The sequence below is a fragment of the Pseudooceanicola aestuariicola genome (assembly GCF_045763785.1).
In the GTDB taxonomy this organism is placed as follows: domain Bacteria; phylum Pseudomonadota; class Alphaproteobacteria; order Rhodobacterales; family Rhodobacteraceae; genus Pseudooceanicola.
The window spans coordinates 1,364,788-1,474,968 of sequence record NZ_JBJGSF010000001.1; the positions used below are offsets into that span (position 1 = coordinate 1,364,788).

Here is a 110,181-nt window from a genome sequence, read left to right on the forward strand (position 1 = left end):
GACCCATCGGGCAACCCGATCGAGGTGAAGGGCTTCCGCGACCTCTCGGGCGTCTTCGCGAAGGGCTGAACCGCGGCCATCGACAAACGTGCCGCCCCGTCGGGCGCACATTCCCTTGCGCCTATGCCTTTGCAGGCTAGGCATGGTGAGCCCCGAACGGCTTGATCCGCCGTAGGGTGGGTTTTCAACCCACCTTTCAAATCGGTTTGAACCCTGAAAGGAGGGCCGCGCCGACCCGGGGTGGCGCAGTAGCGCCGCCCATGGGGGCGGGTCGGCGCTGCCCGGCGTGCCGCCGGGCGGTTGTTTGATTAACTCAGTGCGGTATCGGCTGAGGTCATAAATGCGGGGTGAACCCCGCCCTACAGATAAGGCCGCGTAGGGCGGGGTTCACCCCGCCTTGACCCAACCCCTCACCAATCACCGCATCCAGAACCCTTCGCGCTTGATCCGGTTACGGATCGCCTGTTCCTTGCGGGGCAGGTTGTCGCGGTCAAACATCTCTCGGACCTTCTGACCGCGGCCCTGATACACGATCCGCTTGATCGGGTCGTAGTTCTTCAGCACCTTCTTGAAATACTGCGGTGAGGTCACCGCCTCCAGCACTTCGACCGCCAGATCGCTTTCCCGCGCATAAAGCAGCGGCAGCACGCGGTAATGGCAGGTGACTTCTCCGTCCAGCAGACCGGGGGGCAGCGCGTCGCGTCGCCCGCCGAAGGAATGGATGACAAGGGGCAAGGCGATCTGATCCAGCCACGGGTCCATCGTCTGACAGACCAGTTCTTCCGGCGGGTCGTCGCGGATGGCGATCATGTAATCCAGCATCCGCCGCCCGAACTGATGCGGACAGCGATAATAAAAGAACCCCGCGTTGAAATAGAGGTACCGCCGCCAGTATTCGTCCGGTTGGCTCAGGTCCAAAGAGCTTTCGAAATCCAGCCCGAACCGGTCGTACAGCGATTTCCAGATACCCGTGTAACCGGGCCCGTACAACTCGGGCTGCGGCCACGTGCCTTCCACCCGCAACGAGGCCGAGGGCACATCGAAATCAAAAGGCACCCGCGCCAGATCGTCGAGGATCAGCGTGTCGGTGTCGAAAAAAATGAACGGCTCTCCCTTGGGCAGGGACAGCAGCGCCTCAACCTTGTTGCCCTGCGGATAACTCTCTCCGAAATGCTCGTTCTGGAACGGCAGCAGCGTCGCACCCAGATCGCTGAGCGCGCCGCGCAGCGTGCCGGCCATACTAGGGTCACGATCCCACAGCGGGCCGGGCTGCGGTTCGGCTACGTACAGGTTGGGTGTCGACGGGCTGTTGCCGAATAGCGAGGCCGCGAAAATCAGCGCCTCGTACTGCAACCGCCCGGATTGCCCTATGATCAGGATGTTCGGGGTTGGACCGTCAGTCGACAGATCTGCAAGCCCCGGGTCTTCGCCTGTGACCATAAATTTGCTACCCTCATCAGCGCGTGGTGCTAGACTGTGTTTTTTAGCAAACTTATCAGTTCCCTGATCGAAATAAAGGCCGGACGATAAAAGGCCGCGTCAAGACGGAGATAGCATATGTTTCTTTGGTTCTGGACCCTTCTGATCCTCAGCGCCTCTGGCGTGACCGACGACACGATCGAAGCCTCGGCCCCCGCCACGCCCGCCAGCCCAAGCGCCCCGAGCAGCCCCGATACGCCCGCACAGCCAGATAGCCCCGACACCCCGGCAGACCCGGCGACCCCCGCCTATACCGCAGACCCCCAGACGCCGACCGGCAAGTTCACCACCGCGACCGAGGTGAAGCCGATCCTGTCGATGACGAAACCCCAGTGGATCGGGGTGCGCGAATACGATGGGCAGGATCTGGTCTATGTTACGCAGATCATGGCGTGGCGCTGCGGGCTGGCGGGACTGCGGCTGGCCGTCAACGACGCTGATCTTGCGGATTGGCCGCTGCCCCCGTGCCACGCGGACAGCCCCGCGCCCAATGCGCTGTTGCCCGAAGATGGCTTGCCCTACCGTGCATTTCCCCTTGGCTCCGTCGATACCGTGACGGTCGAAGTGATCTATGACGATCTGACCACCGACGCGGGCGTATTCCTGCGTCAAAACGTGCTGATCCCGTAACCTTGCGGCACACAACGAAAAAGGGCGCCCAAGCGGACGCCCCCAAAGCTGGCATCATTGGATCTTAGGCGAGCTTTTCCTTAACCGCCGCCACCACGTCGTCCAGCGACAGCCCAAGGCCTTCAAGCATCGACAGATCGATTCCCTTTTCCTCTAGCATCGCGGTCAGACCATCCGCGTCGATATCCGCCAAGGCGCTAAGATCGATCCCGCTGTCGCCAATCTTTGCGACGATATCGTCCATCCCACCAAGCGCGCCAACCGCTTTGCCCAGCATATCTCCCAGTCCCATGACCAAACTCCTTTTACGTCACCTGCAGGTCTCAGCCCCCGCTGGGGTCAGCTTTGCATTCTCAGGGGCATGACGAAAGAGTGGGGGCGCAGGACGCCTGTGATACTTCCGTGACACAGCCCGTTGATAGGACAGGGCGCCCAATTTTGAAGCGTCAAAATCCTTTGCAAATCAGATGATTGGGGCAAAACTGACGCCGAGCAGAAGCAGGAGCCCAAAGTGAATTGGACCATCGTCGATCGCGCCGCCAACCTTGCCGCCATCGCGGCCTTCGTTGTCGCGGCCTATGCGATCATCTTTCCCGCCACCGTGTCGGATTTTCTGGACGAGATCAGCGAAAGCAACAAACGGCTGGCGGATGAATTGCCTTACTGGATCAGCTTTAGCGAGTCTTATGAGCGTGAGGTGCTGAACGCCTACAGCACCGAAACTGGCGGGGCAGCAACGGCCATCGCGCTGGAAAATCGCGGGAACTTCGTACTGCGCGATATCGAGGTGCGGCTGTTCGATCAGAACGGCAAGCGCGTGGATACACGCAAGAACATTTTTCTGACGCCCTTCGGGGGCTACACGGCCTATATGAGCGGCCCAACCGGATCCTTTGACGAAGGCATGTCCATCTGCGTCGGGGGCTATTCGTCCCGTGCAGAGAAATACCTGTATGAATGGCGGATACTGGTGCGCGAAGGCGTGGTCGGGTTCAACACGATGTCCCCGACAGACTATGTTTTCACGGACGAAGGCTGGCCAGCCCCGTGTGAGGTCTGAACCCTAAAAACCACCATGTAAGGGAATGGTGGGCGACCCTGGAATCGAACCAGGCATGGGTCTCCCCGGCGGAGTTACAGTCCGCTGCCGCACCTTGCAGCACGTCGCCCGATCGTGCGGGGCGTGTGGCCCGGCGCGGATCGTGAGGGGGTGATTACTAAGACCCCCTAGGGCCGTCAACAGGAAATCTGCGCCACCTCTCGCATCAGGGCCAAAGGGGTGCTAGGGCAACATGGCAAATGCCAAGCGAGGGCCGGTATGAAAAAGCCAAAGTGGGTGGTTGAAAAGGAACGCGGCAAAAAGGCCGCCGAGGCGGAAACCGTCTGGCTTTTCGGCCTTCATGCGGTGCGCGACGCGCTGATGAACCCCGCGCGCGAAAAGCTGCGCCTGATCGTCACCAAGAACGCGCAGGACAAACTGGCAGACGCCATCGGCTTTGCCGGGATCGAGCCGGAGCAGGTCGACGCGCGCAAATTTTCGGCCCCGATCGATCCGCAATCGGTGCACCAAGGCGCCGCGCTAGAGGTCAAGCCGCTGGATTGGGGGCAGGTGGCCGATCGGTGTCTGGGCGATGGCGAACGCCCGCCGCGCGTTGTTTTGCTGGACCGCGTAACCGATCCGCACAACGTGGGTGCCATCCTGCGGTCAGCCGAGGTATTCGGCGCGGTCGCCGTCATCGGTATGCGCCACCATGCGGCCCCGGAAACGGGCGCACTGGCCAAGACCGCCAGCGGGGCGCTGGAACGGCAACCTTACCTGCGGGTCCGCAACCTTGCCGACACGATGGAGGAGCTGCGGAACATGGGCTACCTCGTCCTTGGGCTGGATGGCGAAGCAGACGGAACGTTGGAAGACGCCGTCGACGGCCTTCTGGACCGCCCCATCGCGCTGGTTCTGGGGGCCGAGGGGCCGGGCCTGCGCCCCAAGACCAAGGACACCTGCGATAAGCTAGTACGCATTGATTTTGCTGGGGATTTCGGATCGCTCAACGTGTCGAATGCGGCGGCGGTGTCGCTATATGCGGTGCGCCCACGCTAGAGCCGCGGAATTCTGTGGACCAAAGCGATTTACCCTCGCGATTTAACGCTTTGTTCACATTTTCATTACAGCCTCTCCCTACGCTGAAAGGCGACCCCTACATGGAGTCACGAGACGTTGGTTTGGAACACTGGCGATCTCTTCACTGTCCCTCGTTCCGTACTGCGCCCGGGTTCTTTGCCCGGGCGTTTTTTATGGCGATGATCGACCGTAATGACCGACGGGGGCAGACGGGCAGCCCGCGCGAATCCTCTTGCGCCGCAAAGGCCCGCCGCTAGGGTATCGGGATGAGCGAGACCTATTCCGATCCCTTCCTGCGCGACATTCTGAAACGCACCCGCGTCATCGCGGTGGTGGGCGTGTCGATGAACCCCGTACGGCCCAGCTATTACGTGGCCCGTTACCTTGGCCTCAAGGGCTTTACGGTGATTCCCGTCAACCCCGGCCACGCGGGCGAACGCCTGTTCGGACAGACGGTCCGCGCCTCCCTGTCCGAGATTAAGGAACCGGTCGACATGGTCGATATCTTCCGCCGTTCGGAACATGTGCCACCCATCGTGGATGAGGCGTTAGAGGCGTTTCCGGACCTGAAAACGGTCTGGATGCAGATCGGTGTCGTGAACGAAGAGGCGGCGGCGACCGCACAGGCGCGCGGCGTGGACGTGGTGATGAACCGCTGTCCCAAGATCGAATACCAGCGCCTATTCGGGGAACTGCGCATGGGCGGGTTCAATACCGGCGTAATCTCCTCCAAGCTGTGACGGGCGCGGCCCGGAAAGGCCCCTATGGCGCACACTGACGGCTCAAGCGACCTCGTTACGCTTTTGGCCCAGATCGCCAAGGCGGCCACACGGGCTGGCAGCCCCGCAGGAAAAGCCCTGAAGCGCGTGCGCAAAATGCCCGCCCGCGCAGTCCAACTATCCGAGATTTGCCCGCTGCCCGACGAAATCGACCAGCTGTATCGCAATTTCGATGGTGTGCAGGCGGAAAAGGCCAAGCTAAACCAATGGCAATCGAACCTCTTTCTGGACTTCGACTTCTGGACGTCCGGAGAGTTGTTTTTTGCCAATCGCGGGTCGCGCAGGCGTGACTACAAGCCGCGACGACAGTCGGTTGTCGTCTCAAGCTCAATCATGCAGTTGGGACTGAACCTTGCAGTCGGTTCGGAACACCCCGATGCGCCATCCGGCGTCTATGCCAGCCGATACCCAATGCATGAACGTGATTATCTGGCCTTCGACACGGTCGAGGGCTGGCTGCGAACCAGTCTGGATGCCTGGGAAGAAGGCGCGATGACCATCGGAGACAAGGGTCGATTGACCTATGATCCCGCGCAGATCGCGGCAATCGCTGCGCGCCACAATGCAGCGCGTGAGTATTGGGATCACCTCGCAGCTGGGGACGTGGACTGGGGGCCGTCGAATCTGGCTGAATGGGAAGCTGTAGAAAGGCAGGGGTAGTTGGGGCCCAGTCTAACCGTTGTTTGCAGTGCCCCTGTCGCAAGACGCGGCGGCCAGGCGCGAGATCGCTACCTTATCCGAGGGAAGTGCAAGTAACAGAGGTAGAAGGGGGCGCTGCCCCCTTGGCCTTCGGCCAATTCCCCCGAGGGTATTTTTGACCAGAAGAAGGGCAGGGTGCGCGTTATTTGCGCGCTGCTTTTTCCGCGATACCCGAGGTTCCCTGACGGCGGGAGAGTTCGTTCAGCACGTCATCCAGCGCCACATCGCGTGCGGCCAGCATGACCAGCAGGTGATAGAGGACGTCCGCTGCCTCTGACGTTAGCTTTTCACGGTCGTTCTTGACGGCTTCAATGATCGCCTCAACCGCTTCTTCGCCGAACTTCTCGGCGCATTTCTCGGGGCCCTTGGACAACAGCTTGGCCGTCCAGGAACTATCGGGGTCTGCCCCTTTGCGCGATTGGATCGTGGTATAGAGGTCGTCCAGAATGCTCATTCTATCCTCATCGGGATGCCGGCGGCTTCCATATGCTCTTTGGCTTCGCGGATGGTGTAATCGCCGAAATGGAAGATCGAGGCGGCGAGCACTGCCGACGCGCCGCCCTTGGTCACGCCTTCGACAAGGTGGTCAAGGTTGCCGACGCCGCCAGAGGCGATCACAGGCACATCCACCGCATCAGAGATCGCGCGGGTCAGCGGCAGGTTGAAACCTGCGCGCGTGCCGTCGCGATCCATGGAGGTCAGCAGGATCTCTCCGGCGCCTTTGGCGGCAACCGTGCGCGCAAACTCGACCGCGTCGATGCCGGTGGGCTTACGTCCGCCGTGGGTGAAGATTTCCCATTTGCCGGGGGACACCGTCTTGGCGTCAATGGCCACCACGATGCATTGCGACCCGAAATGATCCGAGGCCTCGGCCACCACATCGGGGTTCGCCACGGCGGCAGAGTTGAACGACACCTTGTCCGCACCCGCCAGCAGCAGGTCGCGCACGTCCTTCACGGTGCGCACGCCACCGCCAACGGTCAGCGGGATATAGCATTGTTCCGCCGTGCGGGTGACCACGTCGAACATGGTGCCACGGTTTTCATGCGTGGCGTGGATGTCCAGAAAACATAGCTCGTCCGCGCCAGCCGCGTCATAGGCGCGGGCGGCATCCACCGGATCGCCTGCGTCACGCAGATCGACGAAGTTCACGCCTTTGACCACGCGGCCATCGGCCACGTCGAGGCAGGGAATGATGCGGGTCTTTAACATGCCAGTCTCTTAAGCCGGGCGGGATGCGGGCGCAATCACTGCTGACGCGTGGTGCGACGATTGCGGACCCAGCGGATGATCAGGGTGAGGACCAGAACGATACTGGTCAGCGCAGCAACGGGCAGGGTCAGCAGCATGAACCAGCCCGACACGAAAGCCCCGGCCAGCAGGTCGCCATAGTCTTTGCCATTCACCACGCAGGGATGCGCACCGGCCTCATTCAAGGTGCAGCCGTGGCGCTCGGCAAACCAAGATGACCATGCCACCCCAAAAACCGGCAGAAGACAGACAAAGATGATCACCCCGCAGGCGATGATGATGCCGCGGGCCATGCCGTCACGCCTTGCGATTGCGGCGCGTCCAGTATTCGGCCAACGCGGCAAAGGGGGCGGCAACGGGGCCAGCGACCAGACCGGGCAGGGTCAGGTTCGCGGCAACCTTGCCAAGGGTGAACAGAACCGGCGTCAGCGCGTGGTCTTCGGGGCAGGACATGGTGCGGATGGTGCCGCCTTCGCAGCCGATCATTCCGGCGGCGAAATTCACCGCCCACAGAACGGCGATCGCGGCGGCCGTCAGCCCGCCCATACCGATCAGCAGGTAGCGGGACCCTTTGAACTGGCACAGGGTTCCGGCCATGACTGCAACCAGCGAGACGATGAAAGGGATGATCAAACCGTTCATTCTGCACAGACCTTCAACGCGTCACCCAGATCAATCGCTCCATCGTAAAGCGCCCGGCCCGAGATCGCACCATTTAACGGCGCGCCGCAATTCTTGAGCGCGCGCAGGTCGTCCAGAGACGACACACCACCAGAGGCGATGACCGGGATGCTGACCGCATTGGCCAGCGCCGCGGTCGCCTCGACGTTGGGGCCTTGCATCGCGCCGTCGCGGTTGATGTCGGTATAGATGATGGCGGCCACGCCTGCGTCCTCAAACGACCGCGCCAGATCGGTCACCAGCACGTCGGTTTCCGTGGCCCAGCCCTTGGTCGCCACACGGCCATTCCGCGCATCAATCCCCACGGCGACCTTGCCGGGGAAGGCCTTCGCTGCTTCACGCACCAGATCGGGGTTTTCCACTGCCACGGTGCCAAGGATCACGCGGGCCAGCCCCTTGGACAGCCACAGTTCGATCGTGGCCATGTCGCGGATGCCGCCGCCCAGTTGGGCGGGCACCTTGGTGCGTTCCAAGATCGCCTCGACGGGGGCGGCGTTGACCGGTTCACCAGCGAAGGCGCCGTTCAGATCGACGATATGCAACCACTCACATCCGGCCGACACGAACTCCATCGCCTGCGCGGCGGGATCGTCGTTGAACACGGTCGCCTGTTCCATATCCCCTTTATAGAGGCGCACAGCCTTGCCGTCTTTCAGGTCAATCGCGGGATATAGGATCATAGGCAGCCCCTTGGTCTTTGGTTGCCGCGGTTATGCATGACGCAACGGGATGTGCAACACCCGCTTGCCTAGAGCTTGCCGCGAGGGCAAGATCCACACCATCCAACGGAGGAGAGAGAAATGCGCAAAGCACTTCTGACGATTGCACTGACTTTCGCCGCCACCACGGCCATGGCCGACCCGGTGGAAGGCGTCTGGAAGACCCAAGTTGACGATGGCGCCTATGCCCATGTCACCATGAAGCCCTGCGGCGGCGCCATCTGCGGCACCATTTCCCGCACCTTCAACAGTACCGGCGAATACAAATCCGCCAATCTCGGCAAGAACCTCGTCTGGGACATGAAGCCCGCAGGCGGCGGCAATTACGCCAGCGGCAAGATCTGGCAGCCGTCGACCGACAAGGTCTACAAATCCAAGATGGCTCTGTCTGGCAACACGCTGCAAGTTTCGGGCTGCGTCGGTCCGATCTGCAAAAAACAGACCTGGTCGCGGGTCAAGTAAGCCGACGACCCGCAGACAGACAGAAGGGCGCCGCGTGGCGCCCTTTTTCGTCGGCCCTTGTCTGAAGGCAGGGATCAGGGGCGCCAGTTCAGGAAATTCGCAATCATCCGCAGCCCGGTCGCCTGGCTTTTTTCCGGGTGGAATTGCGTGCCGATCATATTGTCCCGGCCCACGATGGCGGTGACAGAATGACCATACTCCACATGCGCGATCAGCTGATCCGGGTCTGCGACCGCCATGTGATAGCTGTGAACGAAATACGCATGCTGCCGGGTCTCGATCCCGTCCAGTACCGGGTGGGGCCGATCCACGACCAGATCGTTCCACCCCATATGGGGCACCTTCAGACCGGGGGCGTCGATCCGCGCGACTTCGCCGTCAATCCAGCCAAGTCCGTCCACGGTTTCATATTCATGCCCCTTGCGGGCCATCAGCTGCATACCGACACATATCCCCATGAAAGGGCGCGCTTTTTCCTCGACCACTTCACGCAGTGCATCAAACAGGTTCTCACGACCTTTCAACGCTTTTGCACAGGCAGGGAAAGCCCCGTCACCGGGCAGCACGACGCGATCGGCGCGCAGCACATCCTCAGCCTTGTCGCTGACGATGACCTGACCCGCATCATGTTCCAACGCCATGCGCTGAAACGCTTTTTCTGCCGAATGCAGGTTGCCGCTTTCGTAATCGATCAGAACGGTCAGCATCTAAAACTCCCAAACTCTCCGCTCAGGTGCCAAGGAACCCGACCGGGGTCAAGGGCCCGCGCCCCTGCTTCTTCTGGTGTAAAATACCTCCGCCGGAGGCATGGGCCGCCACAGCGGCCCGTCAGGTCACAGCATTCCCTTGGTCGATGGGATGGCATCCGCCTTGCGCGGATCGGTCTCGACCGCTTCCCGCAGGGCACGGGCCACGGCTTTGAACGCGGCCTCGGCGATGTGGTGGCTGTTGATGCCGTGCAGCATGTCGACGTGCAGGGTGATGCCGCCATGCGTCGCCAGCGCCTGAAAGAACTCGCGCACCAATTCGGTATCAAACGTCCCGATCTTGGCAGTGGGCAGGTCCACGTTCCACACAAGGAAAGGCCGGCCCGAGAGGTCCAGCGCACAGCGCACCAGAGCGTCATCCATGGGCAGCAGACAAGAGCCATAGCGCCGGATTCCGCGTTTGTCGCCAAGCGCTTGGGTCAAGGCCTGACCGATGGCAATCCCAACATCCTCGACCGAGTGGTGGTCGTCGATATGCAGATCGCCCTTACACTGTACGTTCATGTCGATCAGCGAATGCCGCGCCAGCTGATCCAGCATATGGTCAAAGAACCCGATGCCGGTCTGCATGTCATAAGTGCCTGTCCCGTCGAGGGTCAGGGACACGTCGATATCCGTCTCTGCGGTCTTGCGGCTGATCTTGGCGCTGCGCATGGGGCCTCCGGTGGTGTTTGCGGCTCGTATAGGGCCGTGGGGCGCGGGGGCCAAGGGAAAGCGGGCAGGGCTGGGAAAATCGTGTGACCGGCGCGACTTCCGGGTCACGGATGTCTAATGAGCATAGGGTTGCGGTCGCCCGCTGGACGGACCCTCTCGGGCAATTGCTGTGCAATCTCCTTTCGGGCAATGGGCTGCTGCTTGGTATTGCTGCCGTACGGGTGCTTGGACCATGCGATAGAAAATTCATGCTGTGGATCTGGGGTGCCAGTGCGGGCTTCCGCGTAACCGATCTTGCAGCCCGCCAATGTCCTGAGCACCGCCCGGCAGTAACGCCGGGCAGCGCCCGACCCGCCCCCATGGGCGGGCGCTTTTGCGCCCACACTCGGGCCGGGCGCTGTCCTTATAATTGATCTGGCCGAAGTAGTAGGGCGGGCTTCAGCCCGCCGACACCACCATCACCCCAACAGTGCCGCCTCTTTCGCCAGCGCTTCGATCCCGGCCCAATCGCCATTCTCGACCTTACCTTTAGGTGCCACCCAAGACCCGCCGACGCAGGCGGTGTTCGGCAAACCAAGGTAATCCCGCGCGTTTTCGGGCGTGACACCCCCCGTCGGGCAGAACAGGATCTGCGGCAAAGGGGAGGCCAGCGATTTCAACGCCTTGGCCCCACCTGATGCCTCTGCCGGAAAGAACTTCTGCACCCGGTAACCCCGTTCCAACAGGGCCATCGCCTCGGTCGCGGTGGCGGCACCGGGCAGCATGGGCAGGCCCATATCCTCGGCCGCGGCCAGCAGCTTGTCGGTGGCCCCCGGTGACACGCCAAAGGTCGCCCCGGCTTCCAGCGCGGCCTCGACATCCGAGGGCGTCAGGATCGTGCCCGCACCAACGATGCCGCCCGGAACCTTCGCCATCTCTCGGATCACGTCCAAGGCCACGGGGGTGCGCAACGTCACCTCCAGCACCGGCAAGCCGCCCGCCACCAAGGCAGCGGCCAAAGGCGCCGCATGGGCCAGATCATCCACCACCAGCACCGGGATCACAGGCGCGGTACGGCAAATTTTTTCGCTTGAGGCGCTGGCCTCTTCCGGGGTGAGAGCCATTTGATTTCCTTACACAATATTCGCCGCACCAGAGGTCGCCGGCCCGGCGTTCTGGCGGAACAATTCGAACATTTCGCGCCCGATCCCATGGCTGTTGGCCGTCAGGTCCGGGGTCACAGGGGCACGGTCCAGCGCGCCTTCGGTCAGCACTTCGATGATGCCCGCCACCGCATCCACGCGGATCACGTCGCCATCGCGCAACTTGGCCAGCGGGCCACCATCCACCGCCTCGGGCGACACGTGAATGGCCGAGGGCACCTTGCCCGACGCACCGGACATCCGCCCATCGGTCAATAGCGCGACCTTCAGGCCACGATCCTGCAGCACCGACAGGGTCGGGGTCAGCGAATGCAGTTCCGGCATTCCGTTGGCCTTGGGGCCTTGGAACCGGACCACGACGATGGTGTCGCCGGTGAATTCGCCTGCCTTGAAGGCGGCTTTGACCGATTCCTGATCCTCAAATATGCGGGCAGGGGCTTCGATCACATGACGCTCTGCCGCGACGGCGGAAACCTTCATCATTCCGGTGCCCAGATTGCCGCTAAGTCTTTTCAGACCGCCAGTTTTCTGGAACGGATCATGCGGCGGGCGCAGGATTTTGTCGTTCTCGGATTGCCGCGCGCCTTCGGAATATTCAACGCGTCCATCGACGAGCTTAGGCTCCTTAGCATACGCCGTAAGTCCACCATCCGCGATGGTCAGCGTGTCGTCATGCAGAAGGCCCGCATTGAGCAGTTCACCGATCATGTAGCCCAGGCCACCTGCCGCATGGAAATGGTTCACGTCGGCCAGACCGTTGGGATAAACCTTGGCCATCAACGGCACGGCGCTGGAAATCTCGTCGAAATCCTCAAGCTCCAGCATGACGCCCGCCGCCCGCGCCATGGCGGGCATGTGCAGCACAAGGTTCGTGGACCCGCCGGTCGCCATCAGCCCGACAATCCCGTTAACAAAGGCCTTTTCATCCAGAATACGCCCCGCAGGCCGGAAATCATTGCCAAGCGCAGTGATTTCCAAGGCACGTTCGACCCCCGCCACGGTCAGCGCATCACGCAGGGGTGTATTGGGGTTCACAAAAGACGCGCCGGGCAGGTGCAACCCCATGAATTCCATCAACATCTGGTTGGAATTGGCCGTGCCGTAAAAGGTGCAGGTCCCGGGCGAATGGTACGAGGCCATCTCGGCCTCCATCAGCTTGTCCCGGCCCACTTCTCCGGCCGCAAATTGTTGGCGGACCTTAGCCTTCTCGTCGTTCGGCAGACCCGAGGGCATCGGCCCCGCAGGCAGGAACACCGCCGGGATATGGCCAAAGGTCGCCGCCGCAATCACCAGCCCCGGCACGATCTTGTCACAGACGCCGAGATAAAGTGCCGCGTCAAAACAGTTATGCGACAAGGCAACTCCGGCGCTTAACGCAATGACATCGCGGGAAAATAACGACAGCTCCATCCCCGGTTGGCCCTGCGTGACCCCGTCGCACATCGCGGGCACGCCACCCGCCACCTGCGCGGTCGATCCCTTGGCGCGGGCCGCGTCGCGGATCATCTGGGGAAATCGTTCAAACGGCTGATGCGCCGACAGCATGTCGTTATAGGCGGTGACGATACCAAGGTTGGCCGCGTTTCCCTGCGCCAGCGCGTCCTGATCGTCCGGCACGCCCGCATAGGCATGTGCCTGGTTCCCGCAGGTCAGATGGGCGCGGACGGGTCCGGCCTCGATCGCGCGGTCGATGCGGTCCAAATAGGTGCCGCGGCTTTGCGCGGATCGTTCGATGATGCGATCGGTGACTTTGGCGATAGTGTGGTTCAGGGCCATTGGAACCTCCTGTTGCTAAGCACGTCCTAGCAAATGGTGTTAGCGATAACAATGCAGTCCTGCACGAAATGGCGAAAACCGCGTCCTCCCTGATCGTGCGGTGGCGATCCACCCGGCACAAGATAAAGCTAGCCCCGCACCCTCATGCAGGCAAGTGTGCCCCTTTCCGGCCCGCGAATAAGGGGGTAAAGCGGGCGCATGACAGATTTGCCCGTACTCCGCCTCAAGCCCAAAATGGACCCCCGCCGCATCCGCTTCGGCTATCCTTGGGTTTACGACAACGAATTGGTGATGGACCGCCGGTCCAAAGCCTTGGCACCCGGATCGCTGGCGGTGCTGGAAGACGCAGGCCGAGAGCAGATGGCGCTGGTCGCCGTGAACCCAAACAGCCGCATCGTGGGCCGCGTGTTGGACAGCGCCGATGTCACCGCGCTGAATGAGGATTGGTTCGCCGCCCGCCTGACCCGTGCACTGTCCCTGCGGGAAACGCTTTACGATCAGCCGTTCTATCGCCTGATCCATGCCGAGGCCGACGGTCTGCCCGGTGTCATCATCGACCGTTTTGGCGACACGGCCGTTCTGCAACCCAACGCGGCATGGGCGGAAACACATCTGGACACGCTCACCGCCGCGCTGATCCGCGTCACCGGCGTGACCAACGTGTTGAAAAGCGCCGGGGGCCGTGCACGCGGTCTGGAAGGGCTGGACGATGCCGACGCGGTGCTGGCCGGGCAGGCGCCCGATGCGCCGGTTCCGGTGCCAATGAACGGTGCGACCTATATGGCGGACCTGACGGGCGGGCAGAAAACCGGCCTCTTCTACGACCAGCGCCCGAACCACGCCTTTGCGGCGGGCTTGTCGCGTGGCGGTAGCGTGCTGGACGTCTTCTCTCATGTCGGGGGCTTTGCCTTGGCCGCGCTGGCGGCGGGGGCCGACAGCGCCCTGTCGGTCGACGGATCGCAACCCGCGCTTGATCTGGCGACCGAAGGCGCGGCGCGCACGGGCGTGACTGACCGGTTCCAGACGCGAAAGGGCGATGCCTTTGATACGCTGACCGCATTGGCAGAAGAAGGCGCGCAATTCGACGTGGTCATCTGCGATCCGCCTGCCTTTGCCCCGTCGAAACCCGCGTTGGACAAGGGGCTGCGCGCCTATGAACGCATCGCGCGGCTGGCGACGCCGCTGGTCAAACCCGGCGGCTATCTGGGCCTGTGTTCCTGTTCCCACGCGGCTGATCTGGAAAAATTCCGCACCTCCAGCATTCGTGGCATCGGTAAGGGTCTGTATCAGACGGGCCGTTCTGCCAAGCTGATCCATACGGGCTTTGCCGGACCCGATCACCCGATCCACCCGCAATTGGCCGAAAGCGGATACCTCAAGTCGCTGTTTTTCCAGCTATGAAACTGGTTCTGGACGCCTGCGTTCTCTATCCCACGGTGATGCGAGAGGTCCTGATCGCCGCCGCCCGCGCAGGGTTTTACCAACCGCTCTGGTCGCCGCGTATCCTAGAGGAATGGGCCCGCGCCGCCGCCCGGATCGAGCCGGGGCAAGAGATCATCGCCCGCGGAGAGATTGCCACCCTAGGCGCCGAATTCCCCCGCGCCGCAATCACGCCAACCGACGCGCAGATCGCGCGGCTCTGGCTGCCGGATGACAATGACATCCACGTCCTCGCCGCTGCCATCGCTGGCCACGCGGACGGGATCGTCACGATGAACGCCAAGGATTTCCCCCGCAATATCCTGGCCGAAGAGGGCCTGACCCGCGCCGACCCGGACACATTGATGCTGGGGTTTTTCGAGGCCAAGCCAGACCCGATGCGCGCCGCCGCCGACGACGTTCTGGCCACCGCCCGCCGCCTGTCTGGCGAAGACTGGACAATGCGCCAGTTGATGAAAAAGGCCCGCCTCCCGCGCCTCGGCAAGGCGCTAGAGCGTTAGTCTCTTCATCTTTCCAGAAATACTCCCGCCCGAGGCGTCCGCAGCCTCAAACAGCGATGCCTATAGGGTGTGTTAGCCCCCCACCACTCAGAACGACCCTTCCGCCCCAAGCTCTCGCAACACTTTCGCGGCGATCCCGACGCTTTTCAGCCGCGCCTCGTGATCCCAGATCTGCGCGTTCACCATCACCTCATCGGGCTGATACCGTTCCAGAATATCGGCCGTCTGGCGTTTCACCATCTCTTCCGACCCGATGGCGCTGACGGTGAACCGCGTCTGCGCGGCGGCGATCCAGTTGGGTTGCAGATGATCCTCCAACCGCGCGACCGGGCGGGGCAAGGGGCCGGGCGTTCCGGACCGCAAGGCGGCAAATCCAAGGATGGCCGAGGATTGCAGATATTTGGCCTCGTCCTCGGTTTCGGCTGCAAAGACGTTCATGGCGACCATGAAATGCGGCTTGTCCAGATGCTCGGACGGGTGGAAGGTGCGGCGGTAGACCTCGCCGGCCTCTTCCAGCATCTCGGGCGCGAAGTGCGACGCAAAGGCGTAGGGCAGCCCCAGATGCGCGGCCAGTTGCGCGCCGTAAAGGGAGGACCCAAGGATCCAGATCGGCACATTCGTATCCGCGCCGGGTATCGCACGCAGACGCTGACCGTCCTCAACGGGGCCAAGGTAGGCCATCAGCTCCAGCACGTCCTGCGGGAAAGTGTCCTGCTGGCTCATGTTGCGGCGCAGGGCGCGGGCGGTTTCCATATCGGTACCGGGCGCACGACCCAGCCCCAGATCGATGCGATCGCCGTGAATTTCCGCCAAGGTGCCGAATTGTTCGGCGATCACCAAGGGCGAATGGTTCGGCAGCATCACCCCACCGGATCCGACGCGGATCCGGGATGTGGCCCCGGCGATATGGCCGATCATCACCGATGTGGCCGAAGACGCGATGCCCGGCATATTATGGTGTTCGGCCAACCAGTGGCGGTTGTATCCTTGCGCTTCGGCGAATTGCGACAGGCCGACGGAATTGGCGATGGCCTGACGGGCGCCCGAGCCTTCGGGGATTGGGGCGAGGTCTAGCAGAGAATATTTCATGTGGTCCTTTGGTCCCAGCCGTCGCTAAGGCGGCGGATGGCGGCAATGCGTTCTTCTGGTTTCGGGTGGCTAAGCAGCCACGCAGGGGCCGCGCCTTGATTGGATTCGGTCAGCGCCGCCAGCTTTTCGAACAGCCGGATCTGCGGCGCGGTGCCGATGCCCGCCTTGGTCAGAAGGGCCGCAGCATAGGCGTCGGCCTCGTATTCATCCGAGCGCGACAGCCGCGCCGCGAGAAGCGAGGTCAGCAGCCCCGCGATCCAGCCACCGATGCCCGGCAGCAGACGCGACAACACCATCCCAAGGGCCGAGCGCAGCGCGTTCTGGCCGGAAAAATCGATCAGACGGCGGCGGGTGTGGTTCAGGGCGACATGGCCCAATTCATGCGCGATGACGCTGGCCAGCTCATCGGCGGACACCTCTCCGGCGTTGTATTTGTTCAGAAATCCGCGGGTGATGAAGATGCGGCCATCAGGCACGGCCATCCCGTTGACGGGGGCGACTTCGTAGACATTCACCCGGATCCGCGGCAGGTCCAGCGCCTGCGCCATCTTGCGGGTCAGCGCTTCAAGCCGGGGATCGGCCAGTTCTGTGGATTTCTGGTCCATCTCCTTCTTCAGCCGCCAGGACGAGAAATGCCAGGCGACAAAGCCGTAGAGGATAGCCAGAAGGATCGGGGTCAGCTTTAGCATGCCCCAGATATGGGGCAGGGCGCGGGCGGGGGCAAGGTGGTGTCACCGCCGCGTGAGACCCTGGGGGCGCGGGGGGCTTTGCCCCCATTGGCATCCGCCAATACCCCCAGGATGATTTTAGCAAGAGGATGGATTAAGCCAGCTTGGCATCCAGCGTGATCTCGGCCCCGGCAAGGAGTTTCGAGATCGGGCAGCCCTCTTTCGCGGCTTTGGCGGCCTCTTGGAACTTGTCCGCGTCTGCGTCGGGGATCGTCGCAGTCAGGTCCAGATGGACCTTTTTCACGGCGAACCCGTCAGCTTCTTTGTCGAGGTAGACGGTGGATTTGGCATCCAGCTCGTCCGCGACCATGCCGTGTTCTTCCAGCTGCAGCGACAGCGCCATGGCAAAGCAGGACGCATGGGCCGCACCGATCAGTTCCTCGGGGTTGGTGCCGGGTTCGTCGCCAAAGCGCTTGTTGAACCCATAGCGGACGTCGTTCATCACACCGGATTCGGTGCTGACCTTGCCGCCACCTTCTTTAATCGTGCCGCTCCACTGGGCGGTGCCATACTTCTTGATCATCAGAGATCTCCTTTCCGTTTGGAAAGGAAGGGAGTGCGTTCCGCGGCGGTTTCAAGGCACCAGAAGCGCAGAACAGATCAGCGCGTCAGATCTTTCATACCCTTTTCCAACCCGGCAAGGGTCATCGGCACCATTTGTTCTTCGAAAATATCTCGGATCAGTTTGATCGACTGAGTGTAGCCCCAGTATTTTTCCGGCACCGGATTGATCCAGAGGTTCGACGACCACTGGTTGCGACAGCGTTCCAGCCATGTCTGGCCGGATTCTTCGTTCCAATGTTCGTTGGCCCCGCCGGGATAGGCGATCTCATAGGGCGACATCGACGCGTCGCCCACGAAAATCGCCTTGTAATCAGGTCCGTAGGTGCGCAGCACTTCCCACGTCGGGATTTGTTCGGTCCAGCGGCGGCGGTTGTCCTGCCACACGCCTTCATAAAGGCAGTTGTGGAAGTAGTAATATTCCATGTGCTTGAATTCGGACTTGGCGGCGGAAAACAATTCTTCCACCACTTTGATATGCGGGTCCATCGATCCGCCCACGTCGAGGAACAGCAAAACCTTGACCGCATTACGCCGCTCGGGGCGCGTCTTCACGTCCAGATAGCCGTGTTCGGCGGTGGCGCGGATGGTGCCGTTCAGATCAAGCTCTTCATGGGCGCCGTCGCGGGCCCATTTGCGCAGGCGTTTCAGCGCGACCTTGATGTTCCGGGTACCGAGTTCGACCGTGTCGTCGAAGTTCTTGAATTCGCGTTTGTCCCAGACCTTGACCGCGCGCTGGTGGCGCGACCGGTCCTGTCCGATGCGCACGCCTTCGGGGTTGTAGCCATCGGCGCCAAAGGGGGACGTGCCGCCGGTGCCGACCCATTTGTTGCCGCCCTCGTGACGGCCCTTTTGCTCTTCAAGGCGCTTCTTCAGCGTCTCCATCAGCTTTTCGAAACCGCCAAGCGCTTCGATCTCGGCCTTTTCCTCTTCGCTCAGATGCTTTTCCGCCATCGAGCGCAGCCAATCTTCGGGCAGGTCGACCTTCTCCAGCACCTGATCCAGCGAAATCTGGTCCAGCCCTTCGAAGGTCTTGGCAAAGGCCACGTCGAATTTGTCGAGGTTCCGTTCGTCCTTCACCATCGCGGACCGGGCGAGGTAGTAGAAGCCCTCGGGATCATAGGTGATCAGGTCGGCCTTGAGCGCTTCGAGAAACGACAGGTATTCGCGCAAGGACACTGGTACCGCATGGTCGCGCAGGGTCTGAAAGAAGGGGATGAACATCGCCGGATCGGTCCTGTTGGAAACGTTTGTTTCCCGCAAACCTATCGGGGATCCGCGGTGGATGCCAGAGGGGGCAGCCTTAGGCGGCTTAGATCAGCGTGCGATCCAGGATCAGGGACACGAACAGCGCGATCAGACCGAACAGCAGCGCATGCGCAAAAGCATATTGCGCGATATCCGCTGCACGGCCCTTGCGTTTCTTGGCCCGGTAGCCGCCGAATACGGCGCCCAGAAGGATCGCAATCAGAATGACCATCTCTGCCCTTTCACTTCGCGGCCCCGAAGGCCCGCGTGGCCCGGGGGATTAACCCCGGACGCTGACGGGCCGCAGGGCCGAGATTTCGTTCAGCTTGGCGCGCACGGCCCAATCCGGGCCGAACCCGTAGCGTGCCCAGCCCAGACTGTCCAGCCGGACGGACCCCGCCGCCTGAGACTGACCAGATAGCTCCAGCGCCTCCGCGCGCAACATCTGAACGGATGCCAGCAGTGCGGCATTTTCGCTTTGCACCGCGATCTTGTCCTGACCGTCCAGCAGCGCCAGCGCCATGTCCGCGTCACCACCGTGAATGGCATGGGCCGCCAGCTGCGCCGCCACATGCGCCGCATGGGGGGCGGTTTCGGGGCGGGCGCGATAGATGCGCAGCGCCCGTGTCAGATGGGCAAAGGCCGCTTCACGATCGAAGCTTTGTACCAGACGGGCCATGGTGAAATGCGAAAACGCCAGACGGTGATCCTGCCAGCCGGAATTGCGCGCGATCATCAGCGCACGGTTCGCCGCAGAGGTCCGCGCCGCCGTCGATCCGCGGGGCCCAAGCGCCGTCTGAACCGCCTTGATCCAATCGGCCGTGGTGGGCGTCAGGATTTGCGTCGGGCGCTTTTGACCGGCGGGGTTCAGGCGGGCCAGAAGGCCGGGAAGGATGCCCGCGACCTGTTCGCGGCTCATCCCGGATCGCAGGTCAGGCGCATAGGTGGCGCGCAGGATCAGCATGTCGAACCCGGTCAGGACGGTGTTCATGTTGTCGTCGTTGAACGTGCTGTCCGGCAGGCGATAGAGGTCGTTCAGCGGCCCCAGGGCCTGCGCCAGTTCTTCGTGCAAACAATCGCGGCTTTCCTGCGGGCTGACGTCAGAGGGCACGAAAACGGCAATCTGCTGACGGCTGCGCAGCTGCGCCCAGTCGGTATCGCCACGGCGCCGCGCGGCGTGATATTCTGACAGTTTCGTGATGCCGGGCACGACGAAACAGGCGGCCTCGGGAAGGTACTGGCGTATCTTCTTGGAGCTGACCGCCTGAACCATGATCTGGTTCGGGCCGGTGCCAAAATCGATGTCGATCCCGGCCTCGGATTGCAGGCGTTTGACCAGACGGCGCAGATCATCGGCCATACCGGGGGCTGGGGTGCCCGACAGCGCGATCTTGATCGGCCCTTCAAAGCGCGTCAGCACAGGCAGCGACCGGCCGGATTCCAACTGGAACGACAGATCGAGGAAGTCCTGCGCGATCTCGGTATTCGACCGGGTCGGTGCCACGGGTTGCGGGGTCGCAAAGACCTTCATCGGCGGCAGCGACGGCAAGGACGCCTGCGCCAGCCGAGTCGGGGTTTCGTCCGACACGGGCAGCGTTGAATTTGTTCCAGTGACAGGGCCGATACAGGCCGAGAGGGCGAAAGCCAGCGGGGCGAAACGCAGCGCGGCCCGGATCCTCATGCTGGCCTCTGGTATTTGATGAAATCGGTCAGCACACCGATCTGATCGTAAAGCTTGCGGGCCTGCGCATTGTCTTCCTGCGTCAGCCAGTAGACCGTGGGTGCGCCGGCCTTGTCCGCCGCGTCATAGACCGCGTTGATCAGGGCAGCACCAATGCCTTTGCCGCGCACGTCCGGATCGGCATAGAGGTCCTGAAGATAGCAGACCTGCTCCTTTTTCCACCCGTGGCGGTGGAACAGGTAATGCACCAGACCGACGGGCTTAACCCCATCCAGCGCCAGAAACCCCTGAAATTCCCCCGTATCGCCAGACAACAGGCGGTCGAACGCAAGATCATACATCTCGTCCGGGAGGGTGGATTTGTAAAATTCGATATAACCCCGCCACAACCGTTCCCAATGGGGACGGTCGGCCCGTTCAATAGGCCGGATGGTCAGGGGATCGGCTGCCACCGGTCCTGCCATGAAACACTGCTCCATCTCGCGGCCAGCGGATTTGTTTCCCCCGTCTGACCTTTATTTAGTGGCCCCGGTTAATCCGAGGTCCGGGCCGGATCGTTGTCTGGCCTAAAGGGACTATGCAGGAGGAGGGGCGGGGTGCAAAGGATTGATTGCCCTGTGGTCCGCGTTTTGGGGATTTCCGAAAGGTTCTGTTAAGAATTGCGGAAAAACAGCGGTGTGCGGGTTGGGTGATTATCCTTGATGGGGCATGGATAGTCGCGCGAGCCGGGCAGTGACTGTCCGCGGAGAGGCGCGCCGCCAGCTGAGCGGGTGTGCTTTATCGTGCCTTCACATTGAACAGACGAGGTCGCCCGTTGAAAGACAAAGCGCCTGTCCGGGGGGCGGACAGGCGCTGCGCGGCGGCTTCGCCGCTGTTTCGCGCGGATAAGTTAGGCAGACTTACCGCTGCCCGCGGGCCAGAAACGCCAGACGTTCGAACAGATGCACGTCCTGTTCGTTCTTCAGCAACGCGCCATGCAGCTTGGGCAGAGCATTCGCGCCATCCCGCTTCAGGTCCGCCGGGTCCAGATCCTCGGCCAGCAGCAGTTTCAGCCAATCCAGAACCTCGGACGTCGAAGGCTTTTTCTTCAACCCGTTCGTTTCCCGCACCTCAAAGAACTGCGTCAGCGCCATGGTCAGCAGGTCGCCCTTGATGCCGGGGTGGTGCACTTCGACGATCTTGCGCATCGTCTCCATGTCGGGGAAGCGGATGTAATGGAAGAAACAGCGGCGCAGAAACGCGTCCGGCAATTCCTTTTCGTTGTTCGAGGTGATGATGACGATGGGCCGGTGCTTGGCCTTGATGGTCTCTCCGGTCTCGTAGACGTGGAATTCCATCTTATCCAGTTCCTGCAACAGGTCGTTCGGAAACTCGATATCGGCCTTGTCGACCTCGTCGATCAGCAGCACGACCTTTTCGTCCGCGTCAAAGGCCTGCCACAGCTTGCCCTTGCGGATATAGTTCTTGACGTCATGCACCTTTTCGTCGCCCAGCTGGCTGTCGCGCAGACGGCTGACGGCATCGTATTCGTAAAGACCCTGTTGCGCCTTGGTCGTGGATTTGATGTTCCACTCGATCATCTTCAGGCCAAGGCTTTCGGCCACCTGCCGCGCCAGTTCGGTTTTGCCTGTGCCCGGCTCGCCTTTGACCAGCAAGGGGCGTTCCAGTGTCACGGCCGCGTTCACGGCAACGGTCAGATCATCGGTGGCGACGTAGGTTTCAGTGCCTTGGAATTTCATCGAAAAGGGGCCTTGTTGGGAACGTTTCCGCAGAACGATAAACATTTCCGCAAACGGGTGCAATGCAAGGCCAAGCGGATTATTTCGCGGGCGAAACGTGATAATTTCATGTGCAAATGTGTAGTGACAACCCTAGCCAATAGGAGTAACAGCACCCCCGTAAGGGACCTGCATACCGACGCGTCAAGCGCAGGATCAGGACAGCGAAGCGAGGGGAGCATCAGAATGAAGGTCGAAGCATTTTTGCCAGACGACTATCGTCCCGCTGAGGACGAGCCCTTTATGAATGACCGCCAGGCCGAGTATTTCCGCCGCAAACTGCTGGCATGGAGAGAAGAGCTGCTGGAAGACAGCCGCGACACCGTCGAAGGTCTGCAGGAAAACACCCGTAACATTCCCGACGTGGCCGACCGCGCGTCGGAAGAAACGGACCGCGCGCTGGAACTGCGCACCCGTGACCGTCAGCGCAAGCTGGTCGCCAAGATCGACAGCGCCCTGCGCCGCATCGACGAAGGTGAATACGGCTACTGCGAAGTGACCGGCGAACCGATTTCCCTGAAGCGCCTCGATGCGCGTCCGATCGCCACGATGAGCCTTGAGGCACAGGAACGCCACGAACGCCGCGAAAAGGTCCACCGCGACGATTGATTTGACCGATCAGGTCTGACATTGCGACGGCGTCGGGAATTGCTCCCGGCGCCGTTTGCTTTTGCGCAGGGCGGGATACCGACCACATGGCTTTGAATTCGCAACATATCCTGATCGTCGGCGCTGGTATCGCCGGGCTGGCCGCCGCGCGCGCCCTTGCCCTGCGCGGCGCGACGGTCACCGTGCTGGAACAGGCCCCCGCGATCACCGAGGTCGGGGCAGGGCTGCAGGTGTCGCCCAACGGAATGGCTGTTCTGAAATCCTTGGGCTTGGCGCAGGCCTTGCTGGACACTGGTGCGCCGCGGGCGCGTGCGCTGTTGCTGCATGACCACGCGGGCCGCCGCTTGGGGCGGTTTCCCCAGACGCGGCTGGCGCGGGGTGATGATTACCTGCTGGTCCACCGGGCCGACCTGATCGAGGTTCTGGCACAGGGCGCGCGGGATGCGGGTGTCGACATTCAACTGGGCCAGACGGTCCAACAGGTAACGCCGGGTGCCGCGCCGACCGTCACCCTGACTGACGGCACCTCGCGGCAGGCCGATCTGATCATCGGGGCCGATGGCCTGCATTCCCCGACCGCCCGCGCCGTGGTGACCCGTGACCAGCCGTTCTTTACCGGCCAGATAGCGTGGCGCGCGGTGATCCCCGGCGACAACAGCCCGCATGAGGTCGAGCTCTACATGGCGCCGGGCCGTCATCTGGTGACCTATCCCTTGCGGGGCGGCACCCTGCGCAACATCGTGGCGGTTGAAGAACGCCAAAGCTGGGCCGAGGAAAGCTGGTCCACCTCAGATGACCCGCGCAATGTGCAACAGGCCTTTGCCGGAATGGGCGCGCGGCCCCGGGCCTTGCTGGATCAGATCGATAAGGTGAACATCTGGGGCCTGTTCCGTCACCCCGTTGCCGACCGCTGGCACGCCCCCGGTGTCGCGCTGCTGGGGGATGCGGTGCATCCGACCCTGCCGTTTCTGGCGCAAGGTGCCTGCATGGGGCTAGAGGACGCCTGGGTACTGGCAGACCAGCTGGATCGGCATCAGGATCAGGGGCAGGCGTTGGCCGCCTATCAATCCCTGCGCCACGCCCGCGTGACCCGCGTCGTCGACGCCGCCAGCCGCAACGCACGCCATTTCCACCTAAGCGGTGTGATGGCCTTTGGTGCGGGGATGGGGATCAGAATGCTTGGTCTGGTCATGCCCGGTTACGCCGCGCGCAGCTTTGCATGGGTCTATGAACATGACGTCACGGGCGGCGTCAGCCTGATTTAAGCGGCCAGATCGACCCAGACGGGCACGTGATCCGACGGTTTGTCGCGCCCACGAAGCTCTTTTTCGATCCCCGCCTCGATCATCAGATCGGCGCATTGCGGCGTCATCAGGATGTGGTCGATGCGGATCCCGTTGTTCCGCTGCCATGCGCCCGCCTGATAATCCCAGAACGAATAATGACCCGGGGCAGGGTGGCGGCTGCGGAACGCTTCGGTAAAGCCAAGGTTCAGGATCCGGCGATAGGCCTCGCGGCTTTCCAGCCGGAACAACGCATCTTCGCGCCATGCATCAGGGTTGGCGGCGTCTTCGGCTTGCGGGATGATGTTATAGTCACCCGCCATCAGCGCCGGCTCTTCCAGCGCCATGAGGTCTTGGGCGCGGGCCTTAAGCCGCTCCATCCATGCCAGTTTGTAATCGTATTTGGGGCCGGGGACCGGGTTGCCGTTGGGTAGATACAGCCCACACAGGCGCACGGCGGTATGATCGCCGACCACGGTGGCCTCGATCCAGCGGGCCTGTTCGTCTTCATCGTCACCGGGCAGGCCGCGCGTGACGTCTTCCAGCGGCAGTTTCGACAAGATCGCCACACCGTTGAAGCTTTTCTGACCGTGCGTCTCGACATTATAGCCGCGATCCTCGAACAGCTCGCGCGGGAAGTTCTCGTCCACCGACTTGATCTCTTGCAGCAGAACCACGTCCGGCGACGCCTCATCCAGCCATGAGGTCAGCGCGTCGACCCGCGCCTTGATGCCGTTGATGTTGAAAGTCGCGATGCGCATGATCTTGCCGCCCCCGTTGTTTCCGCCTTTGTGACCCACAAATCAGGGCGCTTCAAGTGACGCGACAGGGCGACAGTCTGCATCGCATCAGCATCAGCTAAGTGCCGGAATTGACCCAAAATTGTTGGCCCAAAGAAGCTGATTCGACCCCTTCTGACGCCGTATTCTGCGGATATCCAGTAGTTCAGCGATGTTGCCACTTTTTCTTAACGGAAATTTAAGAAAACATCGTCCTAGTAATTTCAACAGTTTGTTTCGAATCGCCTCACGTGCCACAAAAATCCACACACGTATAGGTTGAAAAAAGACTTTTCGAAACCCGGTTTGGTCGCAAAGCTTGAGGGCATCAACCACCAACTGGGAGACGACGAAATGTCTGCAATTCGTAAAATCAAATCCACTCAAGCAACTGTTAAGGCTCAGGAAACCGATCTGCACGGCGGCGACGCTGTTGAGATGTTTGCCTCTGGTTCTGCCCCCTCGGCCTCTGCCAGCCTGACGGGTGACGCGGTCGAAATGTTTGCCTCTGGTTCCGCCCCTGCGACGGCCACTCGGGCCCTGACGGGCGACGCGGTTTCGCTGTTTGCCTCCGGCTCTGCGCCCGTCGCATCCAAGTCGATCACCGGCGATGCGGTCGAAATGTTCGCTTCCGGCTCCGCTCCGACCGCCTCTGCTGCTTCTGTAGGCGACGCGACCGAAATGTTCGCTTCGGGTTCCGCGCCGATGACCTCTGACGCGACCACTGGCGACGCGACCGAAATGTTCGCTTCGGGCTCTGCTCCGGTCACCTCCGACGCCTCCACCGGCGACGCGACCGAGATGTTCGCTTCAGGTTCCGCTCCGGTCACTTCCGACGCCTCCACCGGCGACGCGACCGAGATGTTCGCTTCCGGCTCCGCTCCGGCCACTTCCGAAGTCACCACCGGCGACGCGACTGAGATGTTCGCATCGGGGTCCGCACCGACGGCGACCAAGACGATCGACGGCGACGCGGTCCAGTCTTTCGCATCGGGCAGCTAATCCAGTCTGACGGGACGGGGCAGGAAAAAGCCCCGGAGAACAAAGGAGAATACCATGTCCAATGTCATCCAGCTTACCTTCCCCTCCCGCCGCGATCAGCGGGCCGCGACCATCGCGGCCCTGCTGGACACCTTCGCCAACCATCGTCGCGATATGGACGACGTATTCTGGATGAAGGAAAACGCCGAAATACTGAACATTCTGGAATGCACCGGAGAGGTCGTCGATCAGGACGCGCTGGCCCCGTACCGCGCCTTCTACGACACCATCGAAACGCGTCTGGAATTCTTCCCGCAATACTACCGTTTCCTGCTGTCGATCTGCCAGGATCTGGAGGCGCACGGCATCGGATCCGGCAAGGCCCGGGCGCTGGCGCAATGGGTTGCGGATCAGGGTCTGGTCGATGCGGAACTGTCCGATCTTCAACGGGCCGAGGCGCAGCGGCTGCTGGCGCGCAATGGCGTCATGGTTGACGTCGGTCAAGAGGCGATCAACGCACGGTTGCATCGCTTTGTGTCACGGGCCGACACCTTTGCCATCCCAAACAAAAAGGCCGCATACGAACTGACTCACATTGTTTTCTACCTGTCCGAATACGGTCGCCGGGATCCCGGTTTAAATACGCAAACCCGTAAATCCCTAGAATTTGCGGGCACCCTTGCACTTTTAGATTGCAATTGGGACCTTCTTGCCGAAACCTTGGTGGCAATGCGGTACTGCGGCATGACGCCTCCGGCGGAATGGGATGCGGCGATTGCACAGGCGACATCGCATTTCACTGTCGCTGAGGGAGACGACGCCGTGCGGCAGGATGACTATCACGAATATCTTGTGTGCAACTGGGCGTTGAGCACGGCAGGCGAAACCGCCTTTCCCCACCGTATGACCCCGGGCCCTGTCAGCTTTCACGCCGACCCTGCGCGCCCCTCGGCCTTGCGGGAAATGTCTCAGATTCTGTTCGATCTGGACGCGCGGCGCAGCGATGACTGGCACCTGATGCGCGACTATCTGTGCGATACGATCAGCGCGGCCGGGTCCGACACGCTTATGCAGGCCGAAGCCGCCTGTGACGGGTTTGGCGATTTCTTCGCCCGGTTTGCCCGCACCAACCTGCGCAACAATGCAAAGGTCCTGTCGGCATGAAGTCACCGGTTGCCTTTGCGACACTGACAGGGGCGGCTTTGGTCCTGATCTACACGGCGCTGATTTCTTCGGCGGACGGGATCACCAAACTTCTGGCGGGCGGCTATGCGGCCCCACAGCTTTACGCCGTGTCAGGCGGCCTGGTTGCGCTGTTCTGCGTGATCGCCGACCGGATGGCCCGGAAACCTGCGGGCCTGCGCACCACCCAGCCTGTGCCCATGGCAATCCGGTCGGTCACCACTGTGATCGCTGGGGTCGCCTTTTTCTACGCCTTCCGCCTGCTTCCCTTTGCCGAGGTCTTTATCTTCATCGGACTGATGCCCCTTATGGCCGGTCTGATGTCCGGCCCGATCTTGGGCGAACGGGTCTCGCTGAAGGTCTGGATCGCGCTTGGGGTCGGGTTCCTCGGCGTGCTGACCCTGTTTCCCGAAGGCATCCACGCCGTCACATGGGGCCACCTGATCGCGCTGATCGCCTGTTTTTCGGGGACTTTGTCGATGGTCATGGCGCGGTTTGTCGGGCGGCGGGAAAGCAATTCGCTGGCCTTAGTGTTCTATCCCAACATGTTGAACATGATCGTCATGGCCGCCGCGCTGCCGTTTGTCTTCACGCCCATGCCCTTGATCGACCTTGGGCTGGCCGTGGCCTATGCCGGGTTCCTATTCGGTGCGCGCTGGCTGCTTGTCATCGCGCTGCGTCTGTTGCCCGCCTATACGGCGACGCCGCTGATGAACCTGCAATTCGTCTGGATGGTGTTGATCGGGATCGTGGTCTTCCGCGAATACCCCGAAGGCCACGTCTATCTGGGCGCGGCGATCGTTGCGGCCTCGGGCCTCTATCTGGTCTATGCGCAATTCGCCAAAGTTCGACGCCCGGTCCAACCCGCCGCGGTCATGCCCCCGGCAGAGTGATTTCGGAACATCTGTTCTGAAAACCGCCTAAACGGCTAAGATCACATTGAAAATGACGTGCCGCAGCCACAGGAACTGGTGGCGTTCGGGTTTTCGATCACGAACCGTGCGCCGATCAATTCGTCCGTGAAATCAATCACGGCACCGGCCAGAAACGGCAGCGACACGTCATCGACGATCACCTTTTCACCTTTGCCTTCCAGCACCAGATCGCCATCGGCCGGGTCGTCCAGCTTGATTTCATACTGAAACCCCGAACAGCCGCCCCCTTCGACGGCGACGCGCAGGGCCTGACCTTGGGCGCCTGCGCCAATCTCGGCTAGGCGATCAAACGCACGGTCTGTGACTTTGGGCGGTATCTGCATGGGCGACCTCGGTGGTTCAGGTTTCGGCAGGCATTTCAATTGCTTTGCCGGATCAATTGCGTGTCACTGTTGTGCAATATAAGACGGGCCAAACTGGGGAACAAGGATCAGGCGCGATCAACGGGTCGATCCAGGGACACGATTAGATGATGGAAGGAGGCGCCGCCATGACCGCGCCCTATGCCTCGTCGCCCGCGACCGCGCGCGGACGGCTATATCCAGAGGAAGAAAGCGCCTTCCGGTCCTGCTTTCAACGCGACCGCGACCGCATCATCCATGCCAGTGCGTTTCGGCGGCTCAAGCATAAGACGCAGGTGTTCATCGAACACGAAGGCGATTATTTCCGCACCCGTCTGACCCATTCGATCGAGGTGGGGCAGGTGGCCCGCACCATCGCCGGCGCACTGGACCTGAATCCCGAACTGACCGAGGCCGTCGCGCTGGCGCATGATCTGGGCCATCCGCCCTTTGGTCACACAGGCGAAGACGCGCTGCACGATCTGATGAAGCCCTATGGCGGGTTCGATCACAACGCGCAGGCCATTCGGATCGTCACCAATCTGGAACGGACCTATGCGGAATGGGACGGGCTGAACCTGACGTGGGATTGTCTGGAAGGCATCGCCAAGCATAATGGACCTGTCACGGGGAAGATCCCTTATGCGCTGGCCGAATACAACGCGCGGCATGATCTGGAACTACACACCCACGCCTCGGCCGAGGCGCAGGTCGCAGCCCTGTCCGACGACATCGCCTACAACAACCACGATCTGCACGACGGCCTGCGAGCCGAGCTGTTTTCAACCGACGAACTGGCCGAACTGCCGATCCTGAAGGATTGCTTTGCCGAGGTCGACAACGCCTATCCCGGCCTCAACTATTACCGCCGCCGTCACGAGGCGCTGCGCCGGTTCTTTGGCGTTCTGGTCGAAGACGTGATTGATGTCAGCCGCGCCAATCTGGCGGCGCTGAACCCGTCATCGGTTCAGGACGTCCGCATGGCGGGCCGCATGATGGTGCAGTTTTCGCCCTCGCTGTGGGAAGACCTCAAGGTCATCCGCAAGTTCCTGTTCCACCGCATGTACCGCGCGCCCGAGGTGGTCGAAACCCGCGCCAAGGTCACCCGCATCGTGGAAGAGCTGTTCCCGCTGTTCATGCAGACACCCGACGTGCTGCCAAAGCAATGGCGCAAGGATGTCGAGGCGGTCGAAGGGGACGAGGTCGCGCTGGCCCGGATCGTCTGCGATTATATCTCGGGCATGACGGACCGTTTCGCCATCGTGGAACACGCCCGCCTGACAGGGAGCGAGCCAGAGCCGGGGCTACGGGCTTCGGGTCCGGGGCATATCCGCTATGAGGATCGGTTGAAGAACGGGTGATCTGTTTCCGTGGGCGGCTGATGCCTGACACGCTTGAGCTTTGCAAAGAGGGCCGCGACCGACCCGGGGTGGCGCAATCGCGCCGCCCATGGGGGCGGGTCGGCGCGGCCCGGCGTGCCGCCGGGCAGGACCTATGATTGGCGTCATTCCTTAATCGCATCACGCTGGTTGGTCTGTGCCTGACATCGAACAGAAGTCCCACCCAACGGCACCCCGGGCTGCGCCCCTACGCCCGGCAGGGGATTACGAAGCAATCGCTCGAGAGAGACCCGCCCTCATGGGCCGGCGCAGCCCTTAGCAATGACCGGATGCGAAGGAGCCTGCTTGGGTGAAATTCCTCTCGCCTTTCCCTCGCGTTGCCCTAATCTCATTCGAACGCCCTCGACGATTTTAAGGCCCCCATACATGTCAGTCCCTACCGACCAGCTTCCCACCGTAGCCGCATTCGCCCTTGTGGGCGCCTTAGGCGTTGGCGCGCAACTTTTGGCGTGGCGGCTGAAAATGCCTGCCATCGTATTGATGTTGCTGGCGGGGATCATTGCGGGTCCGGTCACCGGCATCTTTGATCCCATGCGCGAATTCGGAGAGTTGAGGGAGCCGATGATCGCCGTCGCCGTGGCCATCATCCTGTTCGAAGGCGGTCTGACCCTGAACGTCAAATCCCTTCAGGACGCGGCCAAGGGCGTGCGCAGGCTGGTGATCGTCGGCGCGCCGCTTGGCTGGCTGTTGTCGGCGCTGACCCTGCATTACGTGGCAGGTGTCGGCTGGGAAACCGCCGCCGTCTTTGGCGGCATCATGATCGTGACCGGCCCCACCGTGATCGCGCCCTTGCTGCGGTCGGCGCGCCTGTCGCGCAGACCTGCGCAGATCCTGCAATGGGAAGCCATCGTTAACGACCCGATCGGCGCGCTGGCTGCCGTTCTGGCGTTCGAAGTCGTCACCGTCACCCGCGCATCGGCCGAAATCGGGAATGCGGTCGGCGAAACCGTCTTTGGCATCGTGCTGGCCATCGCCGTCGGCTGGGCGGGGGGCGCAGGGCTGGCGTGGTCCTTCCGCAAGGGGCGCGTGCCGGAATACATGAAGGTGCCGGTGTTGTTCACCCTGTTGCTGGGCGTCTTTGCCGTTTGTGACATGGTCCTGCACGAAAGCGGCCTGCTGGCCGTGACCGTGATGGGGATCGTGATCGCGAACTCCAACCTGCCGTCCTTCGAAGAACTGCGCCGGTTCAAGGAACACGCCACGGTTCTGTTGGTGTCGGGCGTCTTTATCCTGCTTGCGGCGGGGCTGGATTTCAGCGCGCTGTCGGCCCTGAACTGGCGCGCAGCACTCTTTATCGCCGTGGTCATGTTGATCGCACGGCCCGCGACGGTGTTCCTGTCCTTGCTGGGCTCGGGCGTGTCGTGGCGTGAACAGGTGCTGGTGGCCTTCACCGGCCCGCGCGGAGTGGTGCTGGTGGCGGTCGCGGGGCTGTTCGGGGAACGGCTTGTGTCGCTTGGCGTCGAAGATGCGGCGCTCGTAGGCCCGCTGGCCTTTGCGCTGGTCGCGGTCACCGTGGTGGTTCACGGGTTCGGATTGAAACCCATGGCCTCGGCCCTTGGGCTGACGGGGGCAGAGACGCCCGGCATCCTGATCGTCGGCGGATCGCGCTTTTCCACGGCACTTGCGCGGCACCTCAAGGACAACGACACCCCCGTGCTGGTGTCCGACCCCAACCACGGCAAACTGCGCGGCGCGCGGGCCGATGGGGTGCCGACCTATTACGGCGACATCCTTGCCGAAGCGGCGGAACATCGTCTGGACATGGTCAGCTATACCACCTTGCTGACGGCCACCGATAACGACGCCTACAACACGCTGGTGTCGACCGACCTTGCGCATCACTTTGGCCGCGACGCCGTCTATCAGGTGGCGCGCACCAAGGACAGCCAGACGCGCCACGCGCTGCCTGCGACCCTTGGCGGCAAGCCTGCCTTCAACGCCATGACCCATGAACAGCTCGAGGCGCAGATGTCCAAGGGCTGGCGCTTCCGCACGTCGCGCCTGACCGACAAGTTCACGCTGGCCGACTGGCGCGAGGAATATCCCGACAGCATCCTGATTGCCGCGCAGCGCAAAGGTCAGCCCCTGCGCCTGCTGAACACTGGAGAGAACCTGAAAGGGGCCGAAGATATGCGACTGGTCCATTTGGCACCGCCCGAGGACGTGACAGAGGCGCGGCTGAACGCGACGCTGGCCGAAGACACGGCGCCCAAGGACGAAGGGCCCTCTGGGGCCTAAGGCGGGGTGGGGGCGCTGCCCCCGTCCTGCGGCCCCCCCACAAGCAGAAACCTGAAAGGTTTCGCGTTAGGGGAAAGCGTGAACGCGGATGCGTTTCGCGTCGCCGGGATATTCACAGGACCAAAGAAGCAGCAGGCTTGCGCAGTGCGGCGCGGTTTCATGGCGTGTTGACGCGGGCCTTTCCCATGATAAACCCGGCCCAAATGAAAGGACGGGGTCCATGAACCTTTTCGCAGATATTCGCGCCACCGTGTTGGACGCGCTTTCCGCCATGCAGACCGAGGGGCAGCTGCCCGAGGGCCTCGATTTCGCCAACGTCACGGTCGAGCCGCCGCGCGATGCAGGCCATGGCGATATGGCGACCAATGCCGCGATGGTTCTGGCCAAACCCGCCAAGATGAAACCGCGCGACATCGCCGATGCGCTGGCAGCGCGTCTGGCGGCGGATGAGCGGATCACCTCGGCCGAAGTCGCGGGGCCGGGGTTCCTGAACCTGCGGCTAGAGCCGGGCGTCTGGGTCGATGTGGTGAAAACCGTACTGGAACAGGGCGCGCAGTATGGCCGGTCCGACATGGGTGCGGGCCAGAAGGTCAACGTCGAATACGTCTCGGCCAACCCCACGGGGCCTTTGCATGTGGGCCACACCCGCGGCGCGGTTTTTGGCGATGCGCTGGCCAGCCTGCTGGATTACGCGGGCTATGACGTCACCCGCGAATATTACATCAACGACGGCGGCGCGCAGGTTGACGTTCTGGCGCGGTCTGTCTACTTGCGCTACCTCGAGGCGCACGGCCAAGAGGTCAGCTTTGAAAACGGCACCTATCCCGGCGATTACCTGATTGCCGTTGGCGAGGCGCTGAAGGACCGTGTCGGCGACGCCTATGTGAACCAGCCAGAAGACGTCTGGCTGGATGACGTGCGTGAAATGGCGACCGAGGCGATGATGGAATTGATCCGCGTCGATCTGGGTCTACTGGGCGTGCAGATGGATCATTTCTTCTCTGAAAAGTCTTTGTACGGCACGGGCAAGATCGAAGCGGCCATCGATAGCCTGCGCGACAAGGGCCTGATCTATCGCGGCGTGCTGGAGCCGCCCAAGGGCAAAGTGCCTGAAGATTGGGAGCCGCGCGAACAGACGCTGTTCAAATCGACCGAACATGGTGACGATGTGGATCGCCCGATCATGAAGTCGGACGACAGCTGGACCTATTTCGCCCCCGATATTGCGTACCACTATGACAAGATCGAACGGGGCTTTGACCTGCTGATCGACGTCTTTGGCGCGGACCATGGCGGCTATGTCAAACGGATGAAGGCCGCTGTATCAGCGCTATCCGATGGCCGTGTCCCGGTCGACATCAAGCTGTGCCAGCTGGTGAAGCTGTTTAAGGATGGCGAGCCGTTTAAGATGTCCAAGCGGGCAGGGACCTTTATCACCCTGCGCGACGTGGTGGACGAGGTGGGGCCGGATGTGACCCGGTTCGTCATGCTGACCCGCAAGAACGACGCGCCGCTGGATTTCGATTTCGACAAGGTGTTGGAGCAATCGCGCGACAACCCGGTGTTCTACGTGCAATACGCCCATGCCCGCGTGTCGTCCGTGATGCGCAAATTCGACGAGGCCGGGATTGCCCATGACGATGCCACGCTGCTGTCGGCGGATCTGTCCGGCATGACGGACGAGGTCGAACAGGCCGTCGCCAAAAAGCTGACCGAATGGCCGCGTCTGGTGGAAATCGCCGCCCGCACGAACGAACCGCATCGCGTGGCGTTTTACCTTTACGAACTGGCCAGCGACTTCCATTCGCTGTGGAACCGCGGCAACGACAAACCGGAACTGCGCTTCCTGCAAGAGGGCGATGCCGCCACCTCTCAGGCGAAACTTGCGCTGGCACGTGCCGTAGCCGTTGTTATTTCCGCAGGTCTTGCTATCCTAGGCGTAACCCCCGCGGATGAGATGCGATAACGCACCGCCGCGACCGGGCCGAGCAGTCTTAGGGAAAGCCGACGTACAGAACGTGCGCGGGAGCGAGGCGAATGACAGAAGTACAGGCGCAGTCCGAGCAGGGCTACACACCCGTATCCACATCCACTTTGGTCAACCTTTCCGGGGGCTTAGTGTCCCTTGGTCTGGTCGTTGCCGCCTGCGTCTGGGGGTATAACACCCTGTCGCGGGACGTGTCAGAGGTGCCCGTTGTGCGCGCCGCGACCGACCCGATGCGCGTCGCTCCGGACGATCCGGGTGGCCGTTTGGCAGGCAATATCGGCCTTGCCGTGAACAAAGTGGCCGCCGAAGGGCTGGCCGAAAAACCAGCGGATCGGCTGATTCTTGCCCCCGCGCCGGTCCGTCTGTCGACCGAAGATCGACCCGGCCAGATGATCACCGCCGAACGCGAGGCCGCCGAACGCGCCGCAGAGGCCGCCCAGATGGCGGCTGCCGAACAGGCTGATCCTGTGGCCGCCCTGACCGCGCGCCTGCTGAAAGATGCGGCCCCCTTGTCCGGCGAAACCGTTGCGCCACCGACCGAAGACAGCAACATCGCATTGGCGCTGCTGAAGGCCGAACAACAGGCCGAAGCGCAGGAAACCAAGGCCGCGATGATCGTGGATCAAGAAGCCAGCGAACACCGGACTCTGCGCCCCCGGATGCGCCCCGTTGTGATGGCCACCACCGCACCGCAGGCCCCGATCGCGGCCCCGTCGCCATTGCAGCCGGCGGTCGATGTTGATCCGGCCTCGATCACGGCGGGCACTGTGCTGACCCAACTGGGCGCTTATGACAGTATTGAGACCGCGCGCAAGGAATGGACCAAGTTCCAGAACCGCTTTGCCGATTACATGACAGACAAGCAGCGCGTGATCCAAAAGGCGTCCTCGGGCGGGCGGACGTTCTATCGCCTGCGGGTGATGAACTTTGACGATATGTCCGGCGCGCGCCATTTCTGCGCGGCCCTTGTGGCGGAAAACGCTGATTGTATTCCTCTGGTGGCTAAATGAGCTTTGGTGCAACGATTTTGGACGCCGAAGGGCTGACCCTTTCGGCGGATGAAAAGGCGTTCTTTCGCGATGCCGATCCCTTTGGGTTTATCCTTTTCGCGCGCAACATCGACACCGCCGAACAGCTGATTGCCCTGTGCGATGAGATGCGGGACGCCGTGGGCCGGGACGCGCCCATCCTGATCGATCAGGAAGGCGGCCGGGTTCAGCGCCTTCGCCCGCCCTTGGCCCGCGACTGGGCCCCGCCCTTGGATTTCGCCCGCGCCGCCAAAGGGCAGGCGGTTGAGGCGATGTACCTCCGCTACCTCATCACTGCGCTGGAACTGCGCAACTACGGGATCGACGTGAACTGCGCGCCCATGGTCGACGTGCCGCGCCCCGAAACGCATGAGTTTCTGACCAACCGCTGCTATGGCGACAACCCCGTGGACGTGGCCAAACTGGGCCGCGCCGTGGCGATGGGCCTGCAGGCGGGCGGGGTGCTGTCGATCGTCAAACACATCCCCGGCCATGGTCTGGCCACCGCCGACAGCCATTTCGATCTGCCGCGGGTCAAAGCCTCGGCCCAGGACCTGACGCAGGTGGATTTCGCGCCCTTCAAGGTTCTGAACGATTTGCCAATGGCGATGACCGCGCATGTGGTCTACGAGGCGTTCGACGACAAACCCGCAACGCTGTCAGAACGCATGATCCAATTGATCCGGAACGAGATCGGGTTCGACGGCCTTCTGATGACCGACGACATCTCGATGAAAGCTCTGTCGGGATCATACGCCGATCTGACGCGCCAGTCGCTGGACGCTGGCTGCGACGTGGTTCTGCTGTGCAACGCGACCCTTGCCGAACGGCAAGAGGTGGCAGAGGCCGCAGGCACCATGAGCGCAGAGGCACAGACCCGCGCGGAACGGGCGCTCTCCTTGCGCGATCAGGCCGCAGAGGTTGACATTCAGGCTGTGGAGGAGAAGCTAAAGGCTCTCTCACACGGTCAGGAATATGTCTGAAGGCGACCTTTTCACCGATCAGCTATCAGTTTCAGAACGCCTCGCCGCCGAGGCGCTGATCGTTGACGTCGACGGGTACGAAGGCCCGCTGGACATGCTGTTGTCGCTGGCCCGGACGCAGAAGGTCGACCTGCTAAAGGTGTCGGTCCTGCAACTGGCCAAGCAATACCTGTTCTTCGTTGAAAAGGCCAAAGAGCTTCGGATCGAACTGGCCGCCGATTACCTTGTGATGGCCGCATGGCTCGCCTTTCTGAAAAGCCGCCTGTTGTTGCCGCCTGATCCCGAGGAAGAAGGGCCGTCGGGCGAAGATCTGGCCGCGCACCTTGCGTTTCAGCTGGAACGATTGGCCGCGATGCGCGAAGTCTCGGCCCGGCTGATGGCGCGCGATCAGCTGCGCCGCGACTTTTTCCCCCGTGGTATCCCCGAAGGGATGGAACGTATCCGCCGGGTGGAGTATTCGGCCAACCTGCTGGACCTGATGCAGGCCTATGCGCGCATCAGAACCCGCGACGAATTCCGCCCCTTCGTGATGGACCGCGACAATGTGTTTACGATGGAACAGGCCCTTGACCGGATGCGCAATATGATCGGCTTTGCCGGGCAATGGACCGACATCATGTCTTATCTGCCACAGGGCTGGGAAAGCGACCCGACCCGCCGCCGCTCGGCCACCGCCGCGACCTTTGCCGCCGCGCTTGAGCTGGTCAAAGAAGGCCACGCCGAGATCCGGCAGACGGAAACCTTCTCTCCGATCCAGTTGCGGCAGCGGAGTGCGCGGGATGAATGAGCCTGTGACCGACGCACCCGAGGAGATCTCGAACGACTCTTTGTTCGAAGCGCCGCCCATGGCCGAACAGGAACGCATGGTCGAAGCGATCCTGTTTGCCTCGGCCGATCCGGTGACGATCAACGACATGAATTCCCGGATGCCCCACGGTTGCAACGCGGCCGAGGCGGTTAAGTTATTGAAACAACGCTACGAAGGGCGGGGCGTGCAGGTTGTACAGGTGGGGGAAATGTGGGCCATCCGCTCCGCCCCCGACCTTGGCCACCTGATGCAAAAAGAAACGGTCGAGACGCGCAAACTTAGCCGTGCCGCCATCGAAACGCTGGCCATTATTGCCTATCACCAGCCTGTTACCCGCGCCGAGATCGAAGAAATTCGCGGTGTGTCGGTCAATCGAGGAACAATCGATCTGTTGATCGAAATGGAATGGATCCGCTTTGGCCGCCGCCGCATGACACCCGGTCGGCCCGTGACCTTCGTCGTAACGACGACCTTCTTGGATCACTTCGGACTGGAAACCGCGCGCGACCTTCCGGGCCTCAAGGAACTGAGAGAGGCCGGGCTGTTGGAAAACCGTCCGCCCCCTGGCTTCGACGGCGCCATGCAAGACCCCGAGGACGAGGTCGAGGACGACGAAGTTCACGGCCAGAACGATATGTTCGAGGATCAGGAATAAATTCGGAACGATTGATCCGCATGATCATCCGTCAATTTGCCCATCGAGGCATCCGCAGCGCGGTCAACCGCTTTGGCGGCAAGGGCGCGGGGCGGGCCTATGGGCAATCTCAGGGCAACATGCGCCGGGTGCGTCAGATGATGAACATGCTGCGCCGCTTTGGGCGGTTCTGACCTAGACCCGTTTCGCCGTCAGGCTTTCCACCACCGCCGCCGCCACGCAGATCGCCGAGATCAGATTGCACAGCGCCAGCCCTCCGGCCTCATACGCCGGACGGAACGCCAGCGCGCCGCCTGTCACCGCAAGATAGGTGATGGCCGAGTTCAACCCGAGGACTGCACCGCGTTGCGACGCGTCCAAGGCCGCCAATCGGGACACCGCAAAGTTCAACCCAAGGTGCTGAACGATGCCCCAGATCAGCGCGATCGCCACCAAAAGACCAAAGGTGCCGCCAAACATCAGTTGCGCGATGTAAACCACTGTCAGACCAGAGAAAGACAGAACGCCCGCCTGACGCTGCGGCAATCTGTCCACGTATTTGTCCACCAATGCGGCCAAACCGAACCCGGTGCCGTAGAACAGCGTGACCACGCCCGCGCCGTCAGTGCCACGCCCCAATGCGTCATGCACATGCGCACCGATAAAGGCGTAGGTGCCATAGAACCCCAGCATCAGTGCGCCAGCGGCAAACAACCCGCGCCCGATCCCCGGCACCTTAAGCGCCGTCAGAGGGGAAGATGGACGCGCCGTCGACAGATCGACACGCATGTCGACGAAATGCATCGCGATGAAAACGCCAATGATCGCAAAGGCAAGTACAGTGTAAACTGACCGCCACCCCGCCCATTCCGCCAGAAACCCTGACCCCGCAACGCCCGCGACCAGCGCCAAGGTCCAGCCCGACAGGACCAACCCCATGGACCGCTTTTCCTGCCCCTTGGGGCCAAGCTGAGGGGCCAGCGCATAGATCGCCGGGATCGCAATGCCCGCGCCGATCCCGCCCAAACCCTGCGCCAGCGACAAAGTCCACAGATCAGGTGAGAAAACCGACGCAACCATCGAGATCAAAAGGATAATAACCGATTGATACAGCGCCTTGTTTGCCCCGATCCGGTCCGCGCGAGGGGCCAGAAATACCGCCGAAATCGCTGTGGTCACCCCATACGCCGCCGCCGCGCGTACGATATCCGCCGGATCCCCACCAATATCGCGCGACACGGCCCCGGTGATCGGCGCCAAGACCATCGAATTCGCCCCAACCACGGCAATTGCGGCGGTCAGCAGGGCCAGTTGCTTAGAAATCATTCAGTTTCAGCCAGTTATCGGACGCGCGTCAGCCTATGCCTTGGGCGTCTTGAAATGTTTGGCCAGCTTCAGACCCTGACCCTGATAGTTCGACGCCATGTCGGCTCCATAGAGAACCTCAGGCTCCGCCGCCATCTTCTCATAGACCAGCCGCCCGACGATCTGCCCGTGTTCCAGCACAAAGGGCGCCTCGTGACAGCGCACCTCCAGCACGCCGCGCGACCCGGCACCGCCCGCGGCATCATGGCCAAAGCCGGGATCGAAAAAGCCCGCGTAATGCACGCGGAATTCGCCTACCATCGCGACATAGGGCGCCATTTCGGCAGCATGATCGGGCGGGATGGTCACGGCCTCGCGGCTGACGAGGATGTAGAACGCGCCGGGATCAAGGATGATCCGTTCCTTGCGCGTGCGCACCGCGTCCCAGTAATCCTCTGGATCGTATTCGCCGATCCGGTCCAGATCGATCACGCCGGTATGCGGTTTCGCCCGGTATCCGACGATGTCGCCTTCGCCCGGTTTCAGATCGACGGAAAAGCCAAGCCCATCTTCGATCACCGGCATGCCATCTACCAGCGGCACGCGATTATGCAGCGCTTTCAACGCGGTATCATCTAGCCGCGCCTGACCCGCCCGGAACCGGATTTGGTTCAGACGCATCCCCGGACGCACCAGAACGGAAAAACTGCGCGGACAAATCTCGGCGTACAAAGGCCCGGTATAGCCGCCGGGGATCCGATCGAATTCCGTCCCGCCATCGACAATCGCGCGCGTCAGCAGGTCCAGCCGCCCGGTCGAGCTTTTGGCATTCGCCACCGCCTGCACGCCACCGGGCAGGGCCAGCCGTTCCATCAGCGGCACGACATAGACACAGCCCTTTTCCAGCACGGCGCCGTCGGTCAGGTCGATGCGGTGCATCTCGAACTCGGCCAGTCGTTCCTCAACCGTGCGATCTTCGCCCGTCAGGAACGACGCCCTTACACGGTAAGCCACGGTCCCAAGCCGCAGGTCGATACTGGCGGGCTGGATCTGCGCCTCGGTGATCTCGGGCGTGCCGGCAATCTCGCCTCGGGCGATCATGTCGCGCAGGTGCTGGCTGGGAATGATACCTGTCATGGCGCTCCTCATCTGTCGGCGCAGACTACTTTGCACACGCAGGGAAGGGAAGGCGTCAGACCCCTCAAAACCGCCATCGCATTTACCCGTCTGGACATGCACTTACCGACCGGTAAGATGACGCCGAGGAACCAAAGGAGGACCCGCCTTGAGTATCAAAGGCGTTGCCAGCATCGTTGGCATATACGAACACCCGCTGCGCAAGGCACCGGACAAATCCACCCCGCAATTGCATTACGAATGTGCCCAAGGCGCGCTGGCCGATGCAGGCCTGACGTTTGACGATGTGGATGGTTATTTCTGCGCCGGTGACGCCGGGTGGTTCATGTCGGTCGTTGACTATATGGGCCTGAAAAACCTGACCTATTTCGATGGGACCGATGTGGGCGGATCGTCCTATATCGCGCATCTGAACGACGCTGCCGCCGCCATCGCCATGGGCCGCTGCAAGATTGCGCTGGTCACGCTGGCGGGCCGTCCGCGCCACGACAAACCTGCCGCACGCCCCGCAGGGCCAGAAGCCGGGTGGGAACAGCCCCTTGGTGGCACGCCGCCCAACATCTACGCGCTGGCCGCCCATCGCCACATGCACGAATTCGGCACGACGTCTGAACAGCTGGCGTGGATCAAGGTCGCCGCGTCGCATCACGCCCAGCACAACGAACACGCCATGCTGCGTGACGTGGTGACGGTGGATGACGTGCTGAACAGCCCCATGATCGCCGACCCGCTGCACCGCATGGATTGCTGCGTCGTCTCTGAGGGCGGCGGCGCTTTCATCATCACCACGCCCGAAATCGCCAAATCCCTTGGCAAACCCGACATTCGGGTGCAGGGCGCGGCGCAGGCGATCAAGGGTCAGGACGGCGGCAAGATCGACCTGACCTATTCCGGCGCGGCCTTCACCGGGCCGAAAGCGATGGAAGAGGCGGGGGTTAAGCCGACCGACATCAAATACGCCTCGATCTACGACAGTTTCACCATCACCGTGCTGATGCAGCTTGAGGATTGCGGCTTTTGCGAAAAGGGCAAAGGCGGGGCTTTCGTGGCCGATGGCAACCTGATCTCGGGGCAGGGCAAACTGCCTTTCAACACCGACGGCGGGGGGCTGTGCAACAACCACCCCGTCAACCGCGGCGGCCTGACCAAGGTGCTGGAGGCCGTCCGCCAGTTGCGCGGCGAAGCGCACCCGGCGGTTCAGGTCCCCAATTGTGATCTGGCCTTCGTCACCGGCATCGGGGGCACGCTGGCCGTGCGCCACGGTGCCGCCTCTGCCGTATTGGAGCGTCTGTCATGAGCTATGATCTGATCTCAGCCCCGCCCATCAATCCCGAAACCAAACCCTTTTGGGACGCGGCGGAACAGGGCAAGTTCCTGATCCGTCGCTGCCCCGCCTGTGGTGAGGCGCATTGGTATCCCCGCACCATCTGCCCGCTGTGTCACAAGGCGGATACGCACTGGGAAGAAAGCCCCGGCACCGGCACGATCTACAGCTGGACCCACATGCGCAAATGCCCCCGCGGCCCCTTTGCTTTGGCTTACCTGGAGCTGGACGAAGGCCCCCGCGTCTATGTCCAGTTCCGGCCCGAGGACAACGAGTCGCTGGAAATCGGCAAACGCGCGCAGATCATGTTCCACCCGGTAAAGGATGGCGCGACGATGATGTTCGCGAAACTGATTTAAGAGACAAACTTGACGCCTGCGGTCCTGAACCAGGGCAGCACCGACCCGGGGTGGCGCGATAGCGCCGCCCATGGGGCGGCCCCCTTTCGGGCGATTGCTTCGCAATCCCCTATCGGGCAATTGCTTCGCAATCCCCTATCGGGCAACGGGGCGCTGCCCGGCGTTGCCGCCGGGCGGGACACATGTTCGAAGTCCGCCCCAATTGAACCACCGCCACGGAAACCCCATATCTGTCCTGCGCGAACGATCCATAAGCCACAGGAGGGCAATATGATCGACTTCGACACGACAGACCCGAAACTCCTCCGCGTTACCATCACCGGCGACGTGTCGCGGGAGGAGGTCAAAGACTTCTACGCCAAGTTCAAACCCGAAATTGACGAACGTCACCGCACCGGCGTTCTGGTCGATATCACAGGGTTCAAGGACATCACCCCCGGCGCCATGCTGGAAGACGTAATCGAAGAATTCGGCCTGTTGGGCGATATGTCCAAAATGCCCCGCGTCGCCATGATCACTGGCAACCGCACCTGGGCGGGCATGGTCCGCTACCTCAACCCGATCATCCCCAAGATGGAAACCCGCGTCTTCATGCCGTCCGAGATCAGGGACGCCGAAGACTGGGCCCGCGATCTGCCGGAACCGAAAGAGCGCAAACCCGGCCTCAGCGTGATCGACACCGATCACCCCGACGTGCTGGCGTTCGAATTGGACGGCTACATGGACGACGATGATATGGACATCATCGTGCGCCCCTTCCGCGACCGCATTGATAAGGGGGGACAGTTCAACGCCTTGGCGCGCCTGAAACATTTCGCAGGTTTCGATCCGGAAATCCTGTTTGACCGCGCGCTTCTGGGCATGAAATGGGACGCCATCCGCGCGCTGCACCGCTACGCCATCGTCACCGACCACCAATGGGTGCGCCCCTTTGCCGGCATGGCCCGGCTGGTTAGCAAGGTCGACGTGAAAATCTTTCCCATGGCCGAAGAACAGGCCGCATGGGAGTGGGTCAAACAACCGATTCCGACCGCTGCCTGACAAAAACCAGACGCGGGGCAAATGCGCCGCGTCCCAAGTTCATCTTTCCAGAAATACTCCCGCCGGAGGCGTCCCCGGCGGCCACAAACGCCACCGCAGGGCGTCTGAAACAGACACCCAAAGACCTATGATACCGTGCGGATTGAAGTGGTCGGGCTAGCAGGACTCGAACCTGCGACCTTCCGTCCCCCAGACGGACGCGCTACCAGGCTGCGCTATAGCCCGACGGTCCGGCCTATGTATCGATTTTCGCGGGCAGGACAAGGGGCAATCTGCGCCGATATGCAGATTGATTTTACGGCAGGTGCCTCAGGCGGTCTGACGCGACAGCCAGTTTTGCAGACGGGTGGCCAGACGGCGCACTTCGACCTGATCTTCGGGGCGCAGCGGCGTCTTGCGGGCCAGCGCCAGCGACAGAACCGTGGGGCGATGTTCGATCTCGACCGCCTTGATGGCCGGGCGCGGGCGCGCTTCGGGGGCAGGGGTCTCGGTCGCCTGTGCCGCTGCGGGCTCTGCCGGTGTATCCACCTTGGGCGCTTCGACATTGGCGGTGGTCGGGGCTTCAAGCGTGGGCGCGGGCTCTGCGGTATTAGCGGCGATCTCTGCGTCAGCAGGCGTGTCGTTCTGCGCCGCAATCTCTGCTGCCGTGTCTGCCACGGTGGCGGCAACCTCTTCGGCCTCGACCGGCTCTGCCGCGTCTTCTGCGGCGTCGGCGACAGGCTCGTCTACCTTGGCGGCGATCGCGGGCTCCGTCGCGGGCTCTACCGGCTGGGCCGGGGTGGCGTCGGCGGGCACGGCCTCGACCGGGTCGGGCTTGGCGACGGCGGCGGGCGGATCGGCAGGGGTGTCCTTTAGCTTGGGCTCCATCGCGTCGCGCACGGCGGCGGTGACGGCGTCCAAGGGCTGGCTCATGCCAGACACATGCGCCACGCCCTTTTCGCGCAGCAGCTTTTGCACGCCTTTGATGGTCATCCCGTCTTCGTGCAGCAACCGCTTGATCCCGCCCAGCAGCTCCATGTCAGAGGGGCGGTAATACCGGCGACCACCGGCCCGTTTGACCGGTTTGACCTGCGAAAACTTGGATTCCCAAAAGCGCAGCACATGCGCCGGGGTGTCCAGCCATTCGGACACTTCGCTGATCGTACGGAACGCGTCTGCGGATTTTGCCATTCTTACGGACGCCTCAAGCGCGCGGCTTACGACTTGTTGCCGTCGGCCACGCGGTCTTTCATCAGGTGCGACGGACGGAAGGTCAGCACACGACGGGGGCTGATCGGAACTTCTTCACCCGTCTTGGGGTTCCGGCCCACGCGGGCCGCCTTGTCCCGGACCGAGAAGGTGCCAAAGGACGAAATCTTGACCTGTTCCCCGGCGACAAGCGCGTCGGACATATGGGTCAGAACGGATTCAACAAGCTGAGAGGAATCGTTCCGCGACAGGCCGACCTCTTGAAAGACCGCCTCGCTCAGATCCAGTCGTGTCAAAGTCTTTTCACCCATTCCCATTCCTCCCTTGATGCCGTGCAGAGGGTCTTTTTTAAAACCACATTAAGGCATCCTGCGTCGGAGTGATATACGAGTCAATATCAACGACTTGGAACAAAAAGGTTTTTGCTGTGGAAATCAGGCAGGTGACCGCGACGTCACCACCGGATCACCACGGCACCCCAGGCCAGGCCGCCGCCGATGGCTTCGGCCACCAGCAGGTCACCGGGGGTGATTTTGCCCTCGGACACGCCGACCGACAGGGCCAGCGGAATCGACGCGGCAGAGGTGTTGCCGTGGTCCTGAACCGTGACGATCACCTTGTCCATCGACACGTTCAGTTTCTTGGCCGTGCCCTGAATGATGCGGATATTGGCCTGATGCGGCACGATCCAATCGACGTCGTCATGACCCAGATTGGCCTTGCCAAGCGCCGCATTCGCGGTCGAGGCCAGCTTTTCCACCGCCTGCCGGAACAACGCATTGCCCTGCATACGCAGCTTGCCGCTGGTGCCCGTGCTGGACACGCCGCCATCGACGAACAGCATGTCACGATACTGACCATCGGAATTCAGATCGACCGACAGGATCCCGCGATCGTCGCTGTGGCCCGTGCCTGTCCGCGCTTCCAGCACCAGCGCACCAGCGCCGTCGCCGAACAACACGCAGGTGGCGCGGTCTTCCCAGTCCATGATGCGCGAAAAGGTTTCGGCCCCGATGACCAGCACGCGTTCCGCCTGACCCGACAGGATCATCCCGTTAGCGTTGGCCAGCGCAAAGACGAACCCGGCGCAAACGGCCTGCACATCATAGGCAAAGCCGCGCGTCATGCCGAGCCCCTGCTGAACCATCGTGCCCACGGACGGGAAGGTCAGATCAGGGGTCGAGGTCGCAACGATCACCGCGTCGATGTCGTCTGCCTTCAGCTCGGCCATGGCCAGCGCGCGTTCGGCGGCCTTGACGGCCATCTGGCTCGTCGTTTCATCCTCGGCCGCGAAATGCCGACGCTCGATCCCAGAGCGGGAGCGGATCCATTCATCGGACGTGTCGAGAGTGTCTTCAAATTCAGAGTTCGGAACGACGCGGTCGGGCAGATAGTGCCCGATCCCGGTCGGTACGGCGCGGATTGTCATTCGGCCACCTTGTTAACTTCGGCGGCATCCTGTTCCGATGCGCTCGCGGATGCAACCCGCGCCTTGATCTTGTTTGTCAAATCTTGCTGAGCCAGCTGGAACGCCAGTTTCACCGCAGCGGCCACCCCGGTCGCATCGGCCGACCCGTGGGATTTCACCACCGTGCCGTTCAGCCCAAGGAATACGCCACCGTTCACCCGGCGCGGATCGATGCGTTTCTGCAAGCGCCGCATGGAGGTCAGCGCCAGAACCGCCGCTATGCGCGACAGGGGCGAAAACTTGAACGCTTCTTTCAGCAGGTCGCCAATCAGCTTGGCCGTGCCTTCGCCGGTCTTCAACGCGATGTTGCCGGTAAAGCCATCCGTCACGATCACATCGCACACGTCGCCCGGAATATCCCCGCCTTCGACAAAGCCAACGAATTCGAAATGTCCGCCCGGTGCGGCTTTTTCGATCAGGTCATGCGCGGCTTTCAACTCGGCCCGGCCCTTGTTTTCTTCGGTGCCGACGTTCAGCAGACCGATACGGGGCCGATCCAGATGCATCCCGTTGCGCGCGTAGGACGCGCCCATCAGCGCATATTGCAGCAGGTCTTCTTCGTCCGCACGCACATCCGCGCCCACGTCCAGCATCACGTTGAACCCCGACGGGTTCCGCGATGGCCACAGCACGGCAATGGCAGGGCGATTCACACCGGGGATCTTGCGCAGCCGGATCATCGACAGCGCCATCAGCGCGCCGGTGTTGCCGCAGGACACGGCAACGGTCGCTTCTTTGTTGCGCACCGATTCCAGGCAGGACCACATCGAGGTGTCCTTGCCATGGCGCATCACGTGGCTGGGTTTGTCTTCCATCCGCACGATATCGCGGGCGTCACGATATTCGACACGCCCGCGCAACACCTTGCGGCGTTGAACCATACGTTTCAGGTCCGAGGTCGGCCCATGCAAAATGAACCCGATGTCCGGGTTCTTCTTCGCGGATCGGGCAATACCCGCCACAACGGCATTAGGGCCGCGATCACCCCCCATCGCATCGACAGAGATGATAATGCGGCCCTGACTGGCCGAAGCGCCGGAATGCTCCGTGGCTTCGGTCGTGGGTCCCGCTGGCGTGTGACGAATTGCGTCGCTCATGCGGGTACGCCCAGTTTTACCGTTAGGTTATGCTGCGTCGTCGTCCAGATCGACTTCGTCGGCCATCGCGATGACTTCGCGATCGGCGTAGGAACCGCAAGACGGGCACACGTGGTGCGGACGCTTGAGTTCGCCACAGGACGGGCATTCATTCGGGTTTGCAGCCACGAGAGCGTCATGCGCACGACGGTTGTTGCGCCGGGACTTCGAGACTTTGTTCTGCTGGACAGCCATGTCGCAACCTTTATAGTCTGGGGCCGTGATCGCGCAGCACTTACATGCCACTCGACGCGATCAGGGCCGAGTTTCGTCTGATGCGAGGCTCTTAATCGGTCAAGCGCCACGCTTTCAAGGTCAAATCGGATGAGCGCGCGAAAATACTCCTCAAACGCAAAATCGCAAGCGATTCGTTGCATGGTTCACGCAGACCCGTCGTCGTTATCGTCCTTGGCCAGTTTGTCGCGCAAACCGGCCAGCCCTGCAAAGGGTTTCAGGTCATCATCCCGCAAAGGCGCGGTGCCCTTTTCCGCATAGACCGCTTCGCCCAGATCGACGCCATCGGCGCGCGGATACAGCGGCAAGGCCAGCGCAAGGGCCTCGACCATGACCTCTTGCAGATCCAGCGTGGCGGGCAGCGGTTCGATCGTATCGTCTTCGGGCATGGGCACGCCGTCCCCGTCGCCCGACCCGTCAGAGCGCGCCTGATACGCCTCTGTATCAGGGGTATAGCGGCGGATGACTTCTTCTTCGATCCGGGTCGTCACCGGATCCAGCGTCACCACGCAGGGCTGCACCACGGTCGCGCCCAGTTGCGCGCTTAGCGTCCAGCCGCGCTTGCCCTTGGGCGTCAGCTTCCCGGCGAAGCGCATCTTCTTCAGCGCGATCAGCTTCAGCTCGGTCGCGATCTTGGCCATCGTCGGCTCGTCCGGCGTCAGCAGGATGTCATGGGCCTTGCGATCGTTCAGATCAGCCAGTCGCAACACCGTGTCAGAGCGGGGGGCAGAGGCCATGGCGCGGATCCTTTCTTGAACCGGGGGGATAAGTTGATGTAATCGGGATAAAAGCCACGCGCCACTCTTACAAGGGCCACTCTTGCTAGGGACGCGGGGCAGGGAATTGGGGGCAGGGATGCACGACATGGCGAAGATTACCGCGGCAAAGATCGCGCAACTGCTGCTCGTTGGCGGGTTGGTCCTGACGCTGGCCGCCTGTGTGGAACGCATCCGTTCGCATGGATATGTGCCGCCCGAAGACGATCTGGACCAGATCACCGTCGGCGTCGATACCCGCGATACCGTGACCGAAGTGCTGGGCGCGCCCACCACCTCTGGCCTGACGGACGACAGCGGTTTCTACTATGTCCGGTCGCTCGTGCGGCACATCGGCCCGATCGAACCGAAGGTGATCGAACGCGAAATCGTCGCGGTGACCTTCGACGACGGCGGTATCGTGCAGAACATCGAACGCTTTGGTCTGGAACAGGGCCGTGCGGTCGTGATCTCTCGTCGTGTGACGACAAACGAAACCGGCGGCAACGGCATCCTGCAACAGCTGCTGCGCAATATTGGCAGCTTCGGCCCCTCGGTCGGCGACTCGCTGTAACCGCAGCGGCCTGCGAAACCCGCGCGGGCCGTCACGAAACCGATACATCTTGCAGGCATAGCTGCGGCATCCTAACTCTTTATCGGGCATTAGGCCCGGCGGAGGTGTCTAGATGTTGTCGCTACGCAAAGGTCGTTACCGCGCTCGGTTCGCCGAGTCGCCCGAGGATCTGCTGGCCGCGCAGCAATTGCGCACCCGCGCCTTCCATGACGATCCCGATGCGGATCTGGATGCCGATTACTTTGACGAGATCTGCGACCACGTGCTGGTCGAGGATCAGCGCACTGACGCTCTGGTCTGCTGTTTCCGCATCCTGCCCCTGTCTGGCGGCGTAGACATCGCCCGCAGCTATTCCGCGCAATATTACGAGCTTTCCGCGCTCGAGGCCTTTGACGGCCCGATGGTGGAAATGGGCCGCTTTTGCATCGACCCGGACGTGAAAGACCCCGACATCCTGCGCGTCGCCTGGGGCGCGATGACGACTTATGTGGATGAACAAGGGGTCGAGATGCTGTTTGGTTGTTCGTCTTTCCACGGCACCGACGCCCGCCAGTATCGCGACGCTTTTGCCATGCTGAAGGAACGCCACCTTGCGCCCAAGCGCTGGCTGCCCAAGGTCAAAGCGCCCAAGGTCTTTCGGTTTGCGCAAAAATTACGCCGTAAGCCTGATGCGAAACTGGCTATGCTTCGAATGCCGCCACTGCTGCGCACCTACCTGATGATGGGCGGATGGGTCAGCGATCATGCGGTCGTCGACAGCCACATGAACACGCTGCACGTCTTCACGGGTCTGGAAATCCGCGCCATCCCGCCCGCGCGGAAACGTCTGCTGCGCGCGACGGCGATGTAGGATGCCTCCGGCTGGGATATTTTTATCAAGCTGAAAGGGCTTCTTTGGTCCTTTAAATATTCCCGGGGGAGAGCGACGCAGTCGCGAGGGGGCAGCGCCCCCATAGGACCCTCAGCCACCCTTGACGGCAATCGTGGAAAGCCCTAGCGCAGCGGCATGGCACGCGCACCCCTTCTTCAGCTTTCCGACATCTCTCTGACCTTCGGCGGCGACCCCGTTTTCGCCGACCTGTCCCTTGTGATCCAGCCCGGCGACCGCATGGCGCTGGTGGGCCGCAACGGGTCTGGCAAATCGACCCTGATGAAGGTCATGGCGGGCTTGGTCGACGTGGATGAAGGGGACCGCGTTGTGACCCCCGGCACCTCTGTCGGGTACATGGAGCAGGACCCGGACATGGGCGCCTTCACCACGCTTGGCGACTTTGCGACGTCAGCGCTGGACCCGGCCGAGGCCTATAAGGTCGAAATGGCCTCCGAAGGGTTGAAATTCGATCCCAATCGCCCTGTCGCCACCGCGTCTGGCGGGGAACGCCGCCGCGCCGCGCTGGCCAAGCTGATGGCCGAAGCGCCCGAATTGATGCTGCTGGACGAACCCACGAACCACTTGGACATCGAAGCGATCCAGTGGCTTGAGGACGAGCTGAAGCAGACCCGGCAGGCCTTTGTCCTGATCTCTCACGACCGCGCGTTCCTGCGTGCTCTGACCCGTGGCACGCTTTGGATCGACCGGGGCGCGGTGCGGCGTCAGGAACAGGGGTTTGACGCATTCGAGGCGTGGCGCGACAAGGTCTGGGAAGACGAAGACATGGCCCGCCACAAGCTGAACCGCAAAATCAAGGCCGAGGCGCGGTGGGCCGTCGAAGGCATCAGCGCGCGGCGCAAACGCAATCAGGGCCGCGTCCGCGCGCTGCAGGGTCTGCGCGAAGAACGGGCCAGCCAGATCAAACGGCAGGGCACCGCCGCGATGGAGCTGGCCTCTGGCCCCAAATCCGGCCGCAAGGTGGTTGAGGCCGCGGGCCTGACCAAGACCTATGGCGACAAACCGATCGTGCGCGATCTGGACCTGCGGATCATGCGCGGTGACCGGGTGGCCTTTGTCGGGCCGAACGGTGTGGGCAAAACCACACTGATCAAACTGCTGATGGGCGAAATCCAACCCGACGCGGGCACCGTCAGCCAAGGGTCCAACCTGATCCCCGCGATCTTTGATCAAAGCCGTGCGGCGCTGGACCCGGATCAAAGTCTTTGGGAAAACCTTGTCGGGGACAAGGACATGCGCGTGTCTGGGCAGGCCGATCAGGTGCTGGTGCGCGGCCAGCCGAAACATGTGGTCGGCTACCTGAAGGAATTCCTGTTTGACGAGGCGCAGGCCCGTGCGCCTGTCCGGTCGCTGTCGGGGGGCGAAAAGGCGCGTCTGCTGCTGGCCAAGCTGATGGCGCGGGAAAGCAACCTGCTGGTCCTGGATGAGCCGACCAACGATCTGGACGTGGAAACGCTGGACCTGCTGCAGGAACTGCTGGACGATTTCGACGGCACCGTGCTGCTGGTCAGCCACGACCGCGATTTCATCGACCGCGTCGCCACCACCACCATAGCGATGGAGGGCAATGGGCGGGCGACGGTCTATGCGGGCGGCTACAGCGATTACATGGCGCAGCGCGGGGATAGCGAGACGACGACCAAAGCGTCGAAACCTGCGGCGTCCAACACCCAACCCGCGGCAGAGGCAAAGCCAAAGGCCGCGCCTGCGGACGGGCTAAGCTTTACCGAACGCCACCGTCTGGCCGAACTGCCCGGTGTGATCGACCGCCTTGGGGCAGAGATCGCCAAGCTGGAAAGCTTCCTTGCCCAGCCCGATCTGTACACCAAGGAACCCGCGAAATTCGCAAAGGGGACCGAGGCGCTGGTCGAACGCCAGAAGGCCTTGGCCGAGGCGGAAGAAGAATGGATGACTTTGGAGGAGAAGGCCGAAGCGGGCTAGAACGCGCGCTTGGCCACCCAGGTCACGACGATCACCGTCAGGATGATGCGGTACAGGTGATGCACGGTCACGAAGGCCGGGTTCGCCTCAAGCGACAGGGCCACCAGCGCCATTTCCGTCACGCCGCCGGGCGCGAAGGAGATCAGCATGACGTCGAAATGTTCGCCCGTCAGCGGCACCAGCACCAGCACCATCAGGGTGCCCAGCAGCAGCATCGTCCCCACGCTTAGCACCGCCAGACCTGCGCCGCGCAGCAACATCATGGGCCGGATCCCGACAAAGCGCGTGCCAAGGGCCGTGCCGATGATCACCTGTGCGACCGACAGCATCCAGTTGGGCAAATCCAATGAGGTCACGCCAGACAGTGTGACGATCCCGCCCAAGATCAGCGGCCCCATCAGTTGCGGTGCAGGGATATGCACCAGACGGCCCAGATACAGCCCCAGCAGCACGACCACGGCCGCCAGCGGCAGATGCTCCAGCCCCGTATCCGCAGGGGCCAGCCCCTGTCCGGCGGCTGATCCGACCGGGTGCCCGGTATAGATCGACAGCCCGATCGGCAGCAGGGTCACCACCAGTATGATCCGCAGAAACTGCGCCATCATCAGTTGCTGCATATTCGCGTCGTGCTGTTCGCCGAACATGATCGCCTCGTACAGCCCCCCCGGAGAGCCAGAGAACAGCGCCGTCGCGTGGTCATAGCCGCCGATGCGTCGGAAAATCTGATAGTTCAGGAAAAAGGCGATGGGCACGAAGGCCGTTAGCGCGGCAAAGGAAAACGCAGCCTTGGGCAGGTTCAAAAGCACATCCATCGTGATGCGCGTGCCGATGGCCATGCCGACCACGCCGATGAAAATCGCGCGGAAGGTGTCGCTGAACTTGAAATCCTTGGGGACAAGCCGACGGCGATCCGGGTGGGTGCGGTCGAAAATTTCGGCCATCTGCGCGGCCAGTGCGACGGTGATCAGCGACCCGAGGATAAAGGGCAGTGGCAGCCCCACAGCGCGTGCGGCCAGCCCGCCCAAGGCGCCCACGATGATCAATCCCAGATGCACGATGATCAGTGTCGGGGAGATACGCAGGGCAGAGGTCACGCGGAAGGAAGTCCGATGTCAGGGCAGATCGCCAGCAGGAAGGCTGGAGCGGGTGAAGGGAATCGAACCCTCGTCGTCAGCTTGGGAAGCTGCTGCTCTACCATTGAGCTACACCCGCGGCGTGGCATCACGCATATGGGAAGGCCGAGAGACGGTCAAGCAGGATCGCTTGGTTTGAGGCCTCACAAGGGGGCATTGCCCCCTCGCGGCTGCGCCGCTCTCCCCCAAGCAGAAATCCGAAAGGATTTCGCGTCGGGCGAAAGCAGAAATGCGAAGCATTTCGCGTAGCCGAAGGTATTTATCGACCAGAAGAAGAGGGGCGTGCGCCTTGCGGGATCAGGTCAGCGCCGCCTGCGGCGGGCGGTGCGGTCGGCGCTGCCGGCGTTGAAATTGACGTCCGGCAGATCGACGATTTTCAGCAGGTCCGGGAAGGCATCCGTCTTGTGCGGGATCGCGTTGGCGTTCACGAAATGCTCTTGGAACTTCGGGGCAATGGCGGTTTCCACCTTGGTGATCCGGGTCACGCCTTCCTCGACCTGCTTGCGCGCGGTGATGGAACACAGCGCCATGCGCGCGCCGGTACCTGCCGCATTCCCGGCCGAGGAGACGTGATCCAGCGGCGCGTCCGGGATCATGCCCAGCACCATCGCGTGCTTGGGAGAGATATGCGCACCGAACGCGCCCGCCAGAACGATACGGTCCACACGGTCTGCGCCGCGTTCGTCCATCAACAGGCGCGCGCCTGCGTAAAGCGCGGATTTGGCCAGCTGGATGGCGCGGATGTCGCCTTGGGTCACGGTGATCTTGGGCCCGCCGTCGGCGCTGCCGTCATGGATCAGGTACGCGTGGGTACGTCCTTCGGGCTGGCAGCGGTCGGTGCCGGTCTGATCTGCCGAGCCGATGAGGCCAGAGCCGTCGAGGATCCCGGCGGTGCGCATTTCCGCGACCGCTTCGATAATGCCAGACCCGCAGATGCCGGTGACGCCCGTTTTGGCAACGGCGGCGTCAAAACCATCCTCGTCCGACCAGAGGTCCACGCCGATCACGCGGAAGCGCGGGGTTTTGGTGGTGGGATCGATTTCCACCCGTTCGATGGCCCCGGGCGCGGCGCGCTGCCCCGAGGAGATCTGCGCGCCTTCAAACGCGGGTCCGGTGGGCGAGGAACAGGCCAACACTCGGCGTTTGTCGCCCAGCAGGATTTCCGCGTTGGTGCCCACGTCGATGACCAGCATCAGTTCGTCCGAAAGCTCGGGCGCGGTGGCCAGCGATACGGCGGCCGCGTCGGCCCCCACATGGCCCGCGATGCACGGCAGGATATAGGTCCGGGCGCGCGGGTTGATGGTGGTCAGGTCCAGATCAGAGGCGGGCAGGGACAGCGCCTCGCTAAGCGCGAGGGCAAAGGGCGCCTGACCCAGTTCGGTTGGATCGATGCCCAGCAGTAGATGGTGCATCACCGGGTTACAGACGATCACCGATTCCACGATTAGCTGCGGATCGATCCCGGCCTCTTCGGACAGCGCCTTGGCCAGATCGGCCAGCGCGTCGCGGACGGCGCGGGTCAGCTCGACCTCTCCACCCGGGTTCATCATGACATAGGACACACGGCTCATCAGGTCTTCGCCAAAGCGGATCTGCGGGTTCATCAGGCCCGAGGCGGCCTTGACCTCTCCGGTGTCCAGATCGGTCAGGTGGGCCGCGATGGTGGTGGAACCGAGGTCGATCGCCAGACCGTAAAGCCCAGCTTCATGCAGACCAGGCCAGACGTCCAGAACCAGAGGCGCAGCGCCGGTGTGATCGGCATAGACCGCGACCGTGATCTGCCATTTGCCCTTGCGCAACACGTCCTGCAGTTTGGCCAGCAGGGTTGGCGCGGCGGTAAGGCCCGCGAAATCCTGATCCGGCCATTGATCCTTGAGCGCCCGCGTCAGACGTTCGAAATCGCCCGAGGGTTCGTGCATGTCGGGCTCTTCCACCTCGACGAAATACAGCCGCGTTGCCGGGTCCATGACCATGGGGCGGGTGTCGGCGGATTTGCGGATGACCTGACGGTGCACCTGGCTTTCCGGTGGCACGTCCAGCACCACGTCGCCCTGAATGCAGGCCTGACAGCCCAGACGCCGCCCCTTGGTCAACCCGCGTTTGTCGTCGTAGCGCTGTTCGACCTTGTTCCAGTCCGACAGCGCGTCTTCGCGCACCGTGACGCCGTGCTTGGAAAATTCGCCAAAGGACGGGGTCACCTGACATTTGGAACAGATGCCGCGCCCGCCGCAGACGGAATCCAGATCGACACCCAGCTGCCGTGCAGCGGCCAGAACGGTGGTGCCGGGGGCGACGCGGCCGCGTTTGCCGGACGGGGTAAAGATCACAAGCGGTTGGTCGGACATCAAAGCCTCGGGGTCTTGGTCACTATGGATACGCGGCGCACGGGGGATCCCGGCGCCGTCGGGGGCAAGCTAGCCCGCCCGCAGCACTTGGCAAAGACTGCCAAACGACGCATTGCGGGCGGCTTGCGGCTTATTGGAAATTCACGTGCACCGCGTTGATCGCCTGCTGGTCGATCTCGGCCCCGGCGCGGCTGCGCACGTTTTCCGAAAACAGGCGATAGACGTCCTGCGCAACAGAGCTTTGCAGCTGCTGTTCCAGCGAATTGCGGGCCGCGGCCACATCGGGGTTTTCCATGTTCGGCGGCAGGATTTCCTCTAGCTTGAGGATCAGCACGGCACCAAACCCATCGACCATCGCGATCTCTCCGGTCTCCATCTGGAACGCCTTTTCGACGAATTCTTCCGGGGCACCAAGAACCGAGGATTGACGTGTCAGCGCCTCTTCGCTGTTCACCTCAAGCCCAAGCGACGCGAAATCAGCCGCTTCGCCCAGCTTGCCCATCATGTCTTCCGCGACGGCGCGCAGACGCTCCATCTGACGGCGGGTTTCCCAGATGCTGCGCACGCGGTCGCGCACCTCGGCAAAGGGGACAGGCTCGGGCGGCAGCACATCGTCCAGACGCATGGCATAGATGCCGCCATCGTCCAGCTGCATGATCTCGGGGTAGTCGTCGGCCGTCAGCGCGGCAGCAGCGGCGTCAAAGCCTTCGTAGGCGGCGATGCCTTCGGACTGACCCTCGGCCCAGTCCACATTGCCCAGCATCAGATCGGTTTCCGCTGCCAGATCTTCCAGCGTGGCGCCACCGGCCAGCAGGTCTTCGGCGGGTTCGGACATGTTCGTCACGATGCGGCGGGCGCGATCAAAGGCCAGTTCCTGACGCAGATCGGGCAGGGCCTCTTCATAGGTCGTCTCTTCTGCGGCCAGAACACCGTTTACCCGGAAGAACGCCGGACCAAGCGAGGTTTCGATCGGGCCGACCACATCGCCGGATTCTGCGGCAAAGACCTGCTCTCCGGCCTCGCCCAGATCGGCTTGGGTCACATCGCCAAGGTCCACGTCGCCAAGCGACAGACCGCGTTCTTCGACCAGACCTTCGAAGGTCATCGACCCGTTGTTCAACTGGTTCTGCGCCACTTCGGCCCGGCCCTGATCAGAATAGATCAGACGTTCCACCAAACGGCGTTCGGGGATGTTGTACTGGGCAGAGCGTGCTTCGTATTCTTGGCGCAGCAGCTCTTCGTCCAGCTCGACCTGATCGATGATCATTTCGGGCGTTAGCCAGGCGTAGGTAATCACCTTGCGTTCGGGCAGGGTGAAATCCTCGATCTGGTTTTCATACAGCGTCATCAGGTCTTCGTCCGATGGCTCGTACGAGTCGCCTTCCAACTGGGACGCATCCACGCGCACCCATGTCACCCGGCGGCGTTCGGCAAAATACGTCAGCACCGTATCCACGTAAGACGCGGGCAGGGCGGAGCCAGAGATCACAGCCCCCTGCAACAGCGTGCGGGCGGTTTCATCACGCAGGCCGCTTTCAAACTCGCTCTCGCTCATCCCCGTCTGGTCGATGGCAAAGCGATAGGCGTCGCGGTCGAACTGACCGTCCACACCCTGAAAGGCGGGGATCGTCTGGACCTGCTTGGCCAGCGTTTCGTCCCCGACAGACAGGCCGATGCGCGCGGCTTCGTCGTCCATGGCGGCATTAGTGACAAGCTGCGACAGCACGCGGCGATCCAGACCAAGCGCCTGCGCCTGTTCCAGAGACATGGGCGACCCGGTCTGCGCCTCGAAGGCGCGGATTTCGTTCTGAAGGGCGCGGGCGTATTCGTTCACGCCGATATCCTGATCGCCAACGGATCCGACGGACCGGACGTTGCCCGTAAAGCTGGTCGCGCCAAAGCCCCCCAGCCCGAGGATCAGTAGACCCATCAGAACCCACATCGCCGTCTTACCAGCCGTTTTGCCCGTCTTGCTTGCCATTCCTGCCGTTCCTTAACTTGCCGCCCCTGCGGCCTTTGGTCTGTGCATGTCTATTGGTCCGCGCCCCGGGGGGCAAGGGGCTGGGACAGGGGCTGACGGGATGGTTATTGGGGTTTGCGACTTGCGACCGACATAAGCGTTTAGGGTCGCGCCGGCCCGGGGGGGCGCGAAAGCGCCGCCGTCACGCCGGAGGCGTGCCATAACAATTCGGCGCACCTTTGGTGCGACGGGGGCGGGCCCCTCTGGGTGTTTGCCTGCAAACACCTGCCGGTCAATGCGGCGCTGCCCGGCGGAAACGCCGGGCGGAGCCTAAGTTCAATGTTCGGCAAAAAGGTCGGACATGCTGCTGGGGCTTATCCCCCAAACCCCGCCAACCGCTCAACAAACTGCCCGATCCCGGCCGCATCAAGGTTGGCAAAGGCCACCCGCATCTGACGCTGGCCGTCTGCATCGCCTTCGGGCGTGAACATCGTACCGGGCAGCATCAGGATCCCAGCTTCGCCCACCAGCCGTTGCGCGATCTGGTCCGACGGCGCGTCGAACGGATGGTCGAGATAGGCAAAGTAAGCGCCAGCCCCGCGCAAAAGCCAGCCCCGGTCCGCCAGCGGCGCAAAGCCGTCCCGGATGGCCCGACCGCGCGCCAGAATTTCGTCGCGTTCGCCGGCCAACCACTGGCCAAGGTTCTGCATCCCCCAAAGCGCCGCGAACTGCCCGATCTGCGCGGGGCAGATGGTGACGGTATCAAGGTATTTTTCCACCTCTGCCAACCGCTTGGGCGACGCGACCATGGCGCCGACGCGATGCCCAGTCAGCCGATACGCCTTGGAGAAACTGTACAATTGCACCAGCGTCTGGTCCCAGTCGGGGCGCGTGAACAGGTCATGCGGCGCGGCGCTGGAGGAATGGAAATCGCGGTAGGTCTCATCCAAAATCAAGGTGACCCCGCGCGCCTGACACAGGTCGAAAAACGCGCCGATCAGCGCGGGCGGATATTCCACGCCTGTCGGATTGTTGGGCGATACCAACGCGATAGCGCGGGTGCGGTCGGTGATGAGCGACGCCGCCGCCGCGACATCCGGCAACATCTGGTCATCTGTGGGCAAAGCCACCGCGCGGCCCCCGATCATGTCCAGCGCCATCTTGTGGTTAAAGTACCATGGCACCGGCAACAGCACCTCGTCCCCTTCGGCCAGCAGGGTGGCGATGGTGGCGCAGAACGCCTCGTTACAGCCAGAGGTGACGGCGACGCGGGACGCGCCGATCTCTCCACCATACGCTGTAAGCCACTGCGCCGCGATCTCTTCTCGCAACGCTGGCAGGCCAAGCACCGGCCCATACAAATGGGCCTGCGGCTCCTCCAACGCGATGCGCGCAATCTCTTGCCGCAGCGCCTCTGGCGGCGGATCCACCGGCGCGGCCTGAGAGACGTTGATCAGCTCCATCCCCGCGGGCAAAGACGCCTCGGCCAGCCAGCGGCGGGCCTCCATCACCGGGGGCGCAAAGGTCGTGGCGGTGCGCGGCGTGGCCATGATCACCGCTCCGGTATCAGGCCACGGGGGCTGAACCGCAGCACAAGAAGCATGATCAAACCCATTGTAAACAAACGCATAAACGCGACGCTATCCAACAGGTGATTTTTGAAATCCCCCTCGGGCAGCGGCGTCGTCACCTTGTCCATCAACCATGCGCCAATCGGTTCGACCTGCACCCAGAGGAACCAGATCAGCATCCCGCCCAATACGGCGCCAAAGTTGTTGCCCGACCCGCCGACGATCACCATCACCCAGATCAGGAAGGTAAAGCGCAGCGGCTGGTAGGTGCCGGGCACCAGCTGTCCGTCCAACGTGGTCATCATCGCGCCCGCAAGACCACAGATCGCGGACCCCAGAACAAAGATCTGCAAATGTCGCCGCGTGACGTCCTTGCCCATCGCTTCGGCCGCAGTTTCATTGTCGCGGATCGCGCGCACCATCCGGCCCCACGGCGACCGCAACGCCAATTGCATCAACAGGATAAGCACCAGCAACACGGCCGTGAACATCAGCGCATAGCCCAGCTTGACCGAAATGGTCGACGCCGTCACCGGATCCGCGAACCGTTCCGCAAAGCTGGCAGTTTCCTGCAATTCAATCGCCGTGGGCAGGGGCGACGGAATGCCGATCACGTTCTTCACACCGCGCGCCAGCCAGTCTTCGTTCTTCATCACGGCCAAGATGATCTCGGCGATGCCAAGCGTCGCAATAGCCAGGTAATCCGACCGCAGGCCAAGAGCCGTCTTGCCGATGATCCAGGCCGCACCCGCCGCCAGTACGCCGCCCACGGGCCACGCCAGAACGACAGGAATGCCCAGACCGCCAAGATTGCCCTGCAATGCGGGGTTCACGGCCTCGATCGCGTCGCGGGCTGGATCGAACAGCATCCGGTAAAATATGAACCCGGCCACCAGTACTGCCGCCACCAGCCAGCCCCGCGCCGGTACATCTTTGCGCCACAGCACAACCGCCGCCACGATCGACATCGCCGCCACAATCAGGGCCGAGATGACGCCGACCCCACCGGCACGCCAAGCATCACCCACAGGCGGCATCGCGGTCAGCGCCACGGCCAGTCCCCCAAGCGCCACGAACCCCATGACGCCCACGTTAAACAAGCCCGCAAAGCCCCACTGAAGGTTCACCCCCAATGCCATGATGGCCGAGATCAGCCCCATGTTGAGGATTTGCAGCGCAAGGTTCCAACTTTGCATCACGCCCGTCAGCACCAGCAGAACCGCCAGCAGGGCGAACAATCCAGCGTCGCGCAAGGTCATACGGATTTCCCCTTAAACAGGCCGGTCGGGCGGAACAGAAGCACCACCAGCAGGATCACAAAAGACACGGCGAATTTGTAATCGGTCGACAAAAGCTGGACCAAACCGTCCGGCTCCCATGCCTCGGGTACAGCGTAAGTCAGCACCTTTTTCCAGGCATAGGTGATCATCACCTCGGAAAACGCGATGACGAACCCGCCGACGATGGCCCCCAATGGGGACCCGAGGCCGCCGACAATCGCCGCCGCGAAGAAGGGCAGCAATAGCTGGAAATAGGTGAAAGGTTTGAAGGACTTGTCCAAACCATATAGCGTCCCCGCCAGCGTCGCCAGCGCGGCCACGATCAGCCAGGTGACCATGACGACCTTTTCCGGGTTGATGCCCGACAGCAGCGCCAGATCCTCGTTATCCGAATAGGCGCGCATGGATTTGCCCGTCCGCGTCTTGTTCAGGAACCAGAACAGCAGCGCCACGGCGATGATCGCAATCACCAAGGTCAGCGCCTGACCCGTCTTGATCGCCAACCCTTCGTCGAGGCCCGTCATTTCCTTGAACGTCCGGGCCGAGATCAGGAACCGTTCGCCATCGGCAAAGCGCTGATCGTCCGGGCCAATAATAAAGCGGACCAAACCGTTGGTCACGAACATCACGCCCATCGACACGATCACCAGCACGACAGGCTTCACCTTCTGCGCGCGGTAGAACTTATAGACGTATTTGTCGGTCAGCAGCACCAATCCCATGCAGATCACGATGCCAAAGGGCAGGGCCAGCAGGGCGGTCGGCAGCGGACCAAGCGACAGCCCCCAAGATTGGAACAGCCACGTGAACAGCACCACCGCCATAGTGCCAAAGGCCATCGTGTCGCCGTGGGCAAAGTTGGAAAACCGCAGAATGCCATAGATCAGCGTGACGCCCAAAGCGCCAAGCGCAAGCTGCGCGCCATAGGCGATCGCCGGGACCAGAACGAAATTCGATAGCGCGACCAGTGCGTTAATCAGATCCATCAGCCGACCTTTTCACAAGTGCCAAGGTAATTGATCGCCTGCGGCCCGTCCGTGATATGCGCCGTAAATCGCGCCTCGGACCCGCTGGCCGACAGCAGATACACAGCCCCGTCCGAGGTAACGAACACCGTCAGCCGGTCTTCTTCGTCGCGAATGGCAAGGATCGGGAAGGTGCCGAAATCGGTGGCGATCTTTTCTTCATCACCGCGCACCTCAACGGCGAAGTTGCTTGTCGCACAGGCTTCGTCTTCGTAGCATTCGGTGTTGAAATTGCAGGAATAATCCGTGGCAAGCGTCAGGGACGGCATCAGAACCACGATCAAACTCAGGATCAAACGCGTCATAGGATCACCATGCAATTCATAAATATTAATTTTGAATCAACGGCATATGTGTCGTTCTTGATGTCCTGCATCAGACCGATTGCAGTGTCTTCACTGGTCAGGGTCAGCGTGTAGCGCGCGCCATTGCCTTCGTCCCAGACAAAGGGGCCAGCGCGGCTCGGCGCTGTGGCCTCATAGGTCTCTTCCATCGCGGTTACACTGTAAGTCCCGGCGCCATCCGCATCGATGCTGACGGGCGCCAGTTCAAACTGCACCGGCACATCCGCCGCCACGCAGGTGCCATCCACATCACAGCGTGACGTGACCTGACAATCCATGACCATCCGCGCCCCTTCGGCCAGCGCGGAAAAGGGAAGCAACATCAGAAGGATAGAAAGTATCCGCATCATCCCCCCAGAAAGCTTGCGCGCACTTCGGGATCGGCCAGCAGCGATTTGCCCGTGCCCGTATGCGCATTGGCCCCTTGCACCAGCACATAGGCCCGATCCGCAATCTCCAGCGCCTGACGCGCGTTCTGTTCGACCATCAGCACAGGCAGCCCCGTGCGGGCGATTTCGATAATCCGGTCAAACAGCTCGTCCATCACGATCGGGCTGACCCCGGCCGTCGGTTCATCCAGCATCAGCACCTTGGGTTGGGTCATCAGCGCGCGGCCAACGGCCACCTGCTGACGCTGACCGCCGGACAATTCGCCAGCCGCCTGATGCCGCTTGTCCTTCAGGATGGGGAAAAGGTCGTAAACCTGCGCCATCGTTGAAGAAAAATCGTCGTCGCGGATAAAGGCACCCATCTCTAGGTTCTCTTCCACGCTCATCGACGGAAAGATGTTGTTCACCTGCGGCACAAACCCCATGCCACGCTTGACCCGGTCCTGCGGGCTTAGCGTGGAAATGTCGTCCCCGTCCAGCATCACCCGGCCAGAGCGGACGTCCAGCATCCCGAACATCGCCTTCATCGCCGTGGACTTGCCCGCGCCGTTAGGGCCCACGATCACCGCGATCTGCCCCGGATCGACGGAAATCGTGCATTCATGCAGGATATCCGGCCCCCGGCCATAGCCGCCGGTCATGGCCTCACCAATCAGGAACGGCTCAGACATGCAGCCCTCCCGCATTCATCTTTCCGGAAATACTCCCGCCGGAGGCATCCAACACATCAATCTGCACTGGCGGTCTCCTTGTTCTTCAGGCCCGTGCCCAGATAGGCTTCGATCACCTGCTCATTCGCCTTGATCTCGGCCAGTGTGCCCTGGGCCAGTACTTTACCCTCGGCCATACAGATGACCGGGTCGCAAAGTTTCTCAATGAAATCCATGTCATGCTCGATCACGACAAAGGTATAGCCGCGTTCGCGGTTCAGCCGCAGGATCGCATCGGCAATGGTCATCAGCAGGGTGCGGTTCACGCCTGCGCCGACCTCGTCCAGGAACACGATCTTGGCGTCGACCATCATGGTGCGGCCTAGTTCCAGCAGCTTTTTCTGCCCGCCGGACAGGTTCCCGGCCTTCTCATCCGCAAGGTGAGAGATCGTCAGGAACTCCAGCACCTCATCAGCCTTACGCTGTAATTCCGCCTCTTCCTGCGCGATCTGGCCGCGCTTGAACCACGCGTTCCACAGCGTCTCTCCGGTCTGGCCACCGGGGACCATCATCAGGTTTTCCCGCACGGTCATGGAATGGAACTCATGCGCGATCTGGAAGGTGCGCAGCAGGCCCTTGTGAAACAGCTCATGCGGGGGCAGGCCGGTGATGTCCTCTCCGCCCATCGTGACCTTGCCCGAGGTCGGCGGCAGCAGACCGGCGATCACGTTGAACAACGTCGTCTTGCCCGCACCATTGGGGCCGATCAAGCCGGTGATGGATCCCTCGGCGATCTCAAGGCTGGCCCCGTCAACAGCGCGGAAGCCCCCGAAATGTTTGTGAATATCGTCTACGACGATCATATCCGTCCCCCTAAGGTCGCCCATGTTCCTGCGCTGACCTCAAATCAAAAGCGGCCCGGTTCTGCGCCGGGCCGCCCATGCTTTCAAGCTGTCCTTAACGGTAGCCGACCGTGGTCATCTTACCGTCTTCGAACTTGATCTCGCGGTAGGAGCCAGAGGCTTCACCGGGGCCGATCAGTTCGACGTTGGTCGCGCCGACGTAGTCGATGTCGGTGCCGTTTGCCAGCAGTTCCAGCGCCTTAGCCAGTTCGCCGGGATAGATCTTCTCACCCGGAGCGTTGGCGACTTCTTCGACCTTCATCTTGTATTCCGACGGATCGGTGGAGCCTGCCGCCTGCATGGCCAGCATGATCAGCGATGCCGCGTCATAGCTTTCGCCGGTGTAGGGGCCGGTCGGGTCGAACGCATCGCCAACCAGTTCGGCAAAGCGGGCTGCACCCGGGCTATCGGTGCCGGGCACCTGACCGGTGGAGCCGTCAAGCTCGGTCCCGAAGTTCTCTTCCAGCGCAGAGCCGATCATGCCATCGGGCAGGTGGAAACGGTCGAACGCGCCGGTGTCCAATGCGCCACGGATGATGCCAGCACCACCTTGGTCGACGTAGCCCGCCACAACCAGCAGGTCACCACCGGCGGATGCCAGTGCGCCCACTTCGGCGGAATAGTCGGCTTTGCCGTCTTCGTGCGCGGCGGAAATGGTGACTTCACCACCAGCGGCTTCGTACGCCTGCTGGAAGCTGTCTGCCAGACCCTTGCCGTAGTCGTTGTTGGTGTAGGTCAGGGCCACGGACTTCACGCCCATGTCCATCAGCGCTTCGGTCATCACGACACCCTGACGGGCATCGGACGGCGCGGTGCGGAAGAACAACCCGTTGTCTTCGGCTTCCGACAGACCCGGAGAGGTCGCGGAGGGCGAAATCATCACCATGCCGTTCGGCACAGCTGCGTTGGTCAGGATCGCGCCGGTCACGCCGGAACAATCTGCGCCCATGATGCCTTTGACACCTTCGGCGGTGATCAGGCGTTCGGCCGCTGCGGTCGCTGCACCCGCGTCAACGCAGGTCGAGTCGGCCCGCACGGGCGTCACGGTTGCGCCGCCCATCAGTGCGCCGCTTTCGGACACTTCGGACATGGCCAGTTCGGCGCTTGCCGCCATCGAGGGCGTCAGCGATTCAATCGGGCCGGTAAAGCCGAGGATGATCCCCAGTTTCACTTCGCTTGCGTGGCTTTCTGCGTGGGCTGCGGCAGTCAGCGCCGTCAGCGCTGCACCGGCCAGTAGAAGCTTTTTCATATTATAGTCTCCCTGTTTGGACTTTGGTCCTGCGCGCGATGCTATGCGCGGCTGCGGAAAAAGAAAAGTGGTGACAAGCAAGGTTGCGGTTGCGTCAATCGCCCCTAGCTTTTTCCCATGCTGAAAGGAGCTTCCATGTCCCGTTTCCTGATCTCTGCCCTTGCCGCCGTGTCCCTGTCCCCGGCCTTTATGACCCCTGCCGTAGCGCTGGAGAGTTCCGCCGGAACGCTGCAGGTCGATACGATGATCAGCGGGCTACGCGGCCCATGGGCGCTGGCCTTCCTGCCGGACGGTGGGTTTCTGGTGACGGAAAAGCAGGGGCGCCTGCTGTTGGTTCGGGGCGGTCAGGCGGTGTCGGTAGGCGGTCTGCCTGACATCTATGTCGAAGGTCAGGGCGGGCTGCTGGACGTCATGGTGCCGCGCGATTTCGCAACCAGCCGAGAGATCTTTCTGACCCATGCCGTATCTCAGGGCCGCAGCGCCGGAACCGCGCTGACCCGCGCCGTGTTGGATATCGATGCCGCGCAACTGACTGACGTGGAACAGGTTTTCCAGATGGTGACCGATAGCCGGGGCGGGCGGCACTTTGGGTCCCGGTTGGTTGAAGGGCCTCAGGGTCATATCTTTATGACGATGGGCGAACGCGGCGACCGGCCCGCCGCCCAAGACCTGTCGCGCCACAACGGCACGGTCGTCCGTCTGAACCGCGACGGATCCGTGCCATCGGACAATCCCTTTGTCGGCGTGAATGGCGCGCAGCCCGAAATCTGGAGCTATGGCCACCGCAACCCACAGGGCGCGGCGATGGATGCCAGCGGTCAGCTATGGGTCAATGAACACGGCGCACGCGGCGGGGATGAGGTGAACCGGGTCAGGAAAGGTGCCAACTACGGCTGGCCGGTGATCGCCTATGGGCGGCATTATTCGGGCCTCAAGATCGGTGAAGGCCAGCAGAAAGACGGGATGGAGCAGCCAGCGTTTTATTGGGATCCGTCCATCGCGCCATCGGGAATGACGTTTTATTCCGGCACCTTAGGGGATTGGAGTGGAGACGCCTTCGTAGGATCGCTGAAGTTCGACTACATCGCGCGGCTGGAAGGCGACACCATGGCCGAGGTCGAGCAGCTGAAATCCCCCGAAACGGTCCGTGTCCGCGACGTTCGGACCGGGCCTGACGGCGGGCTGTGGTTCATTTCCGAAGGAAACGGTGCGGTGTATCGGGTGAATCAGTAGGTAAATCAGTTGCTTACGTATAGAAATTAATCTTTCAGAAACGTGCTGACGCAGGGCTTTAACTCAGCCAAGATTACAGCGTATGTCGCAGCCGTTTTAAGCCAAATTCGGCGCCGCAAATCTCAGAGCATTGAAACACAACAATAAACCCCGGTCGCCAGTGGCGCCGGGGTTTACCGATCCGCCCCGTGAGGCGGACAACCAACTTACAGCGTCAGGCTTTCTTGCGACGACCACCACGGCTGCGGCCCGGACCTTTGTCGTCGCCCGTCCCGTCAGAAGCCGAGGAGAAGCCGCCCAGCACTTCGGCAATCTTTTCCAGCGACGGACGCTCGCCACGCGGACGCTCTTCCAAGGCTTTGTGCATGGATTCAAGGTGTTCCGGCATCGTGCCACAGCAGCCACCGATGATCGTCGCGCCACAATCGCGCGCCATCACAGCGTATTCGCCCATCAGTTCCGGCGTGCCATCGTAATGGATGTGGCCGTCTTCATATTTGGGGATGCCCGCGTTGCCTTTGGCAATGATTGGACGTTCAACACCCTGCGCGGCAAAGCCTAGAACGGTGCGCAGCAGGTCGGACGCGCCGACGCCGCAGTTCGCGCCATAGGCCAGCGGCGGGTTGTCCAGCTTTTCGACCATGGCCACCATCGCCTCGGACGTGACGCCCATCATGGTGCGGCCTGCGGTGTCAAAGGACATGGTCCCGCACCACGGCATGTCGGCCAGTTTGAACGCCTCCGCCGCGGCCTTGTATTCTTCGGGGGCCGAGATGGTTTCCAGCCACAGCACATCCGCGCCGCCTTCTTTCAGACCCTCGGCCTGTTCGTGGAACATTTCAACCGCCAGCTCATGCGTCAGCGATCCCATGGGGGCCATGATATCGCCCGTCGGACCAACGGAGCCCGCCACAACCACGGTACGGCCCGAAGCATCCGCAACCTCGCGGCCCAGTTCAGCGGCCAGACGGTTCAATTCTCGCACTCGGTCCTGCGCATTGTGCAGTTTCAGGCGCGATGCGTTGCCACCGAACGAGTTGGTCAGGAAGATATCGCTGCCCGCATCCACGGCGAAGGAGTAGAGCTTTTTGATCTTCTCCGGCTCGTCCACGTTCCACAGTTCCGGCGGCTCTCCCGAGGACAGGCCCATGTTGAACAGGTTGGTGCCAGTCGCGCCATCGGCCATCAGCCAATCGCGGGACGCGAGGAGTTTCGAAAGGGCGTCGGACATGTTTCCTCCGGGGGTACAAATACGTTGCGCACCGCATACCTGTTGAGCATGGCGGATGGAAGGGGGCGTCGGGTCGCGCTTGCGCCGGGGTTACGAGGGTAGGGCAGCGTCCGGCCCCAGTGCGGCCCTAGCAGCTGCGGTTCATTTATAGCCGTGGCACACCGAGAATAGGTCCCGCCCGGCGGTTGCGCCGGGCAGCGCCGACCCGCCCCATGGGCGGCGCTATTGCGCCACCCCGGGTCGGCGCTGCCCTAAACTTCATATGCGACTGTCGGCAATGCGAACTTTGAGTGAAAGCTATCCCCGCGTCGCGTGAACCGCCCGCGCGATATCCGCCAGACCCACGGCCAGACCCAGCCGCGACGGGGCCGCTGCGTACAGGGGCTGGCGACGTACGCCAAAGCTTTCCTTGAACCGCGTCAGACCCGCGCCGCCCGACCGCTTGGTGATCTCGGCCCGCAGGCGCGCGCCCAGCTTACCGTCGCACTCGCATTTGGCGGGCAGGGCGGCCAGCGACAGACGCGTGCGGCCCTCGGCCTTGGCGCCTTCGATTCCGGCGACGATCATCGCGTGCATCACCCCGTCCGGCAGGTCATCGCCGTGCCGCATCAGGTCCAGCGCCATATCTGCGCTGGTCTGGTGGAAGGTGACAAAGCCCAGCAATTCTCCGTCCCGGCGGGCGGTGATAATGCGTTGATGCGCCACGTATTCCGGGCAGAAATGCCCCATGGAGAAGCCCCGAGCATGGTTGTGCGTTGCCAGCCACGCCACATCGACGCGGGCCATATCGTCCAGCAAAGCGTCCGAGACTTTTTCCTCGGCCACGGTCACGCCCGCCTTTTCAACGTTACGCAACTTACGGCGTAATTGGCGGTACTTCGATCCGTCCAGATTGAATGCCGCAAGGTCTACCACGGCGTCATCTGCGACGCGCGCCACATGCCATCCTGCGTCACGGGCGGCAGAGGCAAGGGGGCCAGAGCATTTGTAGATCACCGGGATCAGCATCCGGTTGCGCGCCTCGCGGGCCAGATCCTGCGTCACGCCCTGTGCCGTGCCGTGCAGCGGATCGAACATCAGTGTCAGCGTCTGCCCGGTTTCGGCCACAACGCTGGTGTCACGGCCCGTGGACAGGCAGAAACCACCGTTCTGGCGCATTACGTTACATTCGGCGCGGGACGCGTGGGACAGGTTGGCAAAGCCCGCATCCGGCGCGGATTTGGCGGGCAGACGATAGGGGAAGGCCAGCGGGATCACGGCCAGAACCGCAGGCACCGCGTAATAGATCAGCCGCCACGCAAGGATCGCGCCCAGCAGGGGGGCCTGATCGATCTGCGGCAGGAAGGTCAGCACGGCCAGTTCGAACGGCCCCGCACCGCCGGGGGTCGAGCTGAAGAGCCCGCAACCCAAGGCTATGGCAAAGATCGGCAGCAGCACTTCGAACCCGATGTCGAGGTGCGCGGGCATCAACACGTGCAGCGCAACGGCGGCGGCCACGATGTCGATCAGCGCCAAAACACTCAGCGACCCCAGAGACCGCAGGCTGGGAAGGCGCAGGCTAAGCGACCGGATCCGCAGCGTCGGCGCAGCAAAGGCCAGCGCAAAGACGGCGACAGCGCCAAGCAGCACCAGACCCGTGACACCAAAGGGCAGGGAGGCGCCCGGCAGGACCAGCGCCAGCAGCACCATCACCAGCGCCCATGCGCCCAGAAAACTGGCCGAAACGACGCCGGTGATCGCTGCAGCCATACCGCCGCCCGCGCCCTGAAGCATCCGCCAGCGCGCCAGTGACCCGGTGACGATGCCAAGGCCCAGAACCTGCGCGATTGCGATGGAACTTGCGCCTGTCACCCGGGCGACATTGTCCGGCACACCGGTGCGCAGATGGCGATGCACCACCACGTCATAGGTGCCGATGGCCCAGAACGACACGGCCGTAGCTGCCGCCGCCGCGATCCACTGCGGGAACGACGTCGTGCGCACCACGTCGGCAACGGCGCGGAAATCCAGCCCTTCAAGCTTGGTGTTCAGCAGAATGATGCAGGCCACCCCGATGACCAGCGGGAATACCGCCTTCAGCAGACGCCGCGAGGCGCCCAAGGATCTGGGCAGGCGTATATACGCCGCTTTCGGGGACGGTCTGTCGCTCATCAGGTCTCTCCACTCACTCCGCGGACGGAATAATAAGAAAAGTCCTACCGGGGGCTTAACGAAGGGCCTGTTGGCACGGACTGCTCGGTCCCGGTCTTATGCCGGGGTTATGGTCGAATTTTGACGGACCCTATCAACTGCACCTACCTGAGAATACAAAGAACTCACCTTTAGGATGAAGTCTGTGCACAGGTGTGGTGTTTCGGAGTCAGCATCAACCAGATGCACAAAAGCCCGGCGCAAACCGGGCCTTTGCGTCAATGATTTTAACGATTATTCGTCCAGCAGCTGGGCCTTAGCCACTTTGAGCAGCTGGTCCATCTTGGACCGGATCTCATCAGTGGTGGCCTTATCGCCCAGATCGCCCGACACTTTGCGCACGACATCTTCGTGGCCCGCTTCTTCGAAATCGGACTTCACGACTTCACGCGCATAGGCGTCAGCGTCTTCGCCGGTCTTGCCCAGCAGCTCTGCCGCCCACAGGCCCAGCAGCTTGTTGCGGCGCGCATCGGCGCGGAACTGCATCTCCTGATCGTGGGCGAATTTGTTTTCAAACGCGTTTTCGCGGTCGTCAAAGGAGCTCATGGCCTCGTCCCTTCGTAAAGAATAGCTCACCCCGATATGCCCGCACCAGCCATCGCGCGCAAGAGGCGCATGGCCAAAGGGGGCCGCTTGCGACAATCCCGCCCATGATCTAAGAGGGCCACATCATATTCTGGGGCCCTGTGCCCCGTTTCGTCCCGGGAAAGGGCAGACATGGCACGGCGCAAGAAGATCTACGAAGGTAAGGCAAAGATCCTGTACGAAGGCCCAGAGCCGAACACGATTGTCCAATATTTCAAGGACGATGCGACCGCCTTTAACGCCGAAAAGAAGGCCACCATCGAAGGCAAGGGCGTGCTGAACAACCGCCTGAGCGAATTCTTCATGACCGGTCTGAACAACATCGGCGTGCCGACTCATTTCCTGAAACGGCTGAACATGCGCGAACAGCTGGTGCGGTCGTGCGAGATTATTCCGCTGGAAATCATCGTGCGTAATTTTGCCGCCGGGTCGCTGTCGAAACGTCTGGGCATCGAAGAAGGCACGCCGCTGCCGCGTCCGATTGTCGAGTATTGCTACAAGGACGACAAGCTGGGCGATCCGCTGGTTACCGAAGAACACATCGCCGCCTTCGGCTGGGCGTCGCAGCAGGACATGGACGACATTCTGTCGCTCGCTCTGCGCGTGAACGACTACCTGTCGGGCCTGATGTACGGCGTCGGCATCAAGCTGGTGGATTTCAAGATCGAGATCGGCCGCGTCTATGATGGCGATTTCCAGCGTCTGATCGTGGCAGATGAAATCAGCCCGGATAGCTGCCGCTTGTGGGACATGGAAACCGGCCAGAAGCTGGACAAGGACGTGTTCCGCCGCGATCTGGGCAACCTGACCGACGCCTATACCGAGGTCGCCAAACGTCTGGGTGTGATGCCCAAGTCGAACGGCCCCTCCAAGCCTACCCTGATTAACTAAGAGGATCCCCCGCGATGAAAGCCCGCGTTCATGTCATGTTGAAAAACGGTGTTCTGGATCCGCAGGGCGAGGCGGTGCGCCATGCGCTCGGCTCGCTTGGGTTCGACGGGGTCGAAGGCGTCCGTCAGGGCAAGGTGATCGAGCTTGACCTGGCTGACGGCACGACCGAAGACACCGTGCGCGACATGTGCGAAAAGCTGTTGGCGAATACGGTGATCGAAAGCTACTCGATCGATATGGGCTGAGCCGATGCGGGCCAAGACGGGGGACGGTCGCATACGTGTCGACTGGCCAACCTTCTGGGGCGCTGTGTTCTTTTTGGTGCTGGGCGGCGGCTTTGCCGGGTTCGGGGCCTATCAGCTGACCACGACCTTTGATTTCATGGCCGCCGCGGAACCGCGTGCGGCCATTGTCTTGGACAATCCATCGAACTGCGACGACGACGGCTGCACGTGGTGGCCGACGTTTCAGGTGCAGGGCGATGCCGAGGGCCAGACCCGGCGCACGCGGCACGGATCGTCGACCTATAGCTGGAGCGAGGACACGGAGGTCGATGTGCTGGTGAACCCCGCCTACGACTACATCCGCATCCCCGGCGCGGATAATCTGTACCTGCTGGGCGGCGCCTTCTTTGCGCTAGGAATGCTGCCCGTGATCATCGCGATCTGGCTGATGGCCCGCATGGTGTTCACGCGGGACACGGGCCAGGACACCACCTGACTTCCCCTGATGCCCGCGATTGCCTAACCTTTCCCCAGCGACAGGAGGCACCATGATCACATTGGCGTTCTACAAGGGTCGGGGCGATACGCTGTGGCAGAGAATTCAGGATTGGGGCATCCGCTTTGCCACCCGGTCGCCTTATAGCCATGTCGAATTGATCCCCGGACGGGCCGAGTTCGATCAGCGCAACACCTGCCTATCGTCCTCGGGGCGCGACGGTGGGGTGCGGGAAACCGCCATCCATCTAAAGCGCGACCATTGGGATCTGGTGGACATGCCCGACCAACCCGAAGAGATCGCGGAGTTCATCCGGGCCCGGGTCGGGGCGCGGTATGACTATATCGGGATCGTCTTTAGCCAGATCCTGTCGCTTGGCCGTCACGACAGCGCCAAATGGTTCTGTTCGGAAATTTGTGCCGCCGCTTTGGGGATGCCAAATGCCCAACGGATGAGCCCGCAGGCACTGTATGACGTGGTGATCTGGTCGGCGATGCAGATGCCGCCCGATCCTGCGCCTTTGCCCGTCGATCCGCCCGCGCCCAAGGGGCCGGGGCAGCCGATGGCCTGACGCGCCATGTCGCGCCATAAGGGGCCAAACCACACTTGAGATCGCGACGGTTCAGGCGTATCAGCAGCCCATACCTCAGCCAGCGGAGACCCCGACCATGAAGGCAGCCATCCTTGTATTCCCCGGCTCGAACTGCGACCGCGATCTGCAGGTCGCCTTTGAACAGGCCGGCGCGGATGTCACTATGGTCTGGCACAAGGACGACGCGCTTCCCCAAGGCACTGATATCGTGGGTGTTCCCGGCGGGTTTTCCTACGGCGACTACCTGCGCTGCGGCGCGATTGCGGCCAATTCGCCGATCACCCGGTCGCTCAAGGCGCATGTGGAACGGGGCGGTTACGCTTTGGGCATCTGCAACGGTTTTCAGATCCTGACGGAAACGCGGATCCTGCCCGGTGCACTGCTGCGCAATGCGGGGCTGAAATACATCTGCCGCACTGTGCCGCTGACCGTGCGCACATCCGACAGCGATTTCACCCGGGCGTGGAATGCCGGGACCGAATTGCAAATCCCGATCGCGCACCACGACGGCAACTATCAGGCCGATGACGAACTGCGCGCGCGTCTGGAAGGCGAAGACCGGATCGCCTTTACCTACAACGACAACCCCAACGGCTCTGCCGGGGATATTGCTGGCGTTCTTAGCGACAACCGCCGTGTGCTGGGCATGATGCCCCACCCGGAACGCGCCGCGGATGAGGCCCTGGGCGGCAGTGACGGCCGCGCGATGTTCCAGTCGCTGATGTCCGGGCTGGTTTCCGCCTGAGCGGGGACCATCCAGTATAACCCGGCTTGAGCGGTCCCGCGCGCTGGCGTAGGCTGAAGCATGGTCGACACTCATACAGACAGGACGGAACGGCCGCGTCAGGGCACCGCCTTTTCGTGGCGCAGCCGCGTCGCGCTGGCGATCTTCGTGCTGATCGCGATCGTCACGGTCTGGGTGACCAACAGCCTGCTGACCGACCGTTTTACCCAGAATACCCGCAACCGGGCCGAACTGCGTCTGGCGCTGTACGGCGGGAACCTTGTGTCGGAACTGCGGCGGAATTCCATCGTGCCGCAGCTATTGGCGCGGGATCCGACGCTGCTGGGGGCGCTGAACTCCAACGACTTTTCCCAATCGACACAGCGGCTGATTTCCTTTGTGGATGAGATCGGGGCCGCATCGCTGATGCTGCTGGACAGGGACGGGCGCACCGTGGCCGCGACCGACCGGAACCGGTTGGGCGAAACCCACACCGGGACGCGGCATTTCGTCGATGCCCTGCGGTCCGCCGCGACGGTCTTTACGGTGTCCGAGCGCGAGGGGCAGGGCTATCAGTTCATTTACTCGCGTAAGATGGAAAGCAACGGCGCCACGGTCGGTGTCATCGTGGTCGAGGTCGATCTGCAAAAGTTCGAACGCGCATGGGCGGGGATTTCCGACGCCATTCTGGTGACCGACAGCACGGGCCGCATCATTTTGGCCACCGAACCCCGCTGGCGGGGTCTGACCGAAAGCGCGGCGCTGGTGCGCGAACCACCCGAAACCGCCATCCAACGTGCGCTGCAGGCCACGGCAGATTGGTCCGCGCTGCCGCCCGATGCCTACGTGAAGGGCGAAGCGGTGATGCGCGTCGGCTCTCGTCTGCCGTTTCGCGGCTGGCAGATCGCCAGTTTCACCACCTATGCGTCGGTGCGCGAAAAGGTGAACGGCTTTCTGGCGCTGATCACCATGGGCTTTGCGATCCTGCTGGCGCTGGCCTTCTACGCCCTCAGCCGTAAGAACGCGTTGCGCATGAATTTCTTCCGCATGGAATCGGCGGAGCTTCGCGCATTGAACCTAAGGCTGCAGCGGGAAATTGCCGAACGTGAGCGGATGCAAAAGTCGCTGGACGTGGCGGAACAGACGCTGGCACAATCGTCGAAACTGGCCGCACTTGGCGAAATGTCGGCCGCCGTCAGTCACGAGCTGAACCAGCCGCTGGCCGCGATGAAGACCTACCTTGCGGGCGCCGCGCTGCTGCTGCGCCGCAACCGCCCCGAAGAGGCGCTGAGTTCGTTTCAGCGCATCGACGATCTGATCAGCCGCATGGGCGCGATCACGCGCCAGCTGAAATCCTATGCGCGTAAGGGCGGCGACCAGTTTTCCCTTGTAAACGTGGGGGATAGCCTGAATTCCGCCCTGTCGATGATGGAACCGCAACTGCGTCAAAGACAGGTTCGCATCACCCGCGTGGTGCCGGATGAGCCGGTCTATGTCATGGCCGACCGGATGCGTCTGGAACAGGTTCTGATCAACTTGTTACGCAACGGGATCGACGCCACATCGACCGTGTCGGACCCCGCCGTGGACGTCATCCTGTCGGCCGGGGAAACCGCGACGATCACCGTGCGCGACAACGGCATGGGGATCGAAAACCTCGACCATTTGTTCGAACCTTTTTACACGACGAAACGCCCCGGCGACGGTGTCGGGCTGGGGCTTGCGATTTCCTCGGGGATCGTCAACGACTTTGGCGGCCGCCTCACCGCAAGGAACTCCGAGGCGGGCGGGGCTGTTTTTGAAATCCAACTGCCTATCTCTAATGAAGCAGCGGATATCGAAGCAGCAGAATAACCACCGGAGAGAACCCCGATGCAGAAGGCCATGAAGATTGCGATTGTCGACGACGAACAGGATATGCGTCAGTCGATCAGCCAATGGCTTGCCCTGTCAGGCTATGACACGGAAACCTTTGCCAGCGCCGAAGATGCGCTGAAAACCCTTGGGCCGGATTACCCCGGCATCGTTATTTCCGACATCCGGATGCCCGGCATGGACGGGATGCAATTCCTGCGCAAACTGATGGGATCGGACAGCGCGCTGCCCGTGATCATGATCACCGGGCACGGCGACGTGCCCATGGCGGTCGAGGCGATGCGGATCGGTGCCTTTGATTTTCTGGAAAAGCCTTTCGATCCCGACCGGATGAACCAATTGGCCAAGAAGGCCGCCAATGCGCGCCGTCTGGTCATGGACAACCGCCAGCTTCGTCGCGAATTGTCCGACGGCACCCAGTTGATGAAAAAGTTTATTGGCGCGTCCCCGTCGGTGGAACGTCTGCGCGAAGACATCCTCGATCTGGGGCAGGCCGATGGTCACGTGCTGATCGACGGCGAAACCGGCACCGGCAAGACGCTGGTGGCGCACGCGCTGCACGCCGTGGGCGCACGGGCGGGCAAGAAGTTCGTTCTGGTGTCCTGCGCCGCGCTGGACGAAGACGCGCTGACCAAGCGGCTGTTCGGCCCCATGAACCCCGAAGACAGCCGCCTGCCAGCGGTCGAAGAGGCGCGGGGCGGCACGCTGGTTCTGGAAGACGTGGAGGCGATGTCCGACGCGGTCCAAGGCAAGCTGCTGAACTTGATCAACGAACAGGGCACGCCGGGCGAAACCCGCATCGTCGCCATCTGCAACATGCAAGAGGCCGACAAGACCTGCGAAGACGCGCTGCGATCCGACCTGTTCTACCGCCTTGCCGCGCTGCGCATCACCGTGCCGCCGCTGCGGACGCGGGGCGAAGACGTGCTGACGCTGTTCACGACCTTCTCGGAACAATTCTCCGAAGAATACGGCTGCGACGCCCCCAAGGTCAGCGCACAGGAAGCCGCGCAATTGTTGCAGGCCCCTTGGCCCGGCAACATCCGCCAGCTGATCAACGTGGCCGAACGCGCCGTGCTGCAATCGCGTCGCGGGTCGGGCACCATCGCGTCCCTGCTGATGACCGACCATGACGAGGTCCAGTCGGTCGTGACAGCCGAAGGCAAGCCGCTGAAGGAATACGTGGAAGCCTTTGAAAAGATGCTGATCGACAACACGATGCGCCGCCACAAGGGCTCGATCGCCAGTGTTATGGACGAGTTGTGCCTGCCGCGCCGGACGCTGAACGAAAAGATGGCCAAGTATGGCTTGCAGCGATCCGATTACCTGAACTGATCGGCTCACCTTATCGTAAGACGGCCTGCAGGAACCTGCGGGCCGTTTGTTCATTGTCCCTTTGACGTCAAAGGAGATTATGAATGACCACCCCCCAAACTGCGCCCAAAACCGTCATCGTGACCGGGGCCGGATCCGGCATTGGCGCGGCCACCGCGCACCGCTTTTCCAAGGATGGCTACAACGTAGTGCTGTTCGCCACGACCCGCGAAAAGCTGGATCAGGTCGCGCAGGACCTGCCCCAAGACCGCACGCTGGTGATCGACGGCGACATCCGCGACGCCGACACCGTGCAGGACCTGATCGACCGCACCGTTGATCGCTTTGGCGGGCTGGACGTGCTGGTGAACAACGCGGGCGTCGCGGTGCCGGGCAAGATCGGCGATGTTGATCCCGAAGGCTGGGACAAGGTCATGGCCGTCAACGTCACTGGGATTTACACCTGCATTCGCAAGGCCCTGCCGCATCTGAAGGACGCCAAGGGATCGATCATCAACACGTCGTCCGTGTCTGGCATCGGCGGGGATTGGAGCATGTTTGCCTACAACGCATCGAAAGGCGCAGTCAGCAACATGACCCGCGCGCTAGCGCTGGATCTGGCACCCGACGTCCGCATCAACGCCGTCGCACCCTCGATGACGCGGACCGAGATGACCAAGGGGCTGGAGAAGAACCAGAAGGTCTATGACAAGTTCATGGAGCGTATTCCCATGGGCCGCCCGGCAGACCCGGAAGAGGTGGCCGACGTCATCGCCTTTCTGGCCAGCCAAGACGCGCGGTTCGTCAACGGCACAGTGATTCCGGTCGATGGCGGCCTGTCCGCGTCGAACGGCCAGCCTGCGATGGGGTAGATCGCCGGGGCGCACCGGGTCAAAGGCGGGGCGATTTCGCCCGTCTGACCAAAAACGCGACGTCCAAGATCAGCGGTGTCCGGCACGTCTGTCGGGCATCGCAAAATTGCGATATGATCATAATAACGCGCCTGACGCGCATCCGACCCGCCCGGATCCACGGTCGCGCGCGACGCCGAAAACGCCCGCTCGGCCCACTGTGGCGCAGGCCACTGCGATTTTCTCCATTGTCTTTTTACCTTTCCCGGCTCTATTGTGGATAAATGGGCCAGCGCCATCCGCGCGCCCCATGATCAGTTTCTCTGCTCAGCCAGTCTTGTGCTTGCCGACAATGGCCACGGACGGCGGACAGACCGAATGGACCCTCGAAAAGGGTCTCGAAAACGCCAAGCGGCCAGAAATGGCTGACGAGGCACCGAACGGGCGGCACCCACGACACGTGGCGAACCGCCGGAGAAGAACCGCGATGAGGCGCGACCGGACAAGTGAGAGCAGGGGCAGGGCGCATTTGCGCCGTCCCGCGCCCATATCCGCAAGTGCCCGCAAAATCGCCCCTGACAGACACGCCGATTTTCCTCTTGGGCCTCCGGGTCCACGGGGGGCTTTGCCGTGCAATTGGACAATATGGCTAAGAAAATGCTCATCGACGCCACCCACGCGGAGGAAACCCGCGTCGTGGTGGTCGACGGAAACAAGGTCGAGGAATTCGACTTTGAATCAGAAAACAAACGTCAGCTAGCAGGTAACATCTACCTCGCCAAAGTAACGCGGGTCGAACCCTCGTTGCAGGCAGCTTTCGTGGACTACGGCGGCAACCGCCACGGCTTCCTTGCCTTTTCGGAAATCCACCCGGATTACTACCAGATCCCCGTCGCGGACCGTGAGGCCCTGATGGAGGAAGAGCGCGCTTATGCAGAAGCCATGAAAGCGCGTGACGAGGCCGACGAAGAAAAGAAGAAGACCCGCCGTCGCCGCCGCCCGGCCAAGGCCGAAAAGGTCGACAGCGACGATGCGGTCGTGACCGCCGACGCCGACATCGAAGGCATGGAAACCATCGATCTGGACGACGACTCTTCAGATGACGAAGGTCTGTCGCCGATGGAAACCGTGGCCGAAACCCCGGTCGAAGAACCCGATGACGCTTCGGGCGACGATGTCACCGACGATGCATCCGACGACGATGACGACAGCGAAAGCACCCGCGACGCCACGGCCCACGATGACGAAATCGAGTCCGTCGCAGACGAAGACGATCAGGAAGACATCCGCCCGCCGCGCAAACCGCGCCCGCGTCGATACAAAATCCAAGAGGTCGTCAAAGTCCGCCAGATCATGCTGGTGCAGGTCGTCAAAGAAGAACGTGGCAACAAAGGCGCCGCGCTGACCACCTACCTGTCGCTGGCAGGCCGTTACTGCGTTCTGATGCCCAACACCGCACGCGGTGGCGGGATCAGCCGCAAGATCACCAATGCCGCAGACCGCAAAAAGCTGAAAGAGATCGCGAACGAAATCGACGTGCCGACCGGCGCGGGCCTGATCGTACGGACCGCAGGTGCCAAGCGCACCAAGACCGAGATCAAGCGCGATTATGAATACCTGCAGCGTATGTGGGAACAGATCCGCGAACTGACGCTGAAATCCATCGCGCCCGCGAAGATCTACGAAGAAGGCGATCTGATCAAACGGTCCATCCGCGATCTCTATTCGCGCGATATTGACGAGGTTCTGGTCGAAGGCGAACGCGGCTACCGCAACGCCAAGGACTTCATGAAGATGATCATGCCGTCCCACGCCAAGAACGTAAAACACTATACCGAGGCGATGCCGCTGTTCGCGCGCTATCAGGTCGAAACTTACCTTGGCGGTATGTTCAACCCGACGGTACAGCTGAAATCCGGCGGCTACATCGTGATCGGCGTGACCGAAGCACTGGTGGCGATCGACGTGAACTCTGGTCGGGCCACCAAGGAAGGCTCGATCGAAGACACCGCGGTCAAAACCAACCTTGAGGCCGCCGAAGAGGTCGCCCGCCAGCTGCGCCTGCGTGACCTTGCCGGTCTGATCGTCATCGACTTTATCGATATGGACGAGCGTAAGAACAACAACGCGGTTGAGAAGAAGCTGAAAGACAAGCTGAAGACCGACCGCGCGCGCATTCAGGTGGGCCGCATCTCGGGCTTTGGCCTGTTGGAAATGTCGCGCCAACGTCTGCGCCCCGGCATGCTAGAGGCGACGACGCAGCCTTGCCACGCGTGCCACGGCACCGGCCTGATCCGCTCGGACGACTCGATGGCGCTGAACATTCTGCGCCAAATCGAAGAAGAAGGCACCCGCCGCCGGTCGCGTGAGGTTCTGGTGAAATGTCCGGTGGACATCGCCAACTACCTGATGAACCAGAAGCGTGAACATGTCGCTGCGGTCGAGGCGCGCTATGGCCTGTCCGTCCGCATCGAAGGCGACCCGCACCTGGTCAGCCCCGACTTCACGCTTGAAAAGTTCAAGACCGCCACCCGCGTGGTCCCGGAACCGACCGCCGTGATTTCTGCCGACGCCACCCTGATGGATGACGTGGACGAGATCGAAGTGCCCGAGGATGCCGAAGACAACCTGCCCGGTGGCGATGCCCCTGAAAGCACGGGGACGGACGCGGGTGACGAGGAACAAAAGCCCAAGAAGCGCCGTCGTCGGCGTCGTCGGCGTCGCGGTGGCGGCAATGGTGATAACGCGGAAAACGGTGACAACGGGTCGGGTGACGATCAGGCGTCGGACACTTCTGACGGATCTGACACCTCCGAAGGCGACGCCGCATCCGAGACCACGGAAGAGGCCAAACCCGACGCAGAGGCTGAAGAAAAGCCCAAGCGCAAGCGCACCCGGTCCCGCCGCAAGAAGACGGACGACGAGGTGAAGCCCGAGGGCGAAGAGGCCGCGACAGAGGCTCCGGCAGAGGCGCGGGCCGAAGCGGTCGCTGATGCGGATGCCACGGCAGACGCACCTGCGGAAGCCCCGGCAGAAGAGCCTGCGGCCGAAGAAAAGCCCAAGCCCAAGCGCAAACGCGCCCCGCGGAAGAAGAAGGAAGAGCCTGCGGCGGAAGCCCCCGCAGCCGAGCCTGAAGCCCCCGCAGAGCCGCAGCCCGAGGCCGAAGCACCGGCGGAGCCCGCGGCAGAGCCGACCCCGGAACCGGTCACCGAACCGCTGGCAGAGCCAGAGCGTGTGCCCGAAATGGCCGAAGCGACCACCGCCCCGGTAGAACCTGCCAAGGCCGAAGAGCCCAAGGCGGAAGAACCGGCCAAGCCGAAAAAGCGTGGTTGGTGGTCCTTGGGTAAGTCGTAAGCGACCAAGCTAGATCGAAAAGCAAACAGCCGTCCTTCGGGGCGGCTGTTTCGCGTTCAGCCCTTGGCGATTACGAAATACCGCGCGCCATCTGCGTCCCGGTTTTCAATCACCGCATGACCTTCTTCCGCGCAGAAATGCGGCACGTCGATCACCGCCACCGGATCGTCGGTCAGCACGGTGATCCGCGCCCCCGGCGCCAAGGCCATCAGCCGCTTGCGCAGCCGCAACACGGGAAGGGGGCAGATCAGCCCCCGCGCGTCCAGATCGACGCTGTCGGGATCGATGGGTTCCATGCGTCCTCGCTACCGATTGAATGATGCGCGGGCAAGTCCGCTCGCTTTCCCGCTGGACGAGATCTGACTTTAGGACTACCGCGTTGGATCAGGCAATTTTGCGGTGCGTCGTGCTGAAGGGTCTTATCCTATGTCTGATCATGGTTTTTTCGGCAGTGCCCGCCATGGCTGAAAAGGTCTTTATCAACCTCGCGCCACAGGAAACCGCGCAGCTAGAGGCAAGCCGCGCCGTGATCGCGGCCCATGTCCCTGACCATCTGCGCGCAGACTACCACACGCCCGAAGGCAAGCTGTCAGCCCTGAACCACATCGTCGCCGCGCGCAGCCTGCAGCCCTACGACGCAAACGGGATCAACGCCCTCGGCACAGTTCTGGGCGATGTCTTCGTGCAGACCCTTGGCATGCGCTGGACCCGCGTTCAGGACGAATTCGGGACCACCATCGCATTGCGCTATCAGGACACGTCGGTCGTTCTGGCCCCGATCGACGCGATTGCAAAGCGCGAAGATGAGCTGGCGACGCTCGACTTCTTTCATCTCTACAACACCTTCGGTCAAATCGTCATGGACCTTGTCGAACAGGGCATGTGACCCGCCAACGCCTTTGTGACAACACGCCACGTGACGCCGCCCGCCGAACCGGATAAGCCTTTGTCCATGTTCGGAATAGACATCATCGACGCATCGCTTTTGCCCGCCATGATCGTGGCGCTGGTGGCTGGGACGATCAGCTTCCTCAGCCCCTGCGTCCTGCCGATCGTGCCGCCCTATATCGCCTATATGTCCGGCGTCACGCTGAACGATCTGGGGCATGGCGCGCGGCGGGGCCGGGCGCTGATGACGGCGCTGATGTTCGTGCTGGGGCTGTCGACCGTGTTCCTGTTGCTGGGGTTCGCGGCCAGTTACGTCGGCACGCTGTTCCTGCAATATCAGGGCTATTTCAACACCTTCGCCGGGATCCTCGTGATGATCTTCGGGGCGCATTTCCTTGGGATTTTCCGCATCGGGTTTCTGGATCGAGAGGCTCGGTTGGACGCGGGCGATCAGGGCGGATCGGCCTTTGGCGCCTATGTGCTGGGCCTTGCCTTCGCCTTTGGCTGGACGCCCTGCATCGGCCCGCAACTTGGCGCGATCCTGTCGCTGGCCGCCTCCGAATCCTCGGTCCTGCGCGGCACGTCATTGCTTGCGGTATATGCTCTTGGGCTTGGCATCCCGTTCCTTCTGGTCGCCGCCTTCCTGCCGCGCCTGACCGGCACGCTGAACTGGATGAAGCGGAACATGGAACGCATCGAACGCATCATGGGCCTGCTGCTGTGGACCATCGGTCTGCTGATGCTGACGGGCGGGTTTTCGGCCATGTCCTTCTGGCTGCTTGAAACCTTCCCGGGGCTGGCAGCCCTGGGCTAAGCCGCGCTCTCTAGCACCCGGTTAATACGTCTTAATCTTGCCGCGAATGTCGGGTATCTTATCCGAAATCACGAGGCAGAGATGAGCAGCTCTTCCCCCATCAAAACCCGCCGGGTGTTCTATATCCCCGGCTATGACCCGATCCACCCCCGGCGGTATCGGGAGCTGTATCGCACCGAAAGCGCGGCGCAGGGGGCGATCTCGGGCTATGAGGTGACGCTGCGCCCCAAGACGACCAAAGGGCCCTATGGCTGGCATGTCACGGGGGCGATCGACGGGGCGGTGACGGACGCCGATATCGAGGTTCTGTACTGGTCCGACATCGTGCGCGACAGCATGGACGGATCGATCCCCGCCACCTACCTGAGCCTAATACGTACAGCGTCAGTCTACATCTTCTCGGGCGCATTGTTCCGCCTGATGCGCCTGCGCAAAGGGCCGGTGATCGCCGCGCTTTATCCGGTGGTTTTCCTGCTGGTTCAATTGGTTATCGCATTGGGGCTGGGCTATCTGACAGCCGCGTTCACGGGCTACGCGATCTATAGCCTTGGCATGTGGGTCGAGGGCGCGGTGACCGGGTTCGACTTCGCCACGCTGCTCTATCTGTCGCTGGCCATATCCTTCGTTGCGGGGATCGCGGTCGCCTGGGCGCTGCTGCGCTGGTTCAAAGCCAAGGACAACAAGTTCTTTGCCTATTACCTCATGCACGATTATTCGTTTTCTGCCAAATCTTTAGGGGCCAATCCTAAAGCATTGGAATACCGCATCTCAGACTTTGCCGACACGATCGCTGAGGCTTTGAAAACCGACACGGACGAGGTGCTGGTGATCGGCCATTCCTCTGGCGCGCATCTTGCCGTGTCGATCCTGTCCGACCTGATCCGCGCGGGCCGTGTGCCCAAGCACGGCCCGGTGCTGTCCTTTCTGTCGTTGGGCCAAGTCGTCCCCATGGTGTCCTTCCTGCCGCGCGCCAGCCGTTTGCGTGCGGACCTCGCCTACCTCAGTACGCGCAATGAATTGACATGGGTCGATGTCACGGCCCCCGGCGATGGCTGCGCCTTTGCGCTGTGCGATCCGGTGGCGGTCACGGGCGTCGCGCCCGAGGGGCAAAAGTGGCCACTGATCCTGTCGGCCGCCTTCACGCAAACCCTGTCGGAGGAACGGTGGAAAGAGCTCCGCTGGCGCTTTTTCCGGCTGCATTTTCAATACCTTTGCGCGTTTGACCGGCCAGACCACTACGATTATTTTCAGATCACCGCAGGCCCACTTACACTGTATGATCGCTACAACGGCAAAGCCCCGTCCAAATCCCGCATAACCACGCCGGTGAACCGCTACAGGTCACTCGCATGATCCCGCCGAAACCGCCATCGCGCCCCGACAAGATCAGCCTGCGCCGCTACGTCCGCCTGTTCCGCGATGATATCCTGTCGGCGCAACCGGCCAAGCTTTACCGCGCGTGGATGGCCGAGTTTCGGACGCCCTTCTTCCGCTCCTATCTGGTGAACCAGCCGGACCTGATCAAAACGGTGCTCAAGGACCGCCCCGACGATTTCCCGAAATCCAACCGCATCAGCGAAGGCCTGCGCCCGCTATTGGGCAATTCGGTCTTCCTGACGAATGGCGAGACATGGAAACGCCAGCGCCGCATCATCGATCCGGCCTTTGAAGGCGGGCGGTTGAAAGACACGTTTCCCGCCATGTGGGCCGCCGCCGAGGCCTGTGTGTCACGGCTTTCTGACATGACAGAAACACCTGTAGAGATCGAAGCCGAAACTTCTCATGCCGCCGCCGACGTGATCTTTCGGACGTTGTTCTCGGTGCCCATCGACCATGAAATCGCCGCGCAGGTGTTCACCCGGTTCCGCGACTACCAGCGGTCGTCTCCGATCCTGAACATCGCAGCTTTTGTCCCTCTGCCCAAATGGTTGCCGCGGTTCCACAGCCGCCAGACCCGTCAGGCCGCCCGCGGCATCCGCGCGCTGATCACGCAGCTGACCGAAGAGCGGCGGGCCCAGATCGACGCTGGCACCGCGCCTGACGATCTGGCGTCCAAGATCATGACCACCCGCGATCCCCAGACCGGGGATATGCTGGACACGCAGGAAATGGTCGATCAAGTCGCGATCTTCTTCCTTGCCGGCCATGAGACCTCGGCCTCGGCCCTAGCATGGACGCTCTACCTGATGGCCACGCATCCGGAGTGGCAGGAGAAACTGGCAGAAGAGGCCAAGGCGCTGGACGACGGCCCGGACTTCTCGACCGTGTCGAAGCTGAAACTATCCCGCGATACCTTCCGCGAGGCGCTGCGCCTGTACCCGCCAGTGCCCATGATGGTGCGCGAAACGACCTGCCCGGAACATTTCCGCGACCGTGACCTGCCCAAAGGCTCTCAGGTCGTGCTCAGCCCATGGCACGTCCATCGCCACGAACGTCTGTGGGACAATCCCGATGGGTTCGATCCCGCGCGGTGGGGTACGGACAACGGCAAGACTTGCCTGCGCGACGCCTATATCCCGTTCTCGGCCGGGGCGCGCGTCTGTACCGGCGCGGGCTTCGCCATGGTCGAAGGTCCGCTAATCCTGTCGATGATCCTGCGTGACTTCCGGGTGGAGCCTGTAGGCGATCCTCCGGTTCCCATAGCGCATCTGACGGTCAGGTCCCGGGATGGCATCCACCTTCGCCTGATCCGACGAGTGTAGGGGGCTTTGCCCCCAGTCCTTCGGACTTCCCCCAGGAATATTTATGGGACCAAAGAAGGTATTGGCGCGGCCCATCGCTTCTTTGGTCCTGAAAATATCCCCGCCGGAGGCTCGGACCGCGCAGCGGCGCGACTACCCCTTCACCGCCCGTGCCAGCGCACAGAATTGCTCCAGCGACACGGTTTCCGCCCGGTCGGTCGGCTTGATGCCGGAGGCGATCAGGCGATCCTCGATATCAGGGGCCAAGCCCTTCAGCGCGGCGCGCAGCATCTTGCGACGCTGGTTAAAGGCCATGGCGACCACACGTTCCAAGACCTTGGGATCGGCAGGATACCGCGGTTCGGGCAGGGCGGTCAGGTGGACCACGGCGGACGATACCTTGGGCGGCGGCGTGAACGCCTCGGGCGGCAGGGACAGCACGATCCGCGCATCCGCCCGCCACGACGCCAGCAGGGCCAGACGGCCATAGGCCTTGGACCCCGGGGTGGCGACGATGCGGTCGGCGACCTCGCGTTGGAACATCAGGGTCAGGCTTTGCCAGAAGGGCGGCCAGACCTGAGGCGTCAGCCAGCGGACCAGCAGTTCGGTGCCGACGTTATAGGGCAGGTTTGCCGCGACGCGGATGGGCGGCGTCAGGCTGGCCAGAGGGTCAACCTCCAGCGCGTCGCCATTCACGACGTCCAGACGCCCGGGATAGGCCTCTGCAATCTCGGCCAAAGCGGGCAGGCAGCGCGCGTCCTTCTCGATGGCCAAGACGCGGCGTGCACCTTCGGCCAGCAGGCCACGGGTCAGGCCACCGGGGCCGGGGCCGATTTCCAGCACGTCGCAGTCTGCCAGATTGCCCGCCTGACGGGCAATCTTGGCGGTCAGGTTCAGGTCCAGCAGGAAGTTCTGGCCAAGGGATTTCTTGGCCGCCAGCCCGTGTGTCGCGATAACCTCTCGCAGCGGGGGCAGCCCGTCGATGGCGGCCATCAGTAACGGATGATCCGCGCCTCGGACCGGAGCTGCTGCAGATAGCCTTCGGCAAAGGACGCAAGGCGACGGTTCTGGATGTCCAGCGCGATGCCTTCGCGCGATACGGCCCCCGACAGGTCCATGCTGCGGCCACACATCATCAGGAACACCAGCGTCTGGCCGTTCGAGCGCGTCAGGTTGGTCGACACTTCGCCCGCGTCCAGTTTCGCCAGTTCCAGCGCGATATCTTCGGGGATTTCGTTCGGCGACTTGGTGCCGCGGTCCAGAACCTCGGCCGGCTGACCCTTGGCGATACCGTAGAGGTCATCGCAGGTATCGACACGCGCCTTGATCTTGGCCGCCTGCGCCAGCGTCTGTTCGCTGCGGCCACCGGGCATGTAATAGGCGGCGTATTCGACGGCGGTATAGGTCAACGCACGGCTGTCCGTTTCTTCGACCGCGCGCAGCAGGAACAGGGCGATCTGACCGTCCAGCTCGACCGGCTCGGAAATCTGACCGGGGCTGAGGCCAAGGATGACCGACCGAAGCTGCGGCGCAAGGTTCGACACGGGCACCCAGTTTACGCGGCCACCGGCACCGGCGGTCGGTGCGGTGGAATATTCACGGGCCGCGCTGCCAAAGCCATTGGCGCCACCGCGACGGATCTGCGCGGCCAGCTGGCGGGTGGCCTCTTCGTTGCCCGGCTCGACCGGCAGGAAAATCTCGGACATCAGCACCTGTACCGTGGCGCCCGACGCACCGCCCGTGGCAATCGCGCGGTCGATCTGCTGTTCGGTGATCTGCACCTTAGAGCCGAAGCGCGCCCCCACCAGATCACGCCACGCCACACCGGCACGGACGAAATCGCGGAAGGTCTCGGCCGCGACGCCACCCTGTTGCAGGGCGGTCAGAAACTGATCGGCGGTCAGGTTGGCGCGGGCGGCAAATTCCTGCATCCCGTCGGCAATCTGTTCCTGCGTCGGCTCGATCCCCAGTTCGCGGGCCGCCTGCAACCTCAGACGGTCGTCGATCAGCTGCTGTTCGGCCACCTGCGGCACGTCGCCCGGCGTGTTGAACAGGTTCAACATGCGGATACGCTGGTTCAGTTCGTACCGGGTGACGACAAGGTCGTTGACCTTGATGGCGGGACCAAAGCCCTGCGCCGAGGCGATCGGAGCGAACCCGACCAGCAGAAGCGGCAAAGAAAGGATCAGGCGGAAGATAAGGCGCATAATGGATTCCGTTCGTCTAGTCATCGTCACTTAGCCTTTAGCGGCACACTCTGGCAACGCCCCGACCCGAAGACGAGGCGGAAAAACCGCGCAAGCCGATGGTAAAGGCAAAATCCGTGGCTGGGGTGACGATAGTGGATGATGCAAAGCGGCGCGAGGCCGAAAGCTGCATCTCGACACATTCGTTGGTGTAGGTCAGGCCGACCCCGGCAGAAATCGGCTGATCGGCGACGATGTCATAGCGTCCCGACAGCGATCCGCGCAGATGACGGCCCAGATCGAAACCCGAGGAGAAGAGCCATTCCGACACTTTGTTCGGGCGGCCTTCGGTCGGGTCGGCGGACAGCCAGACATAGCTGGCCGACAGGTCATAACGCTTCGACGTCCATGTTGCCCGCGCCTCGGCCTTGTTGACGCCAAAGCCTTCGTTGAACAGCCCGCGGCCTGTCAGGGTGATCCCGTGTTTGCTGCGGAATTGCCCGGCGATCAGCAGGTCTGACGCCGTGTTGCGCAGGCCCGAAGACAGGGTGAAATTCGCATCCCGCGTTTCGCGGTAGACCGTACCAAGGGTCAGCCGGGCATCCCAGCCGTCAGGATTGATCCGGGTCCAGTTGATCCCCACCGCACCGCGGAACCCAACCTCGCGCCGGTCCGGGGCCGGAAAGCGCGACAGGCTAAGCAGGTTTCCTTCGTCAAATTCAACCCGCGTGCTTTCGTCATTGGCGACGTTCAGCCCCGTGCCACCAGTCCAGGCCGCCATGGCGACGGGTTCGATCACTTCGGAGATGCCGTTTTGAGTGCGCACCCAAGGCCAGCGCAGGGTGATGGCCGCCGTGGGGGCGACATTGGCTTGGTTCGACGGGAATGTCGGATCCTGCCGTGTCGCAAAGCTATCGGCCTGAACGCCCACCAGCCCTTCGGCGCGGATGCCAAGTGGCAGGGTCCATGTGTTGAACCATTCCGCGCCCGCACTGATACGCGCCACATCGCGGCCCAGAATGGCACTGTTTGAGGTGCGCAAATGGCTGTGCTGTTCCGCTGACAGGCGCAGTTCGCCGCCCTGACGCGGGAACAGGCGGCGTTCATATATCAGATCCCCCACGATCGACGGGATCTGGTTGTTCAACTCACCGGGGCGCAGGGTGTAGTAATGGCTGAGCCGTGCCTCGACATATTCGTCGCGCTGCGTTCGCGAGATGATGAGGTTGCTTTCCAGCAGGTCGTCGTCGGAATAGCCGTAGTCCGACAGGTAGGCGTCATCGGTGACGCCCTCTAGCTGAAAGGTCAGCTCATAGTCGCGCGCCAGATCGAATTGACCCGTGCCCCGGATATAGGCCCGGTTCGGGGCGATCAGCGAATCCTGACTGACCGCACCGTTGAAGGTGATCCGCCCGTTGACGAAGGCCTGACGATAGCGCCACTCCACCGTGCGGGTTTCGGACGATAAGTACGGTGTAAGTGTCAGGTCGCGATGATCGCCCAACTTGATGAAATAAGGGATCTTTACCCCGGTCAGCAGCTGAGAGTTCCGCTTGATCGATGGGATCAGAAAGCCCGTTGCGCGGGTCTGGTTCGGGTCTGGCAAACGCAGGCGCGGCGTCCAGAAGATCGGCACGCCCATGACCTCCATCCGGGCGTCATCGAAATAGAGCTGCATCTCTTCGCGGTCATGAATCACCCGCTTGGCCTTGATCTGCCACAGCGGTGCCTTGGTCCCGCAGACCTTGCATGAACTGACGGTCGCGCGGGTCAGCTGGGCATAGCGTCCATCGACCCGGTCCAGCCGCGCCGCGGCCAGTTGGAGCTGTTGGTTTATCACCAGCCGCGCGCTTTGGACGATGCCGTTGCGCAGATCACGGTCCAACTGGGCGGCGTCGGCGATGATCACCTCGTCCTCACCCCGGGTCAGAACGATTGGGCCTTCGATCAGCAGTTGTTCACTGTCGCGGTCATAACTGACGCGTCGCGCCCTCAGGCGGGCCTCGCCCTGCAGCACCTCGACCGAGCCTTCGGCCACAACGCGCGACTTGCCTTCCAGCCAGACGCGGTCGGCGACCAGCATCGCCGGACCATCGTCCGCAGCGCCAGTGTCCTGCGCCAAACCGGGCAGGGGCAATAGCAACAACAGAAGGGCAAGAAGGCGCAGGATCATCCGTCCTCCATATGCAACAACAGGCCGAGCGCAAGCAAAAGTGACGCTACAGGTGGTGCCCAAGCGGCCAGCATCACCGAAATCTGCCCCGACTCTCCCAAAATCTGCGCGAAATTTCGAATGTAATACAGGGCAAATCCCAACATGATCGCCGACAGAACTGCGACCCCGGTTTTACCAAACCGCACATGGCGCATTGTGAAGGCCGCCGCGATCAACACCATAGCGATCAGAAAGATCGGGCGCGCCAGCTCCATCTGGTACCAGACGGCATGGCGCCGGGCGGAAAATCCTGCCTCGGTCAGCAGGCGAATATAAGTGGGCAATTCCCAGATCGGGATCGCAGATGGATCGCCAAAGGTGTCACGGATCCGTGCCTCTGTCAGGGTCGAGGGCACTTCGACACGCTGCAGCGCCTGCACCTGCGCCTCTGGGTTCAGGCCTTCTTTCAAGGGCCAGATCCGGGCGTTGCGCAATTCCCACGCGCCGTCGATCAGCTTGGCCCAATCCGCTTCGATCCGCCGCTCTGGCCCGCCGGTGCCCGCGTATTCGATCATCGTCACATCGAACAACTCGGTCGCCTGCGGATTGGAGCGCGCGGCCCGGATCACCGTCTGCCCATCGCCATCGCCTTGACGCAGCCACAACCCTTCGCGTGACACCGACACCACGTCGACCCCGCCCGAGCGGAAGCGTTCCAACATATCCGCATAGCGTTTAGAGGTGGACGCGACGATCGGATTCACCATGCCAACGGTGATAAGGCCAATGAGAAACGCCACGAAGATCGGCGACAAAAGCGACCGCAACGCCGACCGCCCCGCGGCCCGCACGACCACCAGTTCGGACGACCGGGCAAGGCCCAGAAACAGCGCCACGGTGGCGAGGATCAGGATCAGCGGCAGGATCTGATAGATGCCCTGCGGTGCATTCAGCAGCACCAGATGCAGGACCTGAGCGAAACTGACGTCGTTCGACGACAGGCGGCGCAGATGTTCCACCACGTCGATCAGCATCGACATCATCAGGAACACGGCCAGAAGCCCAAGGAAGATGCGCAGGAACCGGCGCGCGAAATACAGATGCAGGATCATGAAGCCACCTGCCGTCTGAGTCTGAACCAAGGCCGACTGCCGCGCGCGGCCCACCACAGCATGACGAAGCCAAGGCCGATCCCGACCAAGGGCGCGACGTAAGTTAAAGGCCATTTCGACGCGTCTTTGAACACCGGGTCCGACAGGCTGCCCTCGATCGATTTCACGACCATCAGCAGCACGATGGCAAAGACGATCTGCTGCCAGACCCCGAACCTCGAATAGCCCCCCGTCAACAGCGTCGCAAACCCGATCAGGGCGGCGGCCACACACAGTAGGGCCTGTGCGAACCTGCCATGCGCCTCATAGGCGATCTGGCCGGGTGTCGCGCCGGTCAGAACCTGCACCATCTGCGGATTCTGCAGCAATTGCAGAGTCGGCAGGAACCGGATGTGGACATAGGTGCTGGCGTTGTCGCCAAACAGCCGCCCGATATCATAGGTGAAGTCCTGAAAATGGGTCGTGAACAGGCGTTCGTCTTCGGCGTTCAGGGTCTGCGCCAGACCATCGACCATCACCAGCTTGGCCCGCGCCGTATCGCCGCTGGCGTCCGGCACTAGATAGGCGCGGTCGGCGGTGAAGGTCTGCGGGTTCTCATCACTGCGCCGATCCGACAGGAAGACATCCCGCAACGTCCCGTCGGCGTCGATTTCCCGGATATAGAAGGTGATGCCATTGACCGGGTGCAGGAACGTGCCTTCGGTCAACAGACGGGCGGTGACATTATCGGCCACGTCTTCCTGCCGCTCTTGCAGGCGGGTCATCGCCATGGGCACCAGAAAATGCGTCATCACCGACATCATCAGCCCGACGATCAGCCCAAACCACAACACGGGCCTCGCCAGCCGGTAGGGCGAAAACCCCGTGGCCTGCATCACCACCAGTTCGCTTTCGCTGGACAGCCGGTTCGTCACATAGACCGAGGCCGCGAAAATCGCCATCGGCAGCACGATGCGCACAACGTTGGGCAACGACAGGGCCGTCAGTTCCAGAAACACCCACGCCGTCTGTCCGTCGCCGATCAGGGCATCGAACAGCCGAACGGCCTGGTTGATCCAGTAAATAGACACCAGAACCAGCGCAAAGAATCCAAACAGCACCAGAAATTGCGACAGCAAGTATCTGTCGAAACGCGCCAAGACTTCCCCCAAGTATGACCGCCAGCAGCAGGCTTACCGGACCCTAACGGATTTGATCTGGGGGGAAAACTGCTATCTGGCCAATTCCGCGGCGCGGCGCTAGCCTTTGGCAAAGCCTCGCCCATGAGGCCCGCAAATCTACAGGAGCTTTCATTGACCTCTCCGGCCAAAGTCACCTTTGTCGATCCCGATCTGGACGCAATCGCCACCGCCACCGGCCGCGTGGCCGTTGTTGTGTCCGGCGACGGAAAACTCAGCCCCGCTGCGCGCCGGGTGAACCGCCTGTCCCGCGGGGCGATCAAACGTCTGACCGAAAGCGACAGCTATGACAAACGCGCCATCGGAGATGTAGTCACGCTGGCCTATCCCGTGGGGATGGAGGCGGATGCCATCGACGTGGTGATCCTGAACCGTCGCTCGACTCAGGAACAGTTGCGCAAGGCGGGCGCCAGCCTTGGCAAGCTGATGGGCGAAGACGGGCTGTTGCTGCTGCCCGGCACCCTGCGCGACACGCAGCGCCTGATCGAGGCGATCGTGCTGCGCAATTATGCCTACAAGGATCAGAAAACGGATGAGGCCAAGCCCACGGGCACCATTACCGTGCAATGCGCCGATCCCGCGCAGATGGAACAGGTGACCCTGCCGTTGCTGGCCGTGGCCGAAGGTGTGTTCTTCACCCGCGATCTGGTCAGCGCCCCGGCCAACGTTCTGACCACAACCGAATTTGCCAACCAGTTGAAGGCCTTGGAAGACAGCGGCCTGAAGGTCGAGGTTCTGGAAGAAGACAAGCTGACCGAACTGGGCATGGGCGCGCTGCTGGCGGTCGGGCAGGGATCCGACAGCCCCTCCAAGGTCGTTGTTATGCGTTGGGATGGCGGCGGGGACGAGGCCCCGCTGGCCCTGATCGGCAAGGGCGTGGTCTTTGACACCGGGGGGATTTCGCTGAAACCCGCGGCAGGCATGGAAGACATGACCATGGATATGGGCGGCGCGGGCACCGTGGCCGGCGCGATGAAGGCGCTGGCCCTGCGCAAGGCGCGCGCCAATGTCGTGGGTCTGGTCGGGCTGGTGGAAAACATGCCCTCGGGCAATGCGATGCGGCCCGGCGACGTCGTCACCTCGATGAAAGGTGACACGATCGAGGTCACCAACACCGATGCCGAGGGTCGTTTGGTTCTATGCGACGTCATGTGGTACGCGCAGGATCGGTTCAAACCGCAGGGGATGATTGATCTGGCGACGCTGACCGGCGCGATCATCATCGGTCTGGGCCACCATAACGCGGGTGTCTTTTCCAACGATGACAAACTGTGCAACGCGCTGACCAAGGCCGCCAACAGCGTCGGGGAAGGTGCGTGGCGGATGCCCTTGGGGGACGCCTATGCCAAACAGCTGAAATCCCGCGTGGCCGATGTAAACAACGTCGGCGGACGTCCCGCCGGATCAATTACCGCAGCCGAGTTCCTGCACCGCTTCGTTAAGGACGATATGCCGTGGTGCCACATCGACATCGCGGGCGTCGCCAGCGTCAAAGCCGAAACCACCTTTGCACCCACCGGGGCCACCGGATGGGGCGTGCGTGCGCTGGACCAACTGGTCCAGACGATGATGGAAAAAGACGCCTGATGGGCGAGGCCTATTTTTATCACCTCACGCGCGGGCCGTTGGAACAGACCTTGCCGGTGCTGCTGTCCCGTTCTCTTCAGGCGGGATGGCGGGTGGCGGTGCGCGCGCCGACGGAAAACCGGCTAAGCTGGCTGGATCAGAAGCTGTGGGAAGGGCCAGAGGACGAGTTTCTGGCCCACGGGATTGCGGGCGGCGAACACGATGCGCTGCAACCCATCCTGCTGACGACGGACAAGGCGGCAAACGATCCGCAATGCCTGATGGCCGTGGATGGGGCAGAGGTCGACCCGCAAGAGGTCACCAACCTTGCCCGCGTCTGCATCCTGTTCGACGGCAACAACCCAAGCGCCGTCGATCACGCCCGTGGTCAATGGCGTGCCCTGACCCAAGCCGGGGTGGGCGCGAAATACTGGTCCGAGGAATCGGGCAAATGGCAGATGAAATCGGAAAGTCCCGCGAAAACAGCGGACTGAGCGGTCGACTTACGGCGTAAGCAACAACGCCCCATCGCCGATTTCAATCTTGGAAAACTGCTGCAGATACCGCATCCCCAACAGCGATTGCCGCATCTCACCACCGTTCACAACGGCCCGGACGTTGTTCCCCTGCACGGGGCCAAGCGCCACAGCATCCAGAATGACCGGGGCGATCCCGACCTCGCCGTTCGCGGACAGGGCGCGGCGGTTATAGACCAACTCGTCCAGATCCAATCCGACATGAGCCGCGTCTTTCTGCGTCAGAACGATGTCACTGGCGCCGGTGTCGACCATAAAGCGGATGGGGGTGCCGTTGACCTCGGCCGTCAGATAATAGTGACCGTCAGGCGCGCGCGGCACGGCGATGGATCCGCCTTGCACCACCGATTGCGTCGGCGTCACGGTGCGCCGCACGTCGTCCCACAGCCCGATCCCGGCGATCACGCCAACAAAGATCAGCACCCAGACCGCCGCCTGCTGGGCCATCTTGCCCAGTCGGTCGCGGTTCTGCACCAGCATCCAGCCGCCCACGGCCACCAGAAGCAGCACGAGGTAGGCGAGGTTCATCCAAGAATTCGTATCCATAGCATGGATATAGGTGCCGGGGCCGCCGACGTCACCCGGCCAGACCGAAATCCCGCAGGCCATCCAGCACAAATTGCACTGACAATGCCGCGAGCAGCATCCCCAGCACCCGCGTCACCACGTTAATGCCCACACGCCCCAACAGACGTTCCAGCAACCCGGCGGTCAAAAAGAAGACGAACACCACCAGCAGCACCGCTGCAACAACGCCAACGATCATCGCAGTGCCCAGAAGATCGTCCTGACGGCCCACCAGCAGGATCACCGTGGCAATCGCGCCGGGGCCCGCGATCAGCGGCGTGGCGATGGGAAAGACCGATGGGTCGGGCAGGTCCTCGGGGTTTTCGGCCTGATCCTCGCGCCGCTTGGTGCGTCGTTCGAACAACATCTCAAGCGCGGTAAGGAACAGAAGAACACCACCAGCGATGCGGAACGCGGGCATGGAGATGCCGACGAAACCCATCACGGCTTCACCGAAGATCGCGAAAAGAACCAGCAGAACCAATGCTATAAGGCAGGACCGTATTGCGATGGCACGACGGTTGGCCGCGGGCTGGCCTTGGGTCAGCGCGGCAAACAGGGGCGTCAGGCCGATCGGGTCAATGATGACGAACAGCGTGACGAAGGCGGTGATATATACGGTGTAATCCATGATCCCTCTGCGCTTTAGCTTGCCCGCGCGGCTTCGGCTTTGTCCAGCTTGGCCTGCGCATTTTCCCAAAGGGATTCCGCCCGCGTCATCGCTTCGCGCAACTCGGCGTATTTGCGGTTCCAGACCTCAAGCTCTCCGACCTTGCTGTCCTCGTACAGCGCGGGGTCGGCCAGCTTGGCCGACAGCTTTTCCGACATGTCCTGCAGCTTTTCTACCCGGTCTTCGCATTTGCGCAACTCGGACCGAAGGGCAAGAATTTCGTCACGCGAATACTGCCTAACTTTCTTTTTCTTTTCAGCCTGTTTCGTCCCAGAGTTCACGTTCAGCAAGAGGTCTCTGTAAGCTTCAAGATCATCGTCGTAGGGCGTCACCCGACCGTCTTTGACCAGCCACAACCGATCCGCGACCAGCGACAGCAGGTGCATGTCGTGCGACACCAGAACCACCGCGCCGTCATAGGCGGTCAGCGCTTCGACCAGCGCTTCGCGGCTTTCGATATCAAGGTGGTTGGTCGGTTCGTCGAGGATCAGCAGATGCGGCGCGTCCAGTGTCGCCAGCAACAGCGTCAGACGCGCTTTTTGTCCGCCCGACAGCCGCCCAACTTCGGTTTCGGCCTGATCCGCGCCAAGGCCAAAGCCCGCCAGACGCGCACGCAGCCGTGCAGGGGCCTCATCGGGCCGTTCGCGGCGCACGTGGTCGATGGGCGTTTCGTCCAGAAACAGCTCATCCACCTGATGTTGCGCGAAAAACCCGATGCGGAGCTTCGACGACCGGGTGATTTTACCTTCCTGCAGCGCCAGACGGTCCGACAGCAGTTTCGCCAGCGTCGATTTCCCTTCGCCGTTGCGCCCCAGCAGCGCGATCCGGTCATCCTGATCGATCCGCAGGTCCAGCCGTGACAGAACCGTGCGGTCGCCATAGCCCACCGAACCGCTTTCGATCCGGATGATGGGCGGCGAAAGTTCCTCGGGCGAGGGGAAGGTAAAGACGACGCGTGCCGCATCTTCCGGTGCGGTGATCCGTTCCATCTTTTCCAACTGTTTGACGCGGGACTGGGCCTGTTTCGCCTTGCTGGCTTTGGCCTTGAACCGGTCCACAAAGCTTTGAAGATGCGCGCGTTTTGCGTCCTGCTTTTTCGCGGCAGCGGCCTGTAGCGCCCGCTGTTCGGCGCGCTGGCGGGCAAAGCTGTCATAATTGCCGGTATACAGCGTAAGCTTCTTGCCTTCGAGGTGCAGGATCGCCCCAACAGCCCGGTTCAGCAGACCCCGGTCGTGAGAGATGATGATGACCGAATGCGGGTATTTCTGCAGATAAGCTTCAAGCCACAGCGCGCCCTCAAGGTCGAGGTAGTTGGTCGGTTCATCGAGCAGCAGCAGATCGGGCTGCGAAAACAGCACCCCCGCCAGCGCCACGCGCATCCGCCACCCGCCCGAGAAGGCAGAACAAGGCATTAGCTGTTCTTCTTCAGTAAAGCCGAGGCCCTTGAGGATCGTGGCCGCGCGCCCTTCGGCGGACCAAGCGTCGATATCGGCCAGTCGCGTCTGAATCTCAGCGATCCGGGCCGCATCCGTCGCGGTTTCCGATTCCGCCAGCAGCGAGGCGCGTTCGGTATCGGCGGCCAGCACCGTATCCAGCAGCGACACTTCGTTCCCCGGCACTTCCTGCGCGACACCGCCTATGCGGGCGCGTTCGGGCAGGGTGATCGTGCCACCGTCCAGCACCAGCTCTCCTCGGATCAGCTTGAACAGCGTGGTTTTCCCAGCGCCGTTACGGCCCACGATGCCAACCTTGTGGCCCTGAGGGATGGTGACAGAGGCGTTTTCGATCAGGGATCGGCCCGCGATGGAATAGGATATGTCGGTGATGCGCAGCATGGCGCGGCTCTAGCAGAGGTTTTGGGGCGGGGCCATGGGGGAAATTGGGGGGCTTTGCCCCCGGCCTGCGGCCTCCCCCAGAGTATTTCGGGAAAGATGAAGTTGGGGAGCGCGCATGGGCCGCGCCTTAGTACCTTTTCAAACCCACATCCCCATGCTAGGCGAGCGCCGAACATATGCGGGGCATAGGGCCCCTTAGTAAAAGGAAGAGACCCATGGCGACCGAACGCACGCTGTCCATCATCAAACCCGACGCAACCCGCCGTAACCTGACGGGCAAGATCAACGCCAAATTCGAAGACGCAGGTCTGCGCATCGTCGCACAAAAGCGTATTCACCTGACCAAAGCGCAGGCAGGCGAGTTCTACAAGGTTCACGCCGAGCGTCCGTTCTACGACGAACTGTGCGAATTCATGGCGTCCGAGCCGGTTGTCGTTCAGGTTCTGGAAGGTGAAGGTGCCATCGCGAAAAACCGCGAAGTCATGGGCGCAACGAACCCCGCCGATGCAGCCGCTGGCACCATCCGTGCAGAGTTCGCTGAATCCGTTGGCGAAAACTCGGTCCACGGTTCCGACGCACCGGAAACCGCAGCGGTCGAAATCGCTTACTTCTTCTCGGGTCTGGAACTGGTCGGCTAAGCCAACCCGTCAGACCGACAGATCAGGCCGCGTCCCTTAGGGCGCGGCCTTTTTCTATGCGGCCTTCGATATGGTCCCGCAGCAAGGCGGCGTTGCGGGTGTTGGATTTCCAACCGATATCAAAGATGTCACCGATCAGCGGCACAAGGCCGATCAACCAGTCGACGCCGATATTGCCCAACATGCGTGCCAGTTTGTGACCGGGCACGCCTTCGCGGCGGGCAAGCTCTATAATATATAGTGACGGGGCAAGGGTCAGCGTATCGCCTACGCCCGGAACCCAGCCGATGATCGAATCCAGACCCATGCGAATGGATGTTCCGGGGATGCGAACCGCCCGGTCCATGACGCGAGCGATCCGATCAACCTTATCAAGGGTTGGATGCGTGTAGGGAGTGCTACGCTGGTTCATATTCGCCTCAGGCCCGTGCCGGACCGCGCGACAGGATAATATAGAGCGCGTGGATGATGCCCGGGATGTAGCCCAAGATCGTCAGCAGAAGGTTCAGCCAGAAGGCGCCGCCCAGACCGACCTGCAGAAAGACACCCAGAGGCGGAATGAAGATGGCGATGATAATACGAAGAATATCCATAACGTGTCCTTTCGTGTTCCGTTGTGTAACCAACGGGGAAAGGCACATTTGGTTCCCAAGCGTCCTTTTGATCACGATCGGGTAGGCGGGTTAGCTGGCTGTGATGCCTGTGTCGCGCAGGAACTTGGCAAGCTCTGCCGGCAGGTCGTCGGGATCCTGCGGCTGGCTGGTGGCGCAGAGCGCGTCGAACCGCACACGCAGCGCGTCTTTCTCGGCGCCTTTGCAATCGTTCCACGGGCGGCCCTGCAATCCCATGACCAGTGCGTAGTAGCCGATGAAATGCGGGCGCGTGCCACTGGCCAGCAGTTTGGCATAGGCCGCATCGGCCCCAAGGTCGCGCAACTCATCCGCCGTATGGATACCCGCGCGGGCGAATTGGTCGACCGAGGCCGGGCCAAGGTTGCGGATGGCCGAGACGGGCTGCCCCATTATCTGGCCGAAATCGCCTCGAGCCCGTCGAGGATCAGGTTCAGGCCAAAATCGAAATCATCCACGTCAGGCGTTTCCGTGCCTGCCAATTCGGACGTGCGTTTATAAAGGTGGGGGTAGGTATCCTTGGGGATGTCCTTCAACGTCTTCTTGGCCGCGCGAGAGATCTCGCGCGCGCGGTTCGGACGGTTGAGCCGTTTCAGCGTGTAGCCGTAGATATGGTTATCGACCGTGTTGCGCGCGTCATCGGCCTGTCGCGGGCTGAAGCCGACGGCGATCAGACAGCCCAAAGTCGCATCCAGATAGGTCATCATGTTCGGCCCCGGCGGATGGCCCGCCTGAAACTGTTGCGCGGCCCAAGGGTGTTTCATCAGAACTTTATGCGCTGACTGAGACCGCGCCCGCATCTCTCCCTTCCAGTCGAAATCGGGGGTGGGGAGCGTGATCTCTCCGGCGACCAAATCGGTGATACCAGCGATGATGTCGGATTTGTTCGCTATATGATTATAGAGAGACATCGCCTCTACGTTCAGGGTGGCGGCGACTTTGCGCATCGACAGGGCGGCCAGCCCATGTTCGTCGGCAAAGGCAAGCGCCGCCTGTAATATACGGTCACGCGACAGGGGCTGTCGGGTGGTGGGTTCGGGCAGGGTGTCTTGGGTCGTGCTCATGTGCTTACGGTGTAAATGGACGCGCCCAGAGTCAAGCAGGTGGCTGGGGATAAGTTGAAGTGAAGCGTCTGCGGGCATGAGACGCTTGAGGGTAGGGGCCGTCCGCGGGCGGCAAGCGAAGCGGCCGCCCAGGGGGGCGGACGGCCGCTGCCCGGCGTTGCCGCCGGGCGAGTGCTATGATCGGCGTAGCGCGTCGTCTTCTGAAGGCACCGTCTGATTCACACGTCCCGCGAATCTCCTTTGCCCAATTCCGGCCCAATTTAGGCAGAATGGGGCAGCGACCGCCCCAATCCGTCACAATTACGAATCAAAATGTGGCCGTTTGGTTCACTGTTTTGAAACAGTTTTCCCAACACCCTAGGGACTGTTCGCGCCAATTGGGGCAGATCCTGCCCAAATCGCCTTTTTCGCCCCTTTTCCGTCTTATTTCTCCACTTCGCCGCCAACATCTGTATAAATGTCTGTGGGGGCCTTGAGATGCTGATGCGACGAAAGGCAAAAATATGACGATGCTGAACGAACTGAACAACGCTGCTGCTGCAACCCGCCGTGTGGGCAAGCAAGGTGCTGTTGTTAGCCTCATCGCCGCATCCCGCGTTCTTACCCTGAAAGGTCAGCGTCCTGCCGTCGCTCTGGAAGCCGGTGATCAGGTCATGACCCGCAACAACGGTCTGCAGACGATCCGTTTCGTCGCCCGCCGCGATGCCGAAACCGCCCAGATGGTGCACATCAAAGCCGGTTCCCTGGGTGAAGCACTGCCCGAAAGCGATCTGGTCGTTGCCGCCACCGACATGGTCAAGATGGCCGACGCCGAAGACATGATCGCCGCCGCTGATCTGGTGGGCCGTGACGGCATCACCGCACTGGAAGCCGACGTTGCCATCGTTGAAATCATGTTTGACGACTGCGTCACCCTGCTGGTCGAAGGTGTGTGGGTCGATGCCGCCGCCGTTGCCAAAGAAGATACCGCCGAAGAACTGACCGAAAAGTTCCCCGGCCTGAAATTGTCCGCCGCGCCCTTCAAGGCGGATCGTACCGCGCTGAACCCGGCAGTTGAAAAGCTGCTGTCCGACGTCATCGACTCTCTCTCGGTCGACGCGGACGCCTGATTTTAAACGGTCTGTTCTGGGGGGAAGGGGCCGCACCACATTTCAAGCAAAGCGATTTCAGCGTACGCCCGGCACGGTTCTAAACCGCGCCGGGCTTTTTCGTGGAACATACCTGTGGGTATCCTGATTCTGGCAAGGACGTGTTTGTCGGGGTGACGCCGGGCCATCGCTTGATTGTGCCGATAGCGGGCGTAAGTGTGGACAATCGCTTGGCAGAGTCCTGCCAAGTGGCAAAGGATACATACATGACCACGCAGACTGCGGCCCCACCGCGCAGGCGTTTTTCAATCATAGATAAACCAGTTAAAACCTTCACGCGGCGGAAGGCGTCATACGGCGTGACATGTCACGACACCTGTGACACTGATTTTGCCCATGAAGATTGAGCCGCTGTCAAATCTACGAACGCGACTTCGTTTTGATACACGTCCAGCCCACGAGGCGCTGGACCGTTTCGTGTCGCAGTTCGACCTGTCGACGCCGGTCGGATTAGCCGTCTTTCTGGCGATGCAGCAGGCCGCGTTAGACGCGCTGATCGCGGCAGATGGTGGTGACCGGACGCGGTCAATTCTGCCCGATCTGGCAGCCCGCGCAGCAGACGATCTGGCCACCCTTGGCGCGACGCCCGCACCTCAACGCCCAGCCCTTGGCACGACGCCCGATGCTATGGCGGTGGATTACGTCCTTCTGGGATCCCGGCTTGGCACGGCCGTGCTGAAAAAACGCTGGTCGATGGCCACCGATGAACGGGTGCATGCGGCGTCGGCCTATTTCTCGGCCCCCACATATATTGATGTCTGGCAGGCGTTTTGCAGCGCCGCAGCGGAGGTTCCGGCGGACAGCCCGCAGGCCCAGACAATCGTTAACGATACAAGCCGTCTGTTTGACTTCTACCACGGGTGCGCCGTCGCAGCCCACAAGGACTTGGCCACCGCTTATGCCTGATCCCCAGACCACCACCGAACAGGTGCAATACGATCTGACCAATTGTGATCGCGAACCGATCCACATCCTAGGCCAAGTCCAGCATTTCGCCTGCCTGATCGCCATCTCGACCGACTGGATGATCACCCATGCGTCGGAAAATTGTCAGGATCTGATCGGCCACGACGCCCATGATCTGGTGGGCACGCGGTTCATCGACCTGTTTCCAGAAGAAACAATCCACTTCCTGCGCACGCGGATGCAGGTGCTGAACCAGAATTCCGGGGCCGCGCGCGTCTTTGCCTATCCGATCTTCGAAGACAACCGCCTGTACAACGTGTCGATCAGCCAAAGCGGCCGTAACATCGTGTTCGAATTCGAGCCGCGCGAAAAGGTCAAACGCTCGCCCGACGACGGATCCACCGTTCAGGCGCTGATCGCCCGTGTGCAGAAACACACCACCATCGCCGGCATGTCGGCCGAGGCCGCGCGGGGCCTGAAGATCCTGTCGGGTTTTGACCGCGTCATGGTCTATCAGTTCAACGCCGATGACAGCGGCACGGTCATCGCAGAAGAACACGGGCCCAATCAGGAAAGCTTTATGGGGCTGCGTTACCCGGCCAGCGACATCCCGAAGCAGGCCCGCGCGCTTTACGTCAAAAGCCTGCTGCGCCTGATTTCCGACGTCAACGGCGACACCCACGCGATCTATCCCGAACGCGACCCGAACGGAGAGCCGCTGGATCTGTCGCTGACCATGTCGCGCGCCGTGTCGCCGATCCATCTTGAATACCTGCGGAACATGGGCGTCGGCGCGTCGATGTCGGTGTCGATCCTGCGTAAGGGCAAGCTGTGGGGGCTGTTCGCCTGCCACCACGACACGCCCCGCCACATCGATTATGAAACCCGCAGCTCGGTCGAACTGTTTGCCCAGCTGTTCAATTATGAACTCGCTCAGGTCGAGATGAACGAAGAACTGGCCGAGGTTGATCGCGCCCGGTCCTTGCACGACCGGCTGATGTCTCAGCTTTCTGGGGATCAGTCGATCGTCGATGTCTTTGATGTTTTTTCCAGCAGTATCAAAGAGGTGATCCCCTTTGACGGAATCGCGGTCTATAGCGATGGCGATTACCGGCAGGACGGCTCTACCCCCACGAAAGAAGAGTTCATGGGGCTGGCGCGGTTCCTGAACACCACACCGGCGGGGCAGGTGTATTCCACCCAGCAACTGGCGAAACGCTATCCGGCGGCCGAGGCATTCGGCGAGCGGGTGGCCGGGATCCTCGTGCTGCCGATCTCGCGCACCCCGCGCGATTACCTTGTGCTGTTCCGCCGGGAAATCACCGCGTCCGTCAACTGGGCCGGTAACCCGGAAAAACCGGTCGAGCTTGGCCCGAACGGATCCCGCCTGACACCGCGCAAAAGCTTCAAGGCCTGGCAGGAAATCGTCCGTGGCCAGTCCGCGCCGTGGCGGTCCAGCGAATTGCGCGCCGCCGACGCGCTGCGTGTGACCTTGTTGGAAGTCGTCCTGAAAATGGCCGATCAGCGCAACGAAGTTCGCCGCAGGGCACAGGACCAGCAGGAATTACTGATCGCGGAACTGAACCACCGCGTTCGAAATATCCTGAACCTTATCAGGGGCTTGGTGTCACAGGGTAAGAACAATGCCGACTCGGTCGATGCCTATCGTCAGGTGCTGGACGCCCGTATCTACGCACTGGCCCGTGCCCACGATCAGCTGACCCAGTCCGAATGGGATTGGGTGCCCCTCCGCGGCCTTGTCGAAACAGAGGTCAAAGCCTTTCTGACCGACAAGGCGTCGCGCGTATCGATCACCGGGGACGAGGTCGACCTGTCGCCCGGCGCCTTCACCACCATGGCGCTGGTCATCCACGAGCTTGTCACCAACTCGGCCAAATACGGTGCGCTGAACGATTCCAGCGGGTCGGTCACCATCGACGTGCATCTGGACCCGGACGGCGTCGCGCGTCTGACGTGGCGCGAATACGACGGCCCGCCCGTACAGGCCCCGACGCGCCGCGGTTTTGGTACGACGATCATCGAACGGTCGATCCCTTACGAACTGAAGGGCACGGCCGAGGTGCATTACAAAGTCACCGGGCTCGAAGCGGACTTCACCCTGCCGGGCCTGCATGTGCGTGCCGTGAAAAGTGCCCCGGTCGAAACCGACGATATGGTTATCCAAGCGGTACCAGAGGTCGAGATGTCGGGCCATTGTCTGGTACTAGAGGACAACATGGTCATCGCGCTGGACGCATCGGACATGCTGGCCGAGATGGGAGCCGATTTCGTCAGCACCGCCAGCCGCGTGTCGGACGCCTTCCAGATCCTGCAATCGCAGAAGATCGCCTTTGCGCTCTTGGATGTGAACCTTGGGGACGAGACATCGCTGCCGGTGGTACGCCATTGTCTTGAAAAGGGAATTCCCGCGATTTTGGCGACGGGCTATGGCTCCAACACTGATCTGGTCGAACAATTCCCGACGGTGCCGATCTTGAAAAAACCCTACACCATCGAAAGCCTGAGAGAGACGCTGGCGGCGATGGACCTGTAAGCACAGGGGCCCGGAAAACCGTTCGGAGTGCCGGGCCCCTTCGGACCTCGGTTTAGCGGGTAACGACTTCGATCCGGTCCAACTGGAAGACGCTGCGATCCGCGGCCAATTCCTGACATTGCTCAGGCTGCGCATCGTTTCCCTCCGGTGACGGCGGCCACCTGTGATGAAAGCCAGAGAACCCAGTGCATCGCCATTCCGAGTAGGCGGTCAAACTAATCCACGATTCTCATTTGAAGGTCCCAAGCGTCGACCCTGCTTGGGATCTAGAAAAGTGCGCACACCGGGACAGGACATCAGATGAAGACTGCCTGCAACGTCATGATGGAAGGATCAGATCGCCAGCCGAACCCCAAAAGTCTACCGCCTCGCAACAACGTGAAGGGGGCGACTTACCAAAAGGGAAAGTGGCGGAGAGACAGGGATTCGAACCCTGGGTGGGCTTGCACCCACAACGGTTTTCGAGACCGCCCCGTTCGACCACTCCGGCACCTCTCCGCGGGGGTCTGGGAGGTCCTCCTAACGGCATCTCTCCGCCCACGCAAGAGGCGTTTTGCATTGCGTGCGCCCGGAAATGACCTAACTTCCAAGGAAAGCCGCGTTGCCGGGGAAATCCGGCCCGCAAACTTATGAAAAAACTCTGATAGGTGCCCCAATGCCATCCGCCCGTGCCATGCGTTTTCCCCTGATCCAGTTCACCACGACCCTTTTGGCCGTGCTGGCGCTGGCGACGCAGCTTTGGGCCGCGGATCGCGACAAGGTCCGCGCCTTCCTGACCGTCACTGGCTTTGACGTGGCGCTGGAATCGATCAAGCTGTCGGCCGAGGATGCGCCGCGGATGCTGGGCCTGCAGGCCGAGGATTTCGGCGCAGCCTGGACGCTGATGGCGGGCGATGTCTTTAACGTGAAGGATATGCAGGCCGACGCGATGGACATCCTGTCCCAGACCCTCAGCGATGAGGCGCTGGCCCATGCCGCCGATTTCTACGCCACCGATCTGGGGCAGCGGCTGGTCGAGGCCGAGAACGAAAGCCATTTGCGCGACCGGGCCGACAAACGCGATCAAGGTGCAGAACTGCTGGAAGAGGCGAAACAGGAAGACCCGGAGCGTGTGATCGCCATCCAGCGCATGATGGACGCGATCGGATCCGAAGACCAAAGCCTGCGTGCCGCGAATGAGCTGGAGATCCGGTTCCTGATGGCCGCTGCACGGGCAGGGGTGATCGAACTGCGTCTGGACGAAGAGGGCATCCGCGCCGCGCAGGCCGAGCAGGCGGAAGAGATCAAACAGAACATGCGCGCGTCTGGCATGGAAAGCTCGGCCGCGACCTATCGCGATTTCACCACCGAAGAGATCGAGACCTACGCCGAGGCGCTGGAGCAGCCCCTGATGCAAGAGGTCTACGAGTTGATGAATGCCGTGCAGTTCGAAATCATGGCCAACCGTTTCGAAGAGGTCGCGACCCGTCTGGCCGAAATGGGTCCGGGGCAGGAACTGTGAGCTTTCTGCGCGCGGCCTGTCTTGGTCTGAACCTGACGCTTGGGGCACTGACGTTTGGAGGCCTGACGCTTGGCGCGGTAAATCCCGCCCTTGCGCAGTCCGACACCATCACGGCTGACCAGCAGTCCCGCCTGTGGGACGCGCTGGATATGCCCGGCGCGCTGGACGTGATGCGCCGCGAAGGCCTGTCGCTGGCCGATGAGGTGGCCGAGCAATATCTGGTGGGCCGCACGGGTGCGTCTTGGCAGGATGCTGTCGCCACGATCTATGACGGCGACGCCATGGGCGACATGATGATGGACGGCATGGTGGCCGATCTGGGGGGCGCTGATCCTGACCCGATGCTGGCGTTCTTTGAAAGCGATCTGGGCCAGCGCATTATCACGCTGGAAATGTCGGCGCGCGAAGTCTTTCTGGATTCCGATATGGAAGAGGCCGCCCGCGACCGTGTCCGCACCGACGCCATCGACCCTGACCGTATGGAGCTGATCGACGAATTCATCGCCGTGAATGATCTGGTCGATTACAACACCTCTGGCGCCATGAATACGAATGTGGCCTTTCTGAGGGGGCTCGCCACGTCCGAGATTTTCGAGATGGGCGAACAGGAAATCCTCGACGGGGTCTGGGGCGATTCTGACGCCAGCCGCTCGGATACAGAGGAATGGCTGCGCGCCTATCTGAGCACCGCCTATCAGCCCCTGTCGGACGAAGACCTGCGCGCCTATATCGCGTTTTCCGAAACCGAGGCGGGCCAGCGTTTGAACCGCGCGCTTTTTGTCGGTTTTGGCGATATGTATACGTACCAGTATAACGCGCTTGGCCTTGCGGTGGCGCAGCAACTGGCGGGGCAGGACCTTTAGGCAGGAAAACCTAATATCCTGCGGCCTTGGCGCTTGACTTAAAGGGGAATCCTGCGTATCTGCCCGCATCCCGGCAGGTCTTTGGCCCGCGCGGGAAATTTGTAATTCGCCCGGACAAGGGCGCGCAGTTCGACGGCGGGGCAACCCGGAAACGCCTGAAAAGGGGCCAGAGGACGCGGTAGATAAGGAAGATGCACATGTTTGCGGTCCTCAAGACCGGCGGTAAGCAGTATCGCGTTAAATCTGGCGATTTGCTCCGCGTGGAAAAGCTGGCGGCTGATGCTGGCGAAAAAGTTCAATTCAACGAAGTGTTGATGCTGGGCGGCGACGATCTGGTCGTTGGTGCCCCCCTGATCGAAGACGCCGGCGTTCAGGCCGAAGTCGTTGACCAGATCAAGGGCGACAAGCTGATCCACTACGTCAAGCGTCGTCGTAAGCACTCGTCGCAGCGCAAGAAGGGCCACCGCCAGCAACTGACGCTGCTGCGCGTGACCGACATTCTGGCCAACGGCGCAGGCAAATCCGGCGTGAAGGCTGCCATCGGTGCGGGCTCCGTTTCCGGTGCTCCGGCCGGCAAGGCCGACAAGGCGACCCCCGGCAAGACCGCTGGTGCCGCCATCAAGACGACCAACAAGTCCGAAGCCGCAACGCTGGACGCGCAAGCGAACAACGACAGCGAAGCAGCTCAGGACTTGACCGCCATCACCGGCATCGGCCCGGCGGCTCAGAAGAAACTGAACGAAGCTGGCGTGTTCACCTACGCCCAGCTGGCAGCGGTCGACGCGGAAAACTTTGACGCCGTCAAAGTGAAGCCCGAGTGGATCGAACAGGCTAAAGAACTGGCCTAAGGCTAAGGAGAGAACGATATGGCACATAAAAAAGCTGGCGGTTCATCCCGTAACGGACGCGACTCAGTCGGACGTCGCCTGGGCATCAAGAAATTCGGTGGCGAAGCCGTCATCCCCGGCAATATCCTTTGCCGTCAGCGCGGCACCAAGTGGTGGCCGGGCGAGGGCGTAGGCCTGGGCAAGGACCACACCATTTTCGCGACCGTCGAAGGCAATGTGAAGTTCCACAAGGGCCTGAAAGGCCGTACCTTTATTTCGGTTCTGCCAGCGGTGGAGGCCGCAGAGTAAGCCGATCTTAAGGCTGATGAGACATCAGGAAGGGGATCGGGAACACTCCGGTCCCCTTTTTCGTTAAGGGGTACTTCTGAGGAGGAGCTTTGGTATGGACGACCTCTTTAACCACGTTCCGGAAATTCAGGCCGACGGTCTGGTTCTGCGTCCCGTACGTCGGTCGGACGCGGGGCTGATCGAAATGTACGGCTCGGACGAACGGGTGGCGCGGATGACCACGTCGATCCCACACCCTTTGCCGCCCGGTACGACCGAAGCCTTCGTGAACCGCGCCATGACGAACCCGGATCTGGAAATGATCTGGGCGATGGACGCCTCGGCCAATGGTGGGGCGGAACTCAAAGGCATCATTTCCCTCGAACGGATGGAAATGGGGCCAAACGGTGGGCCATCGCAGTCTGAAATCGGGTACTGGGTCGCACCAGCGTGGTGGAACACCGGCACGGCCTCGGCTGCGGTGCAGGCGCTGATCACGGCCAACCCACTGCAGAACGACACGATCTTTGCCTCGTGTTTTCAGGACAACCACGCCTCGGCCCGTGTCCTGACCAATGCCGGGTTCGCCTATGTGGGCGACGCCGAAACATACTCGGTGGCGCGCAACGCCAAGGTCGCAACCTGGACCTATATCCGTAAACTGAATTGAGCCGCCGGACAGCTTGAGTTAAGCGACCTTAGCGGCAGGAGAACAAAGATGAAGTTCCTCGACCTCGCCAAGGTCTATATCCGGTCCGGAGCGGGCGGCAACGGTGCCGTTTCCTTCCGACGCGAGAAGTATATCGAATTCGGCGGGCCCGATGGCGGCAACGGCGGACGCGGCGGTGATGTGATCGCCGAAGCGGTCGAAGGCCTCAACACGCTGATCGATTTCCGCTACCAGCAGCATTTCTTTGCGCAAAACGGTCGCGGCGGTCAGGGCCGGATGAAGACCGGCGCCGATGGCGACGATATCATCCTGCGCGTGCCTGTCGGCACCGAACTGTTGGAAGAAGACGGCGAAACCGTCATCGCCGACATGACCGAACTGGGCCAGCGCGTCGTGCTGGCGCGGGGCGGCAACGGCGGCTTTGGCAACGCGCATTTCAAAACCTCGACCAATCAGGCGCCGCGCCGGGCGAACCCCGGCCAAGAAGCCGTCGAACGCACCATCTGGCTGCGGCTCAAGCTGATCGCGGATGCGGGCCTGCTGGGTCTGCCGAACGCGGGCAAATCGACGTTCTTGGCGGCGACGTCCAATGCGCGGCCCAAGATCGCGGATTACCCCTTCACCACGCTGCATCCCAATCTGGGCGTCGTCGGTGTGGACGGGGCGGAATTCGTCGTGGCCGATATCCCCGGCCTGATCGAAGGTGCCTCCGAAGGGCGGGGACTGGGTGATCTGTTTCTGGGCCATGTCGAACGCTGTTCAGTCCTGCTGCATCTGATCGACGGCACGTCTGACGATGTGGCCGAAGAATATCGCACCATTATTCAAGAGCTTGAGGCCTATGGCGGTGATCTGGCCGACAAGCCGCGCGTCACCGTTCTGAACAAAATCGACAGCCTTGATGACGAATTGCGCGACATGCAGCGCGAGTTTCTGGAAGAGGCCGTCGGCGGCCCTGTCATGCTGATGTCCGGCGCATCCGGCGAAGGTGTCACCGACGTGCTGCGCGCGCTGCGAGCCGAGATCAGCGAAGACCGGCTGCGCCAGAAGGTGCAGGACGAGGGTGAGGAAGAGCCTTGGCAGCCCTAAGCCTGAAAGATGCTCGACGCGTGGTGATCAAGATCGGATCGGCCCTGTTGGTGGACCGGGACACCGGATCCCTGCGCGCGGACTGGTTGCAAAGCTTGGCCGACGACGTGGCGGACCTGCGGGGGCGTGGCGTGGACGTTGTGCTAGTCTCGTCAGGCTCTATCGCTTTGGGGCGCGGCGTGCTGGGGCTGGGCCTTGGCGTGCTGGCCTTGGAACAGGCGCAGGCGGCGGCGGCCACGGGCCAGATCGGTCTGGCCGCGGCATATACGCAGGCTCTTGGGCGGCATCAGATCAAGGTGGGGCAGGTGCTGGTCACGCTGGAAGACAGCGCAGACCGCCGCCGCTACCTGAACTCTCGGGCGACGCTGGAAACCCTTTTGTCCTATGGGGTTGTGCCGATCGTGAACGAAAATGACACGGTGGCCACGGACGAAATCCGCTATGGCGACAATGACCGTCTGGCGGCTCAGGTCGCCGTGACGGTTGGCGCTGACCGGTTGGTGCTGCTGTCGGATGTCGATGGCCTTTACACCGCGAACCCCAACACCGACCCATCCGCCAAACGGCTGGACCAGGTGGTCCAGATCACGGCCGAGATTGAGGCGATGGCAGGTGACGCCGGGTCGGGCCTGTCCAAGGGCGGGATGAAGACCAAGGTGATGGCCGCGAAAACCGCCACAGCGGCGGGCTGCGCCATGGCAATCACGCTCGGGTCGCCGATGAACCCGATCACCGCGCTGGAAAACGGCGCCAATGCCACGTGGTTCACCGCCAAGGGTGACCCCCGTGCCGCGCGCAAGGGCTGGATCAGCTCAATGAAACCGCAGGGCCGTCTGGTTCTGGACGCAGGGGCCGTGCGTGCACTGCAGCAGGGGAAATCGCTATTGCCCGCAGGCGTTCGCGCCGTGCACGGGCATTTCGGACGCGGCGATCCGGTGGAATTGACGGGCCCCGAGGGCGAGGTTCTCGCTCAGGGACTTACACGGTATACTTCGGACGAGGCGACCCTGATCGCAGGCCACCGCTCGGCCGAAATTGAACAGCTGCTGGGCTATTCGGGGCGTGCCGCATTGGTGCACCGCGATGATCTGGCCGTGCTGGCCTCCAACGACAGAAAGGAAGCGATATGAAGGACTTGGAGAATATCCCCGACGTCATGCGCCAATTGGGCGACAACGCCCGCAAGGCCGCAGCAGACCTGGCCTTCGCTTCCCCAGACCGCAAGCACGCGGCCCTGATCGGGGCGGCCGATGCCGTTTGGCAGAACCGGGACAAGATCATCGCCGAAAACGCCGAAGACCTTGTTTACGGCGAAAACAAAGGCCTGTCGAAGGCCATGATGGACCGCCTGATGCTGGACGAAGACCGCATCCGGGGCATCGTCGATGGTCTGCGCACCGTGGCCGATCAACGCGATCCCGTGGGCGATACGATTGCCGAATGGGATATGCCCACCGGCCTGAACATCCGCCGGGTTCGCACGCCGCTTGGCGTCATCGGCGTGATCTATGAAAGCCGCCCGAACGTGACGGCGGACGCGGGCGCGCTGTGCCTGAAATCCGGCAACGCGGTGATCCTGCGCGGCGGCTCGGAAAGCTTCCACAGCTCGGCCGCGATCCACGAATGTCTGGTTACCGGCCTGAAACAGGCGGGTCTGCCCGAAGCGGCGATCCAGCTGGTGCCCACGCGCGACCGCGCGGCGGTGCAGGAAATGCTGACCATGACCGACCATATCGACGTGATCGTCCCGCGTGGCGGCAAAGGTCTGGTGGGTCTGGTGCAACGCGAAGCCCGCGTGCCCGTCTTTGCCCACCTCGAAGGCATCTGCCACACCTATGTCGGTGCCACGGCGGATCCGGCGATGGCGGTGGAAATCGTCCTGAACGCCAAAACCCGGCGCACCGGCATCTGCGGATCGCTGGAATGCCTGCTGATCGACTGGCGCTTCTACACGCAGCACGGATCCATCCTGACCGACGCACTGGTCGCGGCAGGGGTCGAAGTGCGTGGCGATAAGGAATTGTCCAAGCTTGACGGTGTGATCCCGGCCAGGGCGGATGATTACGGCAAGGAATTCCTTGATATGATCTGCGCGGCCAAGCTGGTCGATGGCGTGGACGAGGCGATCGACCACATCCGCACCTATGGGTCCAACCACACCGACGCAATCATTACGTCTGACCAGAAAGCCGCCGATTACTTCTTTGAACGGCTGGATAGCGCGATCCTGATGCACAACGCCTCGACCCAGTTTGCCGATGGCGGTGAATTCGGCATGGGCGCGGAAATCGGCATCGCAACGGGCAAGATGCACGCGCGTGGCCCCGTGGGCGCGGAACAGCTGACCAGCTTTAAATATCTGGTCAGCGGCAACGGCGCGACACGCGCTTAACCATTTGGCGTGATCCTCAGGGTGACGGACGTGTCACCCGGGGTGACCGTCAGATGCCGTTGGTGCGTCTTCAACACCAGCGGCAGCATCGCATATTGCACATGGGCGGGCAGGGGGTCAGCCTCTGCCTGACCCTGCAATAGCCCCCACATCTCGGCGTTGGGGCGATCCATTTCGGCAGGCCCGGTGATCGCCCAGCCATCATCGATGCCGCGGGCCACGATTGTTCCACCGCGCGGCATCGCGGATTCCAGGCACATCATCGCCAGAAACACCTGCTGCGCATCGGCCCGC

General features: G+C 62.1%; 113 protein-coding genes and 4 tRNA genes (2 of these 117 cut by a window edge). 56 read left to right on the plus strand and 61 right to left on the minus strand.

All coding sequences use genetic code 11. The features are described from left to right. Positions 1-69 carry the final stretch of a VOC family protein gene (locus tag ACI3GR_RS06220; protein ID WP_407493213.1) on the plus strand. 348 nt of this gene lie to the left of the window's left edge, so the window shows 69 of its 417 coding nt (coding positions 349-417); the start codon falls outside the window, past its left edge; its stop codon occupies positions 67-69. Between the two features lie 348 nt (positions 70-417). On the opposite strand, the gene ACI3GR_RS06225 is transcribed toward ACI3GR_RS06220, so the two are convergent. Further along, positions 418-1,440, minus strand: coding sequence for a GT-B fold glycosyltransferase domain-containing protein (locus ACI3GR_RS06225; RefSeq protein ID WP_407493214.1), 1,023 nt, complete (start codon positions 1,438-1,440; stop codon positions 418-420). A gap of 117 nt (positions 1,441-1,557) precedes the next feature. Between ACI3GR_RS06225 and ACI3GR_RS06230 the strand changes: the two genes are divergently transcribed. Beyond that, on the plus strand, positions 1,558-2,109 hold the full coding sequence (locus tag ACI3GR_RS06230) for a hypothetical protein (RefSeq protein WP_407493215.1): 552 nt from the start codon (positions 1,558-1,560) through the stop codon (positions 2,107-2,109). 64 nt (positions 2,110-2,173) lie between these two features. Here the strand turns inward: ACI3GR_RS06230 and ACI3GR_RS06235 are convergent, their stop codons facing one another. Continuing rightward, positions 2,174-2,401 (minus strand): hypothetical protein, encoded by a 228-nt coding sequence (locus tag ACI3GR_RS06235; protein ID WP_407493216.1) that lies wholly within the window; start codon positions 2,399-2,401, stop codon positions 2,174-2,176. 219 nt (positions 2,402-2,620) lie between these two features. Between ACI3GR_RS06235 and ACI3GR_RS06240 the strand changes: the two genes are divergently transcribed. Next, positions 2,621-3,169, plus strand: a complete 549-nt coding sequence (locus ACI3GR_RS06240; protein WP_407493217.1) for a hypothetical protein — start codon at positions 2,621-2,623, stop codon at positions 3,167-3,169. 26 nt (positions 3,170-3,195) lie between these two features. Here the strand turns inward: ACI3GR_RS06240 and ACI3GR_RS06245 are convergent. Beyond that, positions 3,196-3,279: transfer RNA gene (locus ACI3GR_RS06245), tRNA-Tyr, on the minus strand. A gap of 148 nt (positions 3,280-3,427) precedes the next feature. On the opposite strand from ACI3GR_RS06245, the gene rlmB reads away from it, so the two are divergent. The 3 genes from rlmB (at position 3,428) to ACI3GR_RS06260 (ending at position 5,667) form a co-directional block, all read left to right on the plus strand. After that, positions 3,428-4,207 (plus strand): 23S rRNA (guanosine(2251)-2'-O)-methyltransferase RlmB, encoded by a 780-nt coding sequence (gene rlmB / locus ACI3GR_RS06250; RefSeq protein ID WP_407493218.1) that lies wholly within the window; start codon positions 3,428-3,430, stop codon positions 4,205-4,207. 287 nt (positions 4,208-4,494) lie between these two features. Continuing rightward, entirely contained in the window at positions 4,495-4,968 is a 474-nt protein-coding gene (locus ACI3GR_RS06255) for a CoA-binding protein (RefSeq protein ID WP_407493219.1), read from the plus strand. Between the two features lie 24 nt (positions 4,969-4,992). Then, positions 4,993-5,667: a hypothetical protein gene (locus tag ACI3GR_RS06260; protein WP_407493220.1), complete on the plus strand. Its 675-nt coding sequence runs from the start codon at positions 4,993-4,995 to the stop codon at positions 5,665-5,667. A gap of 181 nt (positions 5,668-5,848) precedes the next feature. Here ACI3GR_RS06260 and ACI3GR_RS06265 read toward each other — a convergent pair whose 3' ends face one another. Genes ACI3GR_RS06265 through hisA form a run of 5 tightly spaced genes read right to left on the minus strand, consistent with a single transcriptional unit; the run spans position 5,849 to position 8,318 of the window. After that, positions 5,849-6,160 (minus strand): phosphoribosyl-ATP diphosphatase, encoded by a 312-nt coding sequence (locus ACI3GR_RS06265; protein ID WP_407493221.1) that lies wholly within the window; start codon positions 6,158-6,160, stop codon positions 5,849-5,851. Beyond that, positions 6,157-6,918, minus strand: coding sequence for an imidazole glycerol phosphate synthase subunit HisF (gene hisF, locus ACI3GR_RS06270; protein ID WP_407493222.1), 762 nt, complete (start codon positions 6,916-6,918; stop codon positions 6,157-6,159). Before hisF ends, ACI3GR_RS06265 begins: the two co-directional genes overlap by 4 nt. A 35-nt stretch (positions 6,919-6,953) precedes the next feature. Next, the gene (locus ACI3GR_RS06275) at positions 6,954-7,250 is read right to left on the minus strand and encodes a hypothetical protein (protein WP_407493223.1); all 297 of its coding nucleotides are present in this window, start codon (positions 7,248-7,250) and stop codon (positions 6,954-6,956) included. 4 nt (positions 7,251-7,254) lie between these two features. Beyond that, positions 7,255-7,599, minus strand: a complete 345-nt coding sequence (locus tag ACI3GR_RS06280) for a hypothetical protein (RefSeq protein WP_407493224.1) — start codon at positions 7,597-7,599, stop codon at positions 7,255-7,257. After that, positions 7,596-8,318: a 1-(5-phosphoribosyl)-5-[(5-phosphoribosylamino)methylideneamino]imidazole-4-carboxamide isomerase gene (gene hisA, locus ACI3GR_RS06285; RefSeq protein WP_407493225.1), complete on the minus strand. Its 723-nt coding sequence runs from the start codon at positions 8,316-8,318 to the stop codon at positions 7,596-7,598. The genes ACI3GR_RS06280 and hisA overlap by 4 nt, the downstream gene beginning before the upstream one ends. Positions 8,319-8,438: 120 nt before the next feature. Between hisA and ACI3GR_RS06290 the strand changes: the two genes are divergently transcribed. Further along, positions 8,439-8,819 carry a DUF2147 domain-containing protein gene (locus ACI3GR_RS06290; protein ID WP_407493226.1) on the plus strand — a complete coding sequence of 127 codons (381 nt, stop codon included), beginning with the start codon at positions 8,439-8,441 and terminating at the stop codon, positions 8,817-8,819. A gap of 74 nt (positions 8,820-8,893) precedes the next feature. On the opposite strand, the gene hisH is transcribed toward ACI3GR_RS06290, so the two are convergent. The 4 genes from hisH to edd all read right to left on the minus strand — a co-directional run bounded on the left by hisH (position 8,894) and on the right by edd (position 13,158). Beyond that, positions 8,894-9,526: an imidazole glycerol phosphate synthase subunit HisH gene (gene hisH / locus ACI3GR_RS06295; protein WP_407493227.1), complete on the minus strand. Its 633-nt coding sequence runs from the start codon at positions 9,524-9,526 to the stop codon at positions 8,894-8,896. A 126-nt stretch (positions 9,527-9,652) separates the two neighbouring features. Then, positions 9,653-10,240: an imidazoleglycerol-phosphate dehydratase HisB gene (gene hisB / locus ACI3GR_RS06300; RefSeq protein ID WP_407493228.1), complete on the minus strand. Its 588-nt coding sequence runs from the start codon at positions 10,238-10,240 to the stop codon at positions 9,653-9,655. 458 nt (positions 10,241-10,698) lie between these two features. Further along, on the minus strand, positions 10,699-11,343 hold the full coding sequence (eda, locus tag ACI3GR_RS06305; RefSeq protein ID WP_407493229.1) for a bifunctional 4-hydroxy-2-oxoglutarate aldolase/2-dehydro-3-deoxy-phosphogluconate aldolase: 645 nt from the start codon (positions 11,341-11,343) through the stop codon (positions 10,699-10,701). Positions 11,344-11,352: 9 nt separating this feature from the next. After that, on the minus strand, positions 11,353-13,158 hold the full coding sequence (gene edd, locus ACI3GR_RS06310) for a phosphogluconate dehydratase (protein ID WP_407493230.1): 1,806 nt from the start codon (positions 13,156-13,158) through the stop codon (positions 11,353-11,355). Positions 13,159-13,356: 198 nt separating this feature from the next. On the opposite strand from edd, the gene ACI3GR_RS06315 reads away from it, so the two are divergent. Together ACI3GR_RS06315 and ACI3GR_RS06320 are read left to right on the plus strand one after the other, a co-directional pair. Continuing rightward, complete coding sequence (locus tag ACI3GR_RS06315; protein WP_407493231.1) at positions 13,357-14,559, plus strand: RSP_2647 family RNA methyltransferase; 1,203 nt, start codon at positions 13,357-13,359, stop codon at positions 14,557-14,559. After that, positions 14,556-15,098 carry an RSP_2648 family PIN domain-containing protein gene (locus tag ACI3GR_RS06320; RefSeq protein WP_407493232.1) on the plus strand — a complete coding sequence of 181 codons (543 nt, stop codon included), beginning with the start codon at positions 14,556-14,558 and terminating at the stop codon, positions 15,096-15,098. Before ACI3GR_RS06315 ends, ACI3GR_RS06320 begins: the two co-directional genes overlap by 4 nt. An 87-nt stretch (positions 15,099-15,185) precedes the next feature. On the opposite strand, the gene ACI3GR_RS06325 is transcribed toward ACI3GR_RS06320, so the two are convergent. The 8 genes from ACI3GR_RS06325 to ACI3GR_RS06360 all read right to left on the minus strand — a co-directional run bounded on the left by ACI3GR_RS06325 (position 15,186) and on the right by ACI3GR_RS06360 (position 22,144). After that, positions 15,186-16,187 (minus strand): LLM class flavin-dependent oxidoreductase, encoded by a 1,002-nt coding sequence (locus tag ACI3GR_RS06325; RefSeq protein WP_407493233.1) that lies wholly within the window; start codon positions 16,185-16,187, stop codon positions 15,186-15,188. Then, positions 16,184-16,876, minus strand: coding sequence for a M48 family metallopeptidase (locus ACI3GR_RS06330; RefSeq protein WP_407493234.1), 693 nt, complete (start codon positions 16,874-16,876; stop codon positions 16,184-16,186). The genes ACI3GR_RS06325 and ACI3GR_RS06330 overlap by 4 nt, the downstream gene beginning before the upstream one ends. Positions 16,877-17,009: 133 nt before the next feature. After that, a complete protein-coding gene (locus tag ACI3GR_RS06335) occupies positions 17,010-17,438 on the minus strand; it encodes an OsmC family protein (protein ID WP_407493235.1) in 429 nt (142 codons plus the stop codon). Positions 17,439-17,515: 77 nt separating this feature from the next. Continuing rightward, entirely contained in the window at positions 17,516-18,700 is a 1,185-nt protein-coding gene (locus tag ACI3GR_RS06340) for a vWA domain-containing protein (protein WP_407493236.1), read from the minus strand. 88 nt (positions 18,701-18,788) lie between these two features. After that, positions 18,789-18,956 (minus strand): hypothetical protein, encoded by a 168-nt coding sequence (locus tag ACI3GR_RS06345; protein ID WP_407493237.1) that lies wholly within the window; start codon positions 18,954-18,956, stop codon positions 18,789-18,791. A gap of 48 nt (positions 18,957-19,004) precedes the next feature. Beyond that, the gene (locus tag ACI3GR_RS06350) at positions 19,005-20,405 is read right to left on the minus strand and encodes a DUF2927 domain-containing protein (protein ID WP_407493238.1); all 1,401 of its coding nucleotides are present in this window, start codon (positions 20,403-20,405) and stop codon (positions 19,005-19,007) included. Further along, positions 20,402-20,869, minus strand: a complete 468-nt coding sequence (locus tag ACI3GR_RS06355) for a GNAT family N-acetyltransferase (protein ID WP_407493239.1) — start codon at positions 20,867-20,869, stop codon at positions 20,402-20,404. Before ACI3GR_RS06355 ends, ACI3GR_RS06350 begins: the two co-directional genes overlap by 4 nt. A 435-nt stretch (positions 20,870-21,304) precedes the next feature. Continuing rightward, positions 21,305-22,144: an AAA family ATPase gene (locus ACI3GR_RS06360; protein WP_407493240.1), complete on the minus strand. Its 840-nt coding sequence runs from the start codon at positions 22,142-22,144 to the stop codon at positions 21,305-21,307. 225 nt (positions 22,145-22,369) lie between these two features. On the opposite strand from ACI3GR_RS06360, the gene dksA reads away from it, so the two are divergent. Both dksA and ACI3GR_RS06370 read left to right on the plus strand, forming a co-directional pair. Then, entirely contained in the window at positions 22,370-22,792 is a 423-nt protein-coding gene (gene dksA, locus ACI3GR_RS06365; RefSeq protein ID WP_407493241.1) for an RNA polymerase-binding protein DksA, read from the plus strand. Positions 22,793-22,878: 86 nt separating this feature from the next. Further along, positions 22,879-24,057: an FAD-dependent oxidoreductase gene (locus ACI3GR_RS06370; protein ID WP_407493242.1), complete on the plus strand. Its 1,179-nt coding sequence runs from the start codon at positions 22,879-22,881 to the stop codon at positions 24,055-24,057. Here ACI3GR_RS06370 and xth read toward each other — a convergent pair. Continuing rightward, positions 24,054-24,836 (minus strand): exodeoxyribonuclease III, encoded by a 783-nt coding sequence (gene xth / locus ACI3GR_RS06375; protein ID WP_407493243.1) that lies wholly within the window; start codon positions 24,834-24,836, stop codon positions 24,054-24,056. The two genes, ACI3GR_RS06370 and xth, sit on opposite strands and share 4 nt — an antisense overlap. 372 nt (positions 24,837-25,208) lie before the next feature. Here xth and ACI3GR_RS06380 point away from each other — a divergent pair, with 372 nt between their 5' ends. From ACI3GR_RS06380 to ACI3GR_RS06390, 3 genes are read left to right on the plus strand one after another with little or no spacing between them, the layout of a single operon-like run. Next, the gene (locus ACI3GR_RS06380) at positions 25,209-25,856 is read left to right on the plus strand and encodes a hypothetical protein (protein WP_407493244.1); all 648 of its coding nucleotides are present in this window, start codon (positions 25,209-25,211) and stop codon (positions 25,854-25,856) included. A gap of 54 nt (positions 25,857-25,910) precedes the next feature. After that, positions 25,911-26,999, plus strand: a complete 1,089-nt coding sequence (locus ACI3GR_RS06385; RefSeq protein WP_407493245.1) for a DUF6902 family protein — start codon at positions 25,911-25,913, stop codon at positions 26,997-26,999. Beyond that, positions 26,996-27,910 (plus strand): DMT family transporter, encoded by a 915-nt coding sequence (locus ACI3GR_RS06390; protein WP_407493246.1) that lies wholly within the window; start codon positions 26,996-26,998, stop codon positions 27,908-27,910. Before ACI3GR_RS06385 ends, ACI3GR_RS06390 begins: the two co-directional genes overlap by 4 nt. Positions 27,911-27,951: 41 nt before the next feature. On the opposite strand, the gene ACI3GR_RS06395 is transcribed toward ACI3GR_RS06390, so the two are convergent. Continuing rightward, a complete protein-coding gene (locus tag ACI3GR_RS06395; protein ID WP_407493247.1) occupies positions 27,952-28,275 on the minus strand; it encodes a HesB/IscA family protein in 324 nt (107 codons plus the stop codon). Between the two features lie 167 nt (positions 28,276-28,442). Between ACI3GR_RS06395 and ACI3GR_RS06400 the strand changes: the two genes are divergently transcribed. From ACI3GR_RS06400 to ACI3GR_RS06435, 8 genes are all read left to right on the plus strand, one after another. Further along, a complete protein-coding gene (locus ACI3GR_RS06400) occupies positions 28,443-29,654 on the plus strand; it encodes a deoxyguanosinetriphosphate triphosphohydrolase (protein WP_407493248.1) in 1,212 nt (403 codons plus the stop codon). A 405-nt stretch (positions 29,655-30,059) separates the two neighbouring features. After that, complete coding sequence (locus ACI3GR_RS06405) at positions 30,060-31,931, plus strand: cation:proton antiporter (RefSeq protein WP_407493249.1); 1,872 nt, start codon at positions 30,060-30,062, stop codon at positions 31,929-31,931. A 220-nt stretch (positions 31,932-32,151) separates the two neighbouring features. Beyond that, positions 32,152-33,897: an arginine--tRNA ligase gene (gene argS, locus ACI3GR_RS06410; RefSeq protein WP_407493250.1), complete on the plus strand. Its 1,746-nt coding sequence runs from the start codon at positions 32,152-32,154 to the stop codon at positions 33,895-33,897. Between the two features lie 71 nt (positions 33,898-33,968). Beyond that, positions 33,969-34,928: an SPOR domain-containing protein gene (locus ACI3GR_RS06415; protein ID WP_407493251.1), complete on the plus strand. Its 960-nt coding sequence runs from the start codon at positions 33,969-33,971 to the stop codon at positions 34,926-34,928. Further along, positions 34,925-35,929, plus strand: a complete 1,005-nt coding sequence (gene nagZ, locus ACI3GR_RS06420) for a beta-N-acetylhexosaminidase (protein ID WP_407493252.1) — start codon at positions 34,925-34,927, stop codon at positions 35,927-35,929. Before ACI3GR_RS06415 ends, nagZ begins: the two co-directional genes overlap by 4 nt. Beyond that, entirely contained in the window at positions 35,922-36,716 is a 795-nt protein-coding gene (locus ACI3GR_RS06425; RefSeq protein ID WP_407493253.1) for a segregation and condensation protein A, read from the plus strand. The genes nagZ and ACI3GR_RS06425 overlap by 8 nt, the downstream gene beginning before the upstream one ends. Continuing rightward, entirely contained in the window at positions 36,709-37,392 is a 684-nt protein-coding gene (gene scpB / locus ACI3GR_RS06430; protein ID WP_407493254.1) for an SMC-Scp complex subunit ScpB, read from the plus strand. Before ACI3GR_RS06425 ends, scpB begins: the two co-directional genes overlap by 8 nt. Before the next feature lie 20 nt (positions 37,393-37,412). Continuing rightward, entirely contained in the window at positions 37,413-37,565 is a 153-nt protein-coding gene (locus tag ACI3GR_RS06435; RefSeq protein WP_407493255.1) for a hypothetical protein, read from the plus strand. 1 nt (position 37,566) lies between these two features. Here the strand turns inward: ACI3GR_RS06435 and ACI3GR_RS06440 are convergent, their stop codons facing one another. Both ACI3GR_RS06440 and ACI3GR_RS06445 read right to left on the minus strand, forming a co-directional pair. Continuing rightward, a complete protein-coding gene (locus ACI3GR_RS06440; protein WP_407493256.1) occupies positions 37,567-38,697 on the minus strand; it encodes an MFS transporter in 1,131 nt (376 codons plus the stop codon). A gap of 33 nt (positions 38,698-38,730) precedes the next feature. After that, positions 38,731-39,813, minus strand: a complete 1,083-nt coding sequence (locus ACI3GR_RS06445) for a 2'-deoxycytidine 5'-triphosphate deaminase (protein WP_407493257.1) — start codon at positions 39,811-39,813, stop codon at positions 38,731-38,733. Positions 39,814-39,961: 148 nt separating this feature from the next. On the opposite strand from ACI3GR_RS06445, the gene ACI3GR_RS06450 reads away from it, so the two are divergent. The 3 genes from ACI3GR_RS06450 (at position 39,962) to ACI3GR_RS06460 (ending at position 42,537) form a co-directional block, all read left to right on the plus strand. Next, positions 39,962-41,110: a thiolase family protein gene (locus ACI3GR_RS06450; RefSeq protein ID WP_407493258.1), complete on the plus strand. Its 1,149-nt coding sequence runs from the start codon at positions 39,962-39,964 to the stop codon at positions 41,108-41,110. Beyond that, positions 41,107-41,496: a Zn-ribbon domain-containing OB-fold protein gene (locus ACI3GR_RS06455; protein ID WP_407493259.1), complete on the plus strand. Its 390-nt coding sequence runs from the start codon at positions 41,107-41,109 to the stop codon at positions 41,494-41,496. The genes ACI3GR_RS06450 and ACI3GR_RS06455 overlap by 4 nt, the downstream gene beginning before the upstream one ends. 270 nt (positions 41,497-41,766) lie before the next feature. Continuing rightward, positions 41,767-42,537 carry a SpoIIAA family protein gene (locus ACI3GR_RS06460; RefSeq protein ID WP_407493260.1) on the plus strand — a complete coding sequence of 257 codons (771 nt, stop codon included), beginning with the start codon at positions 41,767-41,769 and terminating at the stop codon, positions 42,535-42,537. Positions 42,538-42,685: 148 nt separating this feature from the next. Here the strand turns inward: ACI3GR_RS06460 and ACI3GR_RS06465 are convergent. From ACI3GR_RS06465 to ACI3GR_RS06495, 7 genes are all read right to left on the minus strand, one after another. Beyond that, positions 42,686-42,762, minus strand: a tRNA-Pro gene (locus ACI3GR_RS06465). Positions 42,763-42,846: 84 nt separating this feature from the next. Continuing rightward, complete coding sequence (locus tag ACI3GR_RS06470) at positions 42,847-43,707, minus strand: MerR family transcriptional regulator (RefSeq protein WP_407493261.1); 861 nt, start codon at positions 43,705-43,707, stop codon at positions 42,847-42,849. A 26-nt stretch (positions 43,708-43,733) separates the two neighbouring features. Continuing rightward, positions 43,734-44,036, minus strand: coding sequence for an integration host factor subunit alpha (gene ihfA, locus ACI3GR_RS06475; RefSeq protein ID WP_407493262.1), 303 nt, complete (start codon positions 44,034-44,036; stop codon positions 43,734-43,736). 143 nt (positions 44,037-44,179) lie between these two features. Continuing rightward, positions 44,180-45,154: a beta-ketoacyl-ACP synthase III gene (locus tag ACI3GR_RS06480; RefSeq protein ID WP_407493263.1), complete on the minus strand. Its 975-nt coding sequence runs from the start codon at positions 45,152-45,154 to the stop codon at positions 44,180-44,182. After that, positions 45,151-46,290 carry a phosphate acyltransferase PlsX gene (plsX, locus tag ACI3GR_RS06485; protein WP_407493264.1) on the minus strand — a complete coding sequence of 380 codons (1,140 nt, stop codon included), beginning with the start codon at positions 46,288-46,290 and terminating at the stop codon, positions 45,151-45,153. The genes ACI3GR_RS06480 and plsX overlap by 4 nt, the downstream gene beginning before the upstream one ends. 27 nt (positions 46,291-46,317) lie before the next feature. Beyond that, a complete protein-coding gene (rpmF, locus tag ACI3GR_RS06490; RefSeq protein WP_407493265.1) occupies positions 46,318-46,524 on the minus strand; it encodes a 50S ribosomal protein L32 in 207 nt (68 codons plus the stop codon). A 185-nt stretch (positions 46,525-46,709) separates the two neighbouring features. Continuing rightward, positions 46,710-47,300 carry a YceD family protein gene (locus ACI3GR_RS06495; protein WP_407493266.1) on the minus strand — a complete coding sequence of 197 codons (591 nt, stop codon included), beginning with the start codon at positions 47,298-47,300 and terminating at the stop codon, positions 46,710-46,712. 127 nt (positions 47,301-47,427) lie between these two features. Between ACI3GR_RS06495 and ACI3GR_RS06500 the strand changes: the two genes are divergently transcribed. The 3 genes from ACI3GR_RS06500 to ACI3GR_RS06510 all read left to right on the plus strand — a co-directional run bounded on the left by ACI3GR_RS06500 (position 47,428) and on the right by ACI3GR_RS06510 (position 50,722). Further along, on the plus strand, positions 47,428-47,892 hold the full coding sequence (locus tag ACI3GR_RS06500; protein ID WP_407493267.1) for an outer membrane protein assembly factor BamE: 465 nt from the start codon (positions 47,428-47,430) through the stop codon (positions 47,890-47,892). 112 nt (positions 47,893-48,004) lie between these two features. Then, positions 48,005-48,742, plus strand: a complete 738-nt coding sequence (locus ACI3GR_RS06505; RefSeq protein ID WP_407493268.1) for a GNAT family N-acetyltransferase — start codon at positions 48,005-48,007, stop codon at positions 48,740-48,742. Between the two features lie 156 nt (positions 48,743-48,898). Beyond that, positions 48,899-50,722: an ABC-F family ATP-binding cassette domain-containing protein gene (locus ACI3GR_RS06510; RefSeq protein WP_407493269.1), complete on the plus strand. Its 1,824-nt coding sequence runs from the start codon at positions 48,899-48,901 to the stop codon at positions 50,720-50,722. Here the strand turns inward: ACI3GR_RS06510 and ACI3GR_RS06515 are convergent. The 12 genes from ACI3GR_RS06515 to ACI3GR_RS06570 form a co-directional block, all read right to left on the minus strand. Then, on the minus strand, positions 50,719-51,816 hold the full coding sequence (locus ACI3GR_RS06515) for an AbrB family transcriptional regulator (RefSeq protein WP_407493270.1): 1,098 nt from the start codon (positions 51,814-51,816) through the stop codon (positions 50,719-50,721). The genes ACI3GR_RS06510 and ACI3GR_RS06515 overlap by 4 nt on opposite strands. Before the next feature lie 44 nt (positions 51,817-51,860). Continuing rightward, positions 51,861-51,934 (minus strand) — tRNA-Gly (locus tag ACI3GR_RS06520). Between the two features lie 223 nt (positions 51,935-52,157). Next, complete coding sequence (locus ACI3GR_RS06525; protein WP_407493271.1) at positions 52,158-54,200, minus strand: ASKHA domain-containing protein; 2,043 nt, start codon at positions 54,198-54,200, stop codon at positions 52,158-52,160. A 130-nt stretch (positions 54,201-54,330) separates the two neighbouring features. Next, a complete protein-coding gene (locus ACI3GR_RS06530) occupies positions 54,331-56,181 on the minus strand; it encodes a peptidylprolyl isomerase (protein WP_407493272.1) in 1,851 nt (616 codons plus the stop codon). 353 nt (positions 56,182-56,534) lie between these two features. Further along, complete coding sequence (locus ACI3GR_RS06535; protein WP_407493273.1) at positions 56,535-57,710, minus strand: aminotransferase; 1,176 nt, start codon at positions 57,708-57,710, stop codon at positions 56,535-56,537. Between the two features lie 2 nt (positions 57,711-57,712). Next, positions 57,713-58,990, minus strand: a complete 1,278-nt coding sequence (locus ACI3GR_RS06540; RefSeq protein WP_407493274.1) for a branched-chain amino acid ABC transporter permease — start codon at positions 58,988-58,990, stop codon at positions 57,713-57,715. Beyond that, positions 58,987-59,997 (minus strand): branched-chain amino acid ABC transporter permease, encoded by a 1,011-nt coding sequence (locus ACI3GR_RS06545; protein ID WP_407493275.1) that lies wholly within the window; start codon positions 59,995-59,997, stop codon positions 58,987-58,989. The genes ACI3GR_RS06540 and ACI3GR_RS06545 overlap by 4 nt, the downstream gene beginning before the upstream one ends. Then, entirely contained in the window at positions 59,997-60,341 is a 345-nt protein-coding gene (locus tag ACI3GR_RS06550; protein ID WP_407493276.1) for a hypothetical protein, read from the minus strand. The genes ACI3GR_RS06545 and ACI3GR_RS06550 overlap by 1 nt, the downstream gene beginning before the upstream one ends. Further along, entirely contained in the window at positions 60,338-60,727 is a 390-nt protein-coding gene (locus tag ACI3GR_RS06555) for a hypothetical protein (RefSeq protein WP_407493277.1), read from the minus strand. Before ACI3GR_RS06555 ends, ACI3GR_RS06550 begins: the two co-directional genes overlap by 4 nt. Further along, the gene (locus ACI3GR_RS06560; protein WP_407493278.1) at positions 60,727-61,440 is read right to left on the minus strand and encodes an ABC transporter ATP-binding protein; all 714 of its coding nucleotides are present in this window, start codon (positions 61,438-61,440) and stop codon (positions 60,727-60,729) included. The genes ACI3GR_RS06555 and ACI3GR_RS06560 overlap by 1 nt, the downstream gene beginning before the upstream one ends. 56 nt (positions 61,441-61,496) lie before the next feature. Then, positions 61,497-62,282, minus strand: coding sequence for an ABC transporter ATP-binding protein (locus ACI3GR_RS06565; RefSeq protein ID WP_407493279.1), 786 nt, complete (start codon positions 62,280-62,282; stop codon positions 61,497-61,499). Between the two features lie 94 nt (positions 62,283-62,376). Beyond that, entirely contained in the window at positions 62,377-63,570 is a 1,194-nt protein-coding gene (locus ACI3GR_RS06570; RefSeq protein ID WP_407493280.1) for an ABC transporter substrate-binding protein, read from the minus strand. A 135-nt stretch (positions 63,571-63,705) separates the two neighbouring features. Between ACI3GR_RS06570 and ACI3GR_RS06575 the strand changes: the two genes are divergently transcribed. After that, on the plus strand, positions 63,706-64,803 hold the full coding sequence (locus ACI3GR_RS06575; protein WP_407493281.1) for a PQQ-dependent sugar dehydrogenase: 1,098 nt from the start codon (positions 63,706-63,708) through the stop codon (positions 64,801-64,803). A 214-nt stretch (positions 64,804-65,017) separates the two neighbouring features. Here the strand turns inward: ACI3GR_RS06575 and bmt are convergent, their stop codons facing one another. From bmt to ACI3GR_RS06590, 3 genes are all read right to left on the minus strand, one after another. Continuing rightward, entirely contained in the window at positions 65,018-66,034 is a 1,017-nt protein-coding gene (bmt, locus tag ACI3GR_RS06580; protein ID WP_407493282.1) for a betaine--homocysteine S-methyltransferase, read from the minus strand. Between the two features lie 297 nt (positions 66,035-66,331). Then, on the minus strand, positions 66,332-68,185 hold the full coding sequence (locus ACI3GR_RS06585) for a phosphatidylglycerol lysyltransferase domain-containing protein (RefSeq protein ID WP_407493283.1): 1,854 nt from the start codon (positions 68,183-68,185) through the stop codon (positions 66,332-66,334). Between the two features lie 273 nt (positions 68,186-68,458). Further along, complete coding sequence (locus ACI3GR_RS06590; protein ID WP_407493284.1) at positions 68,459-68,770, minus strand: DUF1476 domain-containing protein; 312 nt, start codon at positions 68,768-68,770, stop codon at positions 68,459-68,461. A 171-nt stretch (positions 68,771-68,941) separates the two neighbouring features. Between ACI3GR_RS06590 and purC the strand changes: the two genes are divergently transcribed. The 9 genes from purC to ACI3GR_RS06635 all read left to right on the plus strand — a co-directional run bounded on the left by purC (position 68,942) and on the right by ACI3GR_RS06635 (position 79,130). After that, positions 68,942-69,700: a phosphoribosylaminoimidazolesuccinocarboxamide synthase gene (gene purC, locus ACI3GR_RS06595; RefSeq protein ID WP_407493285.1), complete on the plus strand. Its 759-nt coding sequence runs from the start codon at positions 68,942-68,944 to the stop codon at positions 69,698-69,700. A gap of 14 nt (positions 69,701-69,714) precedes the next feature. Next, on the plus strand, positions 69,715-69,945 hold the full coding sequence (gene purS, locus ACI3GR_RS06600) for a phosphoribosylformylglycinamidine synthase subunit PurS (protein WP_407493286.1): 231 nt from the start codon (positions 69,715-69,717) through the stop codon (positions 69,943-69,945). A gap of 4 nt (positions 69,946-69,949) precedes the next feature. After that, entirely contained in the window at positions 69,950-70,420 is a 471-nt protein-coding gene (locus ACI3GR_RS06605; protein WP_407493287.1) for a hypothetical protein, read from the plus strand. Positions 70,421-70,472: 52 nt separating this feature from the next. Next, positions 70,473-70,991 (plus strand): hypothetical protein, encoded by a 519-nt coding sequence (locus tag ACI3GR_RS06610; RefSeq protein ID WP_407493288.1) that lies wholly within the window; start codon positions 70,473-70,475, stop codon positions 70,989-70,991. A 97-nt stretch (positions 70,992-71,088) separates the two neighbouring features. Continuing rightward, positions 71,089-71,757, plus strand: coding sequence for a phosphoribosylformylglycinamidine synthase subunit PurQ (gene purQ, locus ACI3GR_RS06615; RefSeq protein WP_407493289.1), 669 nt, complete (start codon positions 71,089-71,091; stop codon positions 71,755-71,757). Positions 71,758-71,817: 60 nt separating this feature from the next. After that, the gene (locus ACI3GR_RS06620; protein ID WP_407493290.1) at positions 71,818-73,590 is read left to right on the plus strand and encodes a sensor histidine kinase; all 1,773 of its coding nucleotides are present in this window, start codon (positions 71,818-71,820) and stop codon (positions 73,588-73,590) included. 18 nt (positions 73,591-73,608) lie between these two features. After that, entirely contained in the window at positions 73,609-74,946 is a 1,338-nt protein-coding gene (locus ACI3GR_RS06625; protein WP_407493291.1) for a sigma-54-dependent transcriptional regulator, read from the plus strand. Between the two features lie 83 nt (positions 74,947-75,029). After that, positions 75,030-75,797 carry a meso-2,3-butanediol dehydrogenase gene (budC, locus tag ACI3GR_RS06630; RefSeq protein ID WP_407493292.1) on the plus strand — a complete coding sequence of 256 codons (768 nt, stop codon included), beginning with the start codon at positions 75,030-75,032 and terminating at the stop codon, positions 75,795-75,797. A gap of 624 nt (positions 75,798-76,421) precedes the next feature. Then, positions 76,422-79,130: an Rne/Rng family ribonuclease gene (locus tag ACI3GR_RS06635; protein WP_407493611.1), complete on the plus strand. Its 2,709-nt coding sequence runs from the start codon at positions 76,422-76,424 to the stop codon at positions 79,128-79,130. A gap of 56 nt (positions 79,131-79,186) precedes the next feature. On the opposite strand, the gene ACI3GR_RS06640 is transcribed toward ACI3GR_RS06635, so the two are convergent. After that, entirely contained in the window at positions 79,187-79,426 is a 240-nt protein-coding gene (locus tag ACI3GR_RS06640; protein ID WP_407493293.1) for a sulfurtransferase TusA family protein, read from the minus strand. Between the two features lie 164 nt (positions 79,427-79,590). Between ACI3GR_RS06640 and ACI3GR_RS06645 the strand changes: the two genes are divergently transcribed. The 4 genes from ACI3GR_RS06645 to ACI3GR_RS06660 all read left to right on the plus strand — a co-directional run bounded on the left by ACI3GR_RS06645 (position 79,591) and on the right by ACI3GR_RS06660 (position 83,534). Beyond that, complete coding sequence (locus ACI3GR_RS06645; RefSeq protein ID WP_407493294.1) at positions 79,591-80,016, plus strand: DUF3806 domain-containing protein; 426 nt, start codon at positions 79,591-79,593, stop codon at positions 80,014-80,016. A gap of 66 nt (positions 80,017-80,082) precedes the next feature. Next, on the plus strand, positions 80,083-80,832 hold the full coding sequence (locus ACI3GR_RS06650; RefSeq protein WP_407493295.1) for a cytochrome c biogenesis CcdA family protein: 750 nt from the start codon (positions 80,083-80,085) through the stop codon (positions 80,830-80,832). A gap of 81 nt (positions 80,833-80,913) precedes the next feature. Further along, the gene (locus ACI3GR_RS06655) at positions 80,914-82,185 is read left to right on the plus strand and encodes a hypothetical protein (protein WP_407493296.1); all 1,272 of its coding nucleotides are present in this window, start codon (positions 80,914-80,916) and stop codon (positions 82,183-82,185) included. Next, entirely contained in the window at positions 82,182-83,534 is a 1,353-nt protein-coding gene (locus ACI3GR_RS06660; protein ID WP_407493297.1) for a cytochrome P450, read from the plus strand. The genes ACI3GR_RS06655 and ACI3GR_RS06660 overlap by 4 nt, the downstream gene beginning before the upstream one ends. Before the next feature lie 132 nt (positions 83,535-83,666). On the opposite strand, the gene rsmA is transcribed toward ACI3GR_RS06660, so the two are convergent. The 5 genes from rsmA to lptF are packed head-to-tail and all read right to left on the minus strand — an operon-like array spanning position 83,667 to position 90,105. Beyond that, a complete protein-coding gene (rsmA, locus tag ACI3GR_RS06665) occupies positions 83,667-84,506 on the minus strand; it encodes a 16S rRNA (adenine(1518)-N(6)/adenine(1519)-N(6))-dimethyltransferase RsmA (protein ID WP_407493298.1) in 840 nt (279 codons plus the stop codon). Further along, complete coding sequence (locus ACI3GR_RS06670; protein ID WP_407493299.1) at positions 84,506-85,744, minus strand: peptidylprolyl isomerase; 1,239 nt, start codon at positions 85,742-85,744, stop codon at positions 84,506-84,508. The genes rsmA and ACI3GR_RS06670 overlap by 1 nt, the downstream gene beginning before the upstream one ends. 13 nt (positions 85,745-85,757) lie before the next feature. After that, a complete protein-coding gene (locus ACI3GR_RS06675; RefSeq protein WP_407493300.1) occupies positions 85,758-87,872 on the minus strand; it encodes an LPS-assembly protein LptD in 2,115 nt (704 codons plus the stop codon). Next, the gene (lptG, locus tag ACI3GR_RS06680; RefSeq protein WP_407493301.1) at positions 87,869-88,966 is read right to left on the minus strand and encodes an LPS export ABC transporter permease LptG; all 1,098 of its coding nucleotides are present in this window, start codon (positions 88,964-88,966) and stop codon (positions 87,869-87,871) included. Before lptG ends, ACI3GR_RS06675 begins: the two co-directional genes overlap by 4 nt. Further along, the gene (lptF, locus tag ACI3GR_RS06685) at positions 88,963-90,105 is read right to left on the minus strand and encodes an LPS export ABC transporter permease LptF (RefSeq protein ID WP_407493302.1); all 1,143 of its coding nucleotides are present in this window, start codon (positions 90,103-90,105) and stop codon (positions 88,963-88,965) included. Before lptF ends, lptG begins: the two co-directional genes overlap by 4 nt. Positions 90,106-90,258: 153 nt before the next feature. Here lptF and ACI3GR_RS06690 point away from each other — a divergent pair, with 153 nt between their 5' ends. Both ACI3GR_RS06690 and ACI3GR_RS06695 read left to right on the plus strand, forming a co-directional pair. Further along, positions 90,259-91,731 (plus strand): leucyl aminopeptidase, encoded by a 1,473-nt coding sequence (locus ACI3GR_RS06690; protein WP_407493303.1) that lies wholly within the window; start codon positions 90,259-90,261, stop codon positions 91,729-91,731. Further along, complete coding sequence (locus ACI3GR_RS06695; protein ID WP_407493304.1) at positions 91,731-92,204, plus strand: DNA polymerase III subunit chi; 474 nt, start codon at positions 91,731-91,733, stop codon at positions 92,202-92,204. Before ACI3GR_RS06690 ends, ACI3GR_RS06695 begins: the two co-directional genes overlap by 1 nt. 9 nt (positions 92,205-92,213) lie before the next feature. On the opposite strand, the gene ACI3GR_RS06700 is transcribed toward ACI3GR_RS06695, so the two are convergent. Genes ACI3GR_RS06700 through ACI3GR_RS06710 form a run of 3 tightly spaced genes read right to left on the minus strand, consistent with a single transcriptional unit; the run spans position 92,214 to position 95,318 of the window. Then, the gene (locus tag ACI3GR_RS06700; protein WP_407493612.1) at positions 92,214-92,792 is read right to left on the minus strand and encodes a retropepsin-like aspartic protease family protein; all 579 of its coding nucleotides are present in this window, start codon (positions 92,790-92,792) and stop codon (positions 92,214-92,216) included. A 31-nt stretch (positions 92,793-92,823) separates the two neighbouring features. After that, positions 92,824-93,444: a MarC family protein gene (locus tag ACI3GR_RS06705; RefSeq protein WP_407493305.1), complete on the minus strand. Its 621-nt coding sequence runs from the start codon at positions 93,442-93,444 to the stop codon at positions 92,824-92,826. A gap of 14 nt (positions 93,445-93,458) precedes the next feature. Then, positions 93,459-95,318, minus strand: a complete 1,860-nt coding sequence (locus tag ACI3GR_RS06710) for an ABC-F family ATP-binding cassette domain-containing protein (RefSeq protein ID WP_407493306.1) — start codon at positions 95,316-95,318, stop codon at positions 93,459-93,461. Positions 95,319-95,533: 215 nt separating this feature from the next. Here ACI3GR_RS06710 and ndk point away from each other — a divergent pair, with 215 nt between their 5' ends. Further along, positions 95,534-95,956, plus strand: a complete 423-nt coding sequence (gene ndk / locus ACI3GR_RS06715; protein ID WP_407493307.1) for a nucleoside-diphosphate kinase — start codon at positions 95,534-95,536, stop codon at positions 95,954-95,956. 22 nt (positions 95,957-95,978) lie between these two features. Here the strand turns inward: ndk and ACI3GR_RS06720 are convergent, their stop codons facing one another. From ACI3GR_RS06720 to ACI3GR_RS06735, 4 genes are all read right to left on the minus strand, one after another. Beyond that, positions 95,979-96,368, minus strand: a complete 390-nt coding sequence (locus tag ACI3GR_RS06720) for a DUF4112 domain-containing protein (protein ID WP_407493308.1) — start codon at positions 96,366-96,368, stop codon at positions 95,979-95,981. Between the two features lie 7 nt (positions 96,369-96,375). After that, positions 96,376-96,549: a YqaE/Pmp3 family membrane protein gene (locus ACI3GR_RS06725; protein ID WP_407493309.1), complete on the minus strand. Its 174-nt coding sequence runs from the start codon at positions 96,547-96,549 to the stop codon at positions 96,376-96,378. Positions 96,550-96,639: 90 nt separating this feature from the next. Continuing rightward, positions 96,640-96,978 carry a TfoX/Sxy family protein gene (locus tag ACI3GR_RS06730; protein ID WP_407493310.1) on the minus strand — a complete coding sequence of 113 codons (339 nt, stop codon included), beginning with the start codon at positions 96,976-96,978 and terminating at the stop codon, positions 96,640-96,642. Next, on the minus strand, positions 96,978-97,649 hold the full coding sequence (locus ACI3GR_RS06735; protein WP_407493311.1) for a TetR/AcrR family transcriptional regulator C-terminal domain-containing protein: 672 nt from the start codon (positions 97,647-97,649) through the stop codon (positions 96,978-96,980). The genes ACI3GR_RS06730 and ACI3GR_RS06735 overlap by 1 nt, the downstream gene beginning before the upstream one ends. A 503-nt stretch (positions 97,650-98,152) precedes the next feature. Between ACI3GR_RS06735 and ACI3GR_RS06740 the strand changes: the two genes are divergently transcribed. From ACI3GR_RS06740 to ACI3GR_RS06750, 3 genes are all read left to right on the plus strand, one after another. Then, positions 98,153-98,758 carry a Hint domain-containing protein gene (locus ACI3GR_RS06740; RefSeq protein ID WP_407493312.1) on the plus strand — a complete coding sequence of 202 codons (606 nt, stop codon included), beginning with the start codon at positions 98,153-98,155 and terminating at the stop codon, positions 98,756-98,758. A 456-nt stretch (positions 98,759-99,214) separates the two neighbouring features. After that, positions 99,215-99,703 carry a heme oxygenase-like domain-containing protein gene (locus ACI3GR_RS06745; RefSeq protein WP_407493313.1) on the plus strand — a complete coding sequence of 163 codons (489 nt, stop codon included), beginning with the start codon at positions 99,215-99,217 and terminating at the stop codon, positions 99,701-99,703. Next, a complete protein-coding gene (locus tag ACI3GR_RS06750) occupies positions 99,696-102,257 on the plus strand; it encodes an HWE histidine kinase domain-containing protein (protein WP_407493314.1) in 2,562 nt (853 codons plus the stop codon). Before ACI3GR_RS06745 ends, ACI3GR_RS06750 begins: the two co-directional genes overlap by 8 nt. 408 nt (positions 102,258-102,665) lie before the next feature. On the opposite strand, the gene ACI3GR_RS06755 is transcribed toward ACI3GR_RS06750, so the two are convergent. After that, a tRNA-Ser gene (locus ACI3GR_RS06755) sits at positions 102,666-102,755 on the minus strand. A gap of 157 nt (positions 102,756-102,912) precedes the next feature. Here ACI3GR_RS06755 and ACI3GR_RS06760 point away from each other — a divergent pair. The 8 genes from ACI3GR_RS06760 to ACI3GR_RS06795 all read left to right on the plus strand — a co-directional run bounded on the left by ACI3GR_RS06760 (position 102,913) and on the right by ACI3GR_RS06795 (position 109,887). Continuing rightward, complete coding sequence (locus ACI3GR_RS06760) at positions 102,913-103,758, plus strand: DUF2059 domain-containing protein (RefSeq protein WP_407493315.1); 846 nt, start codon at positions 102,913-102,915, stop codon at positions 103,756-103,758. Next, positions 103,755-104,621: a hypothetical protein gene (locus tag ACI3GR_RS06765; RefSeq protein WP_407493316.1), complete on the plus strand. Its 867-nt coding sequence runs from the start codon at positions 103,755-103,757 to the stop codon at positions 104,619-104,621. Before ACI3GR_RS06760 ends, ACI3GR_RS06765 begins: the two co-directional genes overlap by 4 nt. A gap of 197 nt (positions 104,622-104,818) precedes the next feature. Next, positions 104,819-105,469 carry a 50S ribosomal protein L21 gene (locus ACI3GR_RS06770; protein WP_407493317.1) on the plus strand — a complete coding sequence of 217 codons (651 nt, stop codon included), beginning with the start codon at positions 104,819-104,821 and terminating at the stop codon, positions 105,467-105,469. A gap of 18 nt (positions 105,470-105,487) precedes the next feature. Continuing rightward, positions 105,488-105,757, plus strand: a complete 270-nt coding sequence (rpmA, locus tag ACI3GR_RS06775) for a 50S ribosomal protein L27 (RefSeq protein ID WP_407493318.1) — start codon at positions 105,488-105,490, stop codon at positions 105,755-105,757. A 94-nt stretch (positions 105,758-105,851) separates the two neighbouring features. Further along, positions 105,852-106,406: a GNAT family N-acetyltransferase gene (locus tag ACI3GR_RS06780; protein ID WP_407493319.1), complete on the plus strand. Its 555-nt coding sequence runs from the start codon at positions 105,852-105,854 to the stop codon at positions 106,404-106,406. Between the two features lie 48 nt (positions 106,407-106,454). Then, positions 106,455-107,495, plus strand: coding sequence for a GTPase ObgE (gene obgE / locus ACI3GR_RS06785; RefSeq protein WP_407493320.1), 1,041 nt, complete (start codon positions 106,455-106,457; stop codon positions 107,493-107,495). Next, complete coding sequence (gene proB, locus ACI3GR_RS06790; RefSeq protein WP_407493321.1) at positions 107,483-108,625, plus strand: glutamate 5-kinase; 1,143 nt, start codon at positions 107,483-107,485, stop codon at positions 108,623-108,625. Before obgE ends, proB begins: the two co-directional genes overlap by 13 nt. Beyond that, the gene (locus tag ACI3GR_RS06795) at positions 108,622-109,887 is read left to right on the plus strand and encodes a glutamate-5-semialdehyde dehydrogenase (protein ID WP_407493322.1); all 1,266 of its coding nucleotides are present in this window, start codon (positions 108,622-108,624) and stop codon (positions 109,885-109,887) included. Before proB ends, ACI3GR_RS06795 begins: the two co-directional genes overlap by 4 nt. Here ACI3GR_RS06795 and ACI3GR_RS06800 read toward each other — a convergent pair. Then, positions 109,884-110,181 carry the end of a histidine phosphotransferase family protein gene (locus ACI3GR_RS06800; protein ID WP_407493323.1) on the minus strand. 308 nt of this gene lie beyond the right edge of the window, so 298 of the gene's 606 nt are visible here — the last part of the coding sequence; its start codon lies beyond the right edge, outside the window; it ends in the stop codon at positions 109,884-109,886. The genes ACI3GR_RS06795 and ACI3GR_RS06800 overlap by 4 nt on opposite strands.

What these genes read in the sequence shown, in the direction of transcription:
- ACI3GR_RS06225 (WP_407493214.1), bottom strand. Translation starts at nt 1,440, where the DNA reads ATGGTCACAGGCGAAGACCCGGGGCTTGCAGATCTGTCGACTGACGGT.
- ACI3GR_RS06230 (WP_407493215.1), top strand. Translation starts at nt 1,558, where the DNA reads ATGTTTCTTTGGTTCTGGACCCTTCTGATCCTCAGCGCCTCTGGCGTG.
- ACI3GR_RS06235 (WP_407493216.1), bottom strand. Translation starts at nt 2,401, where the DNA reads ATGGGACTGGGAGATATGCTGGGCAAAGCGGTTGGCGCGCTTGGTGGG.
- rlmB (WP_407493218.1), top strand. Translation starts at nt 3,428, where the DNA reads ATGAAAAAGCCAAAGTGGGTGGTTGAAAAGGAACGCGGCAAAAAGGCC.
- ACI3GR_RS06255 (WP_407493219.1), top strand. Translation starts at nt 4,495, where the DNA reads ATGAGCGAGACCTATTCCGATCCCTTCCTGCGCGACATTCTGAAACGC.
- ACI3GR_RS06260 (WP_407493220.1), top strand. Translation starts at nt 4,993, where the DNA reads ATGGCGCACACTGACGGCTCAAGCGACCTCGTTACGCTTTTGGCCCAG.
- ACI3GR_RS06265 (WP_407493221.1), bottom strand. Translation starts at nt 6,160, where the DNA reads ATGAGCATTCTGGACGACCTCTATACCACGATCCAATCGCGCAAAGGG.
- hisF (WP_407493222.1), bottom strand. Translation starts at nt 6,918, where the DNA reads ATGTTAAAGACCCGCATCATTCCCTGCCTCGACGTGGCCGATGGCCGC.
- ACI3GR_RS06275 (WP_407493223.1), bottom strand. Translation starts at nt 7,250, where the DNA reads ATGGCCCGCGGCATCATCATCGCCTGCGGGGTGATCATCTTTGTCTGT.
- ACI3GR_RS06280 (WP_407493224.1), bottom strand. Translation starts at nt 7,599, where the DNA reads ATGAACGGTTTGATCATCCCTTTCATCGTCTCGCTGGTTGCAGTCATG.
- hisA (WP_407493225.1), bottom strand. Translation starts at nt 8,318, where the DNA reads ATGATCCTATATCCCGCGATTGACCTGAAAGACGGCAAGGCTGTGCGC.
- ACI3GR_RS06290 (WP_407493226.1), top strand. Translation starts at nt 8,439, where the DNA reads ATGCGCAAAGCACTTCTGACGATTGCACTGACTTTCGCCGCCACCACG.
- hisH (WP_407493227.1), bottom strand. Translation starts at nt 9,526, where the DNA reads ATGCTGACCGTTCTGATCGATTACGAAAGCGGCAACCTGCATTCGGCA.
- hisB (WP_407493228.1), bottom strand. Translation starts at nt 10,240, where the DNA reads ATGCGCAGCGCCAAGATCAGCCGCAAGACCGCAGAGACGGATATCGAC.
- eda (WP_407493229.1), bottom strand. Translation starts at nt 11,343, where the DNA reads ATGGCTCTCACCCCGGAAGAGGCCAGCGCCTCAAGCGAAAAAATTTGC.
- edd (WP_407493230.1), bottom strand. Translation starts at nt 13,158, where the DNA reads ATGGCCCTGAACCACACTATCGCCAAAGTCACCGATCGCATCATCGAA.
- ACI3GR_RS06315 (WP_407493231.1), top strand. Translation starts at nt 13,357, where the DNA reads ATGACAGATTTGCCCGTACTCCGCCTCAAGCCCAAAATGGACCCCCGC.
- ACI3GR_RS06320 (WP_407493232.1), top strand. Translation starts at nt 14,556, where the DNA reads ATGAAACTGGTTCTGGACGCCTGCGTTCTCTATCCCACGGTGATGCGA.
- ACI3GR_RS06325 (WP_407493233.1), bottom strand. Translation starts at nt 16,187, where the DNA reads ATGAAATATTCTCTGCTAGACCTCGCCCCAATCCCCGAAGGCTCGGGC.
- ACI3GR_RS06330 (WP_407493234.1), bottom strand. Translation starts at nt 16,876, where the DNA reads ATGCTAAAGCTGACCCCGATCCTTCTGGCTATCCTCTACGGCTTTGTC.
- ACI3GR_RS06335 (WP_407493235.1), bottom strand. Translation starts at nt 17,438, where the DNA reads ATGATCAAGAAGTATGGCACCGCCCAGTGGAGCGGCACGATTAAAGAA.
- ACI3GR_RS06340 (WP_407493236.1), bottom strand. Translation starts at nt 18,700, where the DNA reads ATGTTCATCCCCTTCTTTCAGACCCTGCGCGACCATGCGGTACCAGTG.
- ACI3GR_RS06345 (WP_407493237.1), bottom strand. Translation starts at nt 18,956, where the DNA reads ATGGTCATTCTGATTGCGATCCTTCTGGGCGCCGTATTCGGCGGCTAC.
- ACI3GR_RS06350 (WP_407493238.1), bottom strand. Translation starts at nt 20,405, where the DNA reads ATGAGGATCCGGGCCGCGCTGCGTTTCGCCCCGCTGGCTTTCGCCCTC.
- ACI3GR_RS06355 (WP_407493239.1), bottom strand. Translation starts at nt 20,869, where the DNA reads ATGGCAGGACCGGTGGCAGCCGATCCCCTGACCATCCGGCCTATTGAA.
- ACI3GR_RS06360 (WP_407493240.1), bottom strand. Translation starts at nt 22,144, where the DNA reads ATGAAATTCCAAGGCACTGAAACCTACGTCGCCACCGATGATCTGACC.
- dksA (WP_407493241.1), top strand. Translation starts at nt 22,370, where the DNA reads ATGAAGGTCGAAGCATTTTTGCCAGACGACTATCGTCCCGCTGAGGAC.
- ACI3GR_RS06370 (WP_407493242.1), top strand. Translation starts at nt 22,879, where the DNA reads ATGGCTTTGAATTCGCAACATATCCTGATCGTCGGCGCTGGTATCGCC.
- xth (WP_407493243.1), bottom strand. Translation starts at nt 24,836, where the DNA reads ATGCGCATCGCGACTTTCAACATCAACGGCATCAAGGCGCGGGTCGAC.
- ACI3GR_RS06380 (WP_407493244.1), top strand. Translation starts at nt 25,209, where the DNA reads ATGTCTGCAATTCGTAAAATCAAATCCACTCAAGCAACTGTTAAGGCT.
- ACI3GR_RS06385 (WP_407493245.1), top strand. Translation starts at nt 25,911, where the DNA reads ATGTCCAATGTCATCCAGCTTACCTTCCCCTCCCGCCGCGATCAGCGG.
- ACI3GR_RS06390 (WP_407493246.1), top strand. Translation starts at nt 26,996, where the DNA reads ATGAAGTCACCGGTTGCCTTTGCGACACTGACAGGGGCGGCTTTGGTC.
- ACI3GR_RS06395 (WP_407493247.1), bottom strand. Translation starts at nt 28,275, where the DNA reads ATGCAGATACCGCCCAAAGTCACAGACCGTGCGTTTGATCGCCTAGCC.
- ACI3GR_RS06400 (WP_407493248.1), top strand. Translation starts at nt 28,443, where the DNA reads ATGACCGCGCCCTATGCCTCGTCGCCCGCGACCGCGCGCGGACGGCTA.
- ACI3GR_RS06405 (WP_407493249.1), top strand. Translation starts at nt 30,060, where the DNA reads ATGTCAGTCCCTACCGACCAGCTTCCCACCGTAGCCGCATTCGCCCTT.
- argS (WP_407493250.1), top strand. Translation starts at nt 32,152, where the DNA reads ATGAACCTTTTCGCAGATATTCGCGCCACCGTGTTGGACGCGCTTTCC.
- ACI3GR_RS06415 (WP_407493251.1), top strand. Translation starts at nt 33,969, where the DNA reads ATGACAGAAGTACAGGCGCAGTCCGAGCAGGGCTACACACCCGTATCC.
- nagZ (WP_407493252.1), top strand. Translation starts at nt 34,925, where the DNA reads ATGAGCTTTGGTGCAACGATTTTGGACGCCGAAGGGCTGACCCTTTCG.
- ACI3GR_RS06425 (WP_407493253.1), top strand. Translation starts at nt 35,922, where the DNA reads ATGTCTGAAGGCGACCTTTTCACCGATCAGCTATCAGTTTCAGAACGC.
- scpB (WP_407493254.1), top strand. Translation starts at nt 36,709, where the DNA reads ATGAATGAGCCTGTGACCGACGCACCCGAGGAGATCTCGAACGACTCT.
- ACI3GR_RS06435 (WP_407493255.1), top strand. Translation starts at nt 37,413, where the DNA reads ATGATCATCCGTCAATTTGCCCATCGAGGCATCCGCAGCGCGGTCAAC.
- ACI3GR_RS06440 (WP_407493256.1), bottom strand. Translation starts at nt 38,697, where the DNA reads ATGATTTCTAAGCAACTGGCCCTGCTGACCGCCGCAATTGCCGTGGTT.
- ACI3GR_RS06445 (WP_407493257.1), bottom strand. Translation starts at nt 39,813, where the DNA reads ATGACAGGTATCATTCCCAGCCAGCACCTGCGCGACATGATCGCCCGA.
- ACI3GR_RS06455 (WP_407493259.1), top strand. Translation starts at nt 41,107, where the DNA reads ATGAGCTATGATCTGATCTCAGCCCCGCCCATCAATCCCGAAACCAAA.
- ACI3GR_RS06460 (WP_407493260.1), top strand. Translation starts at nt 41,767, where the DNA reads ATGATCGACTTCGACACGACAGACCCGAAACTCCTCCGCGTTACCATC.
- ACI3GR_RS06470 (WP_407493261.1), bottom strand. Translation starts at nt 43,707, where the DNA reads ATGGCAAAATCCGCAGACGCGTTCCGTACGATCAGCGAAGTGTCCGAA.
- ihfA (WP_407493262.1), bottom strand. Translation starts at nt 44,036, where the DNA reads ATGGGTGAAAAGACTTTGACACGACTGGATCTGAGCGAGGCGGTCTTT.
- ACI3GR_RS06480 (WP_407493263.1), bottom strand. Translation starts at nt 45,154, where the DNA reads ATGACAATCCGCGCCGTACCGACCGGGATCGGGCACTATCTGCCCGAC.
- plsX (WP_407493264.1), bottom strand. Translation starts at nt 46,290, where the DNA reads ATGAGCGACGCAATTCGTCACACGCCAGCGGGACCCACGACCGAAGCC.
- rpmF (WP_407493265.1), bottom strand. Translation starts at nt 46,524, where the DNA reads ATGGCTGTCCAGCAGAACAAAGTCTCGAAGTCCCGGCGCAACAACCGT.
- ACI3GR_RS06495 (WP_407493266.1), bottom strand. Translation starts at nt 47,300, where the DNA reads ATGGCCTCTGCCCCCCGCTCTGACACGGTGTTGCGACTGGCTGATCTG.
- ACI3GR_RS06500 (WP_407493267.1), top strand. Translation starts at nt 47,428, where the DNA reads ATGGCGAAGATTACCGCGGCAAAGATCGCGCAACTGCTGCTCGTTGGC.
- ACI3GR_RS06505 (WP_407493268.1), top strand. Translation starts at nt 48,005, where the DNA reads ATGTTGTCGCTACGCAAAGGTCGTTACCGCGCTCGGTTCGCCGAGTCG.
- ACI3GR_RS06510 (WP_407493269.1), top strand. Translation starts at nt 48,899, where the DNA reads ATGGCACGCGCACCCCTTCTTCAGCTTTCCGACATCTCTCTGACCTTC.
- ACI3GR_RS06525 (WP_407493271.1), bottom strand. Translation starts at nt 54,200, where the DNA reads ATGTCCGACCAACCGCTTGTGATCTTTACCCCGTCCGGCAAACGCGGC.
- ACI3GR_RS06530 (WP_407493272.1), bottom strand. Translation starts at nt 56,181, where the DNA reads ATGGCAAGCAAGACGGGCAAAACGGCTGGTAAGACGGCGATGTGGGTT.
- ACI3GR_RS06535 (WP_407493273.1), bottom strand. Translation starts at nt 57,710, where the DNA reads ATGGCCACGCCGCGCACCGCCACGACCTTTGCGCCCCCGGTGATGGAG.
- ACI3GR_RS06540 (WP_407493274.1), bottom strand. Translation starts at nt 58,990, where the DNA reads ATGACCTTGCGCGACGCTGGATTGTTCGCCCTGCTGGCGGTTCTGCTG.
- ACI3GR_RS06545 (WP_407493275.1), bottom strand. Translation starts at nt 59,997, where the DNA reads ATGGATCTGATTAACGCACTGGTCGCGCTATCGAATTTCGTTCTGGTC.
- ACI3GR_RS06550 (WP_407493276.1), bottom strand. Translation starts at nt 60,341, where the DNA reads ATGACGCGTTTGATCCTGAGTTTGATCGTGGTTCTGATGCCGTCCCTG.
- ACI3GR_RS06555 (WP_407493277.1), bottom strand. Translation starts at nt 60,727, where the DNA reads ATGCGGATACTTTCTATCCTTCTGATGTTGCTTCCCTTTTCCGCGCTG.
- ACI3GR_RS06560 (WP_407493278.1), bottom strand. Translation starts at nt 61,440, where the DNA reads ATGTCTGAGCCGTTCCTGATTGGTGAGGCCATGACCGGCGGCTATGGC.
- ACI3GR_RS06565 (WP_407493279.1), bottom strand. Translation starts at nt 62,282, where the DNA reads ATGATCGTCGTAGACGATATTCACAAACATTTCGGGGGCTTCCGCGCT.
- ACI3GR_RS06570 (WP_407493280.1), bottom strand. Translation starts at nt 63,570, where the DNA reads ATGAAAAAGCTTCTACTGGCCGGTGCAGCGCTGACGGCGCTGACTGCC.
- ACI3GR_RS06575 (WP_407493281.1), top strand. Translation starts at nt 63,706, where the DNA reads ATGTCCCGTTTCCTGATCTCTGCCCTTGCCGCCGTGTCCCTGTCCCCG.
- bmt (WP_407493282.1), bottom strand. Translation starts at nt 66,034, where the DNA reads ATGTCCGACGCCCTTTCGAAACTCCTCGCGTCCCGCGATTGGCTGATG.
- ACI3GR_RS06585 (WP_407493283.1), bottom strand. Translation starts at nt 68,185, where the DNA reads ATGAGCGACAGACCGTCCCCGAAAGCGGCGTATATACGCCTGCCCAGA.
- ACI3GR_RS06590 (WP_407493284.1), bottom strand. Translation starts at nt 68,770, where the DNA reads ATGAGCTCCTTTGACGACCGCGAAAACGCGTTTGAAAACAAATTCGCC.
- purC (WP_407493285.1), top strand. Translation starts at nt 68,942, where the DNA reads ATGGCACGGCGCAAGAAGATCTACGAAGGTAAGGCAAAGATCCTGTAC.
- purS (WP_407493286.1), top strand. Translation starts at nt 69,715, where the DNA reads ATGAAAGCCCGCGTTCATGTCATGTTGAAAAACGGTGTTCTGGATCCG.
- ACI3GR_RS06605 (WP_407493287.1), top strand. Translation starts at nt 69,950, where the DNA reads ATGCGGGCCAAGACGGGGGACGGTCGCATACGTGTCGACTGGCCAACC.
- ACI3GR_RS06610 (WP_407493288.1), top strand. Translation starts at nt 70,473, where the DNA reads ATGATCACATTGGCGTTCTACAAGGGTCGGGGCGATACGCTGTGGCAG.
- purQ (WP_407493289.1), top strand. Translation starts at nt 71,089, where the DNA reads ATGAAGGCAGCCATCCTTGTATTCCCCGGCTCGAACTGCGACCGCGAT.
- ACI3GR_RS06620 (WP_407493290.1), top strand. Translation starts at nt 71,818, where the DNA reads ATGGTCGACACTCATACAGACAGGACGGAACGGCCGCGTCAGGGCACC.
- ACI3GR_RS06625 (WP_407493291.1), top strand. Translation starts at nt 73,609, where the DNA reads ATGCAGAAGGCCATGAAGATTGCGATTGTCGACGACGAACAGGATATG.
- budC (WP_407493292.1), top strand. Translation starts at nt 75,030, where the DNA reads ATGACCACCCCCCAAACTGCGCCCAAAACCGTCATCGTGACCGGGGCC.
- ACI3GR_RS06635 (WP_407493611.1), top strand. Translation starts at nt 76,422, where the DNA reads ATGGCTAAGAAAATGCTCATCGACGCCACCCACGCGGAGGAAACCCGC.
- ACI3GR_RS06640 (WP_407493293.1), bottom strand. Translation starts at nt 79,426, where the DNA reads ATGGAACCCATCGATCCCGACAGCGTCGATCTGGACGCGCGGGGGCTG.
- ACI3GR_RS06645 (WP_407493294.1), top strand. Translation starts at nt 79,591, where the DNA reads ATGGCTGAAAAGGTCTTTATCAACCTCGCGCCACAGGAAACCGCGCAG.
- ACI3GR_RS06650 (WP_407493295.1), top strand. Translation starts at nt 80,083, where the DNA reads ATGTTCGGAATAGACATCATCGACGCATCGCTTTTGCCCGCCATGATC.
- ACI3GR_RS06655 (WP_407493296.1), top strand. Translation starts at nt 80,914, where the DNA reads ATGAGCAGCTCTTCCCCCATCAAAACCCGCCGGGTGTTCTATATCCCC.
- ACI3GR_RS06660 (WP_407493297.1), top strand. Translation starts at nt 82,182, where the DNA reads ATGATCCCGCCGAAACCGCCATCGCGCCCCGACAAGATCAGCCTGCGC.
- rsmA (WP_407493298.1), bottom strand. Translation starts at nt 84,506, where the DNA reads ATGGCCGCCATCGACGGGCTGCCCCCGCTGCGAGAGGTTATCGCGACA.
- ACI3GR_RS06670 (WP_407493299.1), bottom strand. Translation starts at nt 85,744, where the DNA reads ATGACTAGACGAACGGAATCCATTATGCGCCTTATCTTCCGCCTGATC.
- ACI3GR_RS06675 (WP_407493300.1), bottom strand. Translation starts at nt 87,872, where the DNA reads ATGATCCTGCGCCTTCTTGCCCTTCTGTTGTTGCTATTGCCCCTGCCC.
- lptG (WP_407493301.1), bottom strand. Translation starts at nt 88,966, where the DNA reads ATGATCCTGCATCTGTATTTCGCGCGCCGGTTCCTGCGCATCTTCCTT.
- ACI3GR_RS06695 (WP_407493304.1), top strand. Translation starts at nt 91,731, where the DNA reads ATGGGCGAGGCCTATTTTTATCACCTCACGCGCGGGCCGTTGGAACAG.
- ACI3GR_RS06700 (WP_407493612.1), bottom strand. Translation starts at nt 92,792, where the DNA reads ATGGATACGAATTCTTGGATGAACCTCGCCTACCTCGTGCTGCTTCTG.
- ACI3GR_RS06705 (WP_407493305.1), bottom strand. Translation starts at nt 93,444, where the DNA reads ATGGATTACACCGTATATATCACCGCCTTCGTCACGCTGTTCGTCATC.
- ACI3GR_RS06710 (WP_407493306.1), bottom strand. Translation starts at nt 95,318, where the DNA reads ATGCTGCGCATCACCGACATATCCTATTCCATCGCGGGCCGATCCCTG.
- ndk (WP_407493307.1), top strand. Translation starts at nt 95,534, where the DNA reads ATGGCGACCGAACGCACGCTGTCCATCATCAAACCCGACGCAACCCGC.
- ACI3GR_RS06720 (WP_407493308.1), bottom strand. Translation starts at nt 96,368, where the DNA reads ATGAACCAGCGTAGCACTCCCTACACGCATCCAACCCTTGATAAGGTT.
- ACI3GR_RS06725 (WP_407493309.1), bottom strand. Translation starts at nt 96,549, where the DNA reads ATGGATATTCTTCGTATTATCATCGCCATCTTCATTCCGCCTCTGGGT.
- ACI3GR_RS06730 (WP_407493310.1), bottom strand. Translation starts at nt 96,978, where the DNA reads ATGGGGCAGCCCGTCTCGGCCATCCGCAACCTTGGCCCGGCCTCGGTC.
- ACI3GR_RS06735 (WP_407493311.1), bottom strand. Translation starts at nt 97,649, where the DNA reads ATGAGCACGACCCAAGACACCCTGCCCGAACCCACCACCCGACAGCCC.
- ACI3GR_RS06740 (WP_407493312.1), top strand. Translation starts at nt 98,153, where the DNA reads ATGACGATGCTGAACGAACTGAACAACGCTGCTGCTGCAACCCGCCGT.
- ACI3GR_RS06750 (WP_407493314.1), top strand. Translation starts at nt 99,696, where the DNA reads ATGCCTGATCCCCAGACCACCACCGAACAGGTGCAATACGATCTGACC.
- ACI3GR_RS06760 (WP_407493315.1), top strand. Translation starts at nt 102,913, where the DNA reads ATGCCATCCGCCCGTGCCATGCGTTTTCCCCTGATCCAGTTCACCACG.
- ACI3GR_RS06770 (WP_407493317.1), top strand. Translation starts at nt 104,819, where the DNA reads ATGTTTGCGGTCCTCAAGACCGGCGGTAAGCAGTATCGCGTTAAATCT.
- rpmA (WP_407493318.1), top strand. Translation starts at nt 105,488, where the DNA reads ATGGCACATAAAAAAGCTGGCGGTTCATCCCGTAACGGACGCGACTCA.
- ACI3GR_RS06780 (WP_407493319.1), top strand. Translation starts at nt 105,852, where the DNA reads ATGGACGACCTCTTTAACCACGTTCCGGAAATTCAGGCCGACGGTCTG.
- obgE (WP_407493320.1), top strand. Translation starts at nt 106,455, where the DNA reads ATGAAGTTCCTCGACCTCGCCAAGGTCTATATCCGGTCCGGAGCGGGC.
- ACI3GR_RS06795 (WP_407493322.1), top strand. Translation starts at nt 108,622, where the DNA reads ATGAAGGACTTGGAGAATATCCCCGACGTCATGCGCCAATTGGGCGAC.